At 72.1% G+C, this 110,861-nt stretch carries 104 protein-coding genes, 7 tRNA genes and 1 pseudogene (2 of these 112 cut by a window edge); 40 read left to right on the forward strand and 72 right to left on the reverse strand.

The features are described from left to right. Window positions 1-1,525, forward strand: the 3' portion of a protein-coding gene (locus tag AB0E85_RS08965) for a hypothetical protein (RefSeq protein ID WP_361924157.1). The gene continues 143 nt to the left of window position 1, outside the view; only the last 1,525 of its 1,668 coding nucleotides appear in the window; its start codon lies beyond the left edge, outside the window; its stop codon occupies window positions 1,523-1,525. A gap of 137 nt (window positions 1,526-1,662) precedes the next feature. On the opposite strand, the gene AB0E85_RS08970 is transcribed toward AB0E85_RS08965, so the two are convergent. The 4 genes from AB0E85_RS08970 to AB0E85_RS08985 form a co-directional block, all read right to left on the reverse strand. Further along, window positions 1,663-2,223, reverse strand: coding sequence for an HIT domain-containing protein (locus AB0E85_RS08970; protein ID WP_361924159.1), 561 nt, complete (start codon window positions 2,221-2,223; stop codon window positions 1,663-1,665). Window positions 2,224-2,288: 65 nt separating this feature from the next. Further along, complete coding sequence (gene thrS / locus AB0E85_RS08975; RefSeq protein ID WP_361924161.1) at window positions 2,289-4,265, reverse strand: threonine--tRNA ligase; 1,977 nt, start codon at window positions 4,263-4,265, stop codon at window positions 2,289-2,291. A 92-nt stretch (window positions 4,266-4,357) separates the two neighbouring features. After that, window positions 4,358-5,587 (reverse strand): hypothetical protein, encoded by a 1,230-nt coding sequence (locus tag AB0E85_RS08980; RefSeq protein WP_361924163.1) that lies wholly within the window; start codon window positions 5,585-5,587, stop codon window positions 4,358-4,360. Further along, window positions 5,584-6,150: a DUF4365 domain-containing protein gene (locus AB0E85_RS08985; RefSeq protein ID WP_361924165.1), complete on the reverse strand. Its 567-nt coding sequence runs from the start codon at window positions 6,148-6,150 to the stop codon at window positions 5,584-5,586. Before AB0E85_RS08985 ends, AB0E85_RS08980 begins: the two co-directional genes overlap by 4 nt. Window positions 6,151-6,319: 169 nt before the next feature. Between AB0E85_RS08985 and AB0E85_RS08990 the strand changes: the two genes are divergently transcribed. Beyond that, complete coding sequence (locus AB0E85_RS08990; protein WP_033309627.1) at window positions 6,320-7,048, forward strand: 3'-5' exonuclease; 729 nt, start codon at window positions 6,320-6,322, stop codon at window positions 7,046-7,048. Between the two features lie 68 nt (window positions 7,049-7,116). Here AB0E85_RS08990 and AB0E85_RS08995 read toward each other — a convergent pair. Both AB0E85_RS08995 and AB0E85_RS09000 read right to left on the reverse strand, forming a co-directional pair. Further along, a tRNA-Val gene (locus tag AB0E85_RS08995) sits at window positions 7,117-7,188 on the reverse strand. Window positions 7,189-7,227: 39 nt separating this feature from the next. Further along, window positions 7,228-7,674 carry an SRPBCC family protein gene (locus AB0E85_RS09000; protein WP_361924167.1) on the reverse strand — a complete coding sequence of 149 codons (447 nt, stop codon included), beginning with the start codon at window positions 7,672-7,674 and terminating at the stop codon, window positions 7,228-7,230. 61 nt (window positions 7,675-7,735) lie between these two features. On the opposite strand from AB0E85_RS09000, the gene AB0E85_RS09005 reads away from it, so the two are divergent. From AB0E85_RS09005 to AB0E85_RS09020, 4 genes are all read left to right on the forward strand, one after another. Then, entirely contained in the window at window positions 7,736-10,156 is a 2,421-nt protein-coding gene (locus AB0E85_RS09005) for a hypothetical protein (RefSeq protein ID WP_361924169.1), read from the forward strand. 105 nt (window positions 10,157-10,261) lie between these two features. After that, a complete protein-coding gene (locus tag AB0E85_RS09010) occupies window positions 10,262-11,923 on the forward strand; it encodes a helix-turn-helix domain-containing protein (RefSeq protein ID WP_361924171.1) in 1,662 nt (553 codons plus the stop codon). A 275-nt stretch (window positions 11,924-12,198) separates the two neighbouring features. After that, window positions 12,199-13,551, forward strand: a complete 1,353-nt coding sequence (locus tag AB0E85_RS09015; RefSeq protein WP_361924173.1) for a diaminopimelate decarboxylase — start codon at window positions 12,199-12,201, stop codon at window positions 13,549-13,551. Window positions 13,552-13,561: 10 nt separating this feature from the next. Next, window positions 13,562-13,768, forward strand: a complete 207-nt coding sequence (locus AB0E85_RS09020) for a hypothetical protein (protein ID WP_361924175.1) — start codon at window positions 13,562-13,564, stop codon at window positions 13,766-13,768. 55 nt (window positions 13,769-13,823) lie between these two features. On the opposite strand, the gene AB0E85_RS09025 is transcribed toward AB0E85_RS09020, so the two are convergent. The 5 genes from AB0E85_RS09025 to AB0E85_RS09045 form a co-directional block, all read right to left on the reverse strand. Beyond that, a complete protein-coding gene (locus tag AB0E85_RS09025) occupies window positions 13,824-16,559 on the reverse strand; it encodes a Tat pathway signal sequence domain protein (protein WP_361924177.1) in 2,736 nt (911 codons plus the stop codon). Between the two features lie 113 nt (window positions 16,560-16,672). Next, window positions 16,673-17,263, reverse strand: a complete 591-nt coding sequence (locus tag AB0E85_RS09030; RefSeq protein WP_361924179.1) for a hypothetical protein — start codon at window positions 17,261-17,263, stop codon at window positions 16,673-16,675. Window positions 17,264-17,270: 7 nt separating this feature from the next. Beyond that, window positions 17,271-18,191: a carbohydrate ABC transporter permease gene (locus AB0E85_RS09035; RefSeq protein ID WP_361924181.1), complete on the reverse strand. Its 921-nt coding sequence runs from the start codon at window positions 18,189-18,191 to the stop codon at window positions 17,271-17,273. Beyond that, window positions 18,188-19,195, reverse strand: coding sequence for a sugar ABC transporter permease (locus AB0E85_RS09040; protein ID WP_361924183.1), 1,008 nt, complete (start codon window positions 19,193-19,195; stop codon window positions 18,188-18,190). The genes AB0E85_RS09035 and AB0E85_RS09040 overlap by 4 nt, the downstream gene beginning before the upstream one ends. Further along, entirely contained in the window at window positions 19,195-20,484 is a 1,290-nt protein-coding gene (locus AB0E85_RS09045; protein ID WP_361924185.1) for an extracellular solute-binding protein, read from the reverse strand. Before AB0E85_RS09045 ends, AB0E85_RS09040 begins: the two co-directional genes overlap by 1 nt. A gap of 656 nt (window positions 20,485-21,140) precedes the next feature. On the opposite strand from AB0E85_RS09045, the gene AB0E85_RS09050 reads away from it, so the two are divergent. Next, entirely contained in the window at window positions 21,141-21,626 is a 486-nt protein-coding gene (locus AB0E85_RS09050) for a hypothetical protein (RefSeq protein ID WP_361924187.1), read from the forward strand. 915 nt (window positions 21,627-22,541) lie between these two features. Here AB0E85_RS09050 and AB0E85_RS09055 read toward each other — a convergent pair. Then, window positions 22,542-22,613: transfer RNA gene (locus AB0E85_RS09055), tRNA-Val, on the reverse strand. Window positions 22,614-22,659: 46 nt separating this feature from the next. Beyond that, window positions 22,660-23,118, reverse strand: a complete 459-nt coding sequence (locus AB0E85_RS09060) for a TIGR02611 family protein (protein ID WP_361924189.1) — start codon at window positions 23,116-23,118, stop codon at window positions 22,660-22,662. Window positions 23,119-23,309: 191 nt separating this feature from the next. On the opposite strand from AB0E85_RS09060, the gene AB0E85_RS09065 reads away from it, so the two are divergent. Beyond that, window positions 23,310-23,723, forward strand: a complete 414-nt coding sequence (locus AB0E85_RS09065) for an SsgA family sporulation/cell division regulator (protein ID WP_004002642.1) — start codon at window positions 23,310-23,312, stop codon at window positions 23,721-23,723. Window positions 23,724-24,090: 367 nt separating this feature from the next. Further along, window positions 24,091-24,651 (forward strand): CGNR zinc finger domain-containing protein, encoded by a 561-nt coding sequence (locus AB0E85_RS09070; RefSeq protein ID WP_184561686.1) that lies wholly within the window; start codon window positions 24,091-24,093, stop codon window positions 24,649-24,651. Window positions 24,652-24,735: 84 nt separating this feature from the next. On the opposite strand, the gene AB0E85_RS09075 is transcribed toward AB0E85_RS09070, so the two are convergent. Continuing rightward, entirely contained in the window at window positions 24,736-24,912 is a 177-nt protein-coding gene (locus tag AB0E85_RS09075) for a hypothetical protein (protein WP_167345902.1), read from the reverse strand. A gap of 156 nt (window positions 24,913-25,068) precedes the next feature. Next, window positions 25,069-25,506 (reverse strand): hypothetical protein, encoded by a 438-nt coding sequence (locus tag AB0E85_RS09080; RefSeq protein WP_361924192.1) that lies wholly within the window; start codon window positions 25,504-25,506, stop codon window positions 25,069-25,071. Window positions 25,507-25,681: 175 nt separating this feature from the next. Between AB0E85_RS09080 and AB0E85_RS09085 the strand changes: the two genes are divergently transcribed. After that, window positions 25,682-26,206, forward strand: coding sequence for a DsbA family protein (locus AB0E85_RS09085; RefSeq protein WP_361924194.1), 525 nt, complete (start codon window positions 25,682-25,684; stop codon window positions 26,204-26,206). Window positions 26,207-26,237: 31 nt separating this feature from the next. Here the strand turns inward: AB0E85_RS09085 and AB0E85_RS09090 are convergent, their stop codons facing one another. From AB0E85_RS09090 to AB0E85_RS09100, 3 genes are read right to left on the reverse strand one after another with little or no spacing between them, the layout of a single operon-like run. Beyond that, the gene (locus tag AB0E85_RS09090) at window positions 26,238-27,062 is read right to left on the reverse strand and encodes a GNAT family N-acetyltransferase (RefSeq protein ID WP_361924196.1); all 825 of its coding nucleotides are present in this window, start codon (window positions 27,060-27,062) and stop codon (window positions 26,238-26,240) included. A 54-nt stretch (window positions 27,063-27,116) separates the two neighbouring features. Further along, window positions 27,117-27,938, reverse strand: a complete 822-nt coding sequence (locus AB0E85_RS09095) for an aminodeoxychorismate lyase (RefSeq protein ID WP_361924198.1) — start codon at window positions 27,936-27,938, stop codon at window positions 27,117-27,119. Next, complete coding sequence (locus tag AB0E85_RS09100; RefSeq protein ID WP_361924200.1) at window positions 27,935-28,978, reverse strand: chorismate-binding protein; 1,044 nt, start codon at window positions 28,976-28,978, stop codon at window positions 27,935-27,937. The genes AB0E85_RS09095 and AB0E85_RS09100 overlap by 4 nt, the downstream gene beginning before the upstream one ends. A gap of 178 nt (window positions 28,979-29,156) precedes the next feature. Between AB0E85_RS09100 and AB0E85_RS09105 the strand changes: the two genes are divergently transcribed. The 5 genes from AB0E85_RS09105 to AB0E85_RS09125 all read left to right on the forward strand — a co-directional run bounded on the left by AB0E85_RS09105 (window position 29,157) and on the right by AB0E85_RS09125 (window position 29,624). Next, window positions 29,157-29,229 (forward strand) — tRNA-Gly (locus tag AB0E85_RS09105). 37 nt (window positions 29,230-29,266) lie between these two features. Beyond that, a tRNA-Cys gene (locus AB0E85_RS09110) sits at window positions 29,267-29,340 on the forward strand. A gap of 1 nt (window position 29,341) precedes the next feature. Next, window positions 29,342-29,413: transfer RNA gene (locus AB0E85_RS09115), tRNA-Val, on the forward strand. Between the two features lie 24 nt (window positions 29,414-29,437). After that, window positions 29,438-29,509: transfer RNA gene (locus tag AB0E85_RS09120), tRNA-Val, on the forward strand. 43 nt (window positions 29,510-29,552) lie between these two features. Further along, window positions 29,553-29,624: transfer RNA gene (locus AB0E85_RS09125), tRNA-Val, on the forward strand. A 54-nt stretch (window positions 29,625-29,678) separates the two neighbouring features. Here AB0E85_RS09125 and AB0E85_RS09130 read toward each other — a convergent pair. From AB0E85_RS09130 to AB0E85_RS09145, 4 genes are all read right to left on the reverse strand, one after another. Beyond that, complete coding sequence (locus tag AB0E85_RS09130; RefSeq protein ID WP_361924202.1) at window positions 29,679-29,978, reverse strand: zf-TFIIB domain-containing protein; 300 nt, start codon at window positions 29,976-29,978, stop codon at window positions 29,679-29,681. Window positions 29,979-30,056: 78 nt separating this feature from the next. Continuing rightward, window positions 30,057-30,998 (reverse strand): aminoglycoside phosphotransferase family protein, encoded by a 942-nt coding sequence (locus AB0E85_RS09135; RefSeq protein ID WP_361924204.1) that lies wholly within the window; start codon window positions 30,996-30,998, stop codon window positions 30,057-30,059. Between the two features lie 200 nt (window positions 30,999-31,198). Further along, window positions 31,199-31,408, reverse strand: coding sequence for a hypothetical protein (locus tag AB0E85_RS09140; protein WP_033309611.1), 210 nt, complete (start codon window positions 31,406-31,408; stop codon window positions 31,199-31,201). A gap of 234 nt (window positions 31,409-31,642) precedes the next feature. Next, complete coding sequence (locus AB0E85_RS09145) at window positions 31,643-31,882, reverse strand: hypothetical protein (RefSeq protein WP_361924206.1); 240 nt, start codon at window positions 31,880-31,882, stop codon at window positions 31,643-31,645. 195 nt (window positions 31,883-32,077) lie between these two features. Here AB0E85_RS09145 and AB0E85_RS09150 point away from each other — a divergent pair, with 195 nt between their 5' ends. Continuing rightward, complete coding sequence (locus AB0E85_RS09150) at window positions 32,078-33,535, forward strand: protein kinase (protein WP_361924208.1); 1,458 nt, start codon at window positions 32,078-32,080, stop codon at window positions 33,533-33,535. A gap of 35 nt (window positions 33,536-33,570) precedes the next feature. Here AB0E85_RS09150 and AB0E85_RS09155 read toward each other — a convergent pair whose 3' ends face one another. The 10 genes from AB0E85_RS09155 to AB0E85_RS09200 form a co-directional block, all read right to left on the reverse strand. Beyond that, a complete protein-coding gene (locus AB0E85_RS09155; protein WP_361924210.1) occupies window positions 33,571-33,963 on the reverse strand; it encodes an NUDIX domain-containing protein in 393 nt (130 codons plus the stop codon). 9 nt (window positions 33,964-33,972) lie between these two features. Then, on the reverse strand, window positions 33,973-34,785 hold the full coding sequence (locus AB0E85_RS09160; protein ID WP_361924212.1) for an RNA methyltransferase: 813 nt from the start codon (window positions 34,783-34,785) through the stop codon (window positions 33,973-33,975). Between the two features lie 64 nt (window positions 34,786-34,849). Then, complete coding sequence (gene cobA / locus AB0E85_RS09165) at window positions 34,850-36,091, reverse strand: uroporphyrinogen-III C-methyltransferase (protein ID WP_361924214.1); 1,242 nt, start codon at window positions 36,089-36,091, stop codon at window positions 34,850-34,852. A gap of 183 nt (window positions 36,092-36,274) precedes the next feature. Beyond that, window positions 36,275-40,504: a nicotinate-nucleotide--dimethylbenzimidazole phosphoribosyltransferase gene (gene cobT, locus AB0E85_RS09170; protein ID WP_361924216.1), complete on the reverse strand. Its 4,230-nt coding sequence runs from the start codon at window positions 40,502-40,504 to the stop codon at window positions 36,275-36,277. A 367-nt stretch (window positions 40,505-40,871) separates the two neighbouring features. After that, window positions 40,872-42,089: a precorrin-6y C5,15-methyltransferase (decarboxylating) subunit CbiE gene (gene cbiE / locus AB0E85_RS09175; RefSeq protein WP_361924218.1), complete on the reverse strand. Its 1,218-nt coding sequence runs from the start codon at window positions 42,087-42,089 to the stop codon at window positions 40,872-40,874. Between the two features lie 145 nt (window positions 42,090-42,234). Beyond that, window positions 42,235-42,867, reverse strand: a complete 633-nt coding sequence (locus AB0E85_RS09180) for a GNAT family N-acetyltransferase (RefSeq protein WP_361924220.1) — start codon at window positions 42,865-42,867, stop codon at window positions 42,235-42,237. A 140-nt stretch (window positions 42,868-43,007) separates the two neighbouring features. Next, on the reverse strand, window positions 43,008-43,826 hold the full coding sequence (locus tag AB0E85_RS09185; protein ID WP_361924222.1) for a MetQ/NlpA family ABC transporter substrate-binding protein: 819 nt from the start codon (window positions 43,824-43,826) through the stop codon (window positions 43,008-43,010). Window positions 43,827-43,889: 63 nt separating this feature from the next. Then, a complete protein-coding gene (locus tag AB0E85_RS09190) occupies window positions 43,890-44,597 on the reverse strand; it encodes a methionine ABC transporter permease (RefSeq protein WP_361924224.1) in 708 nt (235 codons plus the stop codon). Beyond that, window positions 44,594-45,628 carry an ATP-binding cassette domain-containing protein gene (locus AB0E85_RS09195; protein WP_361924226.1) on the reverse strand — a complete coding sequence of 345 codons (1,035 nt, stop codon included), beginning with the start codon at window positions 45,626-45,628 and terminating at the stop codon, window positions 44,594-44,596. Before AB0E85_RS09195 ends, AB0E85_RS09190 begins: the two co-directional genes overlap by 4 nt. Window positions 45,629-46,003: 375 nt before the next feature. Further along, the gene (locus AB0E85_RS09200; protein WP_361924228.1) at window positions 46,004-46,654 is read right to left on the reverse strand and encodes an HAD family hydrolase; all 651 of its coding nucleotides are present in this window, start codon (window positions 46,652-46,654) and stop codon (window positions 46,004-46,006) included. A 69-nt stretch (window positions 46,655-46,723) separates the two neighbouring features. On the opposite strand from AB0E85_RS09200, the gene AB0E85_RS09205 reads away from it, so the two are divergent. Both AB0E85_RS09205 and AB0E85_RS09210 read left to right on the forward strand, forming a co-directional pair. Then, entirely contained in the window at window positions 46,724-47,083 is a 360-nt protein-coding gene (locus AB0E85_RS09205) for a hypothetical protein (protein ID WP_184561721.1), read from the forward strand. Next, complete coding sequence (locus AB0E85_RS09210) at window positions 47,064-47,495, forward strand: hypothetical protein (protein WP_361924230.1); 432 nt, start codon at window positions 47,064-47,066, stop codon at window positions 47,493-47,495. Before AB0E85_RS09205 ends, AB0E85_RS09210 begins: the two co-directional genes overlap by 20 nt. Before the next feature lie 97 nt (window positions 47,496-47,592). Here AB0E85_RS09210 and AB0E85_RS09215 read toward each other — a convergent pair whose 3' ends face one another. The 3 genes from AB0E85_RS09215 to AB0E85_RS09225 form a co-directional block, all read right to left on the reverse strand. Then, window positions 47,593-48,090: a GNAT family N-acetyltransferase gene (locus AB0E85_RS09215; RefSeq protein WP_361924232.1), complete on the reverse strand. Its 498-nt coding sequence runs from the start codon at window positions 48,088-48,090 to the stop codon at window positions 47,593-47,595. 57 nt (window positions 48,091-48,147) lie between these two features. After that, window positions 48,148-48,642, reverse strand: a complete 495-nt coding sequence (locus AB0E85_RS09220; RefSeq protein ID WP_361924234.1) for a sigma-70 family RNA polymerase sigma factor — start codon at window positions 48,640-48,642, stop codon at window positions 48,148-48,150. A 90-nt stretch (window positions 48,643-48,732) separates the two neighbouring features. Further along, entirely contained in the window at window positions 48,733-49,908 is a 1,176-nt protein-coding gene (locus tag AB0E85_RS09225) for a glycerophosphodiester phosphodiesterase (protein WP_361924236.1), read from the reverse strand. 385 nt (window positions 49,909-50,293) lie between these two features. On the opposite strand from AB0E85_RS09225, the gene AB0E85_RS09230 reads away from it, so the two are divergent. Then, the gene (locus AB0E85_RS09230) at window positions 50,294-50,968 is read left to right on the forward strand and encodes a lysophospholipid acyltransferase family protein (RefSeq protein ID WP_361924238.1); all 675 of its coding nucleotides are present in this window, start codon (window positions 50,294-50,296) and stop codon (window positions 50,966-50,968) included. Window positions 50,969-51,185: 217 nt separating this feature from the next. On the opposite strand, the gene AB0E85_RS09235 is transcribed toward AB0E85_RS09230, so the two are convergent. From AB0E85_RS09235 to argH, 4 genes are all read right to left on the reverse strand, one after another. Then, entirely contained in the window at window positions 51,186-52,721 is a 1,536-nt protein-coding gene (locus tag AB0E85_RS09235) for an MFS transporter (RefSeq protein WP_361924240.1), read from the reverse strand. After that, window positions 52,718-53,269, reverse strand: a complete 552-nt coding sequence (locus AB0E85_RS09240; RefSeq protein WP_361924242.1) for a helix-turn-helix domain-containing protein — start codon at window positions 53,267-53,269, stop codon at window positions 52,718-52,720. The genes AB0E85_RS09235 and AB0E85_RS09240 overlap by 4 nt, the downstream gene beginning before the upstream one ends. 82 nt (window positions 53,270-53,351) lie before the next feature. Further along, window positions 53,352-54,323: an aldo/keto reductase gene (locus AB0E85_RS09245; protein WP_361924244.1), complete on the reverse strand. Its 972-nt coding sequence runs from the start codon at window positions 54,321-54,323 to the stop codon at window positions 53,352-53,354. Between the two features lie 135 nt (window positions 54,324-54,458). Then, complete coding sequence (gene argH / locus AB0E85_RS09250) at window positions 54,459-55,895, reverse strand: argininosuccinate lyase (RefSeq protein ID WP_361924246.1); 1,437 nt, start codon at window positions 55,893-55,895, stop codon at window positions 54,459-54,461. Between the two features lie 223 nt (window positions 55,896-56,118). Here argH and AB0E85_RS09255 point away from each other — a divergent pair, with 223 nt between their 5' ends. The 6 genes from AB0E85_RS09255 to AB0E85_RS09280 all read left to right on the forward strand — a co-directional run bounded on the left by AB0E85_RS09255 (window position 56,119) and on the right by AB0E85_RS09280 (window position 61,866). Beyond that, window positions 56,119-56,997, forward strand: coding sequence for a hypothetical protein (locus tag AB0E85_RS09255; protein ID WP_361924247.1), 879 nt, complete (start codon window positions 56,119-56,121; stop codon window positions 56,995-56,997). A gap of 153 nt (window positions 56,998-57,150) precedes the next feature. Continuing rightward, window positions 57,151-57,738 carry a pyridoxamine 5'-phosphate oxidase family protein gene (locus AB0E85_RS09260; protein WP_361924249.1) on the forward strand — a complete coding sequence of 196 codons (588 nt, stop codon included), beginning with the start codon at window positions 57,151-57,153 and terminating at the stop codon, window positions 57,736-57,738. A 3-nt stretch (window positions 57,739-57,741) separates the two neighbouring features. Next, window positions 57,742-58,440 (forward strand): L,D-transpeptidase family protein, encoded by a 699-nt coding sequence (locus AB0E85_RS09265; RefSeq protein WP_361924251.1) that lies wholly within the window; start codon window positions 57,742-57,744, stop codon window positions 58,438-58,440. Window positions 58,441-58,567: 127 nt separating this feature from the next. Then, the gene (locus tag AB0E85_RS09270; RefSeq protein ID WP_361924253.1) at window positions 58,568-59,950 is read left to right on the forward strand and encodes a ferredoxin reductase family protein; all 1,383 of its coding nucleotides are present in this window, start codon (window positions 58,568-58,570) and stop codon (window positions 59,948-59,950) included. A gap of 40 nt (window positions 59,951-59,990) precedes the next feature. Then, complete coding sequence (locus AB0E85_RS09275) at window positions 59,991-61,070, forward strand: FMN-binding protein (protein ID WP_361924255.1); 1,080 nt, start codon at window positions 59,991-59,993, stop codon at window positions 61,068-61,070. Beyond that, window positions 61,063-61,866, forward strand: coding sequence for an FAD:protein FMN transferase (locus AB0E85_RS09280; protein ID WP_361924257.1), 804 nt, complete (start codon window positions 61,063-61,065; stop codon window positions 61,864-61,866). The genes AB0E85_RS09275 and AB0E85_RS09280 overlap by 8 nt, the downstream gene beginning before the upstream one ends. Before the next feature lie 195 nt (window positions 61,867-62,061). Here the strand turns inward: AB0E85_RS09280 and AB0E85_RS09285 are convergent, their stop codons facing one another. From AB0E85_RS09285 to argC, 5 genes are read right to left on the reverse strand one after another with little or no spacing between them, the layout of a single operon-like run. Then, a complete protein-coding gene (locus AB0E85_RS09285) occupies window positions 62,062-62,613 on the reverse strand; it encodes an arginine repressor (RefSeq protein ID WP_361924259.1) in 552 nt (183 codons plus the stop codon). A gap of 7 nt (window positions 62,614-62,620) precedes the next feature. Continuing rightward, entirely contained in the window at window positions 62,621-63,820 is a 1,200-nt protein-coding gene (locus AB0E85_RS09290; RefSeq protein WP_361924261.1) for an acetylornithine transaminase, read from the reverse strand. After that, window positions 63,817-64,731 (reverse strand): acetylglutamate kinase, encoded by a 915-nt coding sequence (argB, locus tag AB0E85_RS09295; RefSeq protein WP_359637527.1) that lies wholly within the window; start codon window positions 64,729-64,731, stop codon window positions 63,817-63,819. Before argB ends, AB0E85_RS09290 begins: the two co-directional genes overlap by 4 nt. After that, window positions 64,728-65,879, reverse strand: a complete 1,152-nt coding sequence (gene argJ / locus AB0E85_RS09300; protein ID WP_361924264.1) for a bifunctional glutamate N-acetyltransferase/amino-acid acetyltransferase ArgJ — start codon at window positions 65,877-65,879, stop codon at window positions 64,728-64,730. Before argJ ends, argB begins: the two co-directional genes overlap by 4 nt. Beyond that, window positions 65,876-66,904 carry an N-acetyl-gamma-glutamyl-phosphate reductase gene (gene argC, locus AB0E85_RS09305; RefSeq protein WP_361924266.1) on the reverse strand — a complete coding sequence of 343 codons (1,029 nt, stop codon included), beginning with the start codon at window positions 66,902-66,904 and terminating at the stop codon, window positions 65,876-65,878. The genes argJ and argC overlap by 4 nt, the downstream gene beginning before the upstream one ends. A 172-nt stretch (window positions 66,905-67,076) precedes the next feature. Between argC and AB0E85_RS09310 the strand changes: the two genes are divergently transcribed. Continuing rightward, window positions 67,077-67,754, forward strand: coding sequence for a DUF6215 domain-containing protein (locus AB0E85_RS09310; RefSeq protein WP_361924268.1), 678 nt, complete (start codon window positions 67,077-67,079; stop codon window positions 67,752-67,754). Between the two features lie 66 nt (window positions 67,755-67,820). Here the strand turns inward: AB0E85_RS09310 and AB0E85_RS09315 are convergent, their stop codons facing one another. Then, a complete protein-coding gene (locus AB0E85_RS09315; protein ID WP_361924270.1) occupies window positions 67,821-70,307 on the reverse strand; it encodes an alpha-L-arabinofuranosidase C-terminal domain-containing protein in 2,487 nt (828 codons plus the stop codon). A gap of 137 nt (window positions 70,308-70,444) precedes the next feature. On the opposite strand from AB0E85_RS09315, the gene AB0E85_RS09320 reads away from it, so the two are divergent. Then, window positions 70,445-70,885: a DUF6314 family protein gene (locus AB0E85_RS09320; RefSeq protein WP_361924404.1), complete on the forward strand. Its 441-nt coding sequence runs from the start codon at window positions 70,445-70,447 to the stop codon at window positions 70,883-70,885. Here AB0E85_RS09320 and AB0E85_RS09325 read toward each other — a convergent pair. The 3 genes from AB0E85_RS09325 to AB0E85_RS09335 form a co-directional block, all read right to left on the reverse strand. Then, window positions 70,867-71,460: a histidine phosphatase family protein gene (locus AB0E85_RS09325; RefSeq protein WP_355831855.1), complete on the reverse strand. Its 594-nt coding sequence runs from the start codon at window positions 71,458-71,460 to the stop codon at window positions 70,867-70,869. The genes AB0E85_RS09320 and AB0E85_RS09325 overlap by 19 nt on opposite strands. 73 nt (window positions 71,461-71,533) lie before the next feature. Beyond that, complete coding sequence (locus AB0E85_RS09330) at window positions 71,534-71,974, reverse strand: GNAT family N-acetyltransferase (RefSeq protein WP_361924272.1); 441 nt, start codon at window positions 71,972-71,974, stop codon at window positions 71,534-71,536. 41 nt (window positions 71,975-72,015) lie between these two features. Then, the gene (locus AB0E85_RS09335) at window positions 72,016-73,452 is read right to left on the reverse strand and encodes a PLP-dependent aminotransferase family protein (RefSeq protein ID WP_361924274.1); all 1,437 of its coding nucleotides are present in this window, start codon (window positions 73,450-73,452) and stop codon (window positions 72,016-72,018) included. Here AB0E85_RS09335 and AB0E85_RS09340 point away from each other — a divergent pair. Continuing rightward, window positions 73,451-74,371: a DMT family transporter gene (locus tag AB0E85_RS09340; RefSeq protein WP_361924276.1), complete on the forward strand. Its 921-nt coding sequence runs from the start codon at window positions 73,451-73,453 to the stop codon at window positions 74,369-74,371. The genes AB0E85_RS09335 and AB0E85_RS09340 overlap by 2 nt on opposite strands. Before the next feature lie 93 nt (window positions 74,372-74,464). Further along, complete coding sequence (locus tag AB0E85_RS09345; RefSeq protein WP_107458238.1) at window positions 74,465-74,665, forward strand: DUF1918 domain-containing protein; 201 nt, start codon at window positions 74,465-74,467, stop codon at window positions 74,663-74,665. 1 nt (window position 74,666) lies between these two features. Here the strand turns inward: AB0E85_RS09345 and AB0E85_RS09350 are convergent, their stop codons facing one another. Beyond that, complete coding sequence (locus tag AB0E85_RS09350; protein WP_361924278.1) at window positions 74,667-75,905, reverse strand: family 10 glycosylhydrolase; 1,239 nt, start codon at window positions 75,903-75,905, stop codon at window positions 74,667-74,669. A 173-nt stretch (window positions 75,906-76,078) separates the two neighbouring features. On the opposite strand from AB0E85_RS09350, the gene AB0E85_RS09355 reads away from it, so the two are divergent. Then, on the forward strand, window positions 76,079-76,954 hold the full coding sequence (locus AB0E85_RS09355; RefSeq protein ID WP_361924280.1) for a 3-hydroxybutyryl-CoA dehydrogenase: 876 nt from the start codon (window positions 76,079-76,081) through the stop codon (window positions 76,952-76,954). Between the two features lie 22 nt (window positions 76,955-76,976). Here AB0E85_RS09355 and AB0E85_RS09360 read toward each other — a convergent pair whose 3' ends face one another. Next, the gene (locus tag AB0E85_RS09360) at window positions 76,977-77,204 is read right to left on the reverse strand and encodes a hypothetical protein (protein ID WP_361924282.1); all 228 of its coding nucleotides are present in this window, start codon (window positions 77,202-77,204) and stop codon (window positions 76,977-76,979) included. 220 nt (window positions 77,205-77,424) lie between these two features. Between AB0E85_RS09360 and AB0E85_RS09365 the strand changes: the two genes are divergently transcribed. Beyond that, window positions 77,425-77,682, forward strand: a complete 258-nt coding sequence (locus tag AB0E85_RS09365) for a hypothetical protein (RefSeq protein WP_030243880.1) — start codon at window positions 77,425-77,427, stop codon at window positions 77,680-77,682. Window position 77,683: 1 nt separating this feature from the next. Here the strand turns inward: AB0E85_RS09365 and AB0E85_RS09370 are convergent, their stop codons facing one another. The 9 genes from AB0E85_RS09370 to infC form a co-directional block, all read right to left on the reverse strand. Beyond that, the gene (locus tag AB0E85_RS09370; RefSeq protein WP_142164958.1) at window positions 77,684-78,229 is read right to left on the reverse strand and encodes an NUDIX hydrolase; all 546 of its coding nucleotides are present in this window, start codon (window positions 78,227-78,229) and stop codon (window positions 77,684-77,686) included. A 107-nt stretch (window positions 78,230-78,336) separates the two neighbouring features. After that, complete coding sequence (locus AB0E85_RS09375; protein WP_361924285.1) at window positions 78,337-79,677, reverse strand: transcriptional regulator; 1,341 nt, start codon at window positions 79,675-79,677, stop codon at window positions 78,337-78,339. A gap of 334 nt (window positions 79,678-80,011) precedes the next feature. Continuing rightward, window positions 80,012-82,525 carry a phenylalanine--tRNA ligase subunit beta gene (gene pheT / locus AB0E85_RS09380; protein WP_361924287.1) on the reverse strand — a complete coding sequence of 838 codons (2,514 nt, stop codon included), beginning with the start codon at window positions 82,523-82,525 and terminating at the stop codon, window positions 80,012-80,014. Further along, entirely contained in the window at window positions 82,525-83,646 is a 1,122-nt protein-coding gene (pheS, locus tag AB0E85_RS09385) for a phenylalanine--tRNA ligase subunit alpha (RefSeq protein WP_361924289.1), read from the reverse strand. Before pheS ends, pheT begins: the two co-directional genes overlap by 1 nt. A gap of 155 nt (window positions 83,647-83,801) precedes the next feature. Further along, window positions 83,802-84,944 (reverse strand): ATP-binding protein, encoded by a 1,143-nt coding sequence (locus tag AB0E85_RS09390; RefSeq protein ID WP_361924292.1) that lies wholly within the window; start codon window positions 84,942-84,944, stop codon window positions 83,802-83,804. Between the two features lie 53 nt (window positions 84,945-84,997). Then, entirely contained in the window at window positions 84,998-85,858 is an 861-nt protein-coding gene (locus tag AB0E85_RS09395) for an RNA methyltransferase (RefSeq protein WP_361924294.1), read from the reverse strand. Between the two features lie 87 nt (window positions 85,859-85,945). Continuing rightward, window positions 85,946-86,329, reverse strand: coding sequence for a 50S ribosomal protein L20 (rplT, locus tag AB0E85_RS09400; RefSeq protein WP_010045263.1), 384 nt, complete (start codon window positions 86,327-86,329; stop codon window positions 85,946-85,948). A 98-nt stretch (window positions 86,330-86,427) separates the two neighbouring features. Continuing rightward, window positions 86,428-86,622 carry a 50S ribosomal protein L35 gene (rpmI, locus tag AB0E85_RS09405; RefSeq protein WP_003977225.1) on the reverse strand — a complete coding sequence of 65 codons (195 nt, stop codon included), beginning with the start codon at window positions 86,620-86,622 and terminating at the stop codon, window positions 86,428-86,430. 108 nt (window positions 86,623-86,730) lie between these two features. Further along, window positions 86,731-87,369: a translation initiation factor IF-3 gene (gene infC, locus AB0E85_RS09410; RefSeq protein ID WP_078955787.1), complete on the reverse strand. Its 639-nt coding sequence runs from the start codon at window positions 87,367-87,369 to the stop codon at window positions 86,731-86,733. Window positions 87,370-87,764: 395 nt separating this feature from the next. Between infC and AB0E85_RS09415 the strand changes: the two genes are divergently transcribed. Beyond that, the gene (locus AB0E85_RS09415) at window positions 87,765-88,121 is read left to right on the forward strand and encodes a DUF1844 domain-containing protein (RefSeq protein WP_361924297.1); all 357 of its coding nucleotides are present in this window, start codon (window positions 87,765-87,767) and stop codon (window positions 88,119-88,121) included. Between the two features lie 96 nt (window positions 88,122-88,217). Here the strand turns inward: AB0E85_RS09415 and AB0E85_RS09420 are convergent, their stop codons facing one another. From AB0E85_RS09420 to AB0E85_RS09430, 3 genes are read right to left on the reverse strand one after another with little or no spacing between them, the layout of a single operon-like run. Next, window positions 88,218-88,949: an SseB family protein gene (locus tag AB0E85_RS09420; RefSeq protein ID WP_361924299.1), complete on the reverse strand. Its 732-nt coding sequence runs from the start codon at window positions 88,947-88,949 to the stop codon at window positions 88,218-88,220. Window positions 88,950-88,991: 42 nt separating this feature from the next. Beyond that, the gene (gene mycP, locus AB0E85_RS09425; protein WP_361924300.1) at window positions 88,992-90,200 is read right to left on the reverse strand and encodes a type VII secretion-associated serine protease mycosin; all 1,209 of its coding nucleotides are present in this window, start codon (window positions 90,198-90,200) and stop codon (window positions 88,992-88,994) included. Then, window positions 90,197-92,416 carry a hypothetical protein gene (locus AB0E85_RS09430; protein WP_361924301.1) on the reverse strand — a complete coding sequence of 740 codons (2,220 nt, stop codon included), beginning with the start codon at window positions 92,414-92,416 and terminating at the stop codon, window positions 90,197-90,199. Before AB0E85_RS09430 ends, mycP begins: the two co-directional genes overlap by 4 nt. A 267-nt stretch (window positions 92,417-92,683) precedes the next feature. On the opposite strand from AB0E85_RS09430, the gene AB0E85_RS09435 reads away from it, so the two are divergent. Further along, window positions 92,684-93,886, forward strand: coding sequence for an amino acid deaminase/aldolase (locus AB0E85_RS09435; protein ID WP_361924303.1), 1,203 nt, complete (start codon window positions 92,684-92,686; stop codon window positions 93,884-93,886). A gap of 13 nt (window positions 93,887-93,899) precedes the next feature. Here the strand turns inward: AB0E85_RS09435 and AB0E85_RS09440 are convergent, their stop codons facing one another. The 4 genes from AB0E85_RS09440 to AB0E85_RS09455 are packed head-to-tail and all read right to left on the reverse strand — an operon-like array spanning window position 93,900 to window position 98,376. After that, window positions 93,900-94,799, reverse strand: coding sequence for a DUF2510 domain-containing protein (locus AB0E85_RS09440; RefSeq protein ID WP_361924406.1), 900 nt, complete (start codon window positions 94,797-94,799; stop codon window positions 93,900-93,902). Between the two features lie 48 nt (window positions 94,800-94,847). Further along, window positions 94,848-95,633 (reverse strand): 3-oxoacyl-ACP reductase, encoded by a 786-nt coding sequence (locus AB0E85_RS09445; protein WP_361924305.1) that lies wholly within the window; start codon window positions 95,631-95,633, stop codon window positions 94,848-94,850. After that, a complete protein-coding gene (locus tag AB0E85_RS09450; protein ID WP_361924307.1) occupies window positions 95,630-97,003 on the reverse strand; it encodes an aldehyde dehydrogenase family protein in 1,374 nt (457 codons plus the stop codon). Before AB0E85_RS09450 ends, AB0E85_RS09445 begins: the two co-directional genes overlap by 4 nt. Window positions 97,004-97,011: 8 nt before the next feature. Continuing rightward, window positions 97,012-98,376, reverse strand: coding sequence for a glutamine synthetase family protein (locus AB0E85_RS09455; RefSeq protein WP_361924309.1), 1,365 nt, complete (start codon window positions 98,374-98,376; stop codon window positions 97,012-97,014). A 98-nt stretch (window positions 98,377-98,474) separates the two neighbouring features. Between AB0E85_RS09455 and AB0E85_RS09460 the strand changes: the two genes are divergently transcribed. The 3 genes from AB0E85_RS09460 (at window position 98,475) to AB0E85_RS09470 (ending at window position 101,529) form a co-directional block, all read left to right on the forward strand. Beyond that, window positions 98,475-99,215, forward strand: coding sequence for an FCD domain-containing protein (locus tag AB0E85_RS09460; protein ID WP_361924311.1), 741 nt, complete (start codon window positions 98,475-98,477; stop codon window positions 99,213-99,215). Window positions 99,216-99,371: 156 nt separating this feature from the next. After that, window positions 99,372-100,817, forward strand: coding sequence for an ethanolamine permease (gene eat, locus AB0E85_RS09465; RefSeq protein WP_361924313.1), 1,446 nt, complete (start codon window positions 99,372-99,374; stop codon window positions 100,815-100,817). A 37-nt stretch (window positions 100,818-100,854) separates the two neighbouring features. Then, window positions 100,855-101,529 carry a gamma-glutamyl-gamma-aminobutyrate hydrolase family protein gene (locus tag AB0E85_RS09470; protein ID WP_361924408.1) on the forward strand — a complete coding sequence of 225 codons (675 nt, stop codon included), beginning with the start codon at window positions 100,855-100,857 and terminating at the stop codon, window positions 101,527-101,529. Between the two features lie 217 nt (window positions 101,530-101,746). Here the strand turns inward: AB0E85_RS09470 and AB0E85_RS09475 are convergent, their stop codons facing one another. Then, window positions 101,747-102,676: a LysR family transcriptional regulator gene (locus tag AB0E85_RS09475; protein ID WP_361924315.1), complete on the reverse strand. Its 930-nt coding sequence runs from the start codon at window positions 102,674-102,676 to the stop codon at window positions 101,747-101,749. Window positions 102,677-102,746: 70 nt separating this feature from the next. Here AB0E85_RS09475 and AB0E85_RS09480 point away from each other — a divergent pair, with 70 nt between their 5' ends. After that, the gene (locus AB0E85_RS09480) at window positions 102,747-103,898 is read left to right on the forward strand and encodes a TDT family transporter (protein WP_361924317.1); all 1,152 of its coding nucleotides are present in this window, start codon (window positions 102,747-102,749) and stop codon (window positions 103,896-103,898) included. On the opposite strand, the gene AB0E85_RS09485 is transcribed toward AB0E85_RS09480, so the two are convergent. The 3 genes from AB0E85_RS09485 to AB0E85_RS09495 form a co-directional block, all read right to left on the reverse strand. Then, on the reverse strand, window positions 103,810-104,529 hold the full coding sequence (locus AB0E85_RS09485; RefSeq protein WP_361924319.1) for a helical backbone metal receptor: 720 nt from the start codon (window positions 104,527-104,529) through the stop codon (window positions 103,810-103,812). The two genes, AB0E85_RS09480 and AB0E85_RS09485, sit on opposite strands and share 89 nt — an antisense overlap. Beyond that, window positions 104,526-105,095: an XRE family transcriptional regulator gene (locus AB0E85_RS09490; RefSeq protein WP_361924320.1), complete on the reverse strand. Its 570-nt coding sequence runs from the start codon at window positions 105,093-105,095 to the stop codon at window positions 104,526-104,528. The genes AB0E85_RS09485 and AB0E85_RS09490 overlap by 4 nt, the downstream gene beginning before the upstream one ends. A 462-nt stretch (window positions 105,096-105,557) precedes the next feature. Next, entirely contained in the window at window positions 105,558-105,782 is a 225-nt protein-coding gene (locus AB0E85_RS09495; RefSeq protein WP_361924322.1) for a hypothetical protein, read from the reverse strand. Between the two features lies 1 nt (window position 105,783). On the opposite strand from AB0E85_RS09495, the gene AB0E85_RS09500 reads away from it, so the two are divergent. Both AB0E85_RS09500 and AB0E85_RS09505 read left to right on the forward strand, forming a co-directional pair. Continuing rightward, window positions 105,784-106,713: a 5'-3' exonuclease gene (locus AB0E85_RS09500; protein WP_361924410.1), complete on the forward strand. Its 930-nt coding sequence runs from the start codon at window positions 105,784-105,786 to the stop codon at window positions 106,711-106,713. Window positions 106,714-106,817: 104 nt separating this feature from the next. Then, complete coding sequence (locus AB0E85_RS09505) at window positions 106,818-107,660, forward strand: siderophore-interacting protein (RefSeq protein WP_361924324.1); 843 nt, start codon at window positions 106,818-106,820, stop codon at window positions 107,658-107,660. A gap of 18 nt (window positions 107,661-107,678) precedes the next feature. Here AB0E85_RS09505 and AB0E85_RS09510 read toward each other — a convergent pair. Continuing rightward, window positions 107,679-108,274 (reverse strand): annotated as a pseudogene (locus tag AB0E85_RS09510) (GNAT family N-acetyltransferase). An 80-nt stretch (window positions 108,275-108,354) separates the two neighbouring features. On the opposite strand from AB0E85_RS09510, the gene AB0E85_RS09515 reads away from it, so the two are divergent. Next, complete coding sequence (locus AB0E85_RS09515) at window positions 108,355-109,347, forward strand: RluA family pseudouridine synthase (RefSeq protein ID WP_361924326.1); 993 nt, start codon at window positions 108,355-108,357, stop codon at window positions 109,345-109,347. Here the strand turns inward: AB0E85_RS09515 and AB0E85_RS09520 are convergent. After that, on the reverse strand, window positions 109,341-110,861 hold the 3' portion of the coding sequence (locus AB0E85_RS09520; protein ID WP_361924328.1) for a cytochrome P450. 33 nt of this gene lie beyond the right edge of the window; 1,521 of the gene's 1,554 nt are visible here — the last part of the coding sequence; the start codon falls outside the window, past its right edge; it ends in the stop codon at window positions 109,341-109,343. The two genes, AB0E85_RS09515 and AB0E85_RS09520, sit on opposite strands and share 7 nt — an antisense overlap.

Genomic DNA, 110,861 nt, shown 5'->3' on the forward strand with positions numbered 1-110,861 from the left:
CGACAACGAGTGGCACCAGTCCAAGGTGACTCCCCCGCGCCCCTGGGCGAAGATCTTCCGCCCCCGGTTCGGCGAGGCGTTCTCCCGCGCGGTGATCGACCGGATGCTGGGGGCCGGGCGCAAGCCGGTGATCCAGTCCTTCGGCATCGAGCCCCAGGTCGTCGTGGAGCACTGCCTGGCGGCCCACCGCATCCGCCGCGACCGCGACAACTGGCTCTCGGCGATCACGGTGATCTGCGGGGTGCTTTTCCTGCCCGGCTTCCTCGTGTGGCTGCTGGTGTTCACGCTGCGCACCACCATGGCCAAGCGCGAGGACAAGCGGGCCGGCGCCCTCGCCACGACGCTGCTGGTCGCCGTGGGCGCGCTGGCCGTGCTGTTCCTGATCCGCATGCCGTTCACCGGATTCTGGGCCCTGTACGGACGCGCGGCGGTGATCATGCCGGTCGTCGGCTGGTTCTGGGCCAAGCAGATCTGCGAGCGGACCGCCCGCGACCTGCGGGAGCGCTGGGCGAGCATGCTGTCGGGCGGTGGCGTGGGCGCCAAGATCCCCGAGGCCGTCCCCGGCAATCCCGGTGACGCGGCCGAGCAGGTCCGCAAGGAGCTGGCCCGCCTCGCCGCCGAGCAGCGGTCCAACTCGGTCTTCTACGCCGGCCCCAAGGGCATACTCGGCATGGGTACGCGCTGGGGCAGCTGGCAGCTGGCCGAGGAGCTGGTCTCCGCCGAGCCGGGCAAGGAGTTCCACCCGTTCCGCAGCTGGGACGTCATCGTGGCGATCCAGGGCGGTCTCGGCATGCTGGAGCGCACGTCGATCAACACCGGCGGCTTCCCCAAGCCGTCCATCACGCACTGGATCGTCTCGCCGATCGGCGAGAAGGCGACGGAGGTGTCCCGGCCGAGCGGCACGGACGTCGACGCGTACACGGTCCGGACGCACGCCGTCCAGGACATCTGCAACAAGCAGCAGTTCGGCAGCGGCGACCGGCACTACCTGGGCGTGCAGTGGACCCTGTGGGACGGGCATCTGGTGATCACGATGCTGATCACGGTGACCGTGCTGCACGACACGCTGCGCATCGAGGTCACCGGGCACGCGCTGGGGCCGGTGAACCCCCTGTTCAACGAGAAGCCGGCGGCCAAGGAGAAGGCGGTGCAGAAGGCCTTCCGGTTCTGGGAGACCCGCACCGTGAAGCTCCCGCTGATCGACGCCGACGAGGTGGTGCGGCTGGCCGCGCGCGCCCCGCTGACCTGGTACCCGCCGCTGCTGAAGTGGCTCGGCGGCAGCCTGACGCTGCCCGAGCCGTTCGGTCTGCGGCACGCGTGGGCCGATCAGCCGTGGCGGCACCGGTTCATGGCCGACGACGCGCTGCGGGCGGCGACGCCGGTGCTGAGGGTGGTGCATGCGGCGGCGCTGAAGGTACTGCGGGAGAACGGGGTGGACGTGGAGAAGTTCGGCTCCAGGTCGGCGGCGCTCAGCGGGGCGGTTCAGGACGCGGCGCCGAAGAAGGCCGACGTCTACGACGCGTAGGCCTCCGGCGGTCGAGCCGATCGTCCGCGGGCCGGTGGGGGCCGGTGTTCCCGGGGGCTGCGCCCCCGCACCCCCATCGACCTGAACGGCCTCGTCCTCAAGCGCCGGACGGGCTGGGAAGTCCACCCCTGCCGGGGTCAGACGGTCGGCCAGGACTCCGCCAGCATCTTCCGCGTGTCCGCCAGCAGCTGCGGCAGGATCCGCGTGTGCCCCACGACCGGCATGAAGTTCGTGTCCCCGCCCCAGCGCGGCACGATGTGCTGGTGCAGGTGCGCGGCGATGCCCGCGCCGGCGACCGTGCCCTGATTCATGCCGATGTTGAAGCCGTGCGCTCCGGAGGCGGTGCGCAGAGCCGTCATGGCCTGCTTGGTGAGTTCGCCGAGCTCGGCGGTCTCCCCCGCCGTGAGGTCGGTGTAGTCGGCGACGTGCCGGTAGGGCACGGTCATCAGGTGCCCGCCGTTGTACGGGTAGAGGTTGAGCACCGCGTAGACCTGCTCGCCGCGCCGGACGACGAGGCCGTCCTCGTCGGACTTGGCCGGGATCGAGCAGAAGGGGCAGCCGTCGCCGGCGCCCGGGCCGGTGGGCTTGTTCTCGCCCTGGATGTAGGCCATCCGATGGGGCGTCCACAGACGCTGGAACGCGTCCTGCGTCCCTACTCCCAGCTGCTGCTCCGGCTCACTCGTCATGCAGTGCAGCATATGGCGTCGAGCTGGGGGGACGGCAAAGGCCCCCGGGTCTCCCCGGGGGCCTTTGCGCCGTGCGATCAGACCTGCGCGCGCTCCTCGACGATCTTCTGGATCTTCGCGATGGCCTCGTCGAAGGGGATGCCGTTCTCCTGCGAGCCGTCGCGGTAGCGGAAGGACACGGACTCGTGGGACATGTCCTCGTCGCCCGCGATGACCATGAAGGGCACCTTCTGCTTCTGGGCGTTGCGGATCTTCTTCTGCATGCGGTCGGAGGAGGAGTCGACCTCGACGCGCAGGCCCTTCCGCTTGGCAGCGGCCGCGAACTTCTCCAGGTACTCGACGTGCGCGTCACCGATCGGGATGCCGACGGCCTGGACCGGGGCCAGCCACGCCGGGAAGGCACCCGCGTAGTGCTCCAGGAGCACCGCGAAGAACCGCTCGATCGAGCCGAACAGCGCACGGTGGATCATGACGGGACGCTGCTTGGAGCCGTCGGGACCCGTGTACTCCAGGTCGAAGCGCTCCGGCAGGTTGAAGTCGAGCTGGATCGTCGACATCTGCCAGGTGCGGCCGATGGCGTCCTTGGTCTGGACGGAGATCTTCGGGCCGTAGAAGGCCGCGCCGCCCGGGTCGGGCACGAGGGGCAGGCCCTGCTTCTCGGCGACCTGGCGCAGCGTCTCCGTGGCCTCCTCCCAGGCCTCGTCCGAGCCGACGAACTTCTCCGGGTCCTTGGTGGACAGCTCCAGGTAGAAGTCGGTCAGGCCGTAGTCGCGCAGCAGGCCGAGGACGAAGGTGAGCGTCTTGTCGAGCTCCTCCGACATCTGCTCACGGGTGCAGTAGATGTGCGCGTCGTCCTGGGTGAAGCCGCGGGCCCGGGTCAGGCCGTGCACGACACCCGACTTCTCGTACCGGTACACCGTCCCGAACTCGAAGAGGCGCAGCGGCAGTTCACGGTAGGAACGCCCGCGTGCGTCGAAGATCAGGTTGTGCATCGGGCAGTTCATGGGCTTGAGGTAGTAGTCCACGCCCTCGTCGAGCTGCATGGGCGGGTACATGCCGTCGGCGTACCAGTCCAGGTGGCCCGAGGTCTCGAAGAGCTTCCCCTTGGTGGCGTGCGGGGTGTAGACGAACTCGTAGCCCTCTTCCTCGTGGCGGCGCCGCGAGTAGTCCTCCATGACCCGGCGGATGATGCCGCCCTTGGGGTGGAAGACGGCGAGACCCGAGCCGATCTGCTCCGGGACGGAGAACAGGTCGAGCTCGCTGCCGAGCTTGCGGTGGTCGCGCTTCTCGGCCTCGGCGAGGAACTCCAGGTGCGCCTTCAGCTCGTCCTTGGTGGGCCAGGCGGTGCCGTAGATGCGCTGGAGCATGGGGTTCTTCTCGCTGCCGCGCCAATAGGCGGCCGCGTTGCGCATCAGCTTGAACGCCGGGATGGCGCGGGTCGACGGCAGGTGGGGGCCCCGGCAGAGGTCCTTCCAGCACAGGTCGCCGGTCTTGGCGTCCAGGTTGTCGTAGATCGTCAGCTCGCCGGCGCCGACCTCGACGTCCGCGCCGTCGTCGGAGGAGGCGGAGCCCTTGAGGCCGATCAGCTCCAGCTTGTAGGGCTCGTCGGCCAGCTCCTCGCGGGCGGCCTCGTCGGTCACCACGCGGCGGGAGAAGCGCTGCCCCCGCTTCTGGATCTCCTGCATCTTCTTCTCGATGGCCTTGAGATCCTCGGGCGTGAACGGCTTCTCGACGTCGAAGTCGTAGTAGAAGCCGTCCTTGACGGGCGGGCCGATGCCGAGCTTGGCCTCGGGGTGGAGCTCCTGCACGGCCTGCGCCATGACGTGCGCGGTGGAGTGGCGCAGGATGTTCAGGCCGTCCTCGGAGGAGATCTCGACGCCCTCGACCTCGTCGCCCTCGGACAGGGCGTACGACAGGTCCCTGAGCTCGCCGGACACACGCGCGGCGATGATCGAGCGCTCGCCGGCGAAGAGCTCGGCGGCCGTAGTGCCCGTCGTCACCACGCGTTCTTCCCGCTCGGAATCGCGCTGGATGATCACACGGACGTCTGACACCGGTCTCTCCTGACTGAAGGGGGCCGCGGGCGCCATACCGGAGCGCGCGCACGAGTAAGGATCGTACCGACCCGGGGCCGCCCTTCGCGAAATCAGTCCTCGCAGTCCCCTCCGCAGGCCTCCTCGAAGAAGGCCGCCACCCCGGCGTTCTCCTCCAGCGCCTTCATCAGCCGGTCCCGCTCGGCCTCGTCGAGCTGTACGGGGACGACCCCGTGCGCGCCGGTGAGGCGGCGGAATCCGCCCCGGCTCTCCAGATGCCCCTGCACCCGCACCGGGAGTCCGACGAGGTGGGCGTGCCCGGCGATCCGGTAGGCCTCCTCGTCGAGGGTGATCCGGACGTTCGGCACGTCGGCCCCGGCCAGCACGCGCAGCCGTACGGTGCCGTAGCCGCGCGGCCCTGACCTGCGCAGCCGTACCACCGCTCCCGTGATCCGCACCGGGACGGCGGGTTCCTCACGCAGGTAGCGGGCGCCCGCCTCGCGCAGCACGGCCAGGTCGCCGGGTGAGAACTCGACGGGCTCGGCGGAGGACGCGCAGCCCTCGGGCACCCCGGCCGCCGGGGCCCACTCGACGGCGATCCGGGCGCCCTCCGTGCCCCGCACCAGGGCGACGAGCGCCTCGGTGAGCTCATGGCTCACTCCTGCCTCGACGGCGGCGTCGAAGGCGTCCATGCCGCCGGTGGCCCGCTGGTAGTCGACGGCCTCGCGGGCGGCGAAGAGGGCCTGGTGGAGGCGTACGGCCAGGGGGCGCCCGCCCACGACGGGCACGAAGGCCGTGAGGTGGCCGTCGGTGGCGGAGCCGACCAGCACGTTCCGCAGGGCCGCGGCGGCGGAGCGGCGGTGGCGGGCGCCGTGGTAGCCGGCCCGGGCCCGGGTGGCGAGCGCCGCGGCGAGCAGCATCCGGCGGGCGGCTCCGCGCAGCCGGTCCTCGACGGTCCAGGAGGCCGCTCCGGCGGGTCCGGCGGGGACGTCGTGCCACCAGCGGATCTCGTCGCTGGGCACGGCGAGGGAGACGAGGACCTCGCGGGCGGAGGGCGAGCCGCTGCGGGACAGGGCGAGCAGGGCCTCGCCGAGCAGGTCGTCGCTGTCGGGGAAGGCGCGGGTCTCCGGTACCAGGAGGCTGGTGCCGCCGCTGCCGGGGCCGGGCGGGGTCCAGCGGCCGTAGCGTCCGGGGGCGCCGCCACGCCGCTGCCAGCCGTGCCGGCGCAGCAGGGCGCTCAGGACGGCCGGGTCGACATCGGCGGGCTCGGGTGAGGGGCCGGCCGGGTCGACGGGGTGGGGCCGCACGGGCCTCAGGGGTTCCTCGGTCGGGCGGTGCGTCACGGTTTCCCTCCCGTCCCGACCCGCGTCATGATCTCGCACAGGGCCCGGTCGTCGAAGATGCGTGAGGTCGGTATGCGCACGGTGGTGCGGCGGCGGCCGGTGATCGGCTGTCCGGCGAGGTTGGTCCAGTAGCAGCAGTGCCTCAGGTCGAGCCGGTCATGGCCGGCGCGCAGCCAGTCGTCCTGGGCGCGCGGCACCAGCATCACCACGAGGATCTTGTGCACCGACACGGGGGTGCGGGCGAGCTTCGCCAGGTGGTCGTTGTCGAGCGTGAAGGAGAAGGTACGGCCCGGCGGGTTGGGCGGGATCTGGTACGTGGCCTTGAGCTGCACCTTGATGGTGACCTCGTCGTCGACCGTGTGCCCGGGGGCGCTGTGGCTGACGTGCCAGTCGATGCCGTTGTCGGGAAAGGGCTGGGACAGCGAGCAGCCGGCGGCCGCCGCGACGGCGTGCAGATAGCCGACCTGCAGTGTCTCCATGCAGGCGGTGGTGGCGAGAGTGCCGCGAGGGGGAGCCGCGCGCTCGGGCAGCAGCCCGCCCCGTTCGGGCTGCGCTATGGCCATGGCCAACAGCCTTCCAGAACAAGTGATTCCCCGCTGCGGGCCGCTGAACTGCAACGACCCGTACTCCTGTTGTCTCCTTCCGGCGTACGGCGCAAACAGCCCGGGTATCACCGAATCGGGCAGCGGACGGTGCGTCAACTGCCGAAGGTGACCGAGGGGTTGTGTGGCTATGACGACGAACTGGTTCGAGGGGCCGCTGGCCGCCTTCGACACGGAGACGACGGGCGTGGACGTCGAGACCGACCGGATCGTGTCGGCCGCCGTCGTCGTGCAGGACGCGCCGGGCATCCGGCCGCGGGTGAGCCGTTGGCTGGTGAACCCGGGCGTGCCGGTACCGGCCGAGGCGACGGCGGTGCACGGGCTGACGGAGGAGCACCTGCGGCTCAACGGCCGGTGGCCGGCGCCGGTCATGTACGAGATAGCGCAGGCGCTGGCCGAGCAGGCGCACGCCGGCCGTCCGGTCGTGGTGATGAACGCGCCGTTCGATCTGACCATGCTGGACCGGGAGTTGCGCCGGCACCGCGCCTCGGCGCTCGGCCGCTGGTTCGAGTCGGCGCCGCTGTCCGTGCTGGACCCGCGGGTCCTGGACAAGCACCTGGACCGCTACCGCAAGGGCCGCCGCACCCTGACCGACCTGTGTGCGCACTACGGCGTCGCCCTGGAGGGCGCGCACGACGCGGCGGCCGACGCTGTGGCGGCACTGGAGGTCACCCGGGCGGTGGGCCGCCGGTTCGCGTCCCGGCTGGAGCGCCTCGCCCCGGGCGAGCTGCACACCTTGCAGGCGGTGTGGCACGCGGCGCAGGCGCGGGGCCTTCAGGCGTGGTTCGCCCGCAGCGGGGTGGACGAGGCGGTCGACCCGGCGTGGCCGCTGCGTCCGGACCTGCCGGCGGCGGCTTGAGCACCTGGCACGGGGCCCGCGAGGGCATGAAAAAACCGGTCCGTCTGTGACGGACCGGCTGTTTCCGGTGGGCGATACTGGGTTCGAACCAGTGACCTCTTCGGTGTGAACGAAGCGCTCTCCCACTGAGCTAATCGCCCGGGAACGCACTGAACCATACAGGTCCGGGCACGCTTCCTTCAAACCGCTTCGAGGTGCCTGAGGAGTCCGCGCCGCCCGGAGCGCATCATCAACGCGTGGTTGGCGCGGAAGACGGGCCGTCCCGGTACGGCCAGCCGCCGCAGCAGCGGCTTGCGCACGCTGACGACCTGGTCGTAGCGCGCCAGACTGCCCGGCCCGAGCGGTGTGACGGTCCACCGCGCCCAGCCCTCGATGTCCCCGGTCAGGGCGGTCTCCAGCACACCGGCCGCGGGATCGCGACGTACCTCCCGTGCCGTGAAGGTCATGTCGTACGGCAGGACGGAGCGGATGCGGATCACCCCGGTGGTGTCGTCGAGCCGGGTCACCTCCCGCACCTGGGGCCACCAGCGCGGGTAGTCCTCGGGGCGTTCCAGCACGTCGTAGACGGTGGCGGGCGGTGCGGGCAGGGCCCACAGGCTGCGGAAGCGGTAATGGTTCCAGTCCATGCCGGAAGTCTGCCCAGGCACGACGCGGACCGTCTGAGTACGCGGCTGAGTATCCGCACTCATGCCGTGCGAGGTGACGCGGACCACACTGCGAGCCATGACCCACCTTCCGCCCCCGGCCGAGGAACTGCGGCTCCTCGATGCCGAACTCTGGCAACTGGACGCCCGGCGCGCGCAGTTGCTGACTCGTCGCGCCTGGCTGGTAGCCGCCCTGAACAGGACGCAGGAGCAGCCGCGGCCCTGGGCCTCGGCGCAGCCCCCGATCACCGTATCGCCGCGCCCCGAGACGGCGGCGCCCAGCGTGCAGAACGTGCTGCTGGTCCTCGGCGGTGTCCTGCTGACGCTCGCGGCGGCGGTGTTCACCCTGGTCAGCTGGGGGCACATGGGGATTGCCGGGCGCGCCTTGGTGCTCGGCGCGGTTACGCTGGCCACGCTCGCCGCACCCGTGGTCCTGCTGAGGCGGGGGCTGCGGTCGACGGCCGAGTCCGTGGCGGGCCTCGGGCTCGCCCTGACCGTCCTGGACGCCTACGCACTGCACGCGGCGGCCCTTCCCGGGACGGACGGGACCGGGTACGCGGCGGCCGCGTCCGCGGTGCTGGCGGTGGCCTGGTCGGCCTACGGCCTGCTGCCGGTGACGGCAGCGCTCCGGCTGCCCCTGCCGTGCGCCCTGGCCGCGGCCCAGTTCCCGCTGTTGCTGTGGGCCCTGTCCGCGGGCGCGGGTGCGTACGCGGTGACGGCCGCGCTGCTGGTGACGGCCGGGCTCGACGCGGTGGCGGTGGTGCGTCTGAGGGCCGGGGCCGCGCGGATCACCGCCGTCGTCGGTGCGTACGGCATGGGTGGCTGGGGTGTTCTGGGGGCCGGCTGGCTGTCCTTGACGGCCGGCGGTCCGGGTGAGGCGTCCCGGGCCGGGGCGCTGCTCCTGCTGGCGGCGGCGATCGCCCTGGGTACGGCCCGGCAGGAGCCGGGCAGGCGGCACGCCCTCGGCCTGGCGATCGCGTCCGGGCTGCTCGTGGTGGCCGCGCTAGGCGGGGTGGCCCGTTCCTTGGTGCCCTCGCAGTGGGCGGTTCCGGCTCATCTGGTCGTCGGTGTCGCCCTGTTGGCGGCGGTCCGGGGGGAACGACTGCCCGAGGCCATGCGCAGGGGCTTCGCCTGGGCGTCCGGCGCCGTACAGGCACTGGCGGTGCTGTGGACGCTGCCCGTCGTCGCCGTGGTGCTGCTGGGTCCGGCCGTCCGGCTGGACCGGGTGTGGGGCGGCGCTCCGGCGGACGCCCGTGCGGCGGTGGCCGGGGATGTGCCCTGGCCGCCGGACGCGGCACCGGCTCCTCTGGTGCTGGTGGCTGTCGCCGCCGTTCTCGCGTCGGCGGTCCGCGCGCAGGAGTGGCGTGCGCGGGCCCGGCTGGGTTCCGCCGGACTGCTCTGGGCCACGGCTCTGATCCTCCCCGCCGTGTTCGAGGCTCCGTACCTCGTGGGGATGGTGGGCCTGGGCGTCATCACAGCGGTCGCGCTGTACGCGTGCCGGGTCACGGAGGGGGCCGCGCAGGTCACGGCCGTCGTCCTCGCCCTGGTCACGGCCGCCTGCCTCACCCTGGTCTCGCTCGCCTCCCAGACCGCGACCCTGGTTGTGCTGTCCGCGCTGACGGCGCTGTTCACAGCGGCCTCGTGGCGGGCGGGCGTCGCCCCCTTCACCGCTCCGGCCGCTCTCGCGCACGCCGCCGGGCTGGCCGCCGCGTCCGGTGCCGCGGCGGACTGGCCGCCGTCCCGAACCGCCCTGCCGGTACTCGCGGTTGCCGGTGCCGCCGCCCTGCTGGCGGCGCGCCTGGGCGGGTCGCGGACGACGGTGCCCGTCGAGGCCACGGGTGCCGCCGTCGGTCTGTTCGCCGTGGCGCTCGCCCTCTCCGACCCGCCGATGCTCGCCCTGGTGCTGGCCCTGTGCGGAGCGATCGCCGCCGGGACGGCCCTGCGCGACGGGCGCCGTCCCGTCGGCTACGCGGCCACGGCCCTGTTCGTGCTGGCCGCGTGGGTGCGCCTGGCGGCCTGGGACGTGGACACACCCGAGGCGTACACCCTCCCGGTGACCGTCCCGGCACTGCTCGTCGGTGCCCTGCACCGGCGCCGCGACCCGCAGGTCTCCTCTTGGACGGCGTACGGCCCGGGACTCGCCGTGACCCTCCTGCCGAGCCTGGTCGCGGCCTGGGCCGACCCGTACTGGACGCGGCCGCTGCTGCTGGGCGGTGCGGCGCTGCTGGTGACCCTGCTGGGTGCGCGGCACCACCTCCAGGCACCGCTGGTACTCGGCGGCTCGGCGCTGGCCCTGGTCACCCTGCACGAACTCGCCCCGTACGTGGTGCAGGTGACGGGGGCGCTCCCCCGCTGGGCACCCCCCGCCCTCGCCGGGCTCCTGCTGCTCGCCCTCGGGGCGACGTACGAGCAGCGGATCCGGGACGTCCGGCGGATGCGGGAGGCCCTGGGGAGGATGGACTAGGCACGAAGAGGCCGTCTCGACTGCGGACAAGTCCCGTGATGTCATACGTTCTCCGATCAGCCGCCAACACGGCGGCACGGTCGGGCGGGGGACGGGAGAGGCATCATGACGGACTCGGGGGAAGCGTCGGGCCGGGGTGCGGGCGCCGGGGACCAGGGGACATTGGAGCGCCTGCTCTCGGTGGTGGGAGTGGGGGCCGTGGAGTTGCACACGGCCCCGGAGGGACTGCGGACGCAGGTCACCGGTGTGCATGTGCTGGACGCCCTCGAACCGGCCATCAGACCGCGGGAGTTACTGCTCGCAGTCGGCGTCGACCCGGGATCGGCGCACGCGGTCGACGTAGTGCGCCGGGCCGGTGAGGCCGGTGCCGCGGGAGTGGTGTTCGGTCCGGGACGGCCGGAGCCCACCGCGAAGGCGTTGCAGTCGGCCGCGCAGGAGAGCGGCACCGCGGTGCTCTTCCGCACCGCCTGGTGCACCTGGGCGCAGCTCGTGGGGGTGCTGAGGGCCGGGCTGGCCGCGGCGGGTACTCCCCCGATGCCCGCCACCAGCGGCGTGCCCCTGGGCGATCTGGACTCACTGGCCGATGCGGTGGCCGCCCTGGTGGGCGGCTCGGTGACGATCGAGGACACGGAGTCGCGGGTGCTGGCGTACTCGTCCACCGAGGAGAACGTGGACGAGATGCGCCGGCTGACCATCCTGGGCCGCCGGGTGCCGCCCTGGAGGGTGGCGGCCATGCGGGAGGCGGGGTTCTTCCAGGCGCTGTGGGGCGCGGGCGACGTGCTGCACCGGCCCGCCCACGGACAGAACCCGGAGCGCCTGGTGGGCGCGGTGCGGGCGGGTGGAGAGGCGCTCGGGTCCATCTGGGTGGCGGCGGTGGCCGGCCGCCCGCTGGCGCCGAACGCCGCGGAGACGCTGCGCGCGGCGGCCCGGACCGCCGCCGCCCACCTGCTCCACCACCGCACCCACAGCTCGGACGGCCGGCTGGTGGAGGATGCGGCCCGGGCGCTGCTGGAGGACCGTGGGTCCGTGGAGGTGCTGGCGGAGCGGGCCTCGCTGCCGCCCCGGGAACCCTGTGCCGTCCTGGCGGTGGGCATCGGGTCCGGCCATCCCGCGGAGGACGGCCCGTCCGGGCTGTACGGGCTGCTGACCCTGCACTGCGCGGCCCTGGGCCACCGCGTCGTGGTTGTCCCGGCGGGCGGCGGGGCCTGGGTGCTGGTGAGTGCGCTGGAGCGCGACGCCCGGCGGGCCGACGACCAGGTGAGGCGGCTGGGGAGCGCACTGGCCGACCAACTGTCGGCGACGGTCGGCTCGACGGTGAAGGCAGGGCTCGGCGACGTGGTTCCCGGCCTGGCGGGTGCGCCGGCCTCACGCCGGTCGGCCGAGCGGGCCCTCCAGGCGCTCCTCGCGACCGCCGGACCGCACACCGTCGCGCGGAGCGAGGACGTCGCGGACACCGTGGGCATCCTCCAGGTCATCGAGGCCCTGCGCGAGATGACGCTGCCACCGCGGACCTCGGTGGCCCGGCTGAGGGAGTTCGACGCCGCTCACGGCGGCAGTTGCCTGGTGGAGACCCTGCGCGCCTACCTCGACCACTTCGGTGACGTGTCCGCCGCCTCGCGCGCGCTGGGCGTGCACGCCAACAGTCTGCGCTACCGGTTGCGCCGGATCAGGCAGGTGTCGGGGCTGGACCTGGAGAGTCCCGACGCCCGGCTGCTCGCCCAGGTGGAGCTGCGTCTGTGGGGAGAGGCCGACCGCGCACGCCCCTGAGCGTCCGGCGCCGGCCGGGTCGCGAGCGGGCGCGGGCCGGGTCGCGAGCGGGCGCGGGCCGGCGGCCGTTCGTGGTGCGCCACCATCGCAGGGCCGCGCTTTTGTCGTATCGCCCAACGCCTGTGCCCGGACGAGGAGTTGTTGCGTCCCACCGCCGTAGGCGGGGCGCGGGTCTTTGACGACTCGACGAAGACGCCCTCCCGGTGCGGGCGGCAGCCTGGTGTTCCACCCGGGGTGGTCCCGGGCGCCTCGCGTACGACACCGGAAGGTTCACCATGACCGGACTGACCTCCGCCGCCGAGCGGCGGACACGGATCCTCCAGGAAGCGGTACGGCGGCAGCTGCTGGACCCCGGGCGGTCCCAGCTGGCCGCCTTCGTCGATCTCGACGGCGTCGCCGCGACCGTCGCGTCCCTGCACCGCGCCTTCCCCTCCGCGCCGCCCGTCCTGCACGCGTTCGCCGCCAAGGCGAACTGCCTGGTGCCGGTGCTGGCGGAGTTGCGGCGGCTCGGCATGGGCTGTGAGGTGGCCAGCGCGGGTGAGCTGGCCCGCGCGCTGGCCGCGGGATTCGCACCGGACCGGATCGTCTTCGACTCCCCCGCCAAGACGGAGGCCGAGCTGCGGTACGCCCTCGACCTGGGGGTGACCGTCAACGCGGACAACTACCAGGAACTGGCGAGGATCGACCGGGCGCTGGACGGCCGCGTCCCGGTCTCGCGGATCGGGGTGCGGGTCAACTCCCAGCTCGGCGGCGGCAGCATCGCCGCGATGAGCACGGCGACGAGCACGTCGAAGTTCGGCGTCCCCCTGGCGGACCCGGGGAGCCGGCAGCGGCTGCTGCGCGCCTACCACGACCACCCGTGGCTGACCTGGGTGCACACGCACGCCGGTTCGCAGGGCTGCCCGCTCGACCTCATGGCCGGCGGGGTCGGGCAGGCCGTGGCGTTCGCCGAGGAGGTCAACGCCTCGCTCGGGCGGCGCCAGGTCGTCGGCATCGACATCGGTGGCGGACTGCCCGTCAACTTCGCCGACGACGAGACCACGCCGACCTTCGACATGTACGTGCGGCAGTTGCGCGCCCAGGCCCCCGCCCTGTTCTCCGGCGGGTACGAGATCGTCACCGAGTTCGGGCGGTCCGTCCTCGCCAAGAACGGGTTCACCGCCGCGTACGTCGAGTACACCAAGAGCATGGGCGGCCGGCCGATCGCGGTCACCCACGCCGGTGTGCAGGTGGCCACCCGGACGGTGTTCAACCCCGACGCCTGGCCGCTGCGGATCGAGGCGCACGACGCGAGCGGCAGGACCAAGCGAGGCGGGCCGGTCCGCCAGGACATCGCGGGACCCGCCTGCTTCGCCGGGGACCTGCTGGCGCGGGACCGCGCTCTGCCCCTCCTGGAACCCGGTGACATCGTCACCGTCCCGGACACCGGCGCCTACTACTTCTCGACGCCGTTCCACTACAACAGCCTGCCCGAGCCCGCCGTGTACGGGGTCAGGACGAGTGGTGACGGCGGTGTCCGCTTCGAACTCCTGCGTCCCGCCCAGGATCCCTGGGACGTGCCGGGCCCGGACGGGCACGGCGTCCCCGGGCGGCAGCGGCAGTACGAACCTGTTCACGGCGTCGGATAAGGGCACCGAGGTGGCACAGGCCAACCGCCGGCGGCCCGGCGGGGACGGACCGCTCCTCAGCCAGCGCACCGCGATCGTCTTCCTGCTGGCAGCCCTGGCAGGCATCGGTGCCACTGTTCTGGCGGTGCTGGCCGGCAACGTGTGGCCGGTCGCGGTGAGCGTCGGCGGCGGGGTGGTGGCGCCGGCCGTCCTGTTCTTCAACCAGATCATCGACTAGGACGAGCGGTTCCCGCCGGAGGCGTCACCACGGGAACCGCTCGTTCAGCTTCCCGCTACGGCATCTTGTCCCCGAGCAGCGCCAGGTTCTCGATGGCGGCGAGGCCGTACAGCGCGGTGTCGTTCGTGGACACCCAGGTGGCTTCGCTGCCCGGTACCAGCGCGACGGGCCCGCTCAGTTTCTCCGTCCGCCAGGGTGCCGACTCCTTGTAGCCGTCGGAGTTGTAGAACTTCTCCCACGCCCGCTTGGCGAGCTTCTCGTCCCCGGTCTTGACGGCCGCGTACGCGTCGAGGCGCGAGTGGCCCTGGAAGAGCAGCAGGTTGCCGAAGTTGGAGCCGTAGCGTGCCGCCTGTTCGGCCTTGGTGGCGTTGAAGTAGCGGCAGTAGTCGAAGTACGCCTCGTTGAACTCCGGCATGTCGACCAGGTCGATGAGCTCGGCGCACAGTTCATTGAGGCCGAAGACGGCCGAGAGGTGGGAGACCTCCACCTTGGCCTTGTCGGCGACGGCGAACTTGCCGGTGTCCAGGTCGTACAGGCCGCTGCCCTGGACGAAGCCGTTGGGCTGGGCGGCGATGGTCTCCATCGTGGACAGCACGCGGGCCTTGGCCTTCTCCCACTTGGGGCCCTTGCGCTCCCACTCCGTCAGCCAGGCGGACACCAGGCCGCTCCAGTCCGTGCCGAAGCCGATCGACAGGGCGTGCCGGTCGGGGGTGTACGGCTCGGTGCGGATCTTGCGCAGCGGGTCGAGGGCGAGGAACGTCTCGTCGGAGTCGACGTTGGCGTGCATGAGGTCGCCGACGCGCTCGTCCGCCGTGAGGAAGTAGTAGTAGCGCCGGTAGGTGGTGTTGGCGATGCGCTGCTGTTTGGCACTGTCGGCGAAGTGCTGCACACCGTGCCGGGTGCCGAGGCCGGCCCATTTGCCCAGGTGGTAGACGTCGACCTCGCCGGTGTGCCGGGTCATCGCCTCGGCGAAGCGGAAGATGTCGGCGCGGCCGGAGCGCAGGTAGGCGAACCAGAGCCACAGGTCCGGCGACAGTTCGGAGTTGTCCCAGGCGTAGCCGCCGATGTCGTAGCGCCACTGGTGCCGGAAGGTGTCGTAGGTGTGCATGATGTCGCCGTAGTCCCAGAAGCCGTACCAGCGGCGCTGCTCCACCTGGTCCTTGTAGTAGGTGAAGAGGAAGTCGAGGTGGTCCTCGATCTTCGCCTTGGCCGGGGTGGAGCGGTCGGGCTCGGAGTACAGGCCCGGCCCGAAGACCTTGGCCTTGATGAGCTGCTTGGGCGGCGCGGCCAGCTGGGGCAGCACGCGGACGGCCTCGACCTGCTCGGCGAGCCGGTCGGGGCTCGGGGTCGAGTCGTTGGCCCAGAAGAGGAGTTCGGAGGTGCGGGCGATGCCGTACGGGGTGCCGAACTCCGGCTCGTAGTCCTCGTAGGTGATGTTGAGGCCTTCGAGCTGCTCCGGGAAGGTGTCCTGGCCCATGCCGTCGTGGTAAAAGCGCATGTCCATGGGCTGTGCCTCGGGCGACCAGAGCCAGAGGGTCACCTCGGCCTCGTCCGTGTGGGCGTCCCGAATGTCGAGCTGGGCGGGGAACTTCTCCCAGAACTCGCGCAGCCCGAAGGAGAACCCGCCGCTCGCCCCGCCGACGTACCCGAAGCCGGAGGCGCGCCGGCCGCCGCCCGCCGCGACCCAGCCGTGCCCCTTCTTGGTGCGCTTGCGCAGCGTGAAACCGTCGGCGGAGAGCTGGGAGAGGGTGTAGTCGCCCCACTCGGGGATGTACTGGAGCCGGGTCGTCACCCGCTGGTCCCAGGTGGCGGGGTCCGGCAGCTTCTTGCCCTCGAACTGGGCGGCCTGCACGGCCGCGCCGGGGTCCCGGCGCAGGCCGGTGATGCCCTTGACGGCCTCGCGCAGCATTCCGGTGCCGTCGCCGCCGATGCGGATGTGGCGGTCGTAGGACTCGTCGCGCATCGGCACGGTGAAGCGGACGCCGAGGCCGCGGATGAAGTCACCGCCGGCCTTGCCGGGCTCCTGCGTGCCGTCGTAGGTGATGGTGTGCACCATGCGGAAGGAGTCGGCGCCCGCGTAGAAGTAGAGCCTGATCGAGAAGGGCAGCCAGCTGCGGTTGCCCTTGCGGTGCTTGCCGTCGATGCGGACGACGGCGCGGACCGGGCCCGCCTGCTCGACCTCGGTCTTGGAGATGGCGCCGTCGAAGCGTTCGGTCCTGACCGCGCCCTGGTCCTCGTCCTCGACCTCGGGCTGGCGGATCAGCACGAGACGGCCGTTCTTCGCGATCTCCGTGGAGCCGCGGGTGACGGACTTGACGAGGGTGGAGCCGGACTTGCCGATCTTGGCGGTGATGACGCCGGTGGAGATGTCGATGGTGCCGCCGCGCTTCTCGACGGTGACCTTCTTCTCGGGAGCGGCGGGGGTTCCGGCGGCGAGGGTGAGCTTGCCGCCGCCCGAGGCGACCGCGTGCGCGGTCCACTTGAGCGAGCCGTCGGGCCAGTAGGCGATCGGCCAGGACTGCACGGGTACGGCCTTGCCGCCGCCGTCCGTCAGCGCGAAGGTCTGGTCCTTCTGGTACGCGCCCTTGGGCCAGGGCACACCGACGGTGGAGCCGGGCGCGGCGCCGAGGCCGCCGTCCTCCAGCCAGTCCAGGGTCACCGGGTCCGCGTCGGCGGGCTCGGCCCGTGGTGCGGCCTGGGCGTCCTGGGCTCCCAGCGCCCAGCTGAACTGGGCGGCGGCTCCGGTGACGGCGGCTGCCTTGAGGAGGGATCTGCGGGGGATGGGAGACATGGCGATGCTGCCTTTCCTCGTCCGTGCGGGAAGCGAATCCGTACGTGTGCAGGGGCATGACGGAAAGAGGTGCGGCGCGGGGGCGCCGACCTGGAACTTGGGGGCACCGGAGCTCAGCGGTGCAGGTACCGCTCCTCCACGGCGACGGCCGCCGCAGCGACGGCACCGAGGACCGCGATCGCCAGCGGGGCGGCGAACCAGGCGGACACGGCCACCACGGCCAGCCCGCCGACGATCAGGAAGGACCCGGCCGGATCGAGCACCGTGCGCCGCCCGGCCCCGGCCAGCAGCGTCCGCCAGCGGGCTCCCGGCGCCCAGAGGGCCGCCGCGCGCAGCCCGGCCACGACGAGCCCGATCAGCGCGACGACCCCGACGGCCCCGACGAGCGGCCCGCCGGGAATCCCCGCCCGGGCCGCCTGCACGTCCACCCACACCGCGGCGACCGCCACCCAGCCGACGAGCCCGGCGAGCCACCCGCCGCGCAGCGCCGCGCGGAAGTCCGCGGCGAACTCCCGCCAGTTACCGCCCTCATGAGCGGTACGGCGCCGCAGATGCCGCGCCCCGGCGGCGAACGCGGCGGGGTAGGTGACGACTCCCAGTGAGGCCACCGCGATCCACACACCGGTCAGCAGACACTCGGCGAACACCGCGAACCGCTCCCCCAGCGCCGACTCGCCGCGTGCCTTCACCCGTGTCCCGGCCATGCCCGCCTCAGCCCTTCAGACCCGATGTGGCCATGCCGTCGATCAGATACCGCTGGAAGGCGAGGAAGAAGGCGAGCACCGGCAGCAGCGCCACCAGCGACATGGCGATCATGCCGCCGTAGTTGGCCAGCCCTTCCTGGTCGACGAACATCTTCAGACCGAGCGAGACCGTGTACTTGTCGGGCTCGTTGAGGTAGATCAGCGGGCCCATGAAGTCGTTCCAGGAGTTGATGAAGGTGAAGATCGCACTGGTGATCAGGGCCGGCCGGCTCAGCGGCAGGACGATCGACCAGTAGATGCGGAGGTGCCCGCAGCCGTCGAGGCGGGCCGCCTCGTCCAGTTCCCTGGGCATGTTGCGCATGAACTGCACCATCAGGAAGACGAAGAACGCCTCGGTGGCCAGGTACTTCCCGAGCAGCAGCGGCGTGTAGGTGTTGATCATCTCCATGTTGCGGAACAGCACGTACTGCGGGATCAGCAGCACGTGGTACGGCAGCAGGAGCGTCCCGATCATCAGCGTGAACAGCAGGTTGCGGCCGGCGAACCTGATCCTCGCGAAGGCGTAGGCGGTCAGCGAGCAGGACACCAGGATGCCGACGACCGAACCGACCGCCAGGAACAGCGAGTTGAGGAAGAACGTGGAGATCGAGATGTCGGCGATGCCGTCGGCGAGGCTCTTGTAGTTGTCGACGACCGGGTTCCCCGGGAAGAGGTCCAGGCTGCCGACGATGTCCTCGCTCTTCTTGAAGGACCCGCCGACCACCCAGATCACCGGGTACAGGATCACCGCGAGGATCAGCAGGGATCCTAGGTGCCAGGCGAGGGAGCTAGGCAGCTTGTGCCGCAGTGCGCCCCCTCGCGGGGTGACGCCGGTGACCGATGGGGGTGCCCCCGGATCGAGCGAAGTCGAGACATTGGGGGAACTCATCGGGCGCCCTCCTCGTAGTGCACCCAGCGCTTCTGGGACCAGAACAGCACCGCCGTCACCAGGGCGACCGCGACGAGCAGCATCCAGGCCATGGCGGAGGCCAGCCCCATCCGGCTGTTCTCGAAGCCCTGGACGTAGAGGTAGCAGGTGTAGACCATCGAACCGTCGGCGGGACCACAGGCGTTGCCGCCGGCGCCGCCGCCCACGATGTACGCCGAGCTGAAGATCTGGAAGGAGTGGATCGTCTCCAGCAGGACGTTGAAGAAGAGGACGGGGGAGATCATCGGCAGCGTGATGTTCCAGAACCGCCGCATCTTGCCGGCCCCGTCGACCTCGGCCGCCTCGTACAGCTCACGCGGGACCTGCTTGAGGCCGGCCAGGAAGATGACCATGGGGGCGCCGAACTGCCAGACGGTGAGCGCCACCAGGCTGTAGATGATCATGTCCGGGTCGCCGGTCCAGCCGCCGACGTCGATCCCGAAGATCTTCTGGGTGCGGTCCACGACCGCGTCGTCCGAGAAGATCGCCTTCCACACGATCGCGACGGAGACGCTCGCGCCGATGAGCGACGGCGCGTAGAAGGCGGCCCGGTAGAAGGCCTGCCCGCGCCGGCTCTGGGCGAGCAGCAGCGCCACACCGAGGGCGGCGAGCAGCTTCAGCGGCGTGCCGACGGCGACGTACCAGAGCGTCACCTGCACCGAGTGGCGCCAGCGCGGATCGCCGAACATCTCGGAGAAGTTGTCGAGACCGATCCACTGGGGGGCGTCGAACAGGTTGTAGTCGGTGAAGGCGAAGTAGAGCGAGGCGATCATCGGACCCGCGGTCAGGAGCAGGAACCCGGCGATCCACGGGGACATGAAGAGATAGCCGGCCAGGTTCTCCCGGCGCCGCCGCCGCTTGAGGGCAGCGGGGCGCGGGGAGTCCACCGGACCGTGCCGCAGCTCGGAGCCCTTGCCCTGGGGCAGGTCCTCCATCGCAGGGGCGTGTGTCACGGTGGTTCCCATCAGGTGCCGAGAGCCGTCTTCGACTCGGTGAAGAACTGCTTGACGGCCTCGTCCACCGACCGCTTGCCCAGGGCGAGTTCCTCGGCGATGCGCAGGAACGCGGACTCGCAGATGTCCGCGCCGTTCGGGTGCGGTGTGATGGGCTCCAGGACTCCGGCCTTGACGAGGGACTCCTCATAGGCGGCTATCGCCTTGTTGACCTCGTCGGTCGGCTTGTAGGCGTCGTACTGGGCCTGGGTCGCGGGCACACCGCGGTCGTAGCCCATGATCTTGGCTACCTCGGGGTCGTGCACCATGAAGTCGATGAACTGGGCGACTTCCTTGGGGTGCTGGGTGCGCTTGGAGGCACTCAGCATGAGCGAGCCGAGGTACTGGCCGGTCTTCTTGCCGTCCGTGGTCGGGATGGGAGCCAGGCCGTACTCGCTCTTGCCCTCGGAGGTGTAGCGGACGGTGAAGTTGTCCCAGGTGAACTCGCCACCAGCGAGCTCGGCCGCGACCGCCGACTTGGGCTTGATCTGGGCGACCTTCTTGGCGTCGGCGTAGAGGCCGTCCTTGACGCCCTTCTCGGCCTTCGTCCACCAGTCCGTCAGATCCGACTCGGTGAAGCCGAGCCCCTCCTCGGTGAAGAAGGCCTTGCCGTTCTGCCGCAGGTACAGGTCGTAGAGGTACATGACGCCGTACATGCCGCTGTCTCCGGCGCGGCCGGTCTTGTCGCGGATCTTCTTCATCGCGGCGTCGAAGTCGTCCCAGGTCCAGCCCTGCTCGGGCTTGACGCCGGCGCGGGTGTAGACGGGCTTGTCGATGACCAGGGCCATGGAGTTCGAGCCCACCGGAACGCCCAGGAGCTTGCCGTCGATCTCGCCGAACTTCTCCAGGCCCGCGCGGAATCCCTCCATCCGGAGGTTGCCCGCCTTCGCCTGCTCGCTCAGATCCAGCAGCACGTTCTTGGCGTCGTATTTGCGGAGGAAGCCGATCGCATTCTGGAACACGTCCGGCGGATTTCCCCCGGAAGCCTGGGTGTTGAACTTCTTCCAGAAGTCGAGATAAGGCTGGAAGTCCGTTTTCACCTTGATCTTCGGGTACTTCTTCTCGAAGAGCGCGATGGTCTTGTTGATTCGCTGGGCACGGTCCTCCGCACCCCACCACGCGTAACGGATCGTCACCGTCCCGTCCGCGGAGGTCCCTCCGTCACCACCGCAGCCGGTCGTCGCGGCCAGCCCCAGCGTGGCTGCCGTGGCACCGGCCGCCTTCAGGATGGTACGTCTCTCAACATTCCCGCCGTTCACCACGGTTGGACCTCCCCGCACGTCGTCCCGCTCGCATGAATCGTTTCAAGTAAGCGCTTGCTGGCACAAGGTACGGAGGGGCTGAGGGTGCGTCAATGATTCGGACAAGAATTTCTTACCGACGGGGCGGGCGGCGGGGCGGACCAAGGTGGCGGGGCTGGAAGCGGGGCCGGACGACGTCCCTGGTGACGGCCGTGCGTCCGAAGCGCCGAACGGAGAGGGGTGAGTTGGGTTGAATCCGGGCGCGACCGAAAGACGACGGTGGTGTGGGGGGAAGGGGTTACGACGGGAGGGGATCGGATTCGGCCATGTGGCGTCGGGAGGAGGGGCGTTGGGGGCGCGGGGGTCGGATTTGGCCATGCGGGCGTGGGGTGAGGGGTTTTGCGGGGTGGGTTGGCGGGGGTGACCGCGACTGGGAGTGACGGGGGTATGTACGACTCGGCACGGGTGGGTTGGTGTCCGGGTCGGGGTGATCAGTACGACTGACCGAAGCGGCGGCGTGGGAGGTTCACTACCCGGGATCCGGTGACCGTCCGGGGCGACGGAGAAGCCTGACGTCCAGGACTCGGTGGCCGGAGGCTGGATGGGGAGTGCCCCTATGTCTTTGGTCAAGGGAAACGGGGGTGCGGTGGGTTGGTGAGCCGGGGCAGCATGGCGGGGTGGCTGATCTGCTGTGGGATGACGTGAAGTGCTTCTTCGACCCGGATTTGATGGGGTCGTTGCCGGACGTGCGTGTCCCGAATGCCTCGGTGGAGGACTGGCAGGCGGTCCTCGATCTTGTTCTGGAGAAGGGCTGGAAGTGCCAGTACTCCGAGGGGGAGAGGGTGCTTCCGATGCCTCGGGCGGAGGCCGTGCTGTCCCGTCCGGCGGATGCCGAGTGCCCGGAGCTGCGGGTCTGGCCGGCTGCCGATGTGGTGGCGATCTTCCGTTTCCATGCCGACGATGAAGTCGACTTTGACGTCGACCTGCGGGAGTTACAGGGCCAGGAGCGATTTGATGTGTTCTGCGGCTTCCTTCGGGAGATCGGGCGGCGGCTGGGCAAGCCGGTGCTGATGGACCCAGAAGGCGACTCCGGCCATCCGGTGCTCGGCTTCGACGTCGAGGCCGATCGAGTCGTTCTCCTCGCAGACCCGCAGGTCAGGTGACCGCGGCCGACGGCTGCGGTTCGTAGAAGGTGGAGGGCTGGATCTCGTCGGACAGCCGGCTCGCCGGGCGCGAGCGGTCCGGAGGGAGGGGCGTGACGTGCCCTGCACGGCGCGGGTACGCCCTTGCCTGGCTGGGAGCGCGGGATCTAGGGTCCGTCGGCTCCCGGCGGGTGAGCGGCTCGACGGGTCACCGGTGAGGCAGCCCGGACCCGGGCACGTAACCCTGCGTGGCCTGGCGGGATCTCACCATCAGCCCGACTCCCGAGGGCGCGGACGGTTCGACGGGCAACGCTGGCCCGGGTAGGTAGCGACCCTGCCGGTCCGGGAGCTCGAAATCGCGCCCGAGCCGACCGCTGACAGCGGCGACGGCGCGAGTGGTTCGGCCGAGGAGTTTCCTGGCATGCCCGGGCCATGGCGAGTACCGGCCCGAACTTGCCCGACGGCGGAATTTCGCCACCAGTGGGCTCGGCTCGACGGATGCTCCAGCTCGCCCGGCCGACGAGCGTGGACTTCCGGCCTACCCGGTTCGTGGCGGCATTGGCGCTAGCCGCCCGGCTCGGTGTGCAGCAGTGCGTGAGGCTCCCACCAGAGGCGGACCCTGCGGAGGTTCGGCCCGAGGTGATCGCCAGCCACGGCTGCCTCGGACGCCCCACTCGGGGCAAATGCCGGCCATCAGCGGCCGGTGCGGCAGGCCCGACGACAGCGGCAGCCGCACACCCAGCTCGGTGCGATTCAGCCGTCCCGGGCTCGCGAGTCTCAGCCCCGAACACAGAGAGCTCGGCAGCCAGGCACAGAAGCCGTCGTACGGCCGCTCCCGCGCGGCGGACCCACCCCGGCGGGCGCCGCACAAGCGCAGCTGCCCCATACAACAACGGCGGCCCACCTGCGTAATCGCAGATGGGCCGCCGGTCCAGGTGGGCGATACTGGGTTCGAACCAGTGACCTCTTCGGTGTGAACGAAGCGCTCTCCCACTGAGCTAATCGCCCGGACGCAGGAAGAACATTACCCCATGTCAGCGGGTGCCTGTGACGCTCACTGGTCCTTGATCTTCCACGGCATCGTGATGCCGAACTTCCAGAGGTAGATGCCGGCCAGTACGCCGAAGATCACCAGCCCGATCGACGTCAGGATGATGTTGCGGCGCCGCACCTTGGGATCGAGGGCGCGCTGCGCCGCCTCGGTGACCTTCCGCTTGGTCCAGCGCAGCACCAGCTGGGCCCAGACGAACTCCGTCGCCCAGATCGCCATGCCGCCGAAGATCACGACCCACCCCGGTCCGGGCAGGGGCAGCATGATGATGCCGGTCACGACGACCGCGAGGCCGATGATGAAGACGCCGACCTGCCAGCTGAGGTGCAGCGCCCGGCGGGCCTTGATGAACTCCGGCGCACGCGAGCCGAGCCCGCGATGCTGCTCGCCGTGTGCCTCGCCGGTCCCCGTCTCGTTCGACGCCACGGCCACCTCGCCCGGCTCGTTACTCCCCGTATTCATACGGGGAAACACTACCCGAGCGAAACCAGTCACCGGAATGGACGCAGGAAGCGAACGATCCCTCGGCCGGAAGAGTTACGTAAAGGCACGCAAAACACTCAGAGGGGTTTACAACGGCACCGTAGGTGGCATGTCGATTTCGCCGACGTGCGAATCCCCGAGCGCACACTGAGCGAAAGGCCCTGGCGCTTATGAACACCACGGTCAGCTGCGAGCTGCACCTGCGCCTCGTTGTGTCGAGCGAGTCCTCCCTGCCTGTCCCCGCAGGCCTGCGGTACGACACGGCCGACCCCTACGCCGTGCACGCCACCTTCCACACCGGAGCCGAGGAAACCGTCGAGTGGGTGTTCGCCCGCGACCTCCTCGCCGAGGGACTTCACCGCCCTACGGGCACCGGCGACGTCCGCGTCTGGCCGTCGCGCAGTCACGGCCAGGGCGTCGTGTGCATCGCCCTGAGCTCGCCGGAGGGCGAGGCCCTGCTGGAGGCCCCGGCACGGGCCCTGGAGTCCTTTTTGAAGCGGACCGACGCCGCCGTGCCGCCCGGCACGGAACACCGGCACTTCGACCTCGACCAGGAGCTCTCGCACATCCTGGCGGAAAGCTAGGGCGAGGCCCTCTCAAAGCCGCCCGGCGCCGTCGACTCGGGGAGACGGCTCGGGCCCGGACAACCGCATACGGGATGACACCGGCGCCGGCACCGCGGATCACGCGGTACGGCGCCGGTTCGCGTGGGAGCCCGTGATGCCCCTCCCCCAGGGCCCGCCCGCGAAGCCCCTCCCCCGACGGCCCGCCTCGGCGGCCCGTCGGCGGTGCCCCTCCGCCGATGTCGCGCCGTACGGGGAACCCGGGCGGGCCGGCAGGCGTTGTATTCGAAGCCATGTGCGGGCATGAGGCGGTCCGGCGGAGGTGGAGCCGTTACCATCGGCCAGCATCGGCGGGCGCCCGCCCGACCCTCAGGCCAGGGAGCGAATCGTGCTGATCACCCACGACACCCGGTGCGCCCTCGACACCGTGGTCGATCTGGTGAACACCGCACCGGAGGACGACACGGCGCCGGACGGGCTGCCGGACGTGGCGACCCTCGCGGACTTCGTGCGGAACCACGAGATCAGCGATGTCGGGGTGCTCTCGGACTTCGACCTCTCGGCGGTGCGCAAGATCCGCGGGCGCTTCGCCGCCGTCTTCGCCGCCCCGGACGCCCGGGCCGCGGCCGGGCAGATCAACGAGCTGGTCGCGGCGGCCGGCACCACGCCCCGGCTCACGGACCACGACGGCTACGACTGGCATGTCCACTACTTCGCACCCGGCGCCTCCGTCGCCGATCATCTGGCCGCCGACTGCGGGATGGCGCTGGCGTTCTTCGTGGTCGCCGGCGAACAGGAGCGGCTGCGGCGGTGCGAGGCCCCGGACTGCCGGCGCGCCTTCGTTGACCTGTCCCGCAACCGCTCGCGGCGGTACTGCGACAGCCGCACGTGCGGAAACCGCCTGCACGTGGCCGCCTACCGGGCGCGCCGCAAGGAGGCGGCGGGCTGACGCCCGGCGCCGGCCGCGGGGCCGGGTGAGGATGTCGATGCCGACGCGGCCCCGGCGGGTGACGCCGGGTACCGCGGGTCAGGCTCACAGCAGCAGCAGATCGTGCAACGAGGCCATGAGCAGCAGACTCCCGATCACCGCCAGGAAGATCATCAACGGTGGTTGGGAGAGGGCGAAGAGGCAACCACGTGGCTCGTCCTGCCGAGGATGTGGCTCGTCCTGCGGCGGTGCGGGGTCGCTCTGTTTCGTCGTGTCCAGCATCTCGCGGCGATGATGACGCAGTCGCCCAGCCGGGCGCGATCAGCGGCCTCGTTCCGTGCGGGAGTGCACCGATTCCGCGAGGTCCGGTTCGGGTTGTGATCACTTCCGCGCACCGGCGGACCCACTGTGACGATTCGGCCTCTGGCGGGGCTGCCGTCATATGCCGTGCTTCTTGAGGATGGCCTCGATGTCGCTGAAGTCGTCGTCGCGGGACGCCGGCGCCGGCTTGGCCGCCGGACGGGCGCCGTGGCCCAGGGCAGGTGCCGAGGCGGCGGGGCCAACCGTGTCGGGCCGGTCTGCGGCGCGAGCCGCCGCCCTGCGCTCCTTGCGGGTGCCGCCGCGACGGCGCTCCACGGCTCGTGTGGTCATGAAGAGCACCCAGGCGAGGCCGAGCACTCCGAACCCGGCCCAGGCCGTCGGGCTGAACGCGGTGTCGGCCAGCCACTCGACGACCCCCGTCATCACGAGGCCGATCGGGACGAGGGAGTAGGCCGCGATACGGACCGCGGCGAGGTAGCGCTTGCGGTACGCCGTGACGATCGCAATCCCCAGGCCTGCCGCGGACACGGCGGAGCAGACGGTCTCGGCAATCATCCGGTCCTCCAGGCGTGGCGCGGTCGGGCGGGGCCCTTGGTCTCTTCCATCCTGCACCCGCTGCACCCCGGCGGGCCATGTTCCGGCCCGACATCAGGGACATCTCCGGGTCACCTCCTCCGCGGGTGCCGGTGCGGGCTGCGCCCCTGGCCGCGGCTGCTGGGAGACTGTCGGCATGAGCGACTCCTCCTCCGACCGTTCCGCCGCCCCCGTCCTCGAGGTCTGGTGCGACCTCCAGTGCCCGGACTGCCGTACCGCGCTGGACGATCTCCGTGCCCTGCGCGCCCGCTACGGCGACCGACTGGAGCTGCGGCTGCGGCACTTCCCGCTGGAGAAGAACAAGCACGCCTTCGCCGCCGCGCAGGCCGCGGAGGAGGCCTGGGAGCAGGGCCGGGGGTGGCCGTACACCGAGGCCCTGCTGGGGCGGGTCGAGGAGCTGGCCCGTAAGGGAGAACCCTTCCTGGTCGAGGTGGCCCGCGAACTGGGCCTGGACGCCGAGGAGTTCGACACCGCGCTGATCGACGGCCGGCACATCCTGATCGTGGACGCCGACCAGGCCGAGGGCAAGGCGATCGGTGTGACGGGCACCCCGACGTACGTCATCGGCGGGGAGCGGCTCGACGGCGGCAAGAGCCAGGAGGGGCTGCGCGAGCGGATCGAGGAGATCGCGGACCGGCTGCTGGCCGGGCAGGAGCACTGATCCCCCTCACCCGGCGTCGGCTCCCGGGCCGCTACAGCAGCGGTTTGTACAGGGCGTACCGCTCGGTCTCGTAGCCGAGTGAGGCGTAGAGCCGTTCCGCCGGGGTGTTGCCCGCGAAGACGTTGAGGCCGAGGGTCCGCCTGCCCTCGGCGATGGTCTGTGCCTCGGCCAGCAGCATCAGGGTGCGGCCGTGGCCCTGCCCGCGGTGGGCGGCGTCGGTCTCGACGTCGAAGACGAAGGCGTTGCTCTCGCGCACCGCGAGCCACAGCGTTCCCACGGGCGTCCCCAGGTGTTCGACGACGCTGATGAGCATGCCCGGGGTGGCGAGGCCGTCGGGCAGCAGGGTCGCGTGGTCACGCTCCGACTTGACCCGGGCCTCGGCCTCCGGGACGCCCCGGTCGATCCAGCTGCGCGCGTAGTCCGCCTTGCCCTTCTCCAGCCAGGGGCCGAACTCCGCCTCGGTCATGGGCCGGGCGCGGCTGCCCTCCGGCAGTTGGGGCGGGGTGTCGCCGAGCTGCTTCTCCATGCCGCGGTTGCGGACGACGTAGCCGAGCGCCGTGGCGAGCCGGAGTCCGGCCTCGGACGCGGCGGGGACCACGGCCTCGATGCGACGGCACCCCCAGCCGCGCGCCACCTCCTCGGCGGCGAGCGCGGCGACCGTGCCCCGGCCCCGCCTGCGGTCCGCTTCGTCGATGTGCAGCTTCGTGATCCGGGCCACCGCGGTACCGAACACGGGATGCGTGTCGAGACGTATCGCCCCCACGGGACGGCTGTTCACACAGACCTGGTAGCGGCGCGAGCGCGTCCCGTCGGCCTTCTGCTGAAGCGGCTCGGTCGGCCGCAGGGTCGTGGTCATCAGGGGTGTTCTACCCGCAACCACGGCACTGTTCAGCCGAATTTCCGGGGACTGTCAGGGGTCGAGGTCGTGTCCGGCCCGCTCCTCGAAGATCCGCATGGCCTTGGCGGTCACCGGGCCGGGCGCGCCGGGCAGCTCGCGTCCGTCGACGCGGTGCACGGCCTGCACGTCCCGCAGGGTGGACGTCAGGAAGACCTCGTCGGCCCGCTCCAGGACGTCGAGCGGCAGGTCGGTCTCCCGGGCGCCGGCCCATTCGGCCGCGAGGGCACGCGTGATGCCCGCGAGACAGCCGGAGGCGAGCGGCGGGGTGTGGATCTCGCCGTCGAGGACGACGAACACGTTGGACCCGGTGCCCTCGCACAGCTGGCCGACCGTGTTGCCGAACAGGGCCTCGGACGCACCCAGTTCGCGGGCCCGGGCGAGGGCGACGACGTTCTCGGCGTACGAAGTGGTCTTGAGGCCGGTGAGGGCGCCGCGCTCGTTGCGGGTCCAGGGGACCGTGATCACGGCGGTGGAGTCGGGGCGGCGGGTCGTCTCGCCGAGGGCGACGACGAGGGTCGGGCCGTGCTTGCCGCGGTCGGATCCGAGGGGGCCGTGGCCGCCGGTGTAGGTGATGCGGAGGCGGCCGAGCGGTGCGGGGTTGGCGTCCAGGACGGCGGCGCAGGCGCGGCGCACCTCGTCGTGGTCCGGGTCCGGCAGGCCGAGGCCGCGCGCGGAGCGGGTCAGACGGTCGAGGTGCCGGGTGAGCGCGAACGGCCGGCCGTGCACGGCCTTGACCGTCTCGAAGACGCCGTCGCCCACGGTCAGCCCGTGGTCGAAGACGGAGACGCGGGCGGACCCGGTGTCCTGCAACCCGCCGTCGAGCCAGATCTTCACGTCAGGTCCTCTCCACTCACCTCGTACGCTCCCGACGCTATCGCGAGCAGCCGGGCGGCCTTCAGCTCGGTCTCCCGCCACTCCCCCTCGGGATCGGAGCCCCAGGTGATGCCGGCGCCGGTGCCGAAGCGCAGCGCGCCGTCCGCCCGGTCGATCCAGAAGGTGCGGATGCCGACGGCCAGCTCTCCGGTTCCCCGGTCGGCGTCGACCCAGCCGATCCCGCCGCAGTACGGCCCCCGGGGTGCCGTCTCCAGCGCGTCGATGATCCGCAGGGCGCTGGACTTGGGCGCGCCCGTGACCGAGCCGGGCGGGAAGGCGGCGCCGAGCAGCTCGGCCCAGCCGGACCCGTCGGCCAGCTCACCGCGGACCGTCGAGACGAGGTGGACCAGCCCGGGGTGCTTCTCGACGGCGCACAGGTCGGGCACCGTCACACTGCCCGTGGCGCACACCCGTCCGATGTCGTTGCGGACCAGGTCCACGATCATCACGTTCTCGGCGAAGTCCTTCTCCAGCAGGTCCGCCTCGGTACGTCCGGTGCCCTTGATCGGCCCGGAGGTGACGACCCGGCCGTCGCGCCGCAGGAACAGTTCGGGGGAGGCCGTGGCGATCTCGACGCCGTGCCCGGGCAGGCGGATCGTTCCTGCATAGGGCGCCGGGTTGCCGCGGGCCAGCAGTGCCGTGAGGGCGTCCACGTCGGCGCCGGGGGTGACGGGCGCGGACAGCACCCGGCACAGGTTCGCCTGGTAGACCTCACCGGCCGCGATGTGGTCGCGGATCCGCCGGACGGCGGCCGTGTACGCGGCGCGGTCGAGCGAGGACGTCCAGTCACCGGCGGCCGGTCCCCGCCATGCGCCGGGCACGGGCGCCGGCACGTCCGCCGTCCGGACCTCCGCGAAGCGGGCGCAGGTCAGACGGCCCTCGAAGTCGGCACAGACGGCCCAGAAGCCGCTGGACTCCAGGGCCTCGGGATCGTCGGTGACGTCGAGGAGCCCGGTGGCGACGCGGTCGCCGAAGCGGGCGAGAGGAGGGAGGTCGAGCACGCAGTCGAGTCTATGGCGGGGGCCCCGCGGGTGACCGGGGGACGTCCTGTCGGGAAGTCCTGTGAGGTCCGTGAGCAGGGGAAGCGCAGCACGCTGCACAAACGCGTTTTTGTACTGGCCCGGGAATCCGCTAGAGTTCAACACGTCGCCGGGCCGCGAGGGCGGACCGAAACGACAGGCGGACGTAGCTCAGTTGGTAGAGCGCAACCTTGCCAAGGTTGAGGTCGCGAGTTCGAACCTCGTCGTCCGCTCGAAGGAAGAGGGGGCTTCCCGGTCCCCTACACTCCTGGTGGAGTGGCCGAGAGGCGAGGCAACGGCCTGCAAAGCCGTCTACACGGGTTCAAATCCCGTCTCCACCTCCAAGGACGATTAGCTCAGCGGGAGAGCGCTTCCCTGACACGGAAGAGGTCACTGGTTCAATCCCAGTATCGTCCACTGGATCCCTCAAGATCCCAACCCGCGCGATTAGCTCAGCGGGAGAGCGCTTCCCTGACACGGAAGAGGTCACTGGTTCAATCCCAGTATCGCGCACGCAGTGCCCATGATCCGCTGCACTCTGTGGTCATGGTCCCGAGGACGATTAGCTCAGCGGGAGAGCGCTTCCCTGACACGGAAGAGGTCACTGGTTCAATCCCAGTATCGTCCACACCACAAGGAGCCCCCGGCCGTTCGCGGCCGGGGGCTCCTGTGATGTCACGGCTCAGGACGAGAACAGCATGTGGCCGAAGCTCTTGTTGCGGTGGTGACCGTGGTGACCGTGGTGGCCGTGATGACCGTGGCCGCCGTGCGGAGCACCCCATGCGGGGGCCGGAGGGGCGGGGTAGGCCTGCGGGGCGGGCGGGGGCGGCGGGGCGGCCTGGGACCACTGGGCCTCCAGGCGGGTTAGCGACTCCAGCTCGCCGTAGTCGAGAAAGATCCCGCGGCACCCGCTGCACTGCTCGATCTGGACACCGTTGCGGTTGTACGTGTGCATCGGCGCACGGCACTTCGGACACTGCATGGTCTTCAACTCCTCGGCGGTCGGTCCTGCTTCACATCTCGCCAGGACAGACTCTGTCCCGCTGTGCTCGGTTGCACCCTACTTCGCGTGCTCCTGCACCGACTGGGGCGGGACGGTGGCCATCCGGTCACAGGCGTCCACGACCGACTGCTCCACCTCGTCCAGCGGGCGGCCGGCCGCGACCGCCTTGGCGACGGCCCGGGCCGCGGTCTGGGCGGTGAGGGCACGCGCGGGGACGTCGAGGGCGGGCCAGGGGTCGCCCTCCGCGGGGACGGCCGGACCGCCGGCTTGCCGGTAGGCGGTGAGGAACCGGGTCCATTCGCCGGGCGGGAGCAGACCGCAGGCGTACCAGGCGGCGGGCCGCGCGAGGTCCCAGGCGGGGACGCCGACGCCGAGGTCGTCCACGTCGATCAGCAGCCAGGGCCCGTCGGCGGCGGGGTGTCGTACGAGCTGGCCGAGGTGGAGGTCGCCGTGGCAGAGGGTGCCGGTGTGCGGCATCGGGGCCTCGGCCCGGGCCCAGGGCGGGAGGGTGGCCCAGGCGCGCAGGACCGGTGCGACCGCCGGGTGCGGGCCGGCCTCGCGGAGCCGGGCGACGGCCCGGGCCGCCTTGGCGGGGCCGCGCATGACGGGCAGGTCCTCCGGAGCCGGGCTGCGGTGGAGGCGGGCGAGAAGTGCGGCGGCGGCTTCCCAGGGTGCGGAGTCCGGGTCGTCGGGATCCACCGGGGTGCCGTACGGCCAGAACGTCACCAGGCGGCCGTGCAGGTCGACCGGGGTGGGATCCAGTGGGGGCAGAAGGATGCCGGGGCGGCGGGCGGCCAGGGTGAGGCGGCTCGTGAGCTCGGCGGTGGTCGCATCCAGGGGGTGAGCCTTCGCGACGGTGTCCGCATGGCGTACGACGGTGCCGTCCGGGCGGTCCGCGAGTGTGGCCGCGCCGCAGGGGCAGGCCGGTGTGCGGGCGTGGGCGGCGGCTCGGGCCCGGGCGGTGAGGCCGGCCAGCAGCGGACCGGGGGCGGAGTTCACCGGGTGAGAGTACGCGCAGACGGGACCCGGTGGAGGGGGACCGATCCGTTCCGGGTGCTCGGCGCCCGGACAAAAGCAATGCCGGCGCAGCTCCCCAGCTGCGCCGGCATTTTGTGCCGTCCGCCGCACCCCCGTCCCCACGGGGTTTCATGGTCGGGATGTCCCCGCCCGGACCGCTCTTCCGGGCCTGGGGTCGCCGCTCAGCGCCCCAGCATCTCGCCCACGGACGACGCCTGTGTGGCCACTGTCTCCCACCCGTCGAAGACGAGGAGGAGCAGGACCGCCAGGGGAAGGGCCATCAGGGTCGCCACCAGCGGGTGGCGACGGCCCTGGCGGCGGGGGCGGAACGCGGCGGCGTACACCTTGCGTCCCTCCTCGCGGAGCAGCGTCCGCGGAGCCGTCTGGGCCATGGCCCCTCTCCTGACCTGTGTCGGTTGTCGTTTGCAGCGGCGGGCGTCTGACCTCGGGGGACGAGTGCTGCACCCGCCGCTTGACCTCAAATCTAGGGGTCCGGGCCCCTCCCGGCGTCATGCCCTCGTACCGATTGCCGGGCCTCCCGGAGGATGAGCCGCCACCTGCGATGTACTCCCCTGGGTGGAGACGGGGACGCGGGTCTCAGGGTCTTCCCCGACGGGGCGACCTGATCACCCCGCCCCGTCCGAGCTCTCCTCCCGCGGAACCGGCTGCTCCACCAGGGCCAGCACCCGATTCGCCATGAAGCGGGCGGTACGTACGACCGTGCCGCTACGGGTGACTTCGCTCACTTCCACGACACCTCGGCGGACCGCCGTCTCCACCCTGCGGCCCGCCCTGCTCGCCACCACCTCGTACGTGCGCGTCGTGTCCCCCGCATCCACGACTATCTCCACGCGATCACCCTTCACAGGACCAATCCCCCTTCTGCGACGGGTGGTTGGGATCACTCACCACGCGAAGTCCGCCTCTTCGCGCCCTCCCTGACCACCTTTCAAGTCTCCCACCCACCACTGACAATCCATCACCCTGAGAGGGCGCGGCCTCTGCGCGCGGGCGGCCGTGGAAACGTAAGCTGTGGCTCGTCACAGGACCGGGCAGCGGGGATGAACATGGCGATGATGCGCCTGAGGCGCGAGGACCCGCGCGTCGTCGGCTCGTTCAAGCTTCACAGACGGCTCGGCGCGGGCGGGATGGGCGTGGTCTACCTGGGCTCCGACAAGAAGGGGCAGCGGGTCGCGCTCAAGGTCATCCGTCCCGACCTGGCGGAGGATCAGGAGTTCCGCTCGCGGTTCGCCCGTGAGGTGTCGGCGGCGCGGAGGATCCGCGGTGGCTGCACGGCCCGGCTGGTGGCCGCCGACCTCGACGCGGACCGCCCCTGGTTCGCCACCCAATACGTGCCCGGCCCCTCCCTGCACGACAAGGTCGCGGCCGAGGGCCCGCTCGGCGCGGCCGACGTCGCGGCCGTCGGTGCCGCCCTGTCGGAGGGCCTGGTCGCGGTGCACGAGGCCGGCGTGGTGCACCGGGACCTGAAGCCGTCCAACATCCTGCTGTCCCCCAAGGGGCCGCGGATCATCGACTTCGGCATCGCCTGGGCGACCGGCGCCTCGACGCTCACCCACGTCGGCACGGCGGTCGGCTCCCCGGGGTTCCTGGCGCCGGAGCAGGTGCGCGGGGCCGCCGTCACGCCGGCCACGGACGTGTTCTCGCTCGGTGCCACGCTCGCGTACTCCTCGATGGGCGACTCGCCCTTCGGGCACGGCAGTTCCGAGGTGATGCTGTACCGCGTGGTGCACGAGGAGCCGCAGCTGCACGGCGTGCCCGACGCGCTGGCCCCGCTCGTCCGGGCGTGCTTGGCGAAGGACCCCGAGGAGCGGCCCAGCACGCTCCAACTGTCGTTGCGGCTCAAGGAGATCGCGGCCCGGGAGTCCCAGGACCTCGCCGGTGTCCGGCCGCCCGCGCCCCGCGGTGCCGACACCGAGCGGCTCGCCGACACCTATCCCGAGCGCACCCGGCGTCCGCAGGGGCAGCAGAATGCCGGGGCGTCCGGGGCGCAGCGGGGCCGGGTCACTCCCCCGCCGCGGGGGTCGGCTCCCTCGCGGGACGGGCATCCGTCACCGGACGGCCCGGCCTCCCAGAGCGCGACCGGTGGGCGCGGCGGAGCCCGGCCGGGCGGGAGCGGGAACCGGTCGACGGGGGGCGGAAACCGCGGCAGGACTCCGGTGCGCGGCGCCGGCGGCCCGCGCGGCGGCACCCCGTCGCGGTCCGGGTCGCGGCCGACGCCCACCGGGCGCAACGGGACGCGATCGGGCAGCGGCAGCCGCCCCGCCCCGCACAGCGGCACCGGGCGTCCGGCGTCGCGCGGCACGGGCACCGGGCTGCGCCCCGCCAATCCCCGGTTGCTGCGGCAGCGGCTGTTCGTGTTCGTCGTCGTGACACTCCTCGTGGCGATCGGCATCGCCCTGGTGCAGGGGTGTCAGGGTCCGGCGCGGGGGCTCGGCGGCGACGGGGGCGGGCCACGGCAGGAGCGCGTCCAGAGTTACGACCACCCACGGGACTTCTAGCCGTGTGACGACGGCCCCGCCGGCGGGCGAGGCCGTCAGAGTTCCGGCAGGATCCGCTCGAAGAACTCCCGGTCGCCGGCGAAGACCGGGTCCAGGGCCAGGAACTGCTGCGGGGTGACCCACCGGGTCTCGGCGACCTCGTGCGGGTCGGGGACCACCTCGCCCGAGTCGGCGCGGGCGGTCCACCAGTGGAGCCGGAAGCGGTGGTCGTCGGTCTCCGACTCCCAGACCTTCGCCTCCGGTACGACGGTGAGCCCGACCTCCTCGCGGACCTCCCGGACGACCGCCTGCTCCTGGGTCTCGCCCGGCTCGACCTTGCCGCTGAGCGGCTGCCAGTAGCCGGGGCGGGCGACCCCGGGGCCGCGCCGGATCGCGAGCAGGCGCTCACCGCGCAGGAGTACGGCCACGACGGCCTCGCGCTGCTCCACCTGCCGCCCCTAGGGCCGGCCGGTGGCCACGGCGTAGAAGGCGACCGCTGCCGCCGCGCCGACGTTGAGGGAGTCGACGCCGTGGGACATGGGGATGCGGACCCATTCGTCGGCGGCGACCAGGGCCTGGGTGGACAGGCCGTCGCCCTCCGCGCCGAGCATCAGGGCGACGCGGTCCATGGTGTGCGGGGCGGCCTCGTCGAGGGGCCGGGCCTTCTCGTCGGGGGTGAGGGCGAGGAGGGTGAAGCCCGCCTCGCGGACCGACTCCAGGCCCTTGGGCCAGGTGTCCAGGCGGGCGTAGGGGACGGAGAAGACCGCGCCCATGGAGACCTTCACGCTGCGGCGGTAGAGGGGGTCGGCGCAGTCCGGGGAGAGCAGGACGGCGTCCATGCCGAGGGCGGCGGCCGAGCGGAAGATGGCGCCGATGTTGGTGTGGTCGTTGACCGACTCCATGATGACGACCCGGCGGGTGGTCCGCAGGAGGTCGGCGGCGGTGGGCAGGGGCTTGCGCTGCATGGAGGCGAGCGCGCCGCGGTGCACGTGGTAGCCGGTGACCTGCTCGGCCAGCTCCGGGCTGACGGCGTAGACCGGGGCGGGGAGTTCGTCGATGACGTCGCGCATGACGTCGACCCACTTGGCGGAGAGCAGCATGGACCGCATCTCGTAGCCGGCTTCCTTGGCCCTTCTGATGACCTTCTCGCCCTCGGCGATGAACAGGCCCTCGGCGGGTTCGCGCTTGCGGCGCAGCTCCACGTCGGTCAGGCCGGTGTAGTCGCGCAGACGCGGGTCGTCGGGATCCTCGACGGTGATGAGATCGGCCACAGGGTGATACTGCCTTGTCCTGGGTGCGGTGCCAACGGCTCGGTACGGGTTGTGTTACCCGGGGTTACTTTCGGGGCGCGGGGGCCTCGGGGCCAACCGTCACGACCTCGCCGATGACGATGACCGCCGGGGGCTTCACGTCCGCGGTCCGCACGGTCTCGGCGACCGTCGCCAGCGTGGCGTCGACGCGGCGCTGGCCGGCCGTCGTGCCTTCCTGGACCAGGGCCACGGGTGCGTCCGGGGACTTGCCGTGGGCGATGAGCGTCTCGGCGACCTTGCCGATCGTGCTGACGCCCATGAGGATCACCAGCGTGCCGGTCAGCTTGGCGAGGGACGGCCAGTCGACCAGGGAACGCTCGTCGTCGGGGGCGATGTGGCCGCTGACCACGGTGAACTCGTGGGCGACGCCCCGGTGGGTCACCGGGATGCCGGCGGCGCCGGGGACCGAGATGGAGCTGGAGATCCCGGGCACGACCGTGCACGGGATGCCGGCCTCGGCCAGGGCCTGGACCTCCTCCATGCCGCGCCCGTAGACGAAGGGGTCCCCGCCCTTCAGCCGGACGACCGACTTGCCCTTGCGGGCGTGCTCGATCAGGGCGTCGTTGATGGCCTCCTGGGCCATGAACCTGCCGAAGGGCAGCTTGGCCGCGTCGATCACCTCGACGCCCGGGGACAGCTCGGCGAGCAGGTCGCGCGGGCCGAGGTGGTCGGTGATGACCACATCGGCCTCGGCGAGCAGACGGCGGCCGCGCACGGTGATCAGGTCCGGGTCGCCGGGACCGCCGCCGACCAGGGCGACGCCCGGGGTGCGGGTGCGGTGGTGCGGGGCGACGAGCGTGCCGTCGCGCAGGCCCTCGACGACCGCGTCGCGGATGGCGGCGGTGTGGCGGGGGTCGCGTCCCTTGGCGTCGGTGGTGAGGACGGCGACCGTGACACCTTCGCTGTGACCGGTGGCCGGGGTCCAGGCGGTGGCCTGGTCGGCGTCGTCGGAGCGGACGCACCAGACGCGGTGGCGATCGGCTTCGGCGGAGGCGGCGGTGTTGGCGTCGGGGTCGCTGGTGGCGATGAGGGCGTACCAGGCGTCCGCGAGGTCGCCCTCCGCGTACGGGCGCCGGTGCCAGGTGATCTCGCCGGCGTCCGCCATGGCCTCGACCGAGGGGGTGGCCTCGGGGGACACCAGGAGGACGTCCGCGCCCGCCGCGATCAATGCCGGCAGGCGGCGCTGGGCGACCTGGCCGCCGCCGAGGACGACCACGCGACGGCCGGTGAGGCGGAGGCCTACGGGGTAGGCGGGGTGTTCGGCCATGAGGTGCGGCTCCTGTTGCGGCGGTGTTCGATGCCCTGACGTGCGGATTTTAATGGGCAGGGGGGAGGGCGGCGCGGGTGGTCCAGTGGCTGGGCACCCCGACCGTCTGCCGGGGCGTGGGCCGTGGGCGGGCGTTCCGTCGTACAGGAACGGCCGCCCACGGCAGCACGTCGGCTGCGGAACCTACTTCTCGGTCACTCCCGCCGAATCGAACGTCGCCACCTCGTGCATCGCCCGGGCCGTGCTCTGGACCAGCGGGAGGGCGAGCAGGGCGCCGGTGCCCTCACCGAGCCGGAGGTCGAGATCGACCAGGGGACGCAGGCCCAGCTTGTTGAGGGCGGCGACGTGGCCCGGCTCGGCGCTGCGGTGGCCCGCGATGCACGCGGCCAGGACCTCGGGGGCGATCGCGCGGGCGACCAGGGCGGCGGCTCCGGCGCTGACTCCGTCCAGGATCACCGGCGTCCGCAGGGAGGCGCCGCCGAGGAGAAGGCCGACGATGGCGGCGTGCTCGAAACCGCCGATCGCGGCGAGCACACCGATCGGGTCGGCCGGGTCCGGCTGGTGGAGCTCCAGGGCGCGGCGCACGACCTCGGTCTTGCGGGCGAGGGTCTCGTCGTTGATGCCCGTGCCCCGGCCCGTCACCTCGGCCGGGTCAGCGCCCGTGAAGACGGAGATCAGGGCGGCGGACGCGGTGGTGTTCGCGATGCCCATCTCACCGGTCAGCAGCGCCTTGTTGCCGGCGGCGACCAGGTCGCGGGCGGTCTCGATGCCGACCTCGATGGCCTGCCTGGCCTCCTCTCGGGTCATCGAGGGGCCGGTCGTCATGTCGGACGTGCCGGCCCGGATCTTGCGGGGCAGCAGGCCCGGGGTGGCCGGCAGGTCGGCGGCGACGCCCACGTCCACGATGCAGACCTCGGCACCGACCTGGGTGGCGAAGGCGTTGCAGACGGCCCCGCCGCCGAGGAAGTTGGCCACCATCTGAGCCGTGACCTCCTGCGGCCAGGGGGTCACGCCCTGGGCGTGCACGCCGTGGTCGCCCGCGAAGATCGCGACGGCAGCGGGCTCCGGGATGGGCGGCGGGCACTGGCGGGACAGGCCCGACAGCTGCGCGGAGATGATCTCCAGCATGCCCAGCGCACCGGCCGGCTTGGTCATACGCTTCTGGCGCTCCCACGCCTCGCCGAGCGCCTTGGCGTCCAGCGGGCGGATCTGCGCGACGGTCTCGGCGAGCAGGTCGTGGGGTTCCTCTCCGGGCAGGGCACGGCGGCCGTATGTCTCTTCGTGCACGACCCAGGACAGCGGGCGGCGCTTGGACCAGCCGGCCTGCAACAGCTCGGGCTCGTCCGGGAACTCGTCGACGTAGCCGACGCACAGATAGGCGATGATCTCCAGGTGCTCGGGCAGGCCGAGGGCGCGGACCATCTCGCGCTCGTCGAAGAAGCTGACCCAGCCGACGCCGAGTCCCTCGGCGCGGGCGGCGAGCCACAGGTTCTCCACGGCCAGGGCAGCGGAGTACGGGGCCATCTGGGGCTGGGTGTGGCGCCCGAGGGTGTGCCGGCCGCCACGGGTCGGGTCCGCGGTGACCACGATGTTCACCGGCGTGTCGAGGATAGCCTCGATCTTCAGTTCCTTGAACTGCTTCGCCCGGCCCTTGGGGAGGGACTTCGCATAGGCGTCGCGCTGGCGCATGGCCAGCTCGTGCATCGCGCGCCGGGTGTCGGCGGAGCGGATGACGACGAAGTCCCAGGGCTGCGAGTGGCCGACGGAGGGCGCGTGGTGGGCGGCCTCCAGGACACGGAGCAGCACCTCGTGCGGGATGGGGTCACTGCGGAAGCCGTTGCGGATGTCGCGGCGTTCGCGCATGACCTTCAGGACGGCCTCGCGCTCGGCGGGGTCGTAGCCGGGGGCCGCGGGGCCGGTGGACTGTCGGGCTTCTGCCACTGCGGCCGCACTCTCTTCTCGGCGTTCCTGGTCGGCGATGTCTTCCTGTTCGGCGGCCCGCGTCTCCAGGTCGTCGGCGTTCTGGGCGAGTTCGGCGTCGCCGTCGCGGGGAGCCGGGACGGTGGCCGCGGGTGCGGGGGGCTCCGGCGTCTCGGGGGCCGCCTGCTGGGACCGCTGCGGTCCCTGCACGGGGTGCCCGGCCTGTCCGGCCTGCCCCGCTTGCTCCACCGCGGCCGGGGCGGGGAGTACGACGGTGATGTCCTCGCTGGGCGCCGGGCCGCCGGGGGTGCCGCCCTGAGGGGCGGAGGCGGGCTCGACGGCCTCGGCGACGGGGGTGGCTGCGACCGGTTCGGGGGCCTGCTCCTGGGCCGGCGCTTCGGGGACGGGGGCGGGCACGGGGGCCTCGGGGGCCGGAGGTGCCTCGGGAGCCGAGGGTGCTTGAGTGGGTGCGGCGGCCTCGGCGGGCGCCGGTTCCGGGGAGGGCTGAGCCGGGGTGGTGGCCTCCGGGGCGGTCTCCGGGGTGACCGAGTCGGGAGCGGCGGCGGCGTCCGCGGCTGCCGGCGCGGCAGTCTGGGCTACCGGGTCCGTGGCCTCAGCCGGGGCTGGGGCCTGAGCGGTGACGGTCTCTGAAGCCGGGGCAAGGTCGGGGGTGGCGACGGGCTCGGCCGCCGGTTCCGGGTCAGGGGCGGCGGCAGGTTCGGCGGGGGCGGCAGCAGGTTCGGCGGGGGCGGCGGCAGGTTCGGCGGGGGCGGCGGCAGGTTCGGCGGGTGGAACGGACGCGGGCGCTTCTTGGCCGACCACCTCGGCAGGTGGGGCCGCCGGTTCCTGGGCTACCGGGTCGACGGGCGGGGCGGCCGGTTCCTGGGCTACCGGGTCGACGGGCGGGGCGGCCGGCTCCTGGGCCACCGGCTCCACAGGCGGAGCGGGCGTTTCCTGGGCGACCTGCTCGGTGGCCGGGGCGGCCGGCTCCTGGGCCATCGGCTCGGTGGCCGGGGCGGCAGTGGCCTGGCCGGGGGCTTCCGGACCAGGAGTGGTGGCTTGCGGAGCCGTCGCCCCGGGCTCCTGCGCGACCGCGACCGGCGTGGCGTCAGTTGCCGCAGGGGGCTGAGGGGCAGCCTCCGCAGCGGTGACCTGCGGCTCCGCCGCGATGGCCCCGGGGGCGGGGGTGTCCGGGTCCGGTGCGGCGGCCTCGGGGGCAACGGCCGCTGCCGGCACCTGCGCGACGGCTTCCGGGGCCGCTGCGTCGGGCGCATCGGCGGCGGCGTCCGGTGCCTGTGCGGGGGCCTCCCCACCTCCGGCCTCGGGCGAAGTGCCGACGGCGGACTCCGGGGCGGCGGCCGCCTCGGGGAACGGGATCGTTTCCGGGGCCTGACCGGCCTCCGGAGCGGGTGCGGGTGTGGAGGCCTGCTCGGCGACCGCCGCCGGGGCCTGTGCGGTGGCGGCGTCCGGCGCGGGAAGCTCCGGGGAAACACCAGCGGGTGCACCGCCCTGCGCAGCGCCGCTCATGGCGGGCCCGGGTTCCGGGGCCGACCCCACGACAGCTGCCGGGGTGGCCACGGTCCCGGCCTGGGCGGCGGCCACACTGTCGCCCGCCGCGTCCAGGCCCGGAGCCGCGGGGTCTGCCGCCTGTACGGGCATGACCGGCTCCGCGGCGGCCACTTGGGCTTCGTCAGGACCGACGCCCGCACCCGCGGGGCCGGTCTCGGCCGTCCGACCGCCCTCGGCCTCGGCCTCGGCCTCGGCCGCTCGGTCCTCGGCCGGGCCGACGGGGTCGGCGGCGGGGGCCTGTGCGGCCTCGGCCGGTGCCGGTGCCGGTGCCGGTGCCGGAGGTGTCGTGTGGCTGGTCTGCGTCATCACGCTCGTCGCGACCGCCGGGGCCGGGCCCGCCGGTTCCGCGGTCGGCACCGCTGCCGGAACAACCGTTTCCGCAGGCGCCGCCCCGGCGCTCACCGGGGCCGGGGCCGTGGCCGGTACGCCCCAGGGGGCGGCGGGCTGGGTGGGCGCCTCGGGAGCGCGGGGGCCGTCGAGGTACTCGGGGCCCGCTGCGGCCGGCGCCGGCTGGCGCACGGGCGCGTCGGCGGGGCCGCGGTCGGCGAGGGAGCGGACCGGGCTGGCGGAGCTGTCGGGCAGGGGCGGGCCGAGGTGCAGGGGCCGGCGCGGGGTGATGGGCGGGATCGGCGGCGGGTCGGGCAGACGGACGCCGCCGAGGTCGACCGAGCCGCTGTCGCGGCCGGAGATCTCGTGCGGACCCGGCTGGTGCACGGTCTCCATGACCGGCTCCGGCGCGGGCGGAGGGACCTCGTTGCCCCAGGCGCCCTGGGCACCCGGCAACAGCAGCAGGTCTTCGTCCTCGGTCTCGGCGGTGGTCTCGGAGAGGTAGGTGTACGCACCGGGCGCGGGGGCGCCCGGCTGCTCCACCATGCCTGCACTCTCCGGCAGTCCCTCGCCCGGGACCTGGCCGGTGTCGGTCATGCGTACCCCTCGCCCATCGGTTAGTGCTCCTACGACCTGCTCGCCCGGAACGGCGCACCGACCGCCCCGCAGTGAAGAACGAGCGTGCGTCCCCAGCGGCACGAACGGTCCGCCCCGAAAAGGCGACAAAGCCATTCACTGGCATTGTTGCGGCCGTACCACCCTCACGGCAGCTTGATCCGCGACGGTTCCGCTGTGGACTGCGCCACGTTGCGCGCCCTCCGGTTCTGCCGTACCACACACACCCCAAAACGGGCGCGTTTTCCGGACATTGGCCGACGAAGCGCCGGGCGTCCTTGTGCGGTGCAGCGATCGGCCAGCCTACCGCGCGCAGTACGACAAGCCGATCACGGGGACAGCGGCGGGATCAGGCGCTGCGTCGCGGGAGTACGCCGCTGAGCAGGAACGCGACGCTCCGTTCCTTCTCCGTCCAGGCCCTGGTGTCGAGTTCGACGGACTGGAGCAGGGCGCACTCGACGGCGTAGCCGTGCTCGGTGAGGTCGCGGCCGATGAGTTCGGCGGCGTCGCGGGTGGCGGCGTGCGTGACGATGCGCTGCGGGCGCCGGTCGGCGACCGCCGAGACGACGGCCGCTCCCCCGCCGCCGACGCGGACGACATCGGGTTCGGGGAGGTTCTCCAGGATGTGCGGTGCGATGCCGTGCACGATCTGGAGCTGGACGCCGAGGCGGCGGGCGGCGACGTCGGTGCGGGCGCAGGCGGCCCGGTCGCTGTCGACGGCGAGCACGGCGGCGCCGGCCCGGGCGGCCTCGACGGCGAAGGCGCCGCTGCCGCAGCCGATGTCCCAGACGAGGTCGCCGACGCGGGGGCCGAGGTGGGCGAGTTGGGAGGCGCGCAGCACCTGGGTCTCGCCCTCACCGAGGTCGCCGTAGGCGTCGGCGGGCAGGGTCCACCCGCGTGGTCCGGCGGACGGGTCGCGGCCGGAGATCCAGCCGCCGGCCTCGCCCGCCGGGTCCGGCCGGGCCGGGCCGCCCAGGACGATGACGACATTGGGGTCGCGCCACGTGTGGTCGGCGGCCTTGTCGGAGGTGACGACGGTGACGCGCTCGCGCGTGGTGCCGAGTTCCTCACAGATGACGAAGGAACGGTGGACTCCTTCGAGGAGCAGACCGAGTTCGGCGGGGCCCGCGCCGGGTGAGGTGAGGACCGCGACCTTGGTGTGGGCGCGGCATACGTTCACGGCGCGTCGCAGCGTGCGGGGGTGTGCGACGACCACCTGTGCGTCGTCCCAGGGCATACCGGCGCGGGCGAAGGCGGCGGCGACGGAGGAGACGGCGGGGACGACTTCCACCTCAAGGCCGAACTCGGGGGCGCGCAGGGTGCGTACGACACCGAAGAAGCCGGGGTCGCCGTCGGCGAGCACGACGGCGGTGCCGCGGTGGCCGGCGATGCGGCGGGCGGCGAGGGCGACGCTGCCGAGGCGGATGCGCTCGGCGCCGGCGGGTATCTCGGGGAGCGCCAGGTGGTGGGCGGCACCGGCCACGAGCGTGGCGGCACCCAGGGCGGCGCTCGCCGCGGCGGTCAGCGGCGAACCGTCCCAGCCGATCACCGTGACCCGGTCGGCCATCGTCGTCAGTCTCCAGGGGTTTTCGCAGGTCGTCTGCGTGGCGTTGTGGGGAGCAGCCCGCGGGCGGGCTCCGTGAGGGTACCCGGTGGAGGTGTCGGGGGGAGCCCCGGCGGCGTCGTCGCCGTCGTCCTGCGGGTGGTTCCGGTCAGTTCCAGTCGCCGAAGGAGGTGAAGCCGTCCCGCAGCTGCTCGCCGACGCCTTCCAGGTCCTCGGGGAGCAGGCTCCAGACGATGAAGTCGGTGCGTACGTCGGTCCAGGTGCCGTCCTCGGCACGGGCCCGGGCTATACAGGCGTTGCGCAGCACGCCCTCGCTGATACAGCCGATCTTCTGCGCGACCTGCTGGGAGGCGGTGTTGTCGGCCGCCGTGCGCAGTTCGATGCGTTCGAACTTCTGGTCCGTGAACAGCCACTGGGCGGTGACGAGGGCCGCCTCGGAGGCGTAGCCCTCGCCGCGCGCCCAGGGGGCGATGATGTACGACAGTTCGGTGGAGCGTACGTGCCAGTTGGTCTTGGTGAGCTGGATGACGCCGACCAGGCGCTGGGTGAGGAACTCGGTGACGGCGAAGTCGATTCCGCGTCCCCCGGTGCGCTCGGCGGGGGCGTACTCGGTGATCCAGGTGCGGGCGCCGTCCTCCGTGAAGGGCTGGGGGACGGAGGTCCAGGCCGCCACCTGTTCGTCGTTCATCATCGCGGCCAGGGAGGCGACGTCGTCTTCGTCAAGGGGACGCAGCACCAACCGCTCCGTGCTGATGGAGATGTTGGGGAAGGTGCTCGTCATGCGCCGCTCCGTAACCTTCGGTGAACCTTCAGGGCATGCTGAACTGCCCAGCATGCAGCATGAAAGCACTGATCCGCACCACGGGACCCTCCCCACCGGGTGGGGGAAGGGCCCCGTGCGCGCGGGTGCCGGGCGTGGGCTCAGAAGGAGGCGAGCACGGAGCCGGCGTACTTGTCCTGGATGAACTTCTTGACCTCGGGCGAGGTGAGGAGCTTCGCGAGCTTCTTCACGCGCGGGTCGTCCTCCTGGCCCTTCTTCACGGCGAGGAAGTTGCCGTAGGGGTTGTTCTTCGGGGACTCCAGCACGAGGGCGTCCTCGGAGGGCTTGAGGTCGGACTCGATGGCGTAGTTGCCGTTGACCACGGCGGCGTCCACGTCGTCGAGGGAGCGCGGGGTCTGAGCCGCCTCCAGCTCCTTGAACTTCAGGTTCTTGGGGTTCTTGGTGATGTCGGAGGGGGTCGCCTCGTTGCCGACGCCCGCCTTGAGGGTGATGAGCCCGTCGGCCGCGAGGAGCTTGAGGGCGCGGGCCTCGTTGACCGTGTCGTTGGGGATGGCGACGGTCGCACCGCTCTTCAGCTCGTCGGCCTTCTTGACCTTGTGGGAGTAGAGGCCGAGCGGCTCCAGGTGGACCGTGACGACGGGCACGATGTCGGTGCCGTTCTTCTTGTTGAAGTCGTCGAGGTACGGCTTGTTCTGGAAGTAGTTGGCGCCGACGGAGCCGTCCTGCGTCGCCGTGTTCGGCGTGACGTAGTCGGTGAACTCCTTGACCTGGAGGTCCAGGCCCTCCTTCTCGGCGAGGTTGTCCTTCACGTAGTTCAGGATCTCGGCGTGCGGGACGGGGCTGGCGGCGACGATCAGGGGTCCGTCCGTGCCGGAGCTGCCCGCCCCGCATGCGCTGAGCCCGAGGGTGAGGGCTCCGGCGGCGAGAACGGCGGTGGTGATCTTGGCGGTGTTACGCACGAAAAGTGCCTTTCCTTATGACCTTGCGGGTGGTGCGACCCCGTGGTGGGTGTACGGGGAGGTTCAGGAGGCGGCTTTGAGGAGCCGCAGTTTGGGGGCGGGGCCGGAGTGGGCGCCGCGGCGGTGCAGGGAGCGGGCCGCGTAGTCGCCGGCGAACTGGATGACCGAGATGACGACGGCGAGGATCGCGACGGTGATCCACATCAGCTGGGTCTCGAAGCGCTGGTAGCCATACCGGATGGCGATGTCTCCGAGGCCGCCGGCACCGACGGTGCCGGCCATGGCGGAGTAGCCGATGAGGGCGACGATCGTGGTGGTGGTGCTGGAGATCAGCGACGGCAGGGACTCGGGGACGAGGACCTTGCGGACGATGGTCCAGGTGTTGCCGCCCATGGACTGCACGGCCTCGACGAGCCCGTGATCCACTTCGCGGACGGCCGTCTCGACCAGGCGCGCGAAGAACGGGATGGCGCCGACGGCGAGCGGCACGATGGCGGCCTCGACGCCGATGGTCGTCCCGGTGATCGAGCGGGTGAAGCCCATCAGCGCGACCATCAGGATGATGAACGGCAGGGAGCGGGCGATGTTCACGACCTGCCCGATGACCTTGTTGGCGGCGAGGTTCTGCACGAGGCCGCCGCGGTCGGTGAGGACGAGCAGGATGCCGAGCGGCAGTCCGCCGACGACGGCGATGAGCGTGGACCAGCCGACCATGTAGAGCGTGTCCCAACACGCCTGCTCCAGCAGGGGCTGCATCTCGGACCAGGTCACTTGGCACCTTCCTTCACCAGTACGGACTCGTGGCCCGGGAGGTCGATCTGCAGGCCCTTCTCCCGCAGGAAGCCGATCGGCACGACGTTGTCCTCGTAGCGGCCGGGCAGTTCGATGCGCATCCGGCCGACCTGGAGGCCGCCGACGGTGTCGATGGCGGCGCCGAGGATCGATATGTCGATGTTGTAGGTGCGGGCCAGCTGCGAGATGACGGGCTGGGTGGCGCTCTCGCCCTGGAAGGTGACGTCGACGACGGTGCGGTCCTCACCGGAGGCCTCGCCGTCGAGCGGGAAGAGCGCCGAGGCGAGTTCCGAGCCGGGGGTCGCGAGGAGCTCGCTGACCGTGCCGGACTCGACGATGCGCCCGTTCTCCATGAGGGCGGCCGAGTCGCAGACCGACTTCACGACGTCCATCTCGTGGGTGATGAGCAGGACGGTCAGGCCGAGCTGCCGGTTGAGGTCGCGCAGCAGCGCCAGGATCGAGCGGGTGGTCTCCGGGTCGAGGGCGCTGGTGGCCTCGTCGGACAGCAGCACCTTCGGGTCGCCGGCGAGGGCGCGGGCGATGCCGACACGCTGCTTCTGACCGCCGGAGAGCTGCGCGGGGTAGGACTTCGCCTTGTCGGCGAGGCCCACCAGGTCGAGCAGCTCCAGCGCCTTGCGGGAGCGTTCCTTCCCGCTCTTGCCGAGGATCTCCAGGGGCAGTTCGACGTTGTCCTGGACGGTCCGGGAGGACAGCAGGTTGAAGTGCTGGAAGACCATGCCGATGCGGCTGCGCGCCTGCCGCAGTTCCCTTCCGGCGCGCGGGCCGCGGCCGGCCAGGGCGGTGAGGTCCTGCCCGGCGACGGTCACGGTGCCGGAGGTGGGGCGTTCCAGCAGGTTGACGCAGCGGATGAGCGAGGACTTGCCGGCGCCGGACTGGCCGATGACGCCGTACACCTCGCCTTCGCGGACGTGCAGGTCGACGCCGTCCAGGGCGGTGACCTCGCGGCCGCGTGCACGGTAGACCTTGGTCAGGCCCGAGGTGGTGATCACTGGGATTCCGTCACTGTCGAGTGCGCGGGCGTGGGTGTGCCCGGGCACAGGTGCATTCGGTCAGGGACGCGACACGGTTCTCGCTGGGGAGTGGAACCGGGGAGAACATGTGCGCGGGGCGGCTTCGGGTCACGCAGCGCTCAGGGCGCGCGGACGGGCCGTGTCTCGCTTCGGGGCGCGAGCTCAGGGGGTGGTGCGGGGGCCCTCTAGAAGGCGCACATTCGACACATACAACGAGCACCGGGCGTCATGGTCGCCTCGGTCGCGGGGATGCGGTCGCTCGTCGTGGTCATGTCGTCAGTAAAACATGCGTACGGTCCTGACCGGCCCTCCGCTGTCCGGATGCTGGACAGCGGTGGACAGGGCCGCGATCGGTCAGCCGCGCAGGGAGATCTCCACGCCCTGCTCGGTGACCAGTGCGGACAGGGCCGACAGGTTGTCGACGACCAGATCGGCGTCCAGTTCGTGGGCCTGGTGGGTTGTGGTCAACGCCACGGTGGTCATGCCGGCGGCGCGGCCGGACGCCAGACCCGCGGGGGCGTCCTCGAAGACGACGCAGCGCGCCGGGTCGACACCGAGGGCGCGGGCGGCGAGGAGGTAGGGCTCGGGGTCGGGCTTGCCGCGGGTGATGTCGTCGGCGGCGACCAGGGTCTTGGGCAGGATGCCGACCGCGTCGAGCCGGGCCTCGGCCAGGCGCCGGGTGGCGGAGGTGACGACGGCCCAGCGGTCGCCGGGCAGGGAGCCGAGGAAGTCACGGGTGCCGGGCAGCAGGTGCACACCGCCGTTCGGCACGTCGTCGACCTCCAGGTCCTCGATGCGGGCGACGGCCTGCGGGACGATCTCGGCGGGCAGCAGGTCGGCGGCTATCTCGGCGGCCGGCCGTCCGTGCAGCTCGACCCGGGCGAACTCCTCGGCCGTGATCCCGTACTCCGTGGCCCACCGGGTCCAGCAGCGGTCCACCGAGGCGAGGGAGGAGACGAGGGTTCCGTCGTTGTCGAACAGCAGGGCCTGTGCGTGGATCGTCATGCCCTCGACCCTACGGCGCAGGCCAGGGCCGCAGGCATCGGGCCTTTTCGGCCGTAATAAGGTCGCAGCATGCTTGATGTCCTGACGCTGGTGACCGGCGTCGCCGCGCTGCTGCTCGCCGCCTGGTGCGGCTGGGCCGCCTACCGTGACCAGCCGACGAAGGACTGGCACTTCATCGGGATGGCCGTGGTCACGCTGCTGTCGCTGATCCAGCTGGTGGCCGGGATCGTGCTGCTCGCGCAGGGCGAGAAGCCGGAGCAGGGCACGACGATCTTCGTGGCGTATCTGCTGGGGGCGTTCGCGTGCGTCCCGGCGGCCGGCTTCATGTCGCTGGCCGAGCGGACGCGGTGGGGTTCGGTGACGGTGGCCGCCGGCGGCGTGGTGCTGGCGGTGCTGGAGGTGCGTCTCTATGACATCTGGGGAGGCTGAGGTGAGCCGGCGCCGGCTGATCAGCGGTCCGGGCACGCTGCTGGTGTGGCTGTACGGCGTGATGGTCGTGGGAGCGGTGTCGCGGTCCGCTTATCAGATCGCAACGGAGTTCGACCGGGCGCCGCTGGCGTATTCGCTGTCGGCGGTGGCGGGCGTCGTGTACGGGTTCATCACGTACTCGCTGGTGCGGGGTGGGGAGACGGCGCGGAGGGCTGCGCTGGCGTGCTGTGTCGCCGAGTTGGTGGGTGTGCTGACGGTGGGGACGTGGACGTTGATCGAGCCGTCGGCGTTTCCGGATGCGACCGTGTGGTCGGACTTCGGGATGGGCTACCTCTTCATTCCGGTGATCTTGCCGGTGTCCGCCATCTACTGGCTGCGGGCTTCCCGTGCGCACGACGGGGATGCCGCCTGAGGTTCATCAGGCGGCCGCGGGCCGTCCGTGGCTCGTCGCGCCCACGCGGCGGAGCCGCATATGGGCGCAGCCCCGCGCCACTAAAGAAGGCCGGTCATCACGCCGTCGCCGCGTACGTGCTCGCCGGCTTCTCCAGGACGATCATCGGTACGCCGTCGGAGCCCTGCGACGTGCCCACCGTCTCGTAGCCGACCTTGCGGTAGAGGCGGAGGTTGCCCTCGCTGCGGTGGCCGGTGTGGAGGCGGAAGCGGGTGGCGCCGTGCTGGCCGGCGAGGGCCGATTCGGCTGCCCGGAGCAGGCGGGCGCCGATGCCGTGCCCCTGGAGGCGGGGGTGGACGCAGAGCTTGCCGATGCCGGCGGCGCCGTCCTCGGTGACCGAGCCGCGGACCGAGCCGACGACCTCCTCGCCGAGCCGGGCCACGAAGACGCAGTCGCGGGTGACCTCCTCGCGGACCGAGTCGAGGGTTTGGACGAGCGGGTCGATGCGGTAGTTCCCGTACAGCGCCGCCTCCGTCTGGAAGCACAGGTACTGCAGTCTGAAGATCTGCTCCGCGTCCTGCTCGGTCGCCGCAGAGATGGTCACGCTCATGCCCATGTGCGCACGCCTCCCGCTCATCTGATCACCGGTCGTTCCCCACTCCTATCCCCGTCCTCAGTGGGCCGCAACCTCCGGCGTGAGCAATCTTCGGAGACATCCCAGGCATCTGGAACGTTCCGGGCCAAGGCTCCCCTGTGAGATACCCAACTCCCCTGCGATTTCCCGGTATGTCAGGTCCTCCCGCGAGAGCAGGGCCTCCATCAGCCGGGGGCAGCGGCCCGGGAGGCGGCGCACGGCCTCGCGCAGGGCCCGGCCGCGGGCCGCCGCGAGGGCGAGCTGTTCGGGATCGCGGTCCGGGTCGTCGACCGGTTCACCTGCGTACGGCCGTTCGAGACGGCTCGTACGGCGGGTGCGGCGCACCTCGGAGCGGACGGCGCGGCGGAGCCACCGCTGCGGGTCGAGCGGCGGGCCCTCGGCGTCGAGGCGCTCCAGCAGGCGGAGCCAGACCGCCTGCTCCAGGTCGCCCGGCTCGGTTCCGGCGGAATATGCCTCCGCGGAGGCTTCGGCGGTGAGCAACGGGCGCAGGGCGGTGACCAGGTCGTGCGTCATATGCGGAGCGACGCGGCCGCCCGGGCGGCGGGTTGCCCGGGCGGCCGAAGCTCACTCGACCGGGGGGTGTGGGCTCAGGCGTTGACGGGCTCAGCCGTTGAAGTCCTCGCGGGCCAGCAGCCCCGTGTCGGGCTGGTCGGTGAAGACGCCGTCGATGCCGGTCGCGAAGTACGCCTTGTACGCGCCGAAGACGTCACCGTAGGCGTCCGCGTCCGTGCCCTTGCGGAAGTCGGCGGGCAGGAAGGGGTTCTCGTTGCGCATCGTGTACGGGTGCAGGATCAGGCCGACCTTGTGCGCATCGGAGACCAGCGTCGTGGGCCGGGTGAGCCTGCCCTGGGCGTCACGCGGGATGACCAGGTCCAGGGTCGGGCCGATGCCGCGCGCGTAGGAGGCGATCTCCCTGAGGCCGGCCGGCTTGACCAGGTCGGCGACCGTGCGCGGGTCACCGGACTCGACGAAGTCCCACGGGCGGGAGTTCGCCGAGGACAGCAGGACGACCAGTGGGTTGTCGACGAGCTTGTGCAGGCGCTGGACGCTGGTCGGTTCGAAGGACTGGAGGATGACCGGGGAGGTGCGCCGGTCCTTGCGGTACTTGCGCAGCAGCTTGGCGACACGCTCCTCCAGCGGGAGGCCCTGCTTGCGGAAGTAGGTGGGGTGCTTGAGCTCGGGGTAGATCCAGACCTGCCTGCCGCGCTTGCGGGTCTGCTCGTCCTGCCATCTGAGGACCTCTTCGAAGGTGGGGATCTCCCAGCGGCCGTCGTAGAGCGTGTTGTGCGGGCGGTTGGCCGGGATGCGCTCGACCGCGCGCAGGGTCTTCAGCTCGGCGAGCGTGAAGTCCTCGGTGAACCAGCCGGTGGTGGAGACGCCGTCGAGCAGCTTGGTCTTCTTGCGGCCGGCGAACTCGGGGTGGTCGGCGACGTCGGTGGTGCCGCCGATCTCCGGCTCGTGACGGCAGACCAGGTGTCCGTCCTTCGTCGGGACCAGGTCGCCCGCCTCGACGACGTCGGCGCCCAGGTCGAGGGCCAGCTGGTACGAACCGAAGGTGTGCTCCGGGCGGTAGCCGCTGGCGCCGCGGTGGCCGATGATCGTCGGCTTGGGCAGGCTTCCCGGTCCGCCGCCGTGCCGGGCGGCGTCGGCCCGCGCGATGCCGGCCGTGCCGAGGACCGCTCCCCCGGCGCCGAGGACCGCCGCGCCGAGCAGGGCCCGCCGTCCGGTTCCGCCCGCTCCGGTACCGCTCGTTTCTTCGTTCGACTCCTGTGTTCCCATGAGCGCCCTCCCTGCCGTTCGGCTCGTCACTGCGGGCCGATCGTAGGGGCGCGTACATGACCGGTGGGAGACCTCCGGCCGAACACGCCGGTGACGTCGGATGTCGTAGTGGCTGGTGAGGAGAACGAATTGACGGTCCGTCGTGTCTGTTCGATTCGGTCCGGCGGTTCTGGGAACGCGTGCGATGTGCTCCGGGGCGATGTGTGTCACATCATGTCGGCCGCGTTTCGTCCTACCGGCGGCGCGCCACCGCAGGTAAACACGCGTCAACAATGCGTAAGGCCTCGGTGAAGTCGCCGTGCCCGATGTGCGCGATGCCCGGGGCCGCGAGTATCGTCCTCACCTGCACAGACTCATACAGAACCCCTTGACACCGGAGGGTCCGTTGTCCCGCTTCGCACTCATCAAGGCAGTGCTCGGCCCGGTCATGCGCCTGATGTTCCGCCCACGGGTGGAGGGTGCGGAGCACATCCCCGGTGACGGTCCGGTCATCCTGGCCGGCAACCACCTGACGTTCATCGACTCGATGATCCTGCCGCTGGTCTGCGACCGTCAGGTCGTCTTCATCGGCAAGGACGAGTACGTGACCGGCAAGGGTCTCAAGGGCCGGCTGATGGCCTGGTTCTTCACCGGCGTCGGCATGATCCCGGTGGACCGCGACGGTGGCCGGGGCGGTGTCGCCGCGCTGATGACCGGGCGGCGGGTGCTGGAGGAAGGCCGCATGTTCGGCATCTACCCGGAGGGGACGCGGTCTCCCGACGGGCGGCTGTACCGGGGGCGGACGGGGATCGCCCGGCTGACCCTGATGACGGGTGCGCCGGTGGTGCCCTTCGCCATGATCGGAACGGACAAGTTGCAGCCGGGTGGGGCGGGGCTGCCGCGGCCGGGCAGGGTCACCGTGCGGTTCGGTGAGGCGATGGAGTTCTCCCGGTACGAGGGGATGGACCGGGACCGGTATGTGCTGCGGGCCGTGACCGACTCGGTGATGGCGGAGGTCATGCGGCTGTCCGGGCAGGAGTACGTGGACATGTACGCGAGCAAGGCGAAGGAAGCGGCGTAGGTTTTCGGGGCGCCGGGGCGCCGGGGCGCCGGGGCGCGGGGGCGCGGGGTCGGGTCGGGTGGCCTGGGACCGTTGGCGGCTGCGGGTTGTGGGGGCTTGTCGCGCAGTTCCCCGCGCCCCTTCCGGGCGTGACCTCAAGGGCGTGGATGTCAGGAACCCCGTGCCCGTGTTGCGCAGTTCCCCGCGCCCCCGAGGGCGTGACCTCAAGGGCGTGGCCCTATGCGTGGTTTGTTCCGGCGCCCTCCAGCCTCTGGCCCCTCAGCAGGAACCACGCCGCCACCGCCGCGGCCAGCAGGACCGTCGCGCCCACGCCCGCCGCCAGGGCGAGGCCGTCGACGAAGGACGTGCGGGCCGCGTCCAGCATCACGCCGGCGCTGTGGGCGGGCATGTGCGCCGCCGCCTCGACCGCGCCACCCAGTGACTCATGGGCCGCGGCCGGTGTGCCCGCAGGGCCGGTGAAGTCGCGGTAGACGCCGGTCACGATCGAGCCGAGCGCGGCGATGCCGAGCGCGGCACCGAGTTCGTACGCCGTCTCGGAGACCGCGGACGCGGAGCCCGCCTGCTCCTTGGGCACGCTGGAGAGGATCACGTCGGCGGTCACGGTGAACGAGAAGCCGGCGCCCACGCCGACCACCAGCAGCGCGGCCCCGAGCAGCGGATAGCCGGTGGACTGGTCGAGCACCGTGAGCGCGGCCAACGCGAGGCCTATGGCCGCGAGGCCGCCGGAGACGACGGTCCGTACCGACAGGCGCCGGGCCGCGCGCCCCGCGACGAGTCCGGCCACCACCGCTCCGACCGCCGCGGGCAGCTCGGCCAGCCCGGCCTCGAACGGGCGCCTGCCCTGGACGAGTTGCAGGTACTGCGACAGGAAGAACACCAGCCCGGACAGGCCGAGGATGGTCAGCAGGTCGGCCAGCACCGCCCCGCTGAAACCCCGGTTGCGGAACAGCCGCATGTCCAGCAGCGGCGTCGGGAGCCTGAGCTGACGGCGGACGAACCCGTACAGGGCGGCCGCACCCAGCAGGCCCGCGGCCAGGGTGGTTCCTGCGAAGCCGTGGGTCGCCGCCTCCTTGATCGCGTACACGACGCCGATCATGCCGACCAGCGACAGCACGACGCTGACCAGGTCCCACGGACCGGGATTCGCGGTGCGCGACTCGGGCAGCAGCTTGATTCCGACCAGGACCAGCACGGCCATCACGGGCAGATTGATGAGGAAGACCGACCCCCACCAGAAGTGCTCCAGCAGGAACCCGCCGACGATCGGGCCGACGGCCGTACCGGCGGAGGCGGTGGCGCCCCAGACGCCGACGGCGAGACTGCGCTCGCGCGGGTCGTGGAAGAGGTTGCGGATCAGCGCGAGCGTGGCCGGCATCAGGGTCGCGCCGGCGACGCCGAGCAGCGCCCGCGCGACGATCATCATCTCGGGGGTCGTGGCGTAGGCGTTGAACACGGATATCGCGCCGAACGCCGTGGCGCCGACGAGCAGGATCCGCTTGCGGCCGACGCGGTCGCCGAGGCTGCCCATGGAGACGAGCAGACCGGCGATGACGAACGAGTAGACGTCGCCGATCCACAGCAGCTGGGTGCCCGAGGGCTTGAGGTCCTCGCTGATGTAGGGGGTCGCGAGACCGAGAACGGTCGCGTCGACGGCCACCAGCAGCACGGCGAGCACGAGAACGCCGAGCGCGAGCCAGCGGCCCGGGCGCTTCACCACCTCGGTCGTCGACGCTGGCCGCAGGGTGCTGGTCATGATTCCTCTCTCCTGAGTGCGCCGCCGAGCAACAGCTCGACGATCATGTGCTGGAAGTCCTTGGGTGCGCCCTTGCCGCTGTGCACCAGCCAGGCGCCGGAGGCCAGCAGGCCGTACAGCGCCTCGGTGAGCCAGGCGGGCGTGAGGTCGATGCGGAACTCGCCGCTGAGCTGACCGCGCCGGAACAGGGCGGAGATCCGGTCGTCGATCAGGGCCCAGCCCGCGTTCTGCTCCTCGCCCTCGAACAGCTGGTTCTCGGTGTAGAGGAACGCGAGCAGTCCGGCGGCCGGCTCTACCGCTCCGACCAGCCGGCGTACGGCATCGCTCGCCGTGCCCTCGTCGAGCCGGGCCGCGTCCAGCGCGGCCGCGCACTCCGCGATGCCGAGCGCCTCCAGCGCCCGGACGAGGGCGTCCCGCCCGGCGAAGTGGCGGTGCAGCGTGGCCCGGCTGATCCCGGCGGCCTTGGCGACCTCGTCCATGGTCGCGGTGGATTTGCGGGTCAGCAGGGCCGCGGCGGCGCGCAGCACGTGCTCAGGATCGACAGCCATGAGACGACCATACTCCATATGAGACATGAATGTCTCACCTAGGGCATGGGTGACTCACGGCTGTCGGACGGGTGAAGGGTGATCAGTGCCAGGGCAGCTGCGCGCGCCGCTCCCAGTACGCCTGCGGTTCCTCGACCAGGGTGGCGAGGCGGGTCAGCTGGTCGTCGTCGAGATCGACGACCGCAGCGTGCAGGTTCGAGGCGAGCTGGTTGGTGGTCGCGGCACCGGAGAGGACGACACCGGCCCAGGGCTGGCGGAGGATCACGGCCAGGGCGACGGCGTCGCAGCCCAGCCCGGCCTGTTCGGCGATCTCCCGCACGACCTGCGGGGCGTGCGGCCCGGCCAGCCGGCCGTTGGCCATGCCCTCCTTGACGATCACGGTGAGCCCGGCGTCGTGCGCCTCGGCGAGCGCGGGGGCGACGGAGGTCTCCAGCGCGTTGTACGTCGACTGCACCGTACGGAAGAGCGGTTCGCCGTCGACCGTCACGGCGAGGGCGGCGCGGATCACCTCCGCCTGTGCGGGGCCGCTGGTGGAGAAGCCGACGGTGAGGCCCCGCTCGGCGGCTTCCGCGAGCCTGGCGTGCAGCTCCTTGTCGGTGAGGGCCGGGCTGTCCGGGGTCACCGAGTGGATCTGGTAGAGGTCGAGGCGGTCGCCGAGCAGGGTCTCGCTCTCCGCGCGCTGCCGCTCGTAGGTGGCGAGGGTGTGGTCCTTGACCTCGTGCTGCTCGGCGTCCGTGGACCAGCCGGCGGTGTAGGTGTAGCCCCACTTGCTGCCCACGACGATGTCGCCGAAGGCCGGCCTGGCCTTGAGCCATTCGGCGAGGAACTCCTCGGAACGGCCGTAGGAGCGGGCGGCGTCGAAGTAGCGGACGCCCTGGGCGTAGGCGGCGTCGAGGAGTTCATGGGTGCGGGTGCGCAGCGTTTCGACGCTGCGGTCCTCTCCGAGGTCTTCGTCCCGTCCCAGGTTGATGTAGCCCGGCCGTCCGACGGCCGCGAGACCGAGACCGATGTGGCAGGTGGGGGTTGTCGCTGTGGCCAGGCGGGCGAAGGGCATCGGGGGCTCCGTTCGGTCGGCTCCGGTTCGGCTTCGACCAACGTAACCCGCGATGACCTTCGCCTCAGGGCTCGGGACTTGCGGTGTTTTGCGCGTGCGGGCTGCCTGTGGCTTGTCGCGCCAATCCCCGCGCCCCTATTGGGCCCGCTGCCGTGCTGTCGCCCACTCGTGCTGGGCCGCGACGTCGGCCTTCACCTCCGCCAGCTGGACGGCGACCGCGCTGGGGGCCGTGCCGCCCCTGCCGTTGCGGGAGGCCAGGGCGCCGGGGACGTTGAGGACCGTGCGGACCTCGGGGGTCAGGTGGCTGGAGATCTTCGCGAACTGGTCGTCCGTCAGCTCGTCCAGCTCCTTGCCCTCGGCCTCGGCCGCCTTGACGCACTCCCCCGCGACCTCGTGGGCCACGCGGAACGGGACGCCCTGCTTGACCAGCCACTCGGCGATGTCCGTGGCGAGGGAGAAGCCGGCGGGGGCCAGTTCCTCCATGCGCTCGCGGTGGACGGTGAGCGTGGCCATCATGCCGGTGAAGGCCGGGAGCAGGACCTCCAGCTGGTCGATGGAGTCGAAGACCGGCTCCTTGTCCTCCTGGAGGTCGCGGTTGTACGCGAGCGGGAGGGCCTTGAGCGTGGCCATCAGGCCCGTCAGGTTGCCGATCAGGCGGCCGGACTTGCCGCGCGCCAGCTCCGCGATGTCCGGGTTCTTCTTCTGCGGCATGATCGACGAGCCCGTCGAGAACGCGTCGTGCAGGGTCACGAAGGAGAACTCCTTCGTGTTCCAGATGATGACCTCCTCGGCGATCCGGGAGAGGTTGACGCCGATCATCGCCGTGATGAAGGCGAACTCGGCGACGAAGTCCCGGGAGGCCGTCCCGTCGATGGAGTTGCCGGCCGAGCCGTGCTCGAAGCCGAGGTCCTTGGCCACCGCTTCCGGGTCCAGCCCGAGGGAGGAGCCGGCCAGGGCGCCCGAGCCGTAGGGCGAGACCGCCGTGCGGGCGTCCCACTGGCGCAGCCGCTCCGCGTCCCGGGAGAGGGACTGGACGTGGGCCAGGACGTGGTGGGCGAAGAGGACGGGCTGGGCGTGCTGGAGGTGGGTGCGGCCGGGCATCGCCACGTCGGGATGGGCCTCGGCGAGTCCGATCAGCGCGTCCTGGAGCTCGGCGATCAGGCCGCCGACGATCCGGGCGTGGTCCCGCAGGTACATGCGGAAGAGGGTCGCGACCTGGTCGTTGCGGGACCGGCCCGCGCGCAGCTTGCCGCCCAGGTCGGGGCCGAGGCGCTCCAGGAGGCCGCGCTCCAGGGCGGTGTGGACGTCCTCGTCGGCGATCGTGCCCACGAACGAGCCGTCGGCGACGTCCGCCTCCAGCTGGTCGAGGCCGGCGATCATGCGGGTCAGCTCATCCTCCGTGAGGAGGCCCGCCTTGTGCAGCACGCGCGCGTGGGCACGGGAACCGGCGATGTCGTACGGCGCGAGACGCCAGTCGAAGTGGACGGACGCGGACAGCTTCGCCAGGGCCTCGGCGGGACCGTCGGCGAAACGACCGCCCCAGAGCCGGACGTCACCGCTGTTGCTGCTCACCTGCGTGCTCCTCAAGGGCTGTGGATGTGCCTCACCGTCATGCATGAGTATGCAGAGTTATGCATGATTCGTCAATCCGACGGGACCGAGGAGCGGATTCCGGCCAGGTGAGAGGAATTTGAAGATCCTTTGAACGCGGGAAACCGCTTACCCGTACCTCTCGCCGAACGCAGGCGCCGCGTTACGACACCGACGACACCCCGACCCCTAGTGAGGCATCCGCATGTCCAGGGCTCTTCCGAAGTACAACAAGCGTCGCGTCACGTTCATCGGCGGCGCCGCCGCGGTGGCACTGTCCGGCACGGTGATCGCCGGCTTCGCCCTCGCCGGGGAGGGCTCCAAGAGCAACGGGACCAGCGCCCGGACACTCGCGGGCCCCGGCACGATCACCTGCCCGGACGTCAGGTCGAAGCTCCCTGCCGTCCCCGCCTCCGCCAAGGCCGAGATCGACCGCAACCTGACCCTGCTCAACACGCAGATCCAGGAAGCCAACAAGCGCCTGGTCGACACCGTCGGCCAGGGCGGCCCGAACTTCGTCCAGAACGCCATCCTCGGGCCCCTCAAGGACAAGCGCGTCGCGGCGATCAACCGCATGGCCACTGCCATCGGCCGCACCGCCGCCAAGCCGCAGGGCCTGGACTCCCTGGCCGCCTGCACTCTGAACGGCGCGGGCACCAACGCGGGCGGCGGCGCGGCCGGCAAGCCGCAGGCGGGCGGGAACACCGGGAACACGGGCAACGCCGGGAACGCTGGGAACGCCGGAAACACGGGCAACGCCGGGAACGCGGGCAACGGCGGCGGTGCCGCCGCAGGCACCATCTCCTGCCCGGACGTCAGGTCGAAGCTTCCCGCCGTCCCCGCCTCCGCCAAGGCCGAGGTCGACCGCAACCTGACCCTGCTCAACACGCAGATCCAGGAAGCCAACAAGCGCCTGGTCGACACCGTCGGCCAGGGCGGCCCGAACTTCGTCCAGAACGCCATCCTCGGCCCGCTCAAGGACAAGCGCGTCTCCACCGTCAACCGCATCGCCACCGCCATCGGCCGCACCGCCGCCAAGCCGCAGGGCCTGGACTCCCTGGCCGCCTGCACGCTCACCAAGTGAGGTGACAGGCGCTGTGGCCGCCCCGTGGGAGCGCCGGCCGGGGCGGCCACGGACGACGCCTGCGCACGGGATCCGGCAGAGGTGACCGGATCCCGCACCTCCCCGGACGCTGTTCTTTAGACAGTCGAAAGATCTGTGACCATAATCTTCGACATGGGAAAGACTCACGAGCGCATAGACGGCCGGCTCCGCACCTTCATCGAGGCGCAGCCGGTCTTCTTCACCGCCACCGCCCCCCTCGCCGCCGACGGCACGGTCAACCTCTCCCCCAAGGGGCTCACCGGCTCCTTCGCCGTGCTCGACGAGCTCACGGTGGCCTACCTCGACTTCGCCGGTTCCAACGCCGAGACCATCGCCCACCTCCGGGAGAACGGGCGGATCACCCTGATGTGGTGCGCCTTCCAGGGCCCGCCGAACATCGTCCGCGTACACGGCAGGGGTGAGCCGGTCTTCCGCGACGACCCCCGTTTCCGGGAACTGCTCGGGCACTTCCCGGACATCGACCCGACGCAGCACGGCCTGCGCGCGATCATCGTCGTCACCGCCGAACTCGTCCGCGACACCTGCGGCTACGGGGTGCCCTTCATGGCGTACGAGGAGGACCGGGACCTGCACGGCAAGCGGTTCGCCCGGGAGGACGACGCCTCGCTCAGCGCGTACTTCAGCAAGAAGGAGCACATCGCCAGCAGCCTGGACGGACTACCCGGGCTGCCGTTGCCGCTGCCTCCCTCTAACGTCTGAGGCATGCGCCCCGGTGCCGTCGCCCTCGCCGTCTCCTCCCTGATCGCGCTCGGCGCCGGGCCGCCCGCCCCGCCGCCACTGCCGGCCCGGATGACGGACACCGGCGGGGGCACCCAGCTGATCACCGCCGTGGCCCCGGGACGGGCCTCGACGACGGGCACGGTCAGCTGGTGGGACCGCGGCGCAGACGGACGCTGGGTGAAGAGGGGCTCCACGCCCGCCCGTTTCGGGGCGAACGGGCTCGTCGCGGGTGCCTCGCGCAAGCAGGGCACCAGCACCACACCCACCGGCCTCTACGGCCTGCCGTACGCCTTCGGCATCAAGGCGGCTCCGCGCGGGACGGCGTACACCTACCGCCGGGTGCACCGGGACTCCTGGTGGTGCCAGGACAACGACTCCCGCTCCTACAACCGCTGGAGCGAGCCCCGTGCGGCCGACTGCCGGGCCGCCGAGGCCGAGCAGCTGATCACCTACCGCGCCCAGTACGCGTACGCGCTCGTCATCGGCTTCAACTACGAGCGTCCCGTGCGGGGGCGCGGCGCGGGCATCTTCCTCCACGCCAACGGGCGGGGCGCGACGGCCGGTTGCGTGTCCGTGTCCGAGAACGCGATGCGGCGGATCCTGACCTGGGCCGACCCCGCCCGGCGGCCGCACATCGCCGTCGGCACGACGAGCGGGAAGACGGCCGTCGCGCGTCTGTGACAGCGCGCCGGCCGGGTGCGTGTTACCAGCGGTCACTCCTGCGCACGGCCGACTCGGGACGCGGCTGAACACTCCCGTGTTGCGGCACGTATCTGTGGGCCAAGGGTCAAGTCCCCACGGAGGAACCGTGACCACCACGCTCGCAGGCGGACGTGCCGCCCGCCGCCAGACGATGCGCCGCATCCGCCCGCGCCGCTCCCCGGCCGTCCCGCTGCTGATCGCCCTGTGGGCCGGTGCGGCGGCCGTGCTGTGGCTGTGGTGGGACAACACACCGTCCCTCGCGGACAACACGAGCAAGATCCTGGCCGCCGGCCGGATCACCGGTCTGCTCGCCGGCTACCTCATGGCGCTGGTGGTGCTCCAGATGGCCCGGGTGCCCGCGCTGGAGCGCCGGGTGGGCACCGACCGGGTCGCGCGCTGGCACGCCATGACCGGCCGCTACACGCTCTGCCTGGTCCTCGCCCACGTCTTCCTCATCATGTGGGGCTACGCCCTGCAAGCGGGCAAGGGACTCGGCGACATCGTCCAGCAGACGACGGACTCCATCAACCAGCTGCCGGACATGGGCAAGGCCGCCATCGGCACGGGCCTGCTGTTCGTCATCGGGATCCTGTCGATCGGCGGGGTGCGCCGGCTGATCGGTTACGACACCTGGTACCACGTGCACCTGCTGACGTACGCGGCGGTATACCTGACGTTCTGGCACCAGATCACCACCGGCAACGAGTTCGCCGTCGAGCCGGCCGCGAAGACCTTCTGGTACGGGCTGTACGGCGTGGTGACCGCGCTGGTCGTCTGGTACCGGATCCTCACCCCGGTCCGGCTGAACATGCGGCACCGCATGCGGGTGGCGGCGGTCATCGAGGAGACCCCGGGGATCGTGTCGGTGCTGATCAGCGGGCGCAAGCTGCACCGGATGGGCGCGGAGGCCGGTCATTTCTTCCGCTGGCGGTTCAAGGCGCCGGGCATGCGCTTCAGTTCGCACCCGTACTCGCTGTCCGCGGCGCCCCGCCCTGACATGCTGCGGATCACGGTCAAGGCGATCGGTGACCACACCTCGCGGCTGCGTGATCTCGAACCCGGCACCAAGGTGTGGGCCGAGGGCCCGTACGGCGCGATGACCGCCCAGCGTCGCAGCCGCGGCAAGGTGCTGCTGGTCGCGGGCGGTGTGGGCATCACCCCGATGCGGGCGCTGTTCGAGACATTGCCGGGCGCGTCCGGCGACATCACCCTGCTCTACCGGGCCAACACCACGCAGGACCTGGCGCTGTGGGGCGAACTCGCCAAGATCGCCGACGAGCGCGGCGCCCGGCTGATGTACGCGGTCAACAGCCCGGAGGGCGAACGCCCCGACATCTCGGCGGAGTCCCTCCAGCGCAAGATCCCGGACATCGACGACCACGACGTCTTCATGTGCGGGCCGCCCGGCTTCGCCCAGTCGGTCTACGAGGCACTGCGCGGCGCGGGAGTACCCGCTCGCCGTATCCATCACGAGTCGTTCGAGATGTGAGCGACGGGACACCAACGGTCTTTCAGGAGTTTGGGAAACGATGAGGAAGTCTCACCCCGTCCGGCGTGCCGTGCTCGCCGGCGCAGCCACCGTCTCCGGGATCGTGCTGCTGCTGTCCCTGAAGCCGGCCTCGGACCCCGGTTCGGCCCAGGCGGCGGGCCAGGCGCCGCCCGCGGCGGCCGGGCAGGCGCCGCAGGGCGGCGTGAACGGCGCGGTCACCGGTGACGCGGCGCAGACGCAGTACGGCGCGGTGCAGGTCCGCCTGACCATGGCCAACGGCAAGATCACCCAGGCCGAGGCGGTGCAGGCCCCCAAGGGCGGCCGCAGCGACCAGATCACGGCAAGCTCGGTGCCGCGTCTGAACCAGGCGGCGGTCGCGGCGCAGAGCGCGGAGATCGACGCGGTCTCGGGCGCCACCTACACCAGCGCCGGGTACAAGAAGTCCCTCCAGTCGGCCCTGGACAAGGCGAAGGCGTCGGCCGGGGCGCAGCAGGGGTCGGGCGGCGCACAGACGCTGACCGGCGATGTCGCGCAGACGCAGTACGGCCCGGTCCAGGTGCGGGTGACGGTCGCGGGCGGGAAGATCACCAAGGCCGAGGCGGTCCAGGCCCCCAAGGGCGGCCGCAGCGACCAGATCACCTCCTCCTCCGTCCCCCGCCTCAACCAGGCGGCCGTGGCGGCCGGGAACGCGGACATCGACGCGGTCTCGGGCGCGACGTACACCAGCGCCGGGTACAAGAAGTCCCTCCAGTCGGCCCTGGACAAGGCTCCGGCCGGCGGCGGCTCCTCGCAGGCCGCGGGTTCGGGCGGCGGTCAGGCGGCGGGTTCGGGGGGCGGTCAGGCGGCGACGCAGACCCTCACCGGCAGCGTGGCGCAGACGCAGTACGGCCCGGTCCAGGTGCGGGTGACCGTGGCGGGCGGGAAGATCACCAAGGCCGAGGCGGTCCAGGCCCCCAAGGGCGGCCGCAGCGACCAGATCACCTCCTCCTCCGTCCCCCGCCTCAACCAGGCGGCGGTGGCGGCCGGGAACGCGCAGATCGACGCCGTGTCCGGGGCGACGTACACCAGCGCCGGCTACAAGCAGTCCCTCCAGTCCGCGCTGGACCAGGCCGGTGGCTGACACGGTGGCCCACTCCGCAGAGGCTCCCGCCGCGGTACGTCATGCCGAGGAGACGATGGGGACCGTCTTCTCCTTCGACGTCCGCGGCGGGGAACCGGCCGCCGTGCGCGCGGCCCTGGACGAGGCCGTCGCCGGACTGCACCGCGTCGACGAGGTGTTCAGCACCTACCGCGAGGACAGCCAGATATCGCGGCTCCAGCGTGGGGAGCTGACGGTCGCGGAGTGCGACCCCGAGGTCGCCGAGGTGCTGGAGCTGGCCGCCGAGGCGGAGCGGCGGAGCGACGGCTGGTTCAGCACGTCGTACCGGGGCCGCCTCGATCCGACCGGCATCGTCAAGGGCTGGGCGGTCGAGCGGGCGGCGCGGCGGCTGGCGGACGTGCCCGGGGTGTGCGGAGTGAATCTGAACGGCGGCGGCGACGTGCAGCTGCTCGGGACACCGGGTGGGCAGCGGCCGTGGCGTGTGGGCGTGGCCGACCCGCTGCGTCCGGGGGGTCTCGCGGCGGTCGTCTCGGCGGCGGGGGCCTCGGAATTGTCCGTGGCCACGTCCGGGACGGCGGAGCGGGGAGACCACATCGTCGACCCCCGTACGGGGCGTTCCGCGGTGACCGACCTGGTCGCCGTGACGGTGGTGGGTCCGCGGCTGACGTGGGTGGACTGCTGGGCGACGGCGGCGTTCGCGATGGGCTCGCGGGAGGGGCTGGCCTGGCTGGAGTCCCTGCCGGGTGTCGAGGCGCTGCTGATCACGGCCGGGGACGAGGTGCGGTGCACCGGGGGGTTGGCGGCGAGGCTGGGGTGAGCTGCGGCCGGGGCCGGGTGGGTCCGCACCCCGCGTAGCGGGGTGCCTCCCCAAGCTCTCGGCTTCGCTCGAGCAGGGGGACCCCACCCGTGCCGCCCCCAGGTCGTGTCCGTAGCTGGGGGACGCCCTCAGCGGCGCGGGGAACTGCGCGAACGGCCACAGCGCAGCCGCGCACACAGCCACCCGCCCGCACCCCTACGGCGCGTGCCCGTTCTGCGCCAGCCTCAGCAAATGATCCGCCAGGGCCTGCCCACCCGTCGGCTCCCGGCTGATCAGCAGCAACGTGTCGTCCCCGGCGATCGTCCCCAGGATGTCGTGCAGTTCGGCCTGGTCGATGGCCGAGGCCAGGAACTGCGCCGCCCCCGGAGGGGTCCGCAGGACCACGAGGTTCGCCGAAGCCTCCGCGGAGATCAGCAGCTCCTGGGAGAGCCGCCGCATCCGCTCCTCCTTCGCCGACCCGCCCAGCGGTGCCCGGGGCGTGCGGAACCCACCCTCGCTGGGCACCGCGTAGATCAGGTCGCCGTCGGCGTTGCGGATCTTCACCGCGTTCAGCTCGTCCAGGTCCCGGCTGAGCGTCGCCTGGGTGACGCTCAGCCCGTCGTCGGCGAGCAGCTTCGCCAGCTGGCTCTGCGACCGGACCGGCTGCCGGTTGAGGATGTCCACGATCCGGCGGTGGCGGGCGGTGCGGGTCTGCGGCACGGCGGGCCCGTTCGCCCCCGGCTGCTCGTGGTCCTGCGCCTGGCTCATCGTCGTCTCATTCCCCGGATCGTCCGTCCCCGCTGACTGCCTGGAGGATGCCGGGCAGCGCCCCGAGGAACGCGTCCACCTCGTCGTCGCGAAGGTTCAGCGGCGGCATCAGCCGGACGACGTCGGGGGCGGGCACGTTCACCAGGAATCCGGCCTCCTGAGCCGCCTGGCGCACCTGGGGCGCGAGCGGCTCGGTCAGCACGATACCCAGGAGAAGTCCCGTCCCCCGGACGAAATCGATCAACTGGTGGCCGAGGCCCTCGATTCCGTCCCGCAACCTCTCGCTCTGCCGTTTGACGTTCTCCAGCAACCCCTCGTTCTCGATGGTGTCGAGGACGGCGAGCCCGGCGGCGCAGGCGACCGGGTTGCCGCCGAAGGTGGTGCCGTGCTGGCCGGGCTGGAGCAGGTCGGCCGCGCGCCCGAAGGCGACGGTGGCGCCCAGCGGCAGCCCGCCGCCGAGTTGCTTGGCGAGGGTGACGACGTCGGGCAGGACTCCCTCGTGGGCCTGGTACTCGAACCAGTGCCCGGTCCGGCCGATGCCGGTCTGCACCTCGTCGAGGACGAGGAGCGCCCCGGTCGCGGCGGTGATGGCCCGGGCCGCCTTGAGGTAGCCGGCCGGCGGGACGACCACGCCGAGCTCGCCCTGGATCGGTTCGAGGATGACGAGCGCGGTCTCCTCGGTGACCGCGGCGGCCAGGGCCTGCGCGTCACCGAACGGCACGTGCGTGACGTCGGCGGGCAGCGGCAGGAACGGCTCGCGCTTGCCGGCCTGGCCGGTCAGGGCCAGGGCGCCCATGGTCCGTCCGTGGAAGGCGCCCTCGGTGGCCACGACGTGGGTCCGGCCGGTCAGCCGGCCGATCTTGAACGCGGCCTCGTTGGCCTCGGCGCCGGAGTTGCAGAAGAAGACCTTGCCGTCCCGGCCGAACAGGCGCAGCAGCCGTTCGGCGAGGGCGACGGTCGGCTCGGCCATGAAGAAGTTGGAGATGTGGCCGAGGGAGCCGATCTGCCGGGTGACGGCCTCCACGACGGCCGGGTGGGCGTGTCCGAGGGCGTTGGTGGCGATGCCGCCGACGAAGTCGAGGTAGGCGTTGCCGTCGGCGTCCCACACCTTGGTGCCCTCGCCGCGGGCCAGGGGGAGCAGCGGGGTGCCGTAGTTGTTCATGAGCGCGCCCTGCCACCGCTCGGCGTACTCCTGATGGGCGGTCATACGGCGTCCCCCTCGTGCTCGTCGGGCACGACCATCGTGCCGATGCCCTCGTCGGTGAAGATCTCCAGCAGGATCGAGTGCTGGACCCGGCCGTCGATGACGCGGGCGGTGGTGACGCCGTTGCGCACGGCGTGCAGGCAGCCCTCCATCTTCGGCACCATGCCGGACGACAGGTCCGGCAGCAGCCGCTCCAGCTCGGTGGCGGTGAGGCGGCTGATCACCTCGTCGCTGTGCGGCCAGTCCTCGTAGAGGCCCTCGACGTCCGTGAGGACCATGAGGGTTTCGGCGTCCAGTGCAGCAGCGAGTGCCGCAGCCGCCGTATCGGCATTGACGTTGTAGACATGTCCGTCGTCCTGGGAGCGGGCGATCGAGGAGACGACCGGGATGCGGCCGTCGGCGAGCAGGGCCTCGATGGCGCCGGTGTCGATCGCGGTGATCTCGCCGACCCGCCCGATGTCGACCAGCTCGCCGTCGATCTCGGGCTGGTGCTTGGTGGCCGTGATGGTGTGCGCGTCCTCGCCGGTCAGGCCGACGGCGAGCGGCCCGTGCTGGTTGAGCAGCCCGACCAGTTCGCGCTGGACCTGCCCCGCCAGCACCATCCGTACGACGTCCATGGCGTCCTCGGTCGTCACCCTGAGGCCCGCCTTGAACTCGCTGACGATGCCGTGCTGGTCGAGGGCGGCGCTGATCTGCGGCCCGCCGCCGTGCACGACGACCGGCTTGAGGCCGGCGTGGTGCAGGAACACCACGTCCTGGGCGAAGGCGGCCTTCAGGTCCTCGTCGATCATGGCGTTGCCGCCGAACTTGATGACGACCGTCTTGCCGTTGTGCCGGACCAGCCAGGGCAGCGCCTCGATGAGGATCTGCGCCTTGGGCAGCGCGGTGTGCTTGCGTGTCGCTCCACTGCTCATGACGAGTACGCGCTGTTCTCGTGGACGTAGTCGGCGGTGAGGTCGTTGGTCCAGATGGTGGCGGTCTCGGACCCGGCGGCGAGGTCGGCGACGATGTGCACCTCGCGGTAGCGCATGTCGACCTTGTCGCGGTCCTCGCCGACGCCGCCGTTCTTGCAGACCCAGACGCCGTTGATGGCGACATTGAGCCGGTCGGGCTCGAAGGCGGCGCTCGTCGTGCCGATCGCGGAGAGCACGCGGCCCCAGTTGGGGTCCTCGCCGTGGAGGGCGCACTTGAGGAGGTTGTTGCGGGCGATGGAGCGGCCCACCTCTACGGCGTCGTCCTCGGTCGCGGCGTTGATCACCTCGACCCTGATGTCCTTGCTGGCGCCCTCGGCGTCCCGGATGAGCTGCTGGCCGAGGTCGTCGCAGACCTGCCGGACGGCCTCGGCGAACTCCTCGTACTCCGGGGTGACGCCGGCCGCGCCGGAGGCGAGCAGCAGCACGGTGTCGTTGGTGGACATGCAGCCGTCGGAGTCGACGCGGTCGAAGGTCGTACGGGTGGCCGCCCGCAGCGCCTTGTCCAGGGCCTCGTTCTCCAGGTCCGCGTCGGTGGTGAGGACGACGAGCATGGTGGCGAGGCCGGGGGCGAGCATGCCCGCGCCCTTGGCCATGCCGCCCACGGTCCAGCCGTCCTTCGTGACGACGGACGTCTTGTGGACGGTGTCGGTGGTCTTGATGGCGATGGCGGCCTTCTCGCCGCCGTGCTCGGAGAGCTGGGCGGCTGCGGTCTCGACGCCCGGGAGCAGCTTGTCCATCGGGAGCAGGAGGCCGATGAGGCCGGTGGAGCAGACGGCGACCTCGATGGCGCCGCGGCCCAGGACCCCGGCGACCTTCTCCGCCGTCGCGTGCGTGTCCTGGAAGCCCTTCGGTCCGGTACAGGCGTTGGCGCCGCCGGAGTTGAGGACGACGGCGGACACCTGGCCGCTCTTCATGACCTGCTCGGACCACTGCACCGGAGCGGCCTTCACACGGTTGGAGGTGAAGACGCCGGCGGCGGCGCGGCGGGGACCGGTGTTGACCACGAGGGCCAGGTCGGGGTTGCCGTTCTCCTTGATCCCGGCGGCGATGCCCGCCGCCGTGAATCCCTTTGCTGCCGTCACACTCACGGCGCAACTCCGATCGTCGTCAGTCCGGTGGTCTCGTCGAGACCCAGGGCGATGTTCATGCTCTGGACGGCACCGCCCGCGGTGCCCTTGGTGAGGTTGTCGATGGCGCTGATCACGATGATCCGCCCGGCGGCCGCGTCATGCGCGACCTGCACCTGAACGGCGTTCGAACCGTAGACGGACGCCGTTGCGGGCCACTGGCCCTCGGGGAGCAGGTGCACGAACGGCTCGTCGGCGAAGGCCTTCTCGTAGACGGCGCGCAGGGACTCGGCCGTGACACCGTCGGCGGCCTTGGCGCTGCACGTGGCGAGGATGCCGCGGGGCATCGGCGCGAGGGTCGGGGTGAAGGACACCGTGACCGGCTCTCCGGCGGCCGCGCTGAGGTTCTGGGTGATCTCGGGGGTGTGCCGGTGCCCGCCGCCGACGCCGTAGGGGGACATCGAGCCCATGACCTCGCTGCCGAGCAGGTGCGGCTTGGGCGCCTTGCCCGCGCCGGACGTGCCGGACGCGGCGACGATCACGGCCTCGGCCTGGGCCAGGCCCGCCGCGTACGCGGGGAAGAGGGCGAGGGAGACGGCGGTCGGGTAGCAACCGGGCACCGCGATGCGCTTGGACCCCTCCAGCGCAGCGCGGGCGCCCGGCAGTTCGGGGAGGCCGTAGGGCCAGGTTCCGGCGTGCGGGGAGCCGTAGAACCGCTCCCAGGCGGCGGCGTCGGTCAGCCGGAAGTCGGCGCCCATGTCGACGACGAGTACGTCCGGGCCGAGCTGTTCGGCGACGGCGGCGGACTGTCCGTGCGGCAGCGCGAGGAAGACGACGTCGTGACCGGCCAGGACCTCGGGGGTGGTCTCCTGGAGCACTCGTCCGGCCAGGGGCAGCAGGTGCGGCTGGAGCGCACCGAGCCTCTGTCCCGCGTTCGAGTTGCCGGTCAGGGCGCCGATCTCGACCTCGGGGTGCGCCAGGAGCAGACGCAGCAGTTCCCCGCCCGCGTACCCACTCGCTCCGGCCACTGCCGCACGTACCGCCATGGATCCTCCTCCTTAGAGGGCATGACTATACGTTTCGCTGCACGTTTATGCAATCCCATCCAGGGGCGGCGCGGCCACCGCGGCGCCGGTCCCGGAAACCAGCTTTGTCCTGGCCATGACCACAGGTTAAGGTCCCCGGGCACATTTCAGGGGGTCACAGCGGGTGGGGGACATGGCCGAGGAGAACGACGCGCCGATGACGGGCGCGAACGCGTGGGCGCAGGCGCTCGCGGCGGTGGTGCTGGTGGGGGCGCTCGGCGCCGGTTTCTGGGGGCTGGCGAAGACGTCGGCCGCGGAGAGCGAGCCGAAGCCGGCCACGTGCTCCGACACAAAGACCCCGGCCCCGAAGGGCAAGCACCTCTCCGGCGCGCAGTTGTGCGAGGCGCTGAACCGGCCCGGCCTGGCCGCACTGCTGGGTACGCCGACGGAGATCGCGAAGACGGCCTCCGGCAGCGACAGCTCCATCGGGGATGTCGCCACACCGCAGGCGCAGGTCGAGTTCGAGACGTACACCGTCACGCTCTCGGCGACCTACGACGACCTGCCGGTGGGCGGGTCGGAAGGACTGCTCGGCAGCTACGCCCGCCCGCAGAAGGTACTGGGCCGCCCCGGGGTTCTCTACTCCACCCGCACCATCAGCATCAGCTTCCGGCTGGACGGAAGCGACGCAGACAGCGGTCCCGGCGTTCCGGCCCGGGCCCTCACCGTGGCCCAGGACCCGGAGGACCGCGGCGGCTCCGTGGACGTCACCCTGTGGCGCGCGGACGGGGTGGTGCCGGACGACGCCGTGCTGCTGCGCGTGGCGGAGGCGGTGCTGCCGACGGTCCCGGGCTGGAAGACGCGCGGCTGAACTCACGCCCGGCCACTGCCATGGTGTGGTCCGCCGTCCCGGGGCGGCGGACCACACCGACGGGTCCTACCTCTGCTTGATCCTCAGGAACGTCACGGAGTTCGCCGGGAAGGTGTACGTGAACTTCGGGGCCACGCCCCGGAACATGGACGTCACCGGCGTCACCGGCGTGTCCGTCTCGGTGTTCACGGCGTCCCCGTCGGCGGCCAGCGTGGTCACGCGGGCGGTGGAGGCGACCTTGGCGCCACCGAGGTCGACGGCCGTACGGGCTTCGGCGGACTGGGCGTTGACGACCTTGACGATCAGGTCACCGGTCTTGGCGTCATTGGTCACGACCTGGCGGAACGGCTCGGCCGGCTTGTCGTCCTTGAAGCTGCCCCACTCCTTGCCGTCGAGGAAGAGGGTGACCTGGCGGCCGCGGACCTTGATGTCGACGTCGTAGGCCCGGCCGGTCTCGATCGACCCGGGCTTCGTCATCAGGGTGCCCTTGCCGCCGTCCACGGCCTGCTCGATCGCGGACTGGGTGTTGTTCCAGCCGCCCAGGTTCCACCAGTAGTAGTTGCCGGTGTCCTTGACGCCGAAGGCGACGAGGAAGCCCTCCTTGCCGGACTTCTTGGTGGCCTTCACATGCAGGTCGTAGTCCTTCCAGGCCGGGTCGCCCGCCGTGACCATGGTGTTCTCGGCGGCGGTGTCGGTCTGGACGTACTGGCCGTCCTGGATGCTCCAGCTGCCCCGGCCGCTGCTCTTCCACTTCGAGGCGTCACCGGAGAAGTCGTCGCTCAGCAGGGTCGAGCCGTCCGCCGAGGTCACCTTCACGTCGTCGTACGCGGCGCTGGTGGCCCAGGTCGACAGGCCGACGGCGCCGGTGATGGGGCCGCTGACGTCGGGGGTGGTGGTGGCCTTCGAGGGGACGACGCGGTCGCCGACGTTGGTCATGAACAGCTTCTGGACCTCGTAGTTGGCCGAGTTCCAGGAGGCCCGGTTGTTGAACCAGATCAGGTCCGGGCGCCACTGGACGTAGTCCTCGTTGGCGAGCAGCGGGGCGTACGAGGCGAGTTTGACGACGTCCGCGTTGCGCTCCAGGCCGGTCATGAAGGCGGCTTCGGCCAGGCCGTTCTTCCAGGCGTTGCCCTGGGAGGCGTACTCGCCGAGGAAGACCTTGGGCCCCTTGCGGTCGTAGGAGTCGTAGCGGTCGTTGTTCTGGAGGAACCAGTTGGGGCTGTTGTAGTAGTGCTCGTCGACCATGTCGACCTTGCCCTCGCGGTTGAGCTGCCAGGCGGTGTCGAAGGTCGTGCCGGCGTCGTCCGGGCCCGAGTTGGAGATGACGGTGATGTCCGGGTACTTCGCCTTGATGGCCGTCCGGAACCGCTCGAAGCGGGCGAAGAACTCCTTCGGGAGGTTCTCCTCGTTGCCGACCCCGATGTGGGTCAGGTGGAAGGGCTTCGGGTGGCCCATCCGCGCGCGCACCTTGCCCCACGTGGAGGTCGCCGGCCCGTTGGCGAACTCGATGAGGTCGAGGGTGTCCTGGATGTGCCGCTTGAGCAGCGCCTCGTCTTCGGTGGCCTTGTTCTGGCCGCAGCCGGTCACCAGAGCCGGGACGACGGGCAGCGGCATGGCGCCGATGTCCTCGGAGAAGCGGAAGTACTCGTAGTAGCCGAGTCCGTAGCTCTGGTTGTAGCCCCAGACGTTCGCGTTGGTGGCGCGCTGCTCTACGGGTCCGATGGTGTCCTTCCACTGGTAGCTGCGCTTGCGCTGCCAGTTCGAGGCCTCGCTGTAGTCCTCCATGGAGCCGGTGTTGACCAGGCAGCCGCCGGGGAAGCGCACGAAGCCGGGCTTGAGGGCGGCGATCTTCTCGGCGAGGTCCTTGCGCAGGCCGTTCGGCTGGTTCCTGTACGTCTCGCGAGGGAACAGCGACACCTCGTCCAGTGCGGCGGCGTGCGACGAGGCGACGGCGAGCCGGCCGCGGTTGCTGGTGCGGGTCGCCGTGAACGTGGCCTTGTACTTGGCCCAGCCGCCCTTCACGGCGACCTGGCGGGCGGTGGCGAGTGTGCCCGCGCTGTCCTTCAGCGAGACCGTCAGCGTGGTGCCGCTCGTGGCGCGGGCCCAGACGGAGAAGTCGTACCGCTTGCCCTGGTCGACCCGGATGCCGGTGTTGTAGCCGGCGTTGGTGACGGACGAGCCCGCGCCCAGGGTGAGGTAGTTGCGGTTGCGCTCGTTGAGGCGGCCCGAGTCGTTCACGACCTCGGCCGTGCCTCCGACCGTCCACGAGGTCAGAGGCGTGTAGGAGCCGTTGTCGGCGGTGGAGTACTCGAAGGATCGGTTCTGCACGAGCTCGGCGTACAGACCGCCGTCGGCGGCCCGGTTGATGTCCTCGAAGAAGACGCCGTACATCGTGTCGTCGATCGCGGCGCCCTGGGCGGACGGGTCGACGGTGATCGCGTAGTCGGTGACGTCCTCGGCGTGCGCGGGGGCCGGTACGAGGGCTGCTGCCGTCAGGAGGGCGGTGGTCGCGAGACCCAGTCTCCATCGGGTGCGGGCGGCGGTGCGTGGCATGGATACTCCGCGGCTCTCTACTAGAGGAGTGTTCGAAATATCAGACATTGATCAGCACTTCGAACGGCAAGATAGGGAGGGGGCGGATGCGCGTCAATGGGTCGTGCAGCAACACGTGGGACGGAGAGCGGTACGGGATGGGCGAGTTCTGGCCAGTGCCGGACGTGCTGGCCTATCTGGCCGGGCGCTGGCGCGTGACGCGGTCGGTGCGGGATCTCGCGAGCGGCGCGAAGGGGGAGTTCACCGGCACCACCGAGTTCCGCGAGGAGGAGAGCGGCGGGCTGCTGCACCACGAGTCCGGCACCTTCGTCTGGCAGGGCGTCGCCCGGCCCGCCGAGCGGACTCTGCGGTTCCTGCCGGGCCCGGGCGGCACGGCGGACGTGCGGTTCGCCGACGGACGGCCGTTCCACGACCTGGACCTGACGTCCGGCCGTCACGTCGCTGACCATCCCTGCTCGGCGGACCTCTACCGCGGGGAGTTCACCGTCCTCGCCGCGGACCGCTGGCGGACGGTGTGGCAGGTGCGCGGTCCCGCCAAGGACCTGGTGCTGAGCACGGGCTACGCGCGCGAGGGCTGAGCGGACGCCCCGTCGAAGCGCAGGTTCCAGCGCCCCGCCCGGCCCGTCACGGACGTCGTCGACAGGGGGCGGACGTCGATGTTCCAGTACGTCGAGGGCGGTGCCTTCAGGGCGTACACCAGGGCCGCCCGGATCACGGACGGCTCGGCCACCGCCACGACCCGGCAGCCGTCCTCGACGGGCCGGGTGTCGAGCCAGCCGCCGACCCGGGTGATGAAGTCGACCAGCGACTCACCGCCGTGCGGTGTGGCACGCGGGTCGGCGAGCCAGGCGTCCACTGCATCCGGTTCCCGGGCCATCGCCTCGCCCAGGGTCAGCCCGCGCCACCGGCCCATGTCGCAGTCGCGCAGGCCGAGCTGCACCAGCGGCGCGTAGCCGAGCCCCTCCCCCGTCGCCCGGCTGCGCGGAGTGGGCGAGCAGTAGCGCAGTTCGGCCGCGGCGAGCGGCAGCAGTTCCTGCGCGACCCGCTCCACCTCGGCCCAGCCGGCCTGGTCCAGCGGCCGCTCGTCATCGAAACGCTCGGCGAGCACCGGGGAGCTGCGCGCGGCGGCGACGAAGGTGACCCGAAGTGGCATGCGGCGATGGTGGACGCAGCAAGTGCGCAGGTCAAGAGGTGTTACCTACGAGTTACCGAGGGTGCCCCGGCCCTCACGGGCCGAAGACCAGCGCCATCCACTCCCCGGGGCGCTCCAGTGCCGCGAACCCGTGCCGCTCGTACACGGCGTGGGCGTCGTGCGTGGCGAGCAGCACCCGCCGCACCCCGTACGACCGCAGTTCTTCCCGTACGGCGGCCACCAGCGCGCCGCCGACACCCTTGCCGCGAGCCGACGGATCGACGTACACGTCACACAGCCACCCGAAGGTCGCCCGGTCGGTGATCACCCGGGCGTAGGCGATCTGTTCTCCCGACACCGTGTCGTACACCCCGAAGTTGAGCGACCCCTCGATCGCCCGGTCCTGCTTCTCCCGGGTACGCCCCAGCGCCCAGTACGCGTCGGTGGACAGCCAGCGGTGCACGCGCTCGCGGTCGAGGCGGGCGGGGTCGGTGGAGATCTCGCAGCCTTCGGGCAGGCTCGGCGTGTCGGTCATGGCCGCGATGCTCGCAGGCGGCCCTCAGGCGCGTCGACCGGTTATCCCAGCACCTCGTCGCAGGCCGTACGCAGCCGTCGTACGCCCTCGGCGATCTCCCCGGCCCCGGCGACCGCCGCGAAGCTCAGCCGGACGTGCGCGGCCGGTGGTTCGGCGCTGAAGTACGGGCGGCCGGGCGCGAGGGCGACGCCGGCCCGCAGGGCCGCGGAGGTCAGGGCCGGTTCGTCCGTGCCGTCGGGCAGGCGGGGCCACAGGTGGTAGCCGCCGGACGGGATGTGGGGCAGGGCCAGCTCCGGCAGGTGCTGGGCGAGTGCGCCGGTCATCGCGTCCCGGCGGGCCTTCAGCTCAGCGGAGACGGCCCGCAGGTGACGCGGCCAGGCGGGCGAGCCCACGAGTTCGAGTGCGGCCTCCTGGAGGGGACGCGGCACGAAGAACGTGTCGACGACCTGGATGGCCCGCAGCCGCTCCAGGACCGGCCCGCGGGCGGCCAGGGCGCTGACCCGGAAGCTGGGCGAGGTCGCCTTGGTGAGCGAGGAGACGTGGACGACGACACCGTCGGGGTCGTCGGCGGCCAGCGGGCGCGGCAGCGGCCCCGCGTCCTCGTGCACCAGCCGCCGTACGAAGTCGTCCTCGACGACGAACGCGCCCGCCTCCCGGGCGATGCGCAGCACCTCGGCGCGCCGCCCGGGCGCCAGGACCGCGCCGGTGGGGTTCTGGAAGAGCGGCTGGCAGACGAAGACCGGGGCGCCGGTGGCCCGGAACGCGTCCGCGAGCAGCTCCGGCCGCACGCCGTCGGCGTCCACCGGGACGGGGACCGGGCGCAGCCCCGCCGCCCGGGCGATGGCGAGCATGCCGGGATAGGTCGGCGATTCGACCAGGACGGGGGCGCCGGGCGGGGCGAGGGCGCGCAGGGCGGTGGTGAGCGCGGACTGCCCGCCGGCGGTGACCAGCACCTCGGCGGCGGTGACCGCGCCGCCGATGCTCCGCGCGAACCACTCGCGCAGTTCCGGCAGGCCCTCCATGGGCGGGCGCCCCCACGCGCCGGGACGGCGTCCGGCCCGCGAGAGGGCGGCAGCCATCGCCCGCTCCGGCTGCAACGACGGGTGCAGATAGCCGCCGTTGAACTCGATCACGCCGGGCGGCGGCGCGGCCAGCGACACCAGGACGCCGGAGGCGTCGACCGAGCGCGGCACGAGGTCGGCGGCGCCGTCCGCGCTGAGCGCGACCTCCTGCCAGGAGGTGTCGCCGGCGGGGGCCGGTGCCGTACGGGTCTGCGCACGGAAGGCGCCCGCGCCGGGCCGGGTGACCACCAGTCCCTCGGCGGCGAGCTGTGCCAGGGCCCGCGACACCGTCACCGGGCTGACCCGGAACCGCTCGACGAGCGCCCGGCTCGACGGCAGCTTTCCACCCGGCGAGTAGCGGTCGAGCTCCCGCCTCAGCTGTTCTGCCAGTTCGCCTACGCTGCTACGCTCTTGCATGAGAGCACAGAGTAGCGCTACTGCGACTTCCCCGATAGCAGTCGCCGCCCCGGGACGGGAGCGCCCCGGGTTCGGCACCCTCCTGGCCGCGCTCGGCGTCGTCGCCTTCTCCCTCACGTTCCCGGCCACCGCCTGGGGGCTGGAGGGCTTCGGGCCCTGGTCCCTGGTCGCCGTGCGGAGCGTCCTGGCCGCGGTGATCGCGGGCACCGCGCTCCTGGTGCTGCGCGTCCCGCCGCCGGCCCGCCGGCACTGGCCCGGGCTCGCGGTCGTCGGGGCCGGGGTCGTCCTCGGCTTCCCTTTGCTGACCACGCTGGCGCTGGAGACCTCCACCACCGCGCACGCCGCCGTCGTGGTCGGGCTGCTGCCGCTGACGACCGCTCTCTTCTCCGCGCTGCGCGTGGGCACCCGGCCCTCGCGCACCTTCTGGATCGCCGCGCTGGCGGGCGCGGCGGCGGTGCTGGCCTTCACCGTGCAGCAGAGCGGCGGCGCCCTGACCACCGCCGACCTGTACCTCTTCGCCGCGCTGCTGGTCTGCGCGGCCGGCTACACCGAGGGCGGCCGCCTGGCCCGGGTCATGCCGGGCTGGCAGGTGATCGGCTGGGCGCTGGTGCTGTGCCTGCCGCTGACCGTGCCCGTCGCCGCGTTCGCCCTGGCGCAGGAGCCGGTGCACCTGACCGCGCACAGCGTCACCGGGCTGCTGTGGGTCGCGGCGGGCTCGCAGTTCGTCGGGCTGGTCGTCTGGTACCGCGGCATGGCGGCCATCGGCATCCCCAAGGCCAGCCAGTTGCAGCTCGCCCAGCCGCTGCTCACACTGGTGTGGTCGGTGCTGCTGCTGGGCGAGCACCTCACGGTCGCCGCCCCGCTGACGGCCGCGGCGGTGCTGGTCTGCATCGCCGTCACACAGCGATCACGCGGCTGAGCGGGACGGTGCCCGGCCCCTGGCGGCAGGCGCCCCCCGCCGTGGACTCGGAGGCCACGGACCGCTGCTCCGCACACCGTGAGGAGGCCCCAGATGCGCGCAACCGTGGGCGACCAGCTTGTCCAGCACGGCAGGGTGGTCGGTCAGCACGACAAGGTCGGCGAGATCGTCGAAGTACTCGGCCAGGAGGGCGGTCCCCCGTACCGCGTCCGGTTCGAGGACGGGCACGAGGGCGTGTGCTCGCCGGGTCCGGACACGGAGATCCGGCACCGGGAGACCACCACCGGGCCGTGACTCAGCGCGGGGGCGGCGCCGGCTGTCCGTAGTGGTCGACGACGACCCGCGCCATCGCCCCGATCCGGTCGGCCGCCACGTCCCTGGCGGCGAAGTAGACGTGCCCGCGCACCTGCGGATACTGCCCGGCCAGCGTCAGGTGCCGGGAGAGTTCGCCCGTCTCCTGCCACGCCGCGGGCTGCGCCGGGTCACCGGCCTTGTACAGTCCCTCCCCCACGTAGAGCTGCGTCGGGCTGCCGTGGGCGACCTCGGCCCACCAGGGCAGCAGCTTGGCGTAGTCGGCGGCGGCGAACCCGATGTTCCAGTACAGCTGCGGGACGATGTAGTCGATCCAGCCCTCGCGCACCCACGTGCGGGTGTCGGCGTGCAGATCGTCGTACGTCTCCACACCCGCCTTCGTGTCCGAGCCGAGCGGGTCGGTCCCGGCGTTGCGCCACACGCCGAAGGGGCTGATGCCGAAGCGTGCGCCCGGCCGGACCTCCTTGACGCGGTCCGCCGTCTCCCGCACCAGCCGGTCGATGTTGTCCCGCCGCCAGGCGGCCCGGTCCGGGAAGCCGCTGCCGTGCTCGTCGTAGGCGGCGTCGTCGTCGAAGCTCTCCCCCGCCACGGGGTAGGGGTAGAAGTAGTCGTCGAAGTGGACGCCGTCCACGGGGTACTTCGCCACGGCGTCGAGCATCGCGTCCTCGACGAAGGCGCGGACCTCGGGCAGCCCCGGGTTGTAGAAGAGCTTCCCGCCGTACGTCACCACCCAGTCGGGGTTCTCCCGGGCGGGGTGGGACGCGGCGAGCCGGGCCGGGTCGGCGTGTGCGGCGACCCGGTACGGGTTGAACCAGGCGTGCAGCTTCAGGCCCCGGGCGTAGGCCTCCTGGACCGCCGTACCCAGCGGGTCCCAGCCGGGGTCCTTGCCCTGGGTGCCGGTGAGGTACTGCGACCAGGGCTCGTACGGCGAGGGCCACAGGGAGTCCGCCGTGGGCCGGACCTGGAGGAAGACGGTGTTGAGCCGGTTGCGGACCGCCGTGTCGAGGTGGGTGAGCAGTTCGTCGCGCTGCTGCGACGCCGTCAGCCCGGGCTTCGACGGCCAGTCGCGGTTGGCCACGGACGCGATCCAGACACCCCGCATCTCCGGGTCCGGGGCGGCGCCGCCCCGGCGGCCGGGCGCGGCCGACGCCTGGGGCATCATCGTGAAAGCCGACAGCGCCGCCACCGCGAACGCCCTGCGTGAGACTCGTCCCATCCGCATGCCCCAAAAGCCGCGGATCCGCCCGGCCGCGGATCGCTCCGCGCCCAGCATGCCCGAAGCAGACCCGACCCCGGCGATCGATCATCGATACTTCGGAGTAACGTGCACGAACGGAGCAGGCACCGGGACCCGGCGAACCTGCCCGGACGTGGATCAGCAGCGAAAGGGACGATGTGACGGACATCCCAGCGGGAGACATTGCACGCGTCGGAGTCGTGGGCTGCGGTCAGATGGGCGCGGGCATCGCCGAGGTGTGCGCCCGGGCCGGCCTGGACGTCATGGTCGCCGAGACCACCGGCGAGGCCCTGGAGATCGGCCGCACCCGGCTGTTCACCTCCCTGGCCAAGGCAGCCGAGCGCGGCAAGATCACCGAGGAGGAGAAGGAGGCGACGCTGGCCCGCCTGAACTTCACCACGGACCTCGGCGAATTCGCCGACCGTGACCTCGTGATCGAGGCCGTCGTCGAGAACGAGCAGGTCAAAACCGAGATCTTCCAGGTGCTGGACCAGGTCGTGACCCGGCCGGACGCCATCCTGGCCTCCAACACCTCGTCCATCCCGCTGGTGAAGCTGGCGGTGGCGACCTCGCGGCCCGACCAGGTCATCGGCATCCACTTCTTCAACCCGGCCCCGGTGCAGAAGCTCGTCGAGCTGATCCCGGCACTGACCACCTCCGAGGGCACCATCGGCCGCGCCCAGCTGTTCACGGAGAAGCTGCTGGGCAAGCACGCGATCCGCGCCCAGGACCGCTCCGGCTTCGTGGTCAACGCGCTGCTGATCCCGTACCTGCTCTCGGCGATCCGGATGTTCGAGACGGGCATCGCCAGCCGCGAGGACATCGACAACGGCATGGAGATGGGCTGCGCCCACCCGATGGGCCCGCTGAAGCTGTCCGACCTGATCGGCCTGGACACGGTCGCCTCGGTCGCGCAGTCCATGTACGAGGAGTACAAGGAGCCCCTGTACGCCGCTCCCCCGCTCCTCCAGCGCATGGTCGACGCGGGCCGGCTGGGCCGCAAGTCGGGCTCGGGCTTCTACACGTACGCCTGACCTGCCGGCTGCCGCAGCCACCTCAACGCCGCCGCTCCTCCGGCCACGGCCGGAGCCGGCGGCGTCCCCACTCCGCCGCCTGCTCGTTCACGCGCCGGCGCAGCCAGCCCATCCAGAGGGCGAGCGGGGTGACCAGGAGCCCGCTCAGCAGCGCCGTGCCCCATCCCTCCCCGGAGGAGAACCGGAACAGCACGACCACCAGCGCGTAGAGCGCCAGGGCGTACGCCGCGTTCTTCTGCCACTTCGTCATGACGCTCCGGGTACCCGCCGAGGCCGGTTACGGACGGTCAGATTTCGGCCAAGCGGCGGGCCCGGAACCGGAGATGGTGCCGGGCCCGCGGCATTCACACACCGTGTGCGCGCCGGGCTCGCATATGCCCTACGCACACTCTCCCCAGGCGCCCACCAGGCGAGTTGACTCCTCATGCGCATGCAAGGGATGTGAAACGACTACGGAAAGGAGCGGAATCGTGACCGCCGATCCCGAGCATCCCGTCGTTCATGGAGAACTCGCAGAGTTACGACGCCGCCTCGATGTGGCATACGCCCGCGTCGAGGGCGGACTGGCTCTGCTCAGCCACCGCACCGAGGAGACCGCCAAGGAGATCGAGGAGCTCAACACCCGGATCCACACGCTCGAACACGCGCGCTGGCCGCTGCCCGCGGTCGCCGCCCTCACCGCCGTGGGTGCCCTCGTCATGGCGATCTGGCAGGCGCTGGGACGCTGACTCAGGGCAGCGTGTCCTGACCGAGCCTGAGATGGTGCAGCAGAAGTAACGCGGCCGCCATGTTGGCGGCCGGGACCTCGCCGCGGGCGACCATGTCGGGGACGAGCTTGAGAGGCACCCATTCCCGGCGGTCCGACTCGAAGTCGTCCACCGGGTGCCCGACGTACTCGCCCTCGTCGGCCCAGTACACGTGGTGCCGGGCGTCGGTGAGCCCGTTGGACGGCTCCACGCTCATGAGGTGGCGCAGGGGTCCCGGCCGCCAGCCGGTCTCCTCCTCCAGTTCCCTGGCGGCCGCGCGGGCGATGTCCTCGCCGTCCTCGACGACCCCCGCCGCGAGTTCCCACCCCCAGCTGTCGGTGATGAAGCGGTGCCGCCAGAGCAGCAGCACCTCGTTGGCCTCGTTGACGACCGTGGCCACCGCAACGGGCCGCAGTCGTATGAGGAAGTGGTCCAGGTGCCGGCCGTCCGGCAGTTCGACATCCGCGAGATTGACGCTGAACCAGCGGTTTGAGTACACAGTTTGCTCGTTGTGTTTCGTCCACTGCACGGTTCTGCCACCTTCCGTCGAGTAAGTGGCAATATCGCAGCAGGGACGGAGGGACAGCAGGCGCACGGGAAGCGCCTCGGAGCGACCCCGGGCACCACCGCCCGGATCTACAACGGTACGCGCAGGGCCCCGTCGATGAGTTCGGCGGCCTCGGCCGTGCCCGCGCAGCCACTGCGCACCAGGTGCTCCCGCACCGCGCGCAGCCGGTCGCGCAGCCGCTGGGACTCCATGCCCCGGGCCTGCTCGGCCATCTGCACGGCGATGACCACCGCCTTGTCGGCGTTGCCCTGCCGCAGCTCGATGGTGCTCAGCATGGCCAGCCGGTGCACCCGGCCGCGGTCGTGCGCCGGGTTGTCGACGGCGGCCGCGGCATGCTCGCCCGCGGCCGCGATCTCCCCGAGGCTCAGCAGCGCCTCCGCCACCTGGACGTTGACGAGCCCGGGCTGGACATAGCCGGTCTCGTCGGGCTCGTGGCCGCGCCGGATGCGCTCGGCGGACTGCTCGGCCCGCCGGATGCAGGACAGGGCGCTGCCACCGTCGCCGAGATGCGCGTACGCCTTGGCCTGCATCGCGTAGAGGTCGGAGGCGAGCGCCGGGGTGATGTGCCGGCCGGCGGCCCGCAGCGCCGCCTCCGCGAAGGCGACGGACTGCCGGTATTCCCGCATGAACAGCGACTGGTTGACGAGCAGGGCGATCACATACGCCCCGAGACCCCGGTCCCCGCTTGCCTTGGCCAGCCGCAGTGCCTGGTGGAAGTAGCGCTGGGCGAGCCCGTGCGCGTCGGAGTCGTACGCGCAGATGCCGGCGACCGCCACCAACCCGCCCGTCGCCCGGTGCAGTTGACGGCCCGTCTCGTCGGTATAGCTGCCACGCAGCAACGGCGCGGCCTCGGCGTTGAGGAAGCCGACGATCCGGGCCCGGGTGGCGATGCCCCCGGCCTTGCGGTACAGCTGCTCGTAGTGGGCACGGGCGGCCCGCAGCATCTCCAAGTCGCCCGTGGTCACCCGGTGTCTGCCACCGCGGGAGACGTCCACGTCCTCGGGCGGGTTCTCCCACTCCCACACCGGCATCACGGCGGGCGTGCCCGTGAGGGCGGGCGCGCCCAGGATGTGCGGGCGCTGCTGCTGGTCGGAGCGCCACAGCGCGGTGGCCCGTTCGACGAACCCGGACAGGGAACCGGTGTGCGGTGCCGACGGCTCACCGGGCACGCCGAGGCCGATGTCGTCGAGGGTGACCTGCCGTTGCAGCCGGGCCGCGAGCACCTCGCAGATCAGGTCGGGCACCTGGCCCCGGGGGCGCTGCCCCTTCAACCACCGGGCGACGGCGGTGTGTTCGTACCTCAGGGACAGGCCACGCGCCCGTCCCGCCTGATTGACGTGTGCGGCCAGCCCCGCGTGCGAGATCCCCGCCTCGTCCAGGATCGCGTCGAGCAGAGTGTTGGGCTGCATGTGGGCCCCCCGGGTGGCTCGGTGCCGCCAGGTTAGTGGGTCCGCCTTCACACGGGGTGTGAACGGAGTGCCCGGATCCGCACGGTGTGCGCACTGTCGCTCAGAGTCGCCGGCCGGTTGACTGAACTGCCTCGAAAGAGGCCGGCCGGGCCGCCGGCTCCCCCTCGTACAGTGCGGCGGCCCGCACCCGCCGTCCGCCCGGCCGCCTGCCCGACACTCCGTGGCGGGGCGGACGGCATCGCCGGCCGGCTTGTCAGGGGCGCGGGGAACTGCGCGAACGACCACGACGAACCGTCAGCCGCCAACACACCGCAGTCCCCCACCCCTTGGGCACTCAGCTCCGCAACTCGGCTCCGACCCGCTCGCCCGCGAGGGCGACCGCCGCGTCCCGGGCCGCGGAGGCCTCGTCCACGGTCAGCGTCCGGTCGGCCGCCCGGAACCGCAGCGCATAGGCGAGCGACTTCCGTCCGTCACCGAGCTGCTCCGCGTTCTCGTACACGTCGAACAGCCGGATCGACTCCAGCAGCTCCCCGGCTCCGGCGCGCAGGGCCTCCTCGACCTCCGCGGCCGGAACCACCGCGTCGACGACCAGGGCGACATCCTGCGTGGCGACGGGGAACGTGGAGATCCGCGGCGCCTCGGCCGTGGCGTCACCAGCCGCCTCCACCGCGTCGAGGTCGATCTCCATCGCGCAGCTGCGCGCGGGCAGCCCGAGGGCCTTCACGACCCGCGGGTGCAGCTCGCCCGCGTGGCCCACGACCCGCTCGGCGCCGTCCACGGTGACCGCCAGCTCGGCGCACCGCCCCGGGTGCCACGGCCCGTACTGGCCCTTGCGGATGACGAGTTCGGCACCGGCCTCACGGGCGACGGACCGGGCGGCCTCGACCGCGTCGGCCCAGTCGGCCGGACGGCCCTTGCCCCACCAGCCGGCCTGCTCGCGCGCACCGGCGAGAACCACGGCCGCGTGCCGCGGCTGGTCGGGCAGCGCCGCGTTCAGCCCGGCGAGTTCCTCGTCGGTCGGGCGGCGGTCGACGGGCAGCACGGCCGCGGTCCGCCGCTCCTCGCGTGGCCGGAAGACCAGTCCGGTTTCGAACAGCGCGAGGTCGTGCGAGCCCCGGCCGTCGTTGCGGCGCAGGGCGGCGAGCAGACCCGGCAGCAGCGTCGTGCGCAGCGCGGGCTCCTCGTCGCTCAGCGGGTTGCTGAGCTTCACGACACGGCGGGCCGGGTCGTCCGCTTCCAGGCCGAGCTGGTCGAAGACCTGCTCGCCGATGAACGGGTAGTTCGGCGCCTCGACGTACCCGGCACCGGCCAGGGCACGGCCGACACGGCGGTGCAGCCGCTGCCGGTCGGTCAGACCGAGGCCCGCCGGCGGCTTGGGCAGCGTGGAGGGCAGGTTCTCGTAGCCCTCCAGCCGGATGACCTCTTCGGCCAGGTCGTTCGGGTCGGTGAGGTCGGGCCGCCAGGACGGGACGGTGACGATCAGCTCGTCCTGCCCGTACACGTCGCAGCCGACCTCCTGGAGGCGGCGCACGACGGTCTCGCGGCCGTAGGAGACGCCCGCGACCTTGTCCGGGTGGTCGGCGGGGATGGTGATGGTGCGCGGTGCGGACGGGGCGAGGACCTCGGTGACGCCGGCCTCGGCGGTGCCGCCCGCGAGCAGGACCAGCAGGTCGACGGTGCGCTGCGCGGCGGCCGCCGCGGCCTGCGGGTCGACGCCGCGCTCGAAGCGCCGGGAGGCCTCGGAGGACAGCTTGTGGCGGCGGGCGGTGCGCGCGATCGCCACGGGGGCGAAGTGCGCGGCCTCGATGACGACGTCCGCCGTGGCGTTCTCGACGTTGTCGTGGTCGGCGATCTCCGTGTTGGCGCCGCCCATGACACCGGCGAGCCCGATCGGGCCGCGGTCGTCGGTGATGACCAGGTCCTCGGCGTCCAGCGTGCGCTCGGTGCCGTCGAGGGTGGTGAGCTTCTCGCCCGCCTCGGCCCGGCGCACGCCGATGGTGCCCTGGACCAGGCCGCGGTCGTAGGCGTGCAGCGGCTGGCCGAGTTCCATCATCACGTAGTTCGTGACGTCGACGGCGAGCGAGATCGGGCGCATGCCGACCTTCTGGAGCCGGCGCTGGAGCCAGATCGGGGAGCGCGCCTCGGCGCTGAGGCCGGTCACCGTGCGGGCGGTGAAGCGGTCGCAGCCGGTGGGGTCGGAGACCTGCACCGGGTAGCCGTAGGCGTTCGGGCCGGGCACGTCGATCAGCGCCGGGTCGCGCAGCGGCAGGCCGTAGGCGATGGCGGTCTCGCGGGCGACGCCGCGGATGGACAGGCAGTCGCCGCGGTTGGCGGTGACGGCGATGTCCAGGACCTCGTCGACGAGCTCCAGGAGCTCGATGGCGTCCTTGCCCACCTCGGTCTCCGGCGGCAGGACGATGATGCCCTTGGTGCCGTCGTCGCCCATGCCCAGCTCCTCGCCGGAGCAGATCATGCCGTGCGAGTTCCTGCCGTACGTCTTGCGCGCGGAGATCGTGAAACCGCCTGGCAGCGAGGCGCCGGGCAGGACCACGACGACCTTGTCGCCGACCGCGAAGTTACGGGCGCCGCAGACGATCTCCTGGGGCTCGCCGGTGCCGTTGGCCTGGCCGACGTCGACGGTGCAGAAGCGGATCGGCTTCTTGAAGCCCTCCAGCTCCTCGATGGTCAGCACCTGGCCGACGACCAGCGGGCCCTTGAGGTCGGCACCGAGCTGCTCGACGGTCTCGACCTCCAGACCGGCGGAAATGAGCTTGGACTGGACGTCTCGGCCGGTCTCCGTCGCCGGCAGGTCGACGTACTCCCGCAGCCAAGAAAGCGGGATCCGCATCAGATCTCCATCCCGAACGGCCGGGTGAACCGGACGTCACCCTCGACCATGTCTCGCATGTCCTCGACGTTGTGGCGGAACATCAGCATCCGCTCGATGCCGAATCCGAAGGCGAACCCGCTGTACTTCTCCGGGTCGACGCCGCAGGCGGTCAGCACCTTGGGGTTGACCATGCCGCAGCCGCCGAGCTCGATCCAGCCCTCGCTGGAGCAGGTGCGGCAGGGCCGGTCGGGGTTGCCGACGGACTCGCCGCGGCAGACGTAGCACACCATGTCCATCTCGGCGGACGGCTCGGTGAAGGGGAAGAAGTTGGGCCGCAGCCGGGTCTTCATGCCCGCGCCGAACAACGCCGTGACCATGTGGTCGAGGGTGCCCTTGAGATCGGCCATGGTCAGGCCCTCGTCGACGGCGAGCAGCTCGACCTGGCGGAAGACGGGGGTGTGCGTGGCGTCCAGCTCGTCGGTGCGGTAGACGACGCCGGGGCAGATCACGTAGACCGGCAGGTCGCGCTCCAGCAGCGAACGGATCTGCACGGGCGAGGTGTGGGTGCGCAGCACGACGCCGGAGCCGGAGCCGCCGTCGGCGCCCTGCACGAAGAAGGTGTCCTGCTCGCCGCGGGCCGGGTGGTCCGGGCCGATGTTGAGGGCGTCGAAGTTGAACCACTCGGCCTCGACCTCGGGGCCCTCGGCGACCTCGTAGCCCATGGCCACGAACACGTCCTCGATGCGCTCCGACAGCGTGGTCAGCGGGTGCCGGGCGCCGGCGGCGACGCGGTCGTACGGCAGCGTGACGTCCACCGCCTCCTCGACGAGCACGCGCGCGTCCCGCTCGGCTTCCAGTTCCACCTGGCGGGCGGCGAGGGCCTTGTTCACGGCGCCGCGGGCCTGGCCGACCCGCTTGCCGGCCTCGGCCTTGGCGTGCGGGGGCAGGGCGCCGATCTCGCGGTTGGCCAGGGCCAGCGGGGAGGCGGGGCCGGTCTGGGCGACCTTGGCCTCGTGGAGTGCGTCGAGGGAGTCCGCTGCGGCGAAGGCGGCGAGCGCCTCGTCCCGCATGCGCTCGATCTCTTCCGGTTTCAACGTCTCGACCTCGACCGGGTCGTACGACTTATTCGGTGCCGACATCTCTTCCCGTGCTTCCGATTGTCCCCCAGCTACCGCTGGGAGGTGCCCCCAGGCTGAGGGTCCCCGTCACCGACCCCGACGGCCGCCTGTGGGGACACAAAGGTGCCAATGGCCGAGTCTAACGGGGCGGAGGTATCCGAATGCGCCCGCGGTGCTCAGGCGAGATAGGCCGGAGCGCTCACGGGCAACGTAAATCGGAACTCGGCGCCGGCGCCGGGGGCGCGGCCGACCGTGATGGTGCCGCCGTGGGCCTCGACGATGCCCTTGACGATGTAGAGACCGAGGCCCGTCCCGCCACGCTTGCTGCCCCGCCAGAAGCGGGTGAAGACGCGGTTCATGGACTCCTCCGGGATGCCGGGCCCCTCGTCGCTCACGATGACCGACGTACCGGTGTCCTCGTCCTCGCGGGGGGACGCCGTGGCCGTGACGTCGATCGTGACAGTTCCCTCGCCGTGCCGCACGGCATTTTCCAGCAGGTTGCTGAGCACCTGGTCGATCTTGTCGGGGTCGGCCCACAGGTCGGGCAGCGGCTGCTGGACGCGCAGCAGGAACCGGTCGGCCGGCTGCCCGGCGGCGACGTAGGCCTGGATGTGCCGTCCTACGGCGGCGCCGATGTCGACGGGCTGGCGGCGCACCTCCAGGCGGCCGGAGTCGATCCGGGAGATGTCGAGCAGCTCGGCGATGAGCCGGGTGACCCGGTCGGCGTCGGCGTCGACGGTCTCCAGCATCAGCCGCTTCTGGTCGTCGGTGAAGCGTTCCCACTTGGCGAGCAGCGTGGCGGTGAAGCCCTTGACGGAGGTGAGCGGGGAGCGCAGTTCGTGAGCGACGGTGGCGATCAGCTCGGCGTGGCTGCGCTCGGTGCGGCGGCGGGCCTCGGTGTCGCGCAGGGTGACGACCAGGCGCCGCAGGGGTCCGGTGGGCCGGGTGCGGACGTAGCGCGCGGAGACCAGCACCTCACGGCCGCCGGGCAGGAGCAGGTTGCGCTCGGGCTGCCCGACGCGGATGGCCAGGCCGCCGTAGGGGTCGGTCAGCTGCCACCAGCGCCGGCCTTCCAGGTCCTCTAAGGGCAGGGCCTTCTCCAGTCGCTGCCCGAGGGCGTCCCGGGCGCGGACGGCGGTGATGCGCTCGGCGGCCGCGTTGAAGCAGATGACGTGGCCCTGCTCATCGGCGACGACGAGCCCGTCGGGCAGGTGGTCGGGGTCGATGCCGAGGCCGGCGGGGTCACCGGGTGGCCGGGACGCGGCGGGCGGGCTCCCGGCGTCCTGGGCTCCCGGTGCGCTGCTCGTGCCGACGCTCATCCCCGTACCCCACCTCCAAGGCTCCGCAGAGGGGTCCTGAGCTGGTCACCCTACTAGTTCCCGGTGACGGAGCGGCACCCTCCGGAGGCGCGCTGTGCACGCGCCGACGCATAGAGACATACGGCGGCGGCGGTGGCGAGGTTCAGGCTCTCGGCCTTCCCGTGGATCGGGACGCGGACGACGGCGTCCGTGAGGGCACGGGTCTCCTCCGGAAGACCCCACGCCTCGTTGCCGAAGACCCAGGCGGTGGGCCCGCCCATGGTGCCCTTGTCGAGCTCGTCGTCGAGGTCGCGGTCACCCGCGCCGTCTGCGGCGAGAATCCGGACACCGGCCTCCCGCAGCCCCTCCACGGCCCGCTCCACCGGGACGCCGACGGCCACGGGCAGGTGGAACAGGGAGCCGACGGAGGCGCGCACGGCCTTGGGGTTGTACACGTCGACGGAGGCGTCGGTCAGGACGACCGCCTCGGCCCCGGCGGCGTCGGCACAGCGCAGCACGGTCCCGGCGTTGCCCGGGTCCCGGACGTTGGCGAGGAGGGCGACGAGCCGGGGGCGGGCCGCGAGAACCTCCTCGAAGGGCGTGTCCAGGAACCGGCAGACGCCGACGAGGCCCTGCGGGGTGACGGTGGTGGAGATGTCGGCGATGACCTGCTCGGCCGCGAGGTGCACCCGGGCGCCGGCGTCCCGGGCGGCTCCGACGATGTCGGCGTGGCGCTCGGCGGCCTCCAGCGTCGTGAACAGCTCCACGAGCGTGGCCCCGGCCTCGGTGCGGTGGCCCGCGGCCTCCCGCACGGCCTGCGGCCCCTCCGCCAGGAACAGGCGGTCCTTCCCCCGGAAGTTCCGCTTGGCCAGCCGCCGCGCGGCCAGGACACGGGGGGAGCGGGGGGAGACGAGCTCGGGGGTGGCAGGCGGCATCCTGTTCGCTTTCTCGGTAGCTGCACAGCAGGACCCGCAGACCGTCCGGCCTGCGGGTCCTTCAGTTCACGTCGGCTCGGGCCGGCGTCACGCAGCCTTCGGCGCGTTCACGTCGCTCGGCAGCGCCTTCTGGGCGACCTCGACGAGGGCGGCGAACGCACCGGCGTCGTTGACGGCCAGCTCGGCCAGGATCTTGCGGTCGACCTCGATGTTCGCGGCCTTCAGACCCTGGATGAAGCGGTTGTAGGTCATGCCGTTGGCGCGGGCAGCGGCGTTGATGCGCTGGATCCACAGCTGACGGAAGTCGCCCTTGCGCTTCTTGCGGTCGTTGTAGTTGTAGACCAGCGAGTGGGTGACCTGCTCCTTGGCCTTGCGGTACAGGCGCGAGCGCTGACCGCGGTAGCCGGAAGCCTGCTCGAGGATCGCCCGGCGCTTCTTGTGGGCGTTGACTGCCCGCTTGACGCGTGCCACTTGTTAACTCCTTGTAGCGGGGCCGTGGGGGTGCTCGCACGACCCGAAATCGATGGGGTCCCGGTCTGACGTACGTCCGGCGCTCACGCGCCCGGACGTCACTTGCCGAGAAGCTTCTTGATCTTCGCGGCGTCGCCCGGGGCCATCTCGGCGTTGCCGGTGAGGCGACGCGTCACGCGGGACGACTTGTGCTCGAGCAGGTGGCGCTTGCCGGCGCGCTCGCGCAGCACCTTGCCGGAGCCGGTGATCTTGAAGCGCTTGCTGGCACCGCTGTGCGACTTGTTCTTCGGCATAGCGCCGTTCTCTCCTCGTCGGTGGCGCTCCGGTGCCCGGTCGCGAAACCGGGCACGGTGGAGCGTCGTCTTGTATCGGTTGCTTCCTGGGACTGGCGTCCCGGGGAGTCACGCCTCGGCGGGCTCCTCAGCCGGCGCCTCGGTCTCCGCGGCGTTCTGCGACTTGCCGGGGTTGGCCTTCGCTTCCGCCTTGCGGGCTTCCTGCGCCTGGCGAGCCTCGGCCATCGCCTCGGTCTTCTTCTTGTGCGGACCGAGAACCATGATCATGTTCCGGCCGTCCTGCTTCGGGTTCGACTCGACGAAACCGAGGTCCTGGACGTCCTCCGCGAGACGCTGCAACAGTCGGTAGCCCAGCTCGGGACGGGACTGCTCGCGACCACGGAACATGATCGTGATCTTGACCTTGTCGCCCTGCTTGAGGAACCGGACGACGTGACCCTTCTTGGTGTCATAGTCGTGCGGGTCGATCTTCGGCCGGAGCTTCATCTCCTTGATGACCGTGTGCGCCTGGTTCTTGCGCGCCTCACGGGCCTTCATGGCCGACTCGTACTTGAACTTCCCGTAGTCCATGAGCTTGCACACGGGCGGACGGGCGTTCGCCGCGACCTCGACCAGGTCCAGGTCGTACTCCTGCGCAAGCTCCAGTGCCTTGGCCAGGGGGACGATGCCCACCTGCTCGCCACTGGGACCGACAAGTCGCACCTCGGGAACGCGAATCCGGTCGTTGATGCGGGGCTCGGCGCTGATGGATCCTCCTCGGTAGCACCACGCGACGGTCTGGCGGACGGCCGCGTAACGTCTTGTATCGATAGACCTAACCGCGCCGGTGCAACAAAAATGCCCCGGACGATCCCAGGCGGGGCTCCTCGAACTACCGGAGCACCTGCCGCGGGGGCCGCGGGGCGCGCTTTCGGGCGGATCGCCGCCGCAGGGACGGGACCGCCTGACCGGTGACCCGCCGCCCTGAGGGTGATCGGGTGGGAGTTCGAAAGCCTCCACTTGTGGGTCGGGCCCGCGAGCTGTGGGGCACACGTGTCCGACCGGTCGTTACACGAGGTTACCAGCAATGGCCAGCAACGGCCAATTGGGGCGAGCCGGGGTCACGTGGGGTTCGCCCGCCCCCTGCGCCTATCGTGTGGGGCATGAGTGAGACCCCTCCTGAGTCCCCCGACTTCGACGCCATGGCCCGCGACATCGCCGAGGTCCCGGCGGTCGAGGTGATCGTGACGGTCGCCGTCAACCTGATGAGCGCCGCGGCCGTGAAGCTCGGTCTGACCGAGGAGGGCGAGCAGCACAAGGACCTGGACGAGGCCCGCAAGCTGGTCCACGCCCTGGCCGGTCTGCTGGACGCCACGGCGACCGAGATCAGCTCCTTCCACGCGGCGCCCCTGCGCGACGGCCTGAAGTCGCTCCAGCTCGCGTTCCGCGAGGCCTCGCTCGTCGCGGACGAGCCGGGCCAGGGGCCGGGCGAGAAGTACACGGGCCCGGTCTACGGCTAGGGCCTGTCGTTCGGATCAGGCCGCAGGACATCGGCGGTGCTGATCAGCGTCTGCGGCGTGATCCAAACGACATGCCTCAGGCCGGACACGCCTCATTCATCCGCGTACGTACAAAGGCTCGCCCGGGGGCGTCGCCCCGGCCGGCAGGACTGCCAGGTCGAGGCCGCGCACCAGGCGGGCCCTCAGTGTCTCGTCGGCGGCGAGGCGGCGCGCGACGGCGTGGACGCCGGCCTCGTGCGGCACGGCGGGCTCGAAGACCAGGGCGAGGGTGCCGTCGGCCCGGCCGGGGCCGAGGTAGGCCCGCACCACGGCGGACACGCCGGCGACCACGGAGCGCACCGCGTCCACGACCGCCGGGTCGGTGAGCGGGTCCGTGGTGGTGCGGCCCTCGGCGAGCGACAGCAGTGCGGGGCCGGTCAGCTCGAACGGCACCGGTCCGGCGAGGTCGAGCACGATCGTGTCCGCCTTCTCGTGCGCGGCGGCCTGAAGGGCCTGGTGCAGCGGTACGGCGACGGGGCGGGCGGCCGGGTCCCAGCGGGCGAGGGAGTCCGTGGAGCTGAAGGCGGGCAGGGCGGTGCGGTCGCCGGCCTTCAGGGTGGGGACGGCCATGTCGCTGGTCTTCTCGCGGCGCAGTCCCCGCTCGTCCTCCTCGACCTCGCCGAGCACGGCCACGACGGGGACGAGCAGCCGGGCCTCCTTGAGGGCGGCCAGCACCGGACCCACGGCGTTCCGGTCCTCGGACCATGCGATGAGGGCCGCGCTCAGCCGGGGGTCGGCGGAGCCGTCGTCGTCGGAGAAACCTGAGTCCGGGATGTTCTTGTTCGCCACGCGTCGACCCTATCGGCCGGGTGGTGCGCTGCCCGCAGTGGCTCAGAAGTCCGCACGGCCGGCACGGCGGCCGCGCCACAGGACGACCGCCGCGACCAGCAGGACGCCGCCGGCACCGCCCGCGAGAGGGGCGGCCCAGCCGGCGGTGCCGTCGCCGGCGGCGTCGGCGTCCGGTCCGCTGCCGAAGTACTCGGCGCCGTAGGACGCCGCCTGCGGCTCCTCCGGCTTGAGGCGGCCGGCGGCCTCAATGGCGGCGGCCGGGTCGACGAAGCCGAAGCCGCGGGAGTCGTCGCGGCCCCCGGCCGGGGCGTTGCGGGCGGTGTCCTCCAGCAGCGTCTTGATCTGGGCCGGGGCGAGTCCGGGGTGGGCGGCCTTGACCAGGGCGGCGGCGCCGGAGACGAAGGCGGCTGCGGCGCTGGTGCCCCATCCCTCGTAGTACTTGTGGTCGGGGTCGGCGATGACGACGTCGACGCCGGGGGCGCTGACCGTGGCGTACCAGCGGCGGGTGGAGAAGGAGGCGCGGGTGCCGGCGCGGTCCACGGCCGTGGCGGCTATGACGCCCGGGTAGGCGGCCGGGTAGGAGATGTGGTCGCCCTTCTCGCCGCCGTTGCCCGCGGAGGCGACGACGACCACCCCCTTCTTCAGGGCGTACTGGATGGCCTGGTCCTCGCCGGGTTCGGGGTGCGCGGAGGCGGAGTCGTCGCCGAGGGAGAGGTTGATGACGTCGGCGCCGTGGTCGGCGGCCCAGCGGATGCCCTCGGCGAGGGCGTTGCCGCGGGTGCTGCGGGCCTTGGCCCGGGCGGGGTCACCGTCCTCCAGGATCACGCGGACCGGGAGGATCTTCGCCTCGGGCGCGATGCCGAGGACGCCGTCGGTGTCGCCGGGGCCGTGTCCGTGGCCGGCGATGATGCCGGCCATGGCGGTGCCGTGCCGGGCCCAGGCGCGGTCGCCGGGCTCGGCTCCGAAGCGGATCAGGTCCTTTCCGGGCAGGACGTTGCCGGCCAGGTCGGGGTGGTCGGCCTCGACACCGGTGTCCAGGACTGCGACGGTGACGCCCCGGCCCTTGGTGGTCTGCCAGGCCTGCTCGGTGTGCATGGCCTCCAGGGCCCACTGCTGGGCGCGGATGCCGTCGGCGTGCGCGGTGGCGGCGGGGAGGAGGACGAGGCCGGCGGTGAGCAGGACGCCGAGGGCGGCGGCCCTCCGGGACGGCCTGCGCGGGCGGTTCCCGGCCGGGGGGTGCACAGCGGTCACGAGGCCTGCTCCGAGGCCGAGCGGACGTTTCTGCGGAAGTCGCGTTCGACGCGGTCGGCGAGGCCCTGCGCCTCGTTGCCGAGGCCGGCCTGTGCGGCGGCGGTGGTGGCGTCGGCCTCCAGGGCGTCCCCGGCGGGCTGCGGGTCGTCGACGGTGCGTCCGTCGGCCCAGCCGGAGACGGCGTAGACGACGACCGGGGCCTCGGTGAGCACGGAGACGGTCCAGGAGGCGCGCTGGCGGGCGCCGAAGCCGGCGGCGAGCGTGCCCTTCGCCGCGTACGGCAGGGGCATCAGGTCGCTGCGGCGGTCCAGGCGTTCCTTGCGGAAACGGTTCGCGAGGGCGGTCATGCCGGGGGCGTCGGCGGTGGTGAAGAGCAGGCCGACGGTGGTCACGTAGCTCTCGGTGGCGTCGGTGTAGGTGGCGCGCAGGAGGCGTTCGCAGCCGACGGGGGCGAGGGCTTTGCGCAGCAGCGGGTCGAAGGCGTTCTTGCAGCCGCTGTCGGGGGCGACCGCGATGCGGGTCCAGGTTCGGTCGGCTCCGCCGGGGCCGGCGCCCCGGCCCTGCACGGTGGGCGGGAAGAGCTCGTCGACCGGGACGCTGTGCCAGAGGCTTCCGGCGGCGGCGAACGTGCTGGGCGAGCCCTCTTCGCCGGAGCCGCCGACGAGCCAGCTGCCGGTGACCGCACCCGAGATGAGGCCCAGTCCGAGCACGAGACAGACGGCGGCAGCGGCGGCCTGCGGCGCCCCGCGCCGGACGAGCGGCCGGGGCCGGGCGTCGCCGTCGTAGCCCTCGGGTTCGCCGAACGACACCATGGGGCGCGTGGCGCTCCAGGAGAGGGCGGGGTCGGGAATGACGGGGGCGGGGTTCCGGGGCGGCGGGGCGGTGGGGGCCTGCGGTTCGTGTGCGGGGCGCGGCGGCGTGGCGGGGCGGGCGTACGGGGAGCCGGCCGCGTCCGTCGCCGGGTCGGCGGGGACCGGGCGAAGGCGGGCGGTCGTCTCGGAGGTGTTCTCGCCGGGGGCGCCGGTACGGCGGGGGGCGGGGAGCCGGAACGGCCGTCCGGCCGTCTCCGCCGGCGCGCCGGAACCGCCGGGGGCGGAGAGGCGGAAGGGCCGGCCGGGCGTCTCCTGCGAAGTCCCCTCCGGGGTGTCCGGACGCCCCGCTCGCCCGGAGGAGCCGGGTGTGGGGAGGTGACGCGGCCGCGGAGGGGTGCCGGACGGCTTGCCCGGGCCGGGGCGGGCTTCGCGGCCGAGGCCGGGCGACGTGTCCGAGCCGGGCCGGGCCTCACGCCCTGCGCGGGACGTCCCGTTCGAGCCGACGTGGGTGTCGCGGCCGACGCCGGTCGACGTGTCCGGGCCGGTCTCGCGGCCGAGGCCGGACGACCGGTCCGAAGCAGCGCTCGTCTCACGGCCCACGGTGGGTGGCGCGTCGGGGAAGCGGGTGGAGGCGCGGGGCGGCATGACCGAGTCGGGGCCGCCCTCACGGCCGACGCCGGACGACCGGTCCGAAGCAGCGCGTGCCTGGCGGCCCACGGTGGGCGACACGTCGGGAAAGCGGGTGGACGCGCGGGGCGGCATGTCCGAGCCGGGGCCGGTCTCACCACCGACGCCGGGCGAAGTGTCCGGGCCGGAGCCGACCTGACGACCGAGGCCGGGCGACCGGTCCGAAGCAGCTCGGGGCTCGCGGCCCACGGTGGGCGACGCGTCGGGAAAGCGGGTGGACACGCGGGGCGGCATGACCGAGCCGGCGCCGGTCTCACGACCGACACCGGACGACCGGTCCGAGCCGAGGCCGGTCTCACGACCGACACCGGACGACCGGTCCGAGCCGAGGCCGGTCTCACGACCGACGCCGGGTGACGTGTCCGGGCCGGAGCCGGTCTCACGACCGACACCGGACGACCGGTCCGAAGCAGCTCGGGGCTCGCGGCCCACGGTGGGTGGTGCGTCGGGGAAGCGGGTGGAAGCTCGGGGCGGGGGCGGGGCGGTGGGCTCGGCGCGTCCGGCGGAACCGGCGTTCTCGACTCCGAGTGCGGGGAAGCGAGGGCGGCCGTTCGGCCGGTCGAAGGGGTCCGGGGCGGCTGCCGGTCCCGTCGCGGGGTCGGACGCTGCGCCCGGGGTGTCGCGCTCGTCCGCCGCCGGAGCGGTCGGCGGGTGCGACGGTCGCGGCGGCGTGGTGGGGCGCGGGGGGAAGGAGGCGCGCGGCGCTTCCGTGCTCATGCACCCCCCGTTTCCTCATGCCCGGGCCGCTCGTCGCACGCGGGCCGTTGCCGTCCTGCCCGAGGCCGGTACGGAATCGTCCCGGGCACACCTACCCGTACGGACGGAGCGTCATCCCGGCGCGGATCCCCGGCCGGCGGCGTCCGTCGTACGTTCGCGTCACTCTACGGCTTGTTCCTGGGCGAACGGGAACCAGTCCACGAGGCCGGGGCATCTGCCCGGAACGTCCCCCTACCCTGCGGTAATCCAGTCTGGCAGGCTGCGTTCATGACTGCGCGCGCCGCCGACCGGGCCCGTTACGACCGGGCCACCGCCCATCTCGACGCCCCTCTCGCGATCGTGGACCTGGAGGCTTTCGACGCCAACGCCGCCGATCTGGTCCGACGTGCCGGGGGCAAGCCGATCAGGGTCGCCAGCAAGTCCGTGCGCTGCCGGGCGCTGCTGGAGCGCGTCCTGGCCCGGGACGGCTTCGCGGGGATCATGTCCTTCACCCTCGCCGAGTCGCTGTGGCTGGCCCGTTCCGGCTTCGAGGACGTGCTGCTCGCCTATCCGTCCGCCGACCGTGCGGCGTACGCCGAACTGGCCGGTGATCCCAAGCTCGCCGCCGCCGTGACCGTCATGGTCGACGACGTCGCGCAGCTGGATCTGATCGACGCCTCCCGGGGCGGCGGACGTGAAGTGGTGCGGGTGTGCCTGGAGTTGGACACGTCCCTGAAGCTGCTCGGCGGGCGGGTACGGGTGGGGGCCCGGCGTTCGCCGCTGCACTCCCCCGCCCAGGTCGCCGACGTGGCCCGGGCGGTGGCCCGGCGTCCCGGCTTCGAGGTCGTGGGGATCATGGCGTACGAGGGGCATGTCGCCGGTGTCGGGGACTCGCTGGCGGGTCGTCCGCTGCGGTCCCGCGCGATCCGGCTGATGCAGGCCGCCGCCAAGCGTGAACTCGCCGAGCGGCGTGCGGAGGTGGTGCGCGCGGTGCGGGCCGTCGTGCCGGGTCTGGAGTTCGTCAACGGTGGCGGCACGGGCTCGGTGCAGCACACGGCGGCCGAGGACGCGGTGACGGAGATCGCCGCCGGATCGGGGCTGTACGTGCCGCGCCTGTTCGACAACTACACGTCGTTCAGCGGCCGTCCGTCGGCCCTCTTCGCCATGCCCGTGGTGCGGCGGCCGGGGGTCGGGGTCGTGACGGTGCTCGGCGGTGGCTATCCCGCCTCCGGTGCGGCGGGGCGCGACCGGTCGCCGGTGCCGTATCTGCCCGAGGGGCTGCGCTACGACCCGCAGGAGGGCGCCGGTGAGGTGCAGACGCCGCTGCTGGGCTCGCCCGCGGACGATCTGCTGATCGGTGACAAGGTGTGGTTCCGGCACGCCAAGGCCGGTGAGCTGTGCGAGCGGTTCGACCGGCTGCACCTGGTCGAGGGCGACGCGGTGACGGCGACCGTGCCCACCTATCGCGGCGAGGGCCACACGTTCCTCTGAGGCTCGTGCGGCGTCAGTCCGTCGGGCCGATGCTGCTGCCGACGCCGCCGCCCGTGCCCGCGTCACCGAACGGGCGGATGCCCTTGGTGATGCGGTCCATGTCGGCGAGCGGCGGCCCGTCCTCGCCCGCGTCGAAGACGTACCGGACGAGGACCGGCGACTCGGTGCCGACGCTGGAGGGGAAGACGAGCGACTGCACGTACCCTCCGGGGCCCTTGCCGGTCGTGACGCGCCAGCGCACGAGGTACCCGGCGCGGCCCGCCACCGCGACCGGCCCGGACTTGACGACCTGGTGCGACTCCAGGCCGCCGTGGAGCTCACGGCCCAGCCGGTCGCGGTCGTAGGCCTCGTCGGCGGCCTCGGAGATGTCGGCTTTGGCGAGGGCCTCGGGGGACTTCTCGTCGTTCTCGGTCACCGTGCGGGAGAAGACCATGCCGTGGCGGCACAGGCCGACGCCGACGGGGCAGTCGTAGGTGCCGTCGGTCGTCATGACGACGTCGTCCTGGGCGACGTACTGCGGGCGGACCCAGCCGTCGCGCAGCGGGAACGTGATGCCGTTGAGCTGGTCCTCGACGACCGCGGGGTCGTCCGCGGCCGGTTCCGAGGTGGACGCCTCGGGGGTCGGCCCCGGCGAGCCGGGCGTGGTCCCGGGCGCGGAGGTCGGGGCCGTCCTGGTCTCCGTGCCGTCGCCGTCGTCCCCGCCGAGGGCGACGGCTCCGGTGACGATCGCGGCGACGAGGACGGCGCCTGCGGCGGTCAGGGCGACCGCCTTCGTCCGGCCGGTGCCGCCGCCCGGCGGCGGGGCGGCGGGGGCCTCGGACGCGCGCCGGTGCTCGGTCCAGGCCGTGCCGTCCCACCAGCGCAGCAGGTGCGGGGCGTGCGGGTCGGGATACCAGCCGGGCGGCGGCGTCATGCTCATCCCGGCACTGTAGGGCGCGACCCGGACCGGCCGGGCACTCGTCTACAGGGGTGTGACGTACGCCCCGGCGATCCCGCCGTCGACCAGGAAGTCGGTGGCGTTGACGAAGGAGGAGTCGTCGCTGGCCAGGAAGGCGACGGCGGCGGCGATCTCCTCGGCCTCGGCGAACCGGCCCAGCGGGATGTGCACCAGGCGGCGCGCGGCCCGCTCCGGGTCCTTGGCGAACAGCTCCTGGAGCAGCGGGGTGTTGACCGGGCCGGGGCACAGGGCGTTCACGCGGATGCCCTCGCGGGCGAACTGCACGCCCAGTTCGCGGGACATGGCGAGGACGCCGCCCTTGGAGGCCGTGTAGGAGATCTGCGAGGTCGCCGCTCCCATCCGGGCGACGAAGGACGCCGTGTTGATGATCGAGCCCCGGCCCTGGCGCTGCATGTAGGGGATGGCGGCCTTGCAGCACAGGTAGACGGAGGTGAGGTTGACTTCCTGGACGCGCTTCCAGGCCTCCAGGCCGGTCTCCAGGATGGAGTCGTCGTCGGGCGGGGAGATGCCGGCGTTGTTGAAGACGATGTCGACGCTGCCGTAGGTGTCGTAGGCGGTCCTGAAGAGGGCCTCGACCTCGTCGGGGTCGGTGACGTCGACCTTCACGAAGGTGCCGCCGGTCTCCTCGGCGGCGGCCTTGCCGCGGGTCTCGTCGACGTCGCCGCAGACGACGTGGGCGCCTTCGGAGGCGAGGCGGCGGGCGGCGGCGAGGCCGATGCCGCTGCCGGCTCCGGTGACGACGGCGGTGCGGCCGACCAGGCGGCGGCAGATGTTTTCCTGGGCAGTCACTGTGCGGGGCCCTCCGTGCTGATGAAGACGTTCTTGGTTTCGGTGAAGGCGGCCAGGGCGTCGGGGCCGAGCTCGCGCCCGACGCCGGACTGTTTGTAGCCGCCGAACGGGGTCCAGTAGCGGACGCTGGCGTGGGAGTTGACGGACAGGTTGCCGGCGCGGACGGCCTGGGAGACGCGCAGGGCTCGGCCGACGTCCCGGGTCCAGATGGAGCCGGAGAGGCCGTAGGGGGTGTCGTTGGCCAGGCGGATCGCGTCCTGCTCGTCGGTGAAGGGCAGCAGGACGGCGACGGGGCCGAAGATCTCCTCGCAGGCCGCGGCCGAGTCGGGGCTCTCGCCGGTGAGGACGGTCGGCGGGAACCAGAAGCCCGGGCCCTCTGGGGCGCTGCCGCGCAGGGCCTCGGCGGTGTCGGGCACGAAGCTCCGGACCCGGTCGAGCTGCTGCCGGGAGATCAGCGGGCCCATCTGGGTCTTCTCGTCGGCCGGGTCGCCCACCACCACGGCGGCCAGCGCCTCGGCGAGATGCTCGCGGACCTCGTCGTAGACGGACTCCTGGACCAGGACGCGGGTGCGGGCACAGCAGTCCTGGCCGGAGTTGTCGAGGAAGGAGAAGGGGTCGACGGCGGTCTTGAGGTCGGCGTCGGCGAAGACGATGTTGGGGCTCTTGCCGCCGAGTTCGAGGGTGACGGGCTTGACCTGTTCGGCGCCGAGGGCGGCGACGCGGGTCCCGGTGCGGGTCGAGCCGGTGAAGACGATCTTGGCGACTCCGGGGTGGCGGACCAGGGCGTCGCCCGTGATGTCACCGCGTCCCGGCAGCACCTGGAAGAGGTGCTCGGGGAGCCCGGCCTCCAGGGCGAGTTCGGCCAGGCGCAGGGCGGTGAGCGGGGTGGTCTCGGCGGGCTTGAGGATGACGGCGTTGCCGGCCGCGAGGGCGGGGGCGGTGCCCCAGGCGGCGATCGGCATGGGGAAGTTCCAGGGCGCGATCACGCCGACGACGCCGAGCGGTTCGAGGATCGTGACGTTCAGACCGCCGGGCACCGGGATCTGCCGGCCGGTGAGCCGTTCCACTCCCCCCGCCGCGTAGTCCAGCAGGTCGCGGACGTTGCCGGCCTCCCAGCGGGCGTTGCCGATGAGGTGGCCGGCCTCGCGGACCTCCAGGCGGGCCAGTTCCTCCAGGTGCGTCTCGACGGTGGCCGCGAAGCGGCGCAGCAGCCGGGTGCGGTCCGCGGGGGGCAGGGCGGCCCAGATCCGCTGTGCCCTGGCGGCGTGGGTGACGGCCGCGTCGACGTCGGCCGGGCTCGCCCCGGCGACGGCGGCGACGACCTCCTCGGTCGCGGGGTTCAGTACTTCCAGAAGGTGCTCGGAAGACACAAAGGACCTCACATGCGTTCGAAGGAGCGGCGCAGCTCCCAGTCGGTCACCGCGGCGTCGTAGGCGTCCAGTTCGACGCGCGCCATGTTGCGGTAGTGCGCGACGACCTCGTCACCGAAGGCGGCCCGGGCAATCGGGCTGTTCTCCCAGAGCTCGGCGGCCTCGCGCAGGGTGGTGGGGACGTGGTCCAGGTCGGCGGCGTAGGCGTTGCCGGGGCAGGGTTCGGGCAGCTCCAGCTTCTGCTCGATGCCGTGCAGCCCGGCCGCGACCAGTCCGGCGACGGCGAGGTAGGGGTTGACGTCGCCGCCGGGCAGGCGGTTCTCGAAGCGCAGGGAACGGCCGTGGCCGACCACGCGCAGCGCGCAGGTGCGGTTGTCCTGGCCCCAGGCGACTGCGGTGGGGGCGAAGGAGCCGGGCTGGAACCGCTTGTAGGAGTTGATGTTGGGGGCGTAGAGGAGGGAGAAGTCGCGCAGCGCGGCGAGCTGGCCGGCGAGGAAGTGGCGCATGACGTCCGACATGCCGCCTTCGCCGTCCCCGGCCATGGCGTTGTTCCCGTCGGCGTCGGCGAGCGAGAGGTGGATGTGGCAGGAGTTGCCCTCGCGCTCGTTGTACTTGGCCATGAAGGTGATCGACATGCCCTCCTGGGCGGCGATCTCCTTGGCGCCGGTCTTGTAGACGGAGTGCTGGTCGCAGGTGACCAGAGCCTCGTCGTAGCGGAAGGCGATCTCGTGCTGGCCGGGGTTGCACTCGCCCTTGGCGGACTCGACGGTGAGGCCGGCGCCGGCCATCTCGTTGCGGATGCGGCGCAGCAGGGGCTCGATGCGGCCGGTGCCGAGGACCGAGTAGTCGATGTTGTACTGGTTGGCCGGGGTGAGGCCCTTGTAGCCGGCGTCCCAGGCCTGTTCGTAGGTGTCCTTGAAGACGATGAACTCCAGCTCGGTGCCGACCTGGGCGGTGTAGCCGAGTTCGGCGAGGCGCTCCAGCTGGCGGCGCAGGATCTGGCGGGGGGCGGCGACGACCGGGGAGCCGTCGTTCCAGGCGAGGTCGGCGTGGAGCATGGCCGTGCCCTCGTTCCAGGGAACGCGGCGCAGGGTGGTGAGGTCCGGGTGCATCGCGAAGTCGCCGTAGCCGCGGTCCCAGGAGGACATCGCGTAGCCGTCGACGGTGTTCATCTCGGTGTCGACGGCGAGCAGGTAGTTGCAGCCCTCGGTGCCGTGCCGGAGGACCTCGTCGAGGAAGAAGCGTGCGGCGAACCGCTTGCCCTGGAGTCGCCCTTGCATGTCGGGGAAGGCCAGGACGACAGTGTCGATCTCACCGCCGGCGACGAGGGTGTGCAGCTCCTCGACGCTCAGCGGGGGTGTGCGGTCTGCCACGGGAAGGCCTCCTAGGCTCCTTGGATCCGCTGCCTTGGATCCGCCGGGAGCCATAAGGTATTGCGGAGAACCATTGCTTGGGAAGGGGGTAGGGCCACATGCCGGAGGAAGCGGACGGCAGCGAGGTGGAGCGCGACGGGCTGACGCCGGTGCTGCGGCCGGTGCGCGCGGGCAACGGCTTCGAGGAGGCGCTGGAGCAGATCCTGCAAGTCGTACGGCTGGGACTGGTGCCGGGGGGCGAGCGGCTGCCGGCCGAGCGGGAGCTGGCGGAGCGGCTGGGGATCAGCCGGGTGACGCTGCGCGAGGTGCTGAAGGTGCTCCAGGACCAGGGTCTGGTCGAGTCGCGGCGCGGCCGGTACGGCGGGACGTTCGTGCTGCCGCGTGCCGACGCCGTCGGGGAGGACGAGCTGCGGCGCCGGGTCGCCGAGGTCGACATAGAGGACGTGCTGCGGTTCCGGGAGGTGCTGGAGGTGGGCGCGGCCGGGCTGTGCGCGGCGCACGGCTTGGACGAGAAGCAGGCGGACCGGCTCCGTGAGGCCCTGGCGCGCACGCACGACGCGCCGCTCGCCGAGTACCGCCGGCTGGACACACTGCTGCACCTCACCCTCGCCGAGCTGTCCGGCTCCCCCACGCTCACCGCCCAGTACGCGGCCGTCCGGGCGTCCGTCAACGACCTGCTCGACTGCATCCCGCTACTGGTCCGCAACCTGGAGCACTCCCAGCGGCAGCACACCGCCCTGGTGGAGGCCGTGATCGAGGGCGAGGCCGACCAGGCGCGGGAGATCATGCGCGAGCACTGCGGGGGCACGGCGGCGCTGCTGCGGGGCTTCCTCGGCTGAGGGGGCGGTGCGGTGTCCTCGCCCGGTGAGGATTTACGGGCGATTAACGCACGGGTATTGCCATCCCCCGATCGGCCCGCAAAGGTATGGCCTCATTCCATTGAGTCGGAGCCCATTCGATCCCGTGACCGCCGCCGCCCCGTCGGGAGTCTGCCCATGCCCCAGGAACCCACCGTCACACCCGCCGCCCCCGAGGGCGACGACTATCTGGAACGCAGAGCACTGCGCCGCGGCAGCGCCGGCTGGGTGCTGCTGACCGGCCTCGGCGTCGCCTACGTCGTCTCCGGCGACTACTCGGGCTGGAACTTCGGCCTGGCCGAAGGAGGCTTCGGGGGCCTGGCGATCGCCATGGTCCTCATGGGCGCCATGTACGCCTGCATGGTCTTCGCCCTCGCCGAGCTCTCCTCGATCCTGCCCACCGCGGGCGGCGGCTACGGCTTCGCCCGGCGGGCGCTGGGCCCGTGGGGCGGCTTCCTGACCGGCACGGCGATCCTCATCGAGTACGTCCTCGCGCCCGCCGCGATCGTCATCTTCATCGGCGACTACGTCGAGTCGCTGGGCCTGTTCGGCCTGGAGTCCGGCTGGCCGATGTACCTGGTCTGCTTCGCGATCTTCCTAGGCATCCACCTGTGGGGCGTCGGAGAGGCGCTGCGCTTCAGCTTCGTCGTCACCGGCATCGCCGTGGTCGCCCTGATCGTGTTCGCGCTGGCGGCACTGCCCGACTTCTCCTTCGCGTCGCTGGACGACATCCCGGTCGACGCCTCCGCCGCGGGGTCGAGCTCCTGGCTGCCGTTCGGCCTGCTCGGCATCTGGGCGGCGTTCCCGTTCGGCATGTGGTTCTTCCTCGGCGTCGAGGGCGTGCCGCTGGCCGCCGAGGAGACCAAGGAGCCGGCCCGCACGCTGCCGAAGGCGATCCGCTGGTCGATGGGCATCCTGGTGGTGCTCGCGGTGGTCACCTTCTTCGCGGCGGCCGGGGCACGCGGTTCCGACGCGATCCAGGAGGCGGGCAACCCGCTGGTCGAGGCACTCCAGCCGAACGGCGAGGCCACGACGCTGAGCCGGATCGTGAACTACGCGGGCCTGGCCGGCCTGGTGGCGTCGTTCTTCTCCCTGATCTACGCGGGCTCGCGCCAGCTGTTCGCCCTGTCCCGGGCGGGCTATCTGCCGCGCTTCCTGTCGCTCACCAGCCGCCGCAAGGCGCCCTACCTGGGCCTGCTGGTGCCCGGCACGATCGGTTTCCTGCTGGCGGCGGTCTCCGGCAACGGCGCGCGGATGCTGAACATCGCGGTCTTCGGGGCGACCATCTCCTACGCGCTGATGTCCCTGTCGCACATCGTGCTGCGGCGCCGCGAGCCGGAGCTTCCGCGGCCGTACCGTACGCCGGGCGGAATCCTGACCTCGTCGGTCGCGCTGGTGCTGGCCTGTGCGGCGCTGGTGGCCACGTTCCTCGTGGATGTGACGGCGGCGCTGATCGCGCTCGTGGTCTACGCCGTGGCCGTCGGGTACTTCGGCCTGTACAGCCGCAAGCGGCTGGTGGCGAAGGCGCCGGAGGAGGAGTTCGCGGCACTGGCGGCGGCCGAGGCAGAGTTGGCACGGGACTAGGTGTTCGAGTGGTGAGGGAGTTGTCGTGGCCAGGCCGTTGATCGGGGTCAGCACCTATCTGGAGTCCGGTGCGCGCTGGGGCGTGTGGGAGCTGGAGGCCGCGCTGCTGCCGGTCGGCTACCCGCGTCTGGTGCAGCGGGCGGGCGGCCTGGCCGCGATGCTGCCCCCGGACGACCCGGAGCGGGCCGCCGAGGCCGTGGCCCGGCTGGACGGGCTGGTCATCGCCGGCGGGCCGGACGTCGAGCCGGTCCGCTACGGGGCGGAACGCGAGGAGCGGACGGGGCCGCCCGCGCCGGACCGGGACGCCTGGGAGCTGGCGCTGATCGACGCGGCGCTGGCGTCGGGCGTGCCCTTGCTGGGGATCTGCCGGGGCATGCAGCTGCTGAACGTCGCCCTCGGCGGCACGCTCGTGCAGCACATCGACGGGCACGCGGAGGTCGTGGGCGTCTTCGGGGGGCATGCCGTCAAGCCGGTGCCGGGGAGTCTGTACGCCGGGGTCGTGCCGGAGGAGACGTTCGTCCCGACCTACCACCACCAGGCCGTCGACCGCCTGGGCGAGGGCCTGGTCCCCTCGGCGTACGCGGCGGACGGCACGGTGGAGGCGGTGGAACTCCCCTCGGCCGACTGGGTCCTGGGCGTGCAGTGGCATCCGGAGATGGGCGAGGACGTACGGGTGATGAGGGCGCTGGTGGAGGCGGCAACAGGGAGCTGAACCCCCAGGGGGCTCCGCCCCCTGGACCCCCGGCCTGTGCCCACCCACCACCCGAAGCAGCCGGCCGAGAAGCCGGGCTCGGGCAACTCAGCCCGTTCGGCGCTCGAGGACGAGGCCGTTCAGGCCGAAGCCGGGGTCTGGGGGCGGCAGCCCCCGGCGGGGTCGAAGGGGCAGCGCCCCTGGGGATGGGACGGGTAGGGGCGGCGGGGGCGAGAAACTACCCCCGCGTCAGCGACAGCAGGTCCCGCGCCGGCCCCGTGGGCCGGTGCCCCGTAGGCCACACCGCTCTCAGATCCCGCGCCAGGGCGACCCCGTCCACCGGCACCGGCACCAGCCGCCGCATCGCCAGCTCCTCCCCCACCGCCAGTTCGCTCAGCACCGCCGGCCCCGCCCCGCTCACCGCCGCCGCCTTCACCGCCGTCGTGGACGACAGCTCGATCAGCGGCCGGGCCAGCCCGCCGAGCGCCGCGTCGAGCACCTGCCGCGTCCCGGACCCCTTCTCGCGGAGGATCAACGGCGTCGACGCCAGTTCCTCCGCGGCCAGCGACCGCCGCCGCCGGGCCCAGGCGTGCCCCGGCGCGGTCACCACTATCAGCCGGTCGTGGGCGATGACCGCCGAGTCCAGACCGGCCGGCACCGACAGCCCCTCGACGAACCCCAGATCCGCCTCGTCCGACAGCAGCCGCTCGGCCACCACCGTCGAGTTGCCCGCGTGCAGCGACACCGCCGTGTCGGGCCGCTGCGCCCGCAGCGCGAGCAGCCAGCCCGGCAGCAGGTACTCGGCGATGGTCATGCTCGCGGCCACCCGCAGCCTGGAGTCGCGGCGCACGCGCAGCGCCTGCGCGCCCACGTCGAACGCCTCCGCCGCCTCCACGATCCGCCGCGCCCAGTCCGTCACCAGCGCCCCCGCGTCCGTGAGCCGGGACCCGCGCGGCGAGCGGTCGACGAGCGCCACGCCGAGCTGCCGCTCCATCGACCGGATCCGGCTGCTGGCCGCGGGCTGAGTGATGCCGAGTTCCCGCGCCGCACCGCCGAGGCTGCCGAGCCGCGCCACCGCCAGCAGCAGTTCCAGGGCGCCCAGATCCGGCACCCGGTGCGCCAGGGAGCCGGAGACGATCGGCCCGGCCTGCTCATCCGCGTTGCTCATAAACCCAGCTTATGCCGCCATAGAGGCATGGTCCCTGGTGGTGCCCCTGCCCCGGCCTCACCGTGGAGTCATGGTCACCGCAGCCCAGCCCCTCGCGCACCCCCTCTCCGTCCGTCACCTCGGACCCAACTGGTACGCCACCGTGATGGGCACCGCCGTCGTCGCCACCGCCGGAGCCTCCCTCCCGCCGCACGTCCCGGGGCTGCGCGCCGTGCTCGTGGGGGTGTGGGCTCTGTCGCTCGTCCTGCTCCTGGTCCTGCTCGCGGGTCGGGCCGTGCACTGGAACCGCCACCGGGACCAGGCGCGCGCCCACCTCCTCGACCCGGCGACGGCACCCTTCTACGGCTGCCTCGCCATGGCCCTGCTGGCCGTGGGCTGCGGTGCCCTCACCGTCGGCCGGGACCTGATCGGCCTGCGGGCGGCCGTGGCGCTCGACGCCGTGCTGTTCACCGCCGGGACGGTGACCGGTCTGGCCGCGGCCGTCGCCGTGCCGTATCTGATGGCCGTACGGCATCGGGTGGAGCCGGGGCAGGCCACGCCCGTATGGCTGCTGCCGCTCGTCGCGCCCATGGTGTCCGCCGCCGCCGGGCCGCTGCTGGTGCCGCACCTGCCGCCCGGTCAGGCCCGGGAGACGCTGCTGCTCGTCTGCTTCGCGCTGTTCGGGCTGAGCCTGCTCGCGACCCTGGTCATGCTGCCGCTGGTCTTCGCCCGGTCGCTCACCGGCGGGCCGCTGCCCCTCGCCCTCACTCCGACGCTGTTCCTCGTGCTGGGTCCGCTCGGGCAGTCCACCACGGCCGTGGGCGCCTTCGCGGACGTCGCGCCCGGGGTCGTACCGGAGCCGTACGGCGAGGGTTTCGGTGCCCTCGCTGTGCTGTACGGCGTGCCCGTGATGGGGTTCGCGCTGCTGTGGTTCTGCCTGGCCGCCGCCCATGTGCTGCGCGCCCGGCGGCACGGGATGCGGTTCTCGATGACCTGGTGGTCCTTCACCTTCCCGGTCGGCACCTGTGTCACGGGCGCCGAGGCGCTGGCCCGGCACACCGGGCTCCTGGCCTACGCGGGTCCGGCGGTCGTGCTGTACGCGGTGCTGGTCGCGGCGTGGGGCACCGCCGTCGTGGGCACCGCGCGCGGGCTGCTCAGGGGCGAGCTGCTCGCAGGGCCCGGCCCAGTACCCGCGGTGCCTCGGCCAGTGAAGGCCCGTACCACGTCAGGTGCCGTCCGCTGACGAGCGCGCAGGGCAGGCCGGGGAAGGCCTCGGGGCCGTCGCCGGCGGTGAAGCGGTACGGCTCGTCCGGCAGGACCACCACGTCCGGGTCACAGGCGCGCAGTTCCTCCAGCGGGAGGCGTGGGTAGCGGTCGGGGTGCGTCGCGTGCGCATGGTCGACGCCGAGGCGCGCGAGGACGTCACCGGCGAAGGTGTCGCGGCCCAGGACCATCCAGGGGCGGCGCCAGATCGGTACGACCGCCGTGAGCCGCGTCCCGGGCTCCGGCAGGGACGACCAGGTCTCCTCCGCCTCGTCCAGCCAGCGCGGCCGGTCCGTCACCCCGCAGGCGGCCAGCACCCGGGCCAGTTCCCGGAAGGCCTGCGGCACATCACGGATCTCCGTCACCAGGACCTCGACACCCGCCGCGCGCAGGGCCGCGAGGTCGGGGGCGCGGTTCTCCTCCTCGTTGGCGATCACCAGATCGGGCGCGAGGGACAGGATCCGGTCGGTCTCCGGGTTCTTCGTACCGCCGACGCGTACGACGTCCAGACCGGCGGGATGCGTGCACCAGTCGGTGGCGCCGGTCAGGGTTCCGGGCGCGGACCGGGCCACGGCCTCGGTCAGCGAGGGGACCAGCGAGACCACTCTCACCGGCGTGGCCGGTCCCGTATCGCCTCGATGTGCTCCGCCACCGCGACGACGATCACGCGGGTGTCCGACTCGGCCGCCCGCCAGCGGTGCCGAACGCCGCCGGTCAGGTACAGCGTGTCGCCGCGGCCGAGGCGGTAGGCGCGGCCCTCCGCCTCGATCTCCACCGCGCCGTCGGCGACGTACATCAACTGGTCGTTGCGGTACTGGAATTCACGGCCGGCGTCATGGTCGCCGGTGAACTCGGAGGCGTGCATCTGATGGTGGCCGCGGACCAGGGAGCGGGACCGGGGCTGGGGCAGCGGCTCGCTGCCGTCGCCGCGGACGACGTCCACGCTGCACGCCGGGTCGGCCGCGGCGAGGAGCTCCACCGCCGTGGTGCGCAGGGCGTCGGCGACCTTCTCCAGGGAGCTGGTGCTGGGCCGCGCCCGGTCGTTCTCGATCTGGCTCAGGAAGGGGACCGACAGGCCGCTGCGCGCGGACACGACGGCGAGGGTGAGCTCCAGCGCGCGGCGCCGTCGGCGCACGGCCGCGCCCACCCGGAGGTGTTGCTCTTTGTGGTCGCCCATCGCTCCGGCTCCCTCCTTCGCCCGTCGTCCCGAGTCCCAGTCCCCCTGCGGACCGGGCGGACTTCTCTGTTGACCTGTCTGCACCCTACGCACACTCGGCAACCCGTTTCATGCGCTCGACGCAGGCATGGGCAGGGTGTGTGCCCTGATCTCACCGCTCTCGGCAGTGCGTCGGCCCCAGCACCCGCCGACACAGGCCTCTCTCCTCCACAGGAACAGGAGGCCGGAGGACGAGCCGCGGGCGCCCGGCAGGGACTTGTGAGCGGGCCGCCACGGTACGCCTGCGCGGCGCACTGCGCCGGGGTAACTCCGTGCAGTTGGCCGGATCCGTTTCGTGGCGCCACGTTCACGGGCAATGACGAAGTGGGCCGCACCTGGAGGCGGGGCCCACTTCGTCATCGCCGTCCCGTCATCGCCGTCCCGGCACATCGGCCCGGGACGCATCTCGATCCCTGTCGCGCGTCAGGACGCCTTGGAGGACATGGCCGGGCCGGCGTCCCCGTTGAACAGGCGCGTGTCGCCCTCGAACTTGCCCGCACAGTCATGACAGACATGGTCATCGCTCGCGCTCTGGCCACTGGTCCACCATTGGACGGCGGCGTGATGTCCGTCGTCGCGAGTGTCCCGGACCCAGATGGCATCACCGTTCTCGCGCTGCACCGAGGGGCTGTCGGTGGCGTACGGCATGATGCGTGGCGTGACCGGACGACTGATGCTCCTCGACACCGCTTCCCTGTACTTCCGCGCCTACTTCGGCGTCCCGGACTCGGTCAGGGCCCCGGACGGCACGCCGGTGAACGCCGTGCGCGGACTGCTCGACTTCATCGACCGCCTGGTCCGGGACCACCGGCCCGACCAGCTCGTGGCCTGCATGGACGCCGACTGGCGGCCGCAGTGGCGGGTGGAGCTGATCCCGTCCTACAAAGCGCACCGCGTGGCCGAGGAACACGCGGTGGGCCCGGACGAGGAGGAGGTGCCCGACACGCTGTCGCCGCAGGTGCCGGTCATCGAGGCGGTGCTGGACGCGGTGGGCATCGCGCGCGTGGGTGTCGCCGGGTACGAGGCGGACGACGTGATCGGCACGTTCACCGCGCGGGCGAAGGGCCCGGTCGACATCGTCACGGGCGACCGCGACCTGTACCAGCTGGTGGACGACGCGCGCGGGGTGCGCGTGCTGTACCCGCTGAAGGGCGTGGGCACCCTCCAGCACACCGATGAGGCGGTGCTGCGTGAGAAGTATGGGGTCGGCGGCAGCGGGTACGCGGATCTGGCCCTGCTGCGCGGCGACCCCAGCGACGGCCTGCCGGGAGTGCCGGGCGTCGGTGAGAAGACGGCCGCCAAGCTGCTGGCCGAGTTCGGTGACCTGGCCGGGATCCTGGCGGCGGTCGAGGACCGGCGGTCGAAGCTGACGCCGACGCAGCGCAGGCGGCTGGACGAGGCGCGGCCGTATCTCGCGGTCGCACCGAAGGTGGTCAAGGTCGCGGACGACGTGCCCCTGCCGGACGTCTCCACGGCCCTGCCGCGGGCGCCGCACGACCCGGCGGCACTGGAGGCGCTGGCGGCCCGCTGGGGGCTCGGCGGATCACTGGAGCGCCTGCTGACGACCCTGGCGACCTGAACCCGTTTGCAAGAGAACGACGTGAGCTTGCCGCACAAGAGGTGTGATCGGGGGACGAGGTGCTAACTTAGGTAACCCTAACTATGTGAGACAGGGAGGTCCTCATGGCTGAGCGACCGGGACGACAGCCCCGCCGGGCGCACTCCGCTCAGGTCGTCCGTACCGAACGGCTGACCCCGCACATGCAGCGTGTGGTGCTCGGCGGCGAGGGCCTCGCCGACTTCGCGGCGGACACGTGCACCGACCACTACGTGAAACTGCTGTTCCCGCCGGCGGGCGTCACCTATGCGGAGCCCTTCGACCTCCAGCGCGTCCGGGAGGAGCTGCCGCGCGACCAGTGGCCGGTGACCCGGACCTACACGGTCCGCCAGTGGGATGCCGAGCACCGCGAGCTGACGCTGGACTTCGTCATCCACGGCGACGAGGGCCTGGCCGGTCCCTGGGCCGCGCGTGTCCGGCCGGGCGAGACCGTGCACTTCATGGGACCCGGCGGGGCCTACGCGCCCGACCCGGGCGCCGACTGGCATCTGCTCGCCGGTGACGAGAGCGCGCTGCCCGCGATCGCCTGCGCCCTGGAGGCGCTGCCGCGCGGAACCAGGGCGTATGCCTTCGTGGAGATCTCCGGGCCCGAGGAGGAGCAGAAGATCGACTCGGACGTGGAGGTCGTCTGGCTGCACCGCGGCGCCCGCCCGCTCGGTGAGGCGCTGGTCGAGGCCGTACGGAACCTGGAGTTCCCCGAGGGCCGCGTGCACGCCTTCGTCCACGGTGAGGCGCACTTCGTGAAGCAGCTGCGCCATCTGCTCCGCGTCGAGCGCCACGTCCCGCGCGAGTCCCTCTCGATCTCCGGCTACTGGCGCCGCGGCCACAACGAGGACGGCTGGCAGGAATCCAAGCGCGAGTGGAACGCCCGGATCGAGGCGGAGCAGGAAAGCGTGTCCGCGGCCTGAGGACGTCTCCTCACGTGCTCACGAGGGCAGGCGTGCGCGGGAGCCGACCCGCGCGTGCAGGTGCATGTCGTGCCATCCGTCCGGCTGGAGGGCCGCCCTGCGCTTGGTGCCCTCCAGGGCGAAGCCCGTTCTGGCGGCGACGCGGCACGAGGCCTCGTTGCGCACGGCGTGCAGGAGTTCCAGCCGGTGGAAGCCGGCCTCGTCGAGGGCCCAGTGGGTGAGCGCGGTCGTGGCCCGACCGGCGACACCCGGCCCCGGGCCGCCGGGGCGGTCCAGTACGCCACCTCCGCCGTCCCGTCGTAGAGCCGCAGCTCGCGCAGCGCCACCCGGCCCAGCAGCGCCCCGGAGTCCACGTCGGCCACGGCCCAGTGCGCCTCCCGCTCGTCGTCCCACGCCTGGTGCCACTCACGGATCCAGTCACCGACCTCGTCCACGGAGTCGGCGGCCCGGGCGTGCCACTGGTGCATCAGGGGGTCCTGGAAGACCTCGTACACGGCGGGCGCGTCCCCGGCCCGCCAGGGGCGCAGCAGGAGCCCGCCGTCGGCTGGGAGGGCGGGCTGGGGTCGTCGAGTGAGCGTCCCGGCAGTCAGGACCGGGCTGATGAGGAACGGCATGACCGCATCCTGACAAGATCGGGCCGGGCGCTCCCACCGGTTTTCCGGGTCGGCTCACCGGCCTCGTACGCTGGGCCGCGATGAGACGCAAGAGCCACCTCCCGCCCTCTCCCCTGCCGCAGCGCCGGGGCGTTGACCCGGTACGGGTACGGCTGCCCGCCGCGGGGACCTGGGGGACGGTGCGTGAGCACCTGGTGGAGCGGCTCTCCGGCGCGGGTGCCGGTGTCGTCGACGGCCTGTTCGACGCGGGCCGGATCGTCGGGGCGGACGGACGGCCCGTCGCCGCGGACGCCCCGTATGTGCCCGGGCTGTTCGTGTGGTTCCACCGGGACCTGCCCGACGAGGTGCCGGTGCCCTTCCGGCTGGAGGTGGTGCACCGGGACGCGCACATCGTGGTCGCCGACAAGCCGCACTTCCTCGCCACCACCCCGCGCGGCAGTCATGTCGCCGAGACGGCGCTGGCCCGGCTCCGCCGCGAGCTGGACCTCCCGGCCCTCACCGCCGCGCACCGCCTGGACCGCCTCACCGCGGGACTCGTGCTGTTCACCGTGCGCCCCGAGGAGCGCGGCGCGTACCAGACGCTGTTCCGTGACCGCCGGGTCCGCAAGGAGTACGAGGCCGTAGCCCCGTACGATCCCGCCCTCCCCATGCCCCGGACCGTGCGCAGCCGGATCGTGAAGGAGAGGGGGGTGCTCACCGCCCGGGAGGTCCCGGGCGAGCCCAACGCCGTGAGCCGTGTCGAGCTCGTCGAACACCGCGACCGGGCCGGGGAGCCCGGCCCGCTCGGCCGGTACCGGCTCGCGCCCGCCACCGGCCAGACGCACCAGCTGCGCGTCCACATGGCCGCACTGGGCCTGCCGATCCTCGGCGACCCGCTCTATCCGGAGGTGACCGCCGCCGTACCGGCCGGTGACTTCCGCCGCCCGCTCCAACTGCTGGCGCGGTCACTGGAGTTCACCGACCCGGTCACGGGCGAGGAGCACCGGTTCCGCAGCGGCCGGGTGCTCGCGGCCTGGGCGGGCCACGACCGGTGGGCCGCCGGGACGTACGACGGCCCGTCAGCCGGTCAGTAGCCGCGCCACCAGCTCAGGAACCGCTGCCAGACGCCCTTGCGGCGGGGCGGTTCCGCGACGGCGGGCTGCGGCGGCACCGGCGCCGGCTGGGGCTGCGCCGGCACCGGCTGGGGCTGCGCCGGGGCCGGCTGCGCGGCGACGGGCTGCGGCTGCGCCGCGACGGGCTGGGGTTGCGCGGCGGCCGGTGCGGTCTGCGGCTGCTGCGCGGTGCCGATCTGCCAGTCCGAGCGCTGCGCGGCGACCGGCTTGTGGTTCGGCACCTCCTGCACGTCCTGCGGCGGCTTGGGCGCGAACTGCACCGGCAGGTCCACCAGGTGCCGGGAGGCGATGGACGCCGTCCAGCGCAACTCCTCCTCGTCGCAGTCGAGTTCGACGTCGGGCAGCCGCATCAGCAGCGCGTCGACGCCGACGTCGGCGATGGAGCGGCCGATGTCCTGCCCGGGGCACTCGTGCGGTCCGCCGCCGAAGGCCAGGTGGGAGCGGTTGCCCTGCATGCTGGCCTTCAGGTCCGGCCGCACCCGTGGGTCGACGTTGGCGGGGAGCGGCGCGAAGAGCAGCCCGTCCCCGCGGCGGATGCGCTGCCCGCCCAGCTCGGTCTCCTGCTTCGCGAAGTAGGCGAAGACCGTACTGAACGGCGGCTCGTTCCACAGGGACTGTTCCACCGCCTCCGGCACCGTCATCTGTCCGCCGTTGAGCTGGGCCCGGAAGCGCGGGTCGATCAGCACCGTGAGCAGCACGTTGGACAGCAGGTTGGTGGTGGCCTCGTAGGCGGCGAAGAGCACCAGGCGCAGGTGCTCGCGGACCTCGTCGTCGCTGAGCCGGGCCGGGTGGGTGATCAGGTAGCTGGCGAGGTCCTCCTCCGGCCGGGCGCGGCGGGTGGCGGTGAGCCGGCTCAGGGCGTCCATGACGTAGGAGTGGCTGGCGAGGGAGGTCTCGGTGCCCTTGAGGGCGTCGCGGGCGGCCTCGACGAGCCGGTCGCTGTACTCCTCGGGCATGCCGAGGATCTCGCACATCACCGCCATCGGCAGGTGCTCGGTGAACTGGCCGACGAGGTCTGCCTCGCCCGCCTCGCAGAACCGGTTGACGATCGCCTGCGTACTGCGGTTGATGTAGCGGCGCAGACTGCGGAAGTCGATGGTGGAGATGGCACCCATGACCGCGCCGCGCAGCCGCTTGTGCTCGTCGCCCTCGGCGTGGGAGGCGATCGGCTGCCAGGCGATGTGCGGCATCAGCGGGTGGTCGGGCTTGACGAGGCCCTCCCTGAGCGGGTTCCAGATACGGCTGTCCCGGCAGAACTGCGAGGGCGAGCGCACCATGTGCAGGTTCTCGGCGTGGCCGAGGACGATCCACATCGGCACGTCGTCGTGGAGCAGTACGGGCGCCACGGGACCGTGCTGGTCCCGCAGTTGCTCGTACAGCGCTCCCAGGTCCTCCGCCTCGTGCAGCCGGTGCAGCCCTCCGGGCCCGAGGCCGTGCGCGGGGCAGCCGGGGGGCGGGCCGGGCCGGAGTTCGTC

The sequence above is a fragment of the Streptomyces sp. NPDC029044 genome (assembly GCF_040637495.1).
Lineage (GTDB): Bacteria > Actinomycetota > Actinomycetes > Streptomycetales > Streptomycetaceae > Streptomyces.

Bases quoted from the DNA above. Each gene is read 5' to 3' on its own strand.
- AB0E85_RS08970 (WP_361924159.1), bottom strand. From the start codon at position 2,223: ATGCTGCACTGCATGACGAGTGAGCCGGAGCAGCAGCTGGGAGTAGGG.
- AB0E85_RS08985 (WP_361924165.1), bottom strand. From the start codon at position 6,150: ATGGCCATAGCGCAGCCCGAACGGGGCGGGCTGCTGCCCGAGCGCGCG.
- AB0E85_RS08990 (WP_033309627.1), top strand. From the start codon at position 6,320: ATGACGACGAACTGGTTCGAGGGGCCGCTGGCCGCCTTCGACACGGAG.
- AB0E85_RS09000 (WP_361924167.1), bottom strand. From the start codon at position 7,674: ATGGACTGGAACCATTACCGCTTCCGCAGCCTGTGGGCCCTGCCCGCA.
- AB0E85_RS09005 (WP_361924169.1), top strand. From the start codon at position 7,736: ATGCCGTGCGAGGTGACGCGGACCACACTGCGAGCCATGACCCACCTT.
- AB0E85_RS09010 (WP_361924171.1), top strand. From the start codon at position 10,262: ATGACGGACTCGGGGGAAGCGTCGGGCCGGGGTGCGGGCGCCGGGGAC.
- AB0E85_RS09015 (WP_361924173.1), top strand. From the start codon at position 12,199: ATGACCGGACTGACCTCCGCCGCCGAGCGGCGGACACGGATCCTCCAG.
- AB0E85_RS09025 (WP_361924177.1), bottom strand. From the start codon at position 16,559: ATGTCTCCCATCCCCCGCAGATCCCTCCTCAAGGCAGCCGCCGTCACC.
- AB0E85_RS09030 (WP_361924179.1), bottom strand. From the start codon at position 17,263: ATGGCCGGGACACGGGTGAAGGCACGCGGCGAGTCGGCGCTGGGGGAG.
- AB0E85_RS09035 (WP_361924181.1), bottom strand. From the start codon at position 18,191: ATGAGTTCCCCCAATGTCTCGACTTCGCTCGATCCGGGGGCACCCCCA.
- AB0E85_RS09040 (WP_361924183.1), bottom strand. From the start codon at position 19,195: ATGGGAACCACCGTGACACACGCCCCTGCGATGGAGGACCTGCCCCAG.
- AB0E85_RS09060 (WP_361924189.1), bottom strand. From the start codon at position 23,118: ATGAATACGGGGAGTAACGAGCCGGGCGAGGTGGCCGTGGCGTCGAAC.
- AB0E85_RS09065 (WP_004002642.1), top strand. From the start codon at position 23,310: ATGAACACCACGGTCAGCTGCGAGCTGCACCTGCGCCTCGTTGTGTCG.
- AB0E85_RS09075 (WP_167345902.1), bottom strand. From the start codon at position 24,912: ATGCTGGACACGACGAAACAGAGCGACCCCGCACCGCCGCAGGACGAG.
- AB0E85_RS09080 (WP_361924192.1), bottom strand. From the start codon at position 25,506: ATGATTGCCGAGACCGTCTGCTCCGCCGTGTCCGCGGCAGGCCTGGGG.
- AB0E85_RS09085 (WP_361924194.1), top strand. From the start codon at position 25,682: ATGAGCGACTCCTCCTCCGACCGTTCCGCCGCCCCCGTCCTCGAGGTC.
- AB0E85_RS09090 (WP_361924196.1), bottom strand. From the start codon at position 27,062: ATGACCACGACCCTGCGGCCGACCGAGCCGCTTCAGCAGAAGGCCGAC.
- AB0E85_RS09130 (WP_361924202.1), bottom strand. From the start codon at position 29,978: ATGCAGTGTCCGAAGTGCCGTGCGCCGATGCACACGTACAACCGCAAC.
- AB0E85_RS09140 (WP_033309611.1), bottom strand. From the start codon at position 31,408: ATGGCCCAGACGGCTCCGCGGACGCTGCTCCGCGAGGAGGGACGCAAG.
- AB0E85_RS09150 (WP_361924208.1), top strand. From the start codon at position 32,078: ATGAACATGGCGATGATGCGCCTGAGGCGCGAGGACCCGCGCGTCGTC.
- cobA (WP_361924214.1), bottom strand. From the start codon at position 36,091: ATGGCCGAACACCCCGCCTACCCCGTAGGCCTCCGCCTCACCGGCCGT.
- cobT (WP_361924216.1), bottom strand. From the start codon at position 40,504: ATGACCGACACCGGCCAGGTCCCGGGCGAGGGACTGCCGGAGAGTGCA.
- cbiE (WP_361924218.1), bottom strand. From the start codon at position 42,089: ATGGCCGACCGGGTCACGGTGATCGGCTGGGACGGTTCGCCGCTGACC.
- AB0E85_RS09180 (WP_361924220.1), bottom strand. From the start codon at position 42,867: ATGACGAGCACCTTCCCCAACATCTCCATCAGCACGGAGCGGTTGGTG.
- AB0E85_RS09200 (WP_361924228.1), bottom strand. From the start codon at position 46,654: ATGACGATCCACGCACAGGCCCTGCTGTTCGACAACGACGGAACCCTC.
- AB0E85_RS09205 (WP_184561721.1), top strand. From the start codon at position 46,724: ATGCTTGATGTCCTGACGCTGGTGACCGGCGTCGCCGCGCTGCTGCTC.
- AB0E85_RS09210 (WP_361924230.1), top strand. From the start codon at position 47,064: ATGACATCTGGGGAGGCTGAGGTGAGCCGGCGCCGGCTGATCAGCGGT.
- AB0E85_RS09215 (WP_361924232.1), bottom strand. From the start codon at position 48,090: ATGGGCATGAGCGTGACCATCTCTGCGGCGACCGAGCAGGACGCGGAG.
- AB0E85_RS09220 (WP_361924234.1), bottom strand. From the start codon at position 48,642: ATGACGCACGACCTGGTCACCGCCCTGCGCCCGTTGCTCACCGCCGAA.
- AB0E85_RS09225 (WP_361924236.1), bottom strand. From the start codon at position 49,908: ATGGGAACACAGGAGTCGAACGAAGAAACGAGCGGTACCGGAGCGGGC.
- AB0E85_RS09235 (WP_361924240.1), bottom strand. From the start codon at position 52,721: ATGACCAGCACCCTGCGGCCAGCGTCGACGACCGAGGTGGTGAAGCGC.
- AB0E85_RS09240 (WP_361924242.1), bottom strand. From the start codon at position 53,269: ATGGCTGTCGATCCTGAGCACGTGCTGCGCGCCGCCGCGGCCCTGCTG.
- AB0E85_RS09245 (WP_361924244.1), bottom strand. From the start codon at position 54,323: ATGCCCTTCGCCCGCCTGGCCACAGCGACAACCCCCACCTGCCACATC.
- AB0E85_RS09255 (WP_361924247.1), top strand. From the start codon at position 56,119: ATGTCCAGGGCTCTTCCGAAGTACAACAAGCGTCGCGTCACGTTCATC.
- AB0E85_RS09260 (WP_361924249.1), top strand. From the start codon at position 57,151: ATGGGAAAGACTCACGAGCGCATAGACGGCCGGCTCCGCACCTTCATC.
- AB0E85_RS09265 (WP_361924251.1), top strand. From the start codon at position 57,742: ATGCGCCCCGGTGCCGTCGCCCTCGCCGTCTCCTCCCTGATCGCGCTC.
- AB0E85_RS09275 (WP_361924255.1), top strand. From the start codon at position 59,991: ATGAGGAAGTCTCACCCCGTCCGGCGTGCCGTGCTCGCCGGCGCAGCC.
- AB0E85_RS09285 (WP_361924259.1), bottom strand. From the start codon at position 62,613: ATGAGCCAGGCGCAGGACCACGAGCAGCCGGGGGCGAACGGGCCCGCC.
- AB0E85_RS09290 (WP_361924261.1), bottom strand. From the start codon at position 63,820: ATGACCGCCCATCAGGAGTACGCCGAGCGGTGGCAGGGCGCGCTCATG.
- argB (WP_359637527.1), bottom strand. From the start codon at position 64,731: ATGAGCAGTGGAGCGACACGCAAGCACACCGCGCTGCCCAAGGCGCAG.
- argC (WP_361924266.1), bottom strand. From the start codon at position 66,904: ATGGCGGTACGTGCGGCAGTGGCCGGAGCGAGTGGGTACGCGGGCGGG.
- AB0E85_RS09310 (WP_361924268.1), top strand. From the start codon at position 67,077: ATGGCCGAGGAGAACGACGCGCCGATGACGGGCGCGAACGCGTGGGCG.
- AB0E85_RS09315 (WP_361924270.1), bottom strand. From the start codon at position 70,307: ATGCCACGCACCGCCGCCCGCACCCGATGGAGACTGGGTCTCGCGACC.
- AB0E85_RS09320 (WP_361924404.1), top strand. From the start codon at position 70,445: ATGGGCGAGTTCTGGCCAGTGCCGGACGTGCTGGCCTATCTGGCCGGG.
- AB0E85_RS09325 (WP_355831855.1), bottom strand. From the start codon at position 71,460: ATGCCACTTCGGGTCACCTTCGTCGCCGCCGCGCGCAGCTCCCCGGTG.
- AB0E85_RS09330 (WP_361924272.1), bottom strand. From the start codon at position 71,974: ATGACCGACACGCCGAGCCTGCCCGAAGGCTGCGAGATCTCCACCGAC.
- AB0E85_RS09340 (WP_361924276.1), top strand. From the start codon at position 73,451: ATGAGAGCACAGAGTAGCGCTACTGCGACTTCCCCGATAGCAGTCGCC.
- AB0E85_RS09335 (WP_361924274.1), bottom strand. From the start codon at position 73,452: ATGCAAGAGCGTAGCAGCGTAGGCGAACTGGCAGAACAGCTGAGGCGG.
- AB0E85_RS09345 (WP_107458238.1), top strand. From the start codon at position 74,465: ATGCGCGCAACCGTGGGCGACCAGCTTGTCCAGCACGGCAGGGTGGTC.
- AB0E85_RS09350 (WP_361924278.1), bottom strand. From the start codon at position 75,905: ATGCGGATGGGACGAGTCTCACGCAGGGCGTTCGCGGTGGCGGCGCTG.
- AB0E85_RS09360 (WP_361924282.1), bottom strand. From the start codon at position 77,204: ATGACGAAGTGGCAGAAGAACGCGGCGTACGCCCTGGCGCTCTACGCG.
- AB0E85_RS09375 (WP_361924285.1), bottom strand. From the start codon at position 79,677: ATGCAGCCCAACACTCTGCTCGACGCGATCCTGGACGAGGCGGGGATC.
- pheT (WP_361924287.1), bottom strand. From the start codon at position 82,525: ATGCGGATCCCGCTTTCTTGGCTGCGGGAGTACGTCGACCTGCCGGCG.
- pheS (WP_361924289.1), bottom strand. From the start codon at position 83,646: ATGTCGGCACCGAATAAGTCGTACGACCCGGTCGAGGTCGAGACGTTG.
- AB0E85_RS09390 (WP_361924292.1), bottom strand. From the start codon at position 84,944: ATGAGCGTCGGCACGAGCAGCGCACCGGGAGCCCAGGACGCCGGGAGC.
- AB0E85_RS09395 (WP_361924294.1), bottom strand. From the start codon at position 85,858: ATGCCGCCTGCCACCCCCGAGCTCGTCTCCCCCCGCTCCCCCCGTGTC.
- rpmI (WP_003977225.1), bottom strand. From the start codon at position 86,622: ATGCCGAAGAACAAGTCGCACAGCGGTGCCAGCAAGCGCTTCAAGATC.
- AB0E85_RS09415 (WP_361924297.1), top strand. From the start codon at position 87,765: ATGAGTGAGACCCCTCCTGAGTCCCCCGACTTCGACGCCATGGCCCGC.
- AB0E85_RS09430 (WP_361924301.1), bottom strand. From the start codon at position 92,416: ATGAGCACGGAAGCGCCGCGCGCCTCCTTCCCCCCGCGCCCCACCACG.
- AB0E85_RS09435 (WP_361924303.1), top strand. From the start codon at position 92,684: ATGACTGCGCGCGCCGCCGACCGGGCCCGTTACGACCGGGCCACCGCC.
- AB0E85_RS09440 (WP_361924406.1), bottom strand. From the start codon at position 94,799: ATGACGCCGCCGCCCGGCTGGTATCCCGACCCGCACGCCCCGCACCTG.
- AB0E85_RS09460 (WP_361924311.1), top strand. From the start codon at position 98,475: ATGCCGGAGGAAGCGGACGGCAGCGAGGTGGAGCGCGACGGGCTGACG.
- eat (WP_361924313.1), top strand. From the start codon at position 99,372: ATGCCCCAGGAACCCACCGTCACACCCGCCGCCCCCGAGGGCGACGAC.
- AB0E85_RS09475 (WP_361924315.1), bottom strand. From the start codon at position 102,676: ATGAGCAACGCGGATGAGCAGGCCGGGCCGATCGTCTCCGGCTCCCTG.
- AB0E85_RS09480 (WP_361924317.1), top strand. From the start codon at position 102,747: ATGGTCACCGCAGCCCAGCCCCTCGCGCACCCCCTCTCCGTCCGTCAC.
- AB0E85_RS09490 (WP_361924320.1), bottom strand. From the start codon at position 105,095: ATGGGCGACCACAAAGAGCAACACCTCCGGGTGGGCGCGGCCGTGCGC.
- AB0E85_RS09495 (WP_361924322.1), bottom strand. From the start codon at position 105,782: ATGCCGTACGCCACCGACAGCCCCTCGGTGCAGCGCGAGAACGGTGAT.
- AB0E85_RS09500 (WP_361924410.1), top strand. From the start codon at position 105,784: ATGCGTGGCGTGACCGGACGACTGATGCTCCTCGACACCGCTTCCCTG.
- AB0E85_RS09505 (WP_361924324.1), top strand. From the start codon at position 106,818: ATGGCTGAGCGACCGGGACGACAGCCCCGCCGGGCGCACTCCGCTCAG.
- AB0E85_RS09515 (WP_361924326.1), top strand. From the start codon at position 108,355: ATGAGACGCAAGAGCCACCTCCCGCCCTCTCCCCTGCCGCAGCGCCGG.